The sequence below is a fragment of the Mediterranea massiliensis genome (genome assembly GCF_900128475.1).
In the GTDB taxonomy this organism is placed as follows: domain Bacteria; phylum Bacteroidota; class Bacteroidia; order Bacteroidales; family Bacteroidaceae; genus Bacteroides; species Bacteroides massiliensis_E.
This window is the reverse complement of record NZ_LT635839.1, coordinates 335485-450827: the sequence shown is the minus strand read 5'-3', so window position 1 is coordinate 450827 and position 115343 is coordinate 335485. Positions and strand designations below refer to the sequence as shown.

Below are 115343 nucleotides of genomic sequence, written 5' to 3'. Positions count from 1 at the left end.
GCAGTTGGGCAAGCGTTGGAACCTGATGGCCGGTGTCCGCCTGGAAAACACCCATCTGAAATACAGTGGCTGGGTATACACAGAGAAAGACAAAGATCAAGGTATCAAGGAAAGTCTGGACCCGACAGGCGACTACACAGACAGCTACATCAATGTACTTCCCTCCGTATTGTTGAAATACGATGTCAATGACGACCTCAAGCTTCGTGCTTCGTTTACCAACACCATCGCCCGCCCCAAGTACTCCAACCTGATTCCGAATGTGGTAGTGAAGAGCAGCGATAACGAACTGGAAATGGGTAACCCCAATCTGACTCCGACCCTGTCGTACAACTTCGACCTCAGTGCCGAATACTATTTCAAAAGTATCGGACTGGTCAGTACAGGACTTTTCTACAAGAAAATCAATGACTTCATCGTTGACCAGCGTATCACCAACTACACCTACAACAACCATACTTACGATGTCCTGACCCAACCCCGCAATGCAGGCGATGCCGACGTACTGGGCGTGGAATTGGCCTACCAGCGTGACTTCGGCTTCATTGCCTCCGCACTGAAGTGCATCGGCTTCTACGGCAATTATACCTACACTTATAGCAAAGTGAAGAATTTCAACTTCGAGGGCCGTGAAAATGAAGATCTCCGCATGCCCGGCTCGCCCGAGCACACCGCCAACGCTTCACTTTACTTCGACAAAGCGGGCTTTAATGTTCGTTTAAGTTATAACTTTGCGAGCGAATTCATCGACGAAGTGGGCGAGGAAGCCTTCTACGACCGCTACTACGATAAAGTCAACTATCTGGATGTAAATGCCAGCTACACTTTCGGCAAAAAGTTCAAAACGACCTTCTATGCCGAAGCGACTAATCTGCTGAACCAACCCCTGCGTTACTATCAGGGCACTCCCGACCGTTCCATGCAGGCTGAATACTATGGCGTACGCGTCAATGCAGGATTTAAAATCAACTTTTAAAGTAAGAAACACGTTTAAATAAAAAGAAATATATGAATATGAAAAGACTCTTTCTGCTGCTGACCGTCATTCTGCTAGGTCAGTGGGCCGCTGCCCAAAACAAAATAGACTACTCTGTCTATGACGACAAATTCAATATCTATGTGGCCAACGACCTGGGACGCAACGGGTATTACGACCAAAAGCCTATTGCCGAACTGATGGGTACAATGGCTGAAGAAGTAGCCCCTGAATTCGTAATTGCTGCCGGAGACGTCCACCACTTCGAAGGGGTACGTTCGGTCAACGATCCATTGTGGATGACCAATTACGAACTGATTTACAGCCACCCTGAACTGATGATTGACTGGTATCCCATCTTTGGCAATCATGAATACCGCGGCTCGACACAAGCCGTACTCGACTACACCCGCGTGAGCCGTCGCTGGGAGATGCCTGCCCGCTACTACACCAAAGACTTCAGCGAAGAAGGTACTACGGTACGCATCGTATGGCTGGACACCACTCCCCTCATTGACAAGTACCGCCAGGAAAACGACAAATACCCCGATGCCTGCCAGCAGAACATCGATGACCAACTGCAATGGTTGGACGGAGTATTGGCTGCCGCCAAGGAAGACTGGGTCATCGTAGTGGGACACCATCCTATCTACGCCGAAACGCCGAAAGATGAAATAGAGCGCCAGAACATGCAACAGCGTGTAGACCCCATCCTGCGCCGTCATCATGTGGACATGTACGTCTGCGGCCACATCCACAATTTCCAGCATGTACGTGTCAAAGGCAGCGACATCGACTACGTGACCAACTCCAGCGGTTCTCTCAGCCGCAAAGTAAACCCTATAGAAGGTACCGTATTTTGCAGTCCCGAACCAGGATTCTCCATCATATCGGCGACTCCCAAAACTCTGGAGCTCCGCATGATTGACAAGACGGGCAAGGTGCTGCATACCGTGACACGCATCAAGTGACGCAAGATACAAAGATACCCAACAAGTGGTTAATGACCGATCTGTCATCTGGTCATTAACCACTTATTTAACGTGAGTTCGAAATAAGAATCAGAAGATAGCCAGTTGCCCGTCATTGATAAAGTTCACATCAATGGCGGGCTTCTTCTCAAAAAAACAGTATGCCGCGATAGCAGACAGCGTATTTGCAATGAAGTTATTGAATGAACGGTGTCTGGAATGCTCTATCTGCGCAATGTTCTTCAGTTCGTCATTGACCGTTTCAATCAAGGCTCTTTTTCTGAGCAGGATCTTGTCGGCGATGCTCATCAGTGAATTTTTCATATTGTTTTTGACCTTGGTGACAAGTTGTATGCCGTTAAGGAAAAGATTCTCGAACAGAGCCTGGCCAATATATCCTTTGTCGGCACATAATTTCCCCTTTATGTTTTCCAGGAACCGGCCTTGCTTCAGAGGCTCGCGGTCATCCACGTTTCCGGGAGTGAGCATGAAATTCAGGATTTCGCCCTTGTCATTGATTATCAGGTGCAATTTGAATCCGAAGAACCAACCCATGGAACTTCTCCCACGCTCGGCAAGCCCCTCAAATGTTTTGTGAATCAATATACGTTGGTTGCGACAGACACGCAGGACTGTAGAATCGACAAAACTGATGCCGGTACATGTCCCCAACAGGACTTTCTTGATGAAAATGGTCAGGGGGAGCAGTAATTCCTTCTCCAGTTCCACAAAACGGTTATAGGAAACCTGTCTCGGGAAAAGGTGCTTCAGATGTTTGCAGACATATTCCTTGTAATAATGCTTGAAGCAGCGGAAACCGCCCGAGTGAAACAGGATAAGAATCACCATAATCTCTGCATCGCTCATACGGTTAGGCTTGTTACGATGTCTAGCCTTCTTGTCTTCAATCATATATTTTTCTTGTTGCAACGCAAATTCCTTGCAAAAATCATCGGCCATACAATAAATTTCCGTAAATCTGTATAAGGAATATAGCTATTTGATATTAAACGAGTTAGAAGGATTACCTTATTTTGGGGTAATGATTTGGCAACCGTCTTAATTGCTGTGTTCTGCTTTACTTTACGTATCGATAACTCTTATACTACAAAAATAATACAATTTTCAATACCAAGCCAATATTACCAAATAAAATTTTGTACCTTTGTCAAATTCAGACAAAAACGGCATATATGAACCGAATAAAAGAGGTATTAGATGCTAAGGGCATTAGTCAAACGGAATTGGCAAACAGGCTTGGAAAGACTTTCAATATGGTCAATCTATATGCTACGAACAAGGTGCAACCTCCCATTCCTGTTTTATATCAGATAGCAAACATTCTGAATATTGATGTAAGGGATTTACTTGTGCCTAACCAAATTAAAGAAGACTATATAAATGGCGAAAAAAGAGATTAAAACAGACTTTTGGGTGTATGGGCTATTGCAAGAAGCAGGTTTAAATTTGACACCGCAAGGTTGTGATATAAAAGAAGTTGACGAAGCGTTGAAAACTGCTTCAAAAGCGCAAACAGGAAACGTTGGTTATCCTGAATATTGTGGAATAGTAAAAGATTTTTTGCTTGTAATAGAAGATAAAGCAACACTTGAAAAGCATATTGTCAGAAATGACAAAAAATTAATATCACAAGATGTTAAAAGTGTAAAAGACTATGCAGTCAATGGCGCTTTGTTCTATGGACTTCATTTAGCTGCACACACTTCTTTTCATAAGGTACTTGCATTTGGTGTATCAGGTAATGAGAAACGACATCGGATAACTCCTATTTTTATAAATGAACGTGGAGATTATCAGGAACTTTCTGATGTGGAAACCTTTATTTCGTTCAATGAAAACAATATAGACGAGTTTTATTTGAAAGAAATCCTGAAAGAAGAAACAGATGTAGAAAAGACAACGGCTGAAATACTCAAAGATGCAGAGAAACTACATAATGATTTGCGGAATTACGGAAATCTGACAACAGAACAAAAACCGTTGATTGTTTCTGGGATTATGTTGGCATTAAGAGAAATAGAATACAAAACATTTTCTATTGATTCTCTTATTGGAGATAATGTAAAAACTGATGGACAAAAGATTTACGAAGCGATAAGAAGTAACTTGCAGCGGGCTAATGTAACACCTGATACAAAACGAGATAAGCTATTGAGTCAATTTGCTGTTATAAAAGATACGCCGAAAATCAATGAAAAAAATGATACTTTAGGTAAGACACCATTAAGACATTACACAGAGTTTCTTTACAATAGTATCTATAAGAATATACGTTACCAAAACTCAGCAGAAGACTATTTAGGACGTTTCTATGGAGAATTTATGTCATATTCAGGTGGGGATGGGCAGACATTAGGTATTGTTCTTACTCCAAAACATATTACAGAATTGTTTTGCGAATTGATAGATTTGAAAGTTGATGACAAAGTCCTTGATCCTTGTTGCGGTACTGCAGGTTTCCTTATTGCTGCCATGCACAAGATGGTTAAGCAAGCAGAAGATGAAACTCAGAGAAGACATATAAAACGTGACCAGTTATTTGGTATTGAATTACAACCTTATATGTTCACTATAGCCACAACCAATATGATACTTCGAGGAGATGGTAAAAGTAATTTGCATAATTGGGACTTTTTAAAGCATAATCCAAGCCAATTACAATTGAAAGGATGTACTGTGGGTATGATGAACCCACCTTATTCACAAGGTTCAAAGAGTAATCCAGATTTATATGAAATCAGTTTTACGGAACATTTGCTTGAATCATTAGTTGAGGGGGCAAGGGCTATTGTAATAGTTCCCCAATCTTCAGTAACGGGAAAGAGTAAAGAGGAACAGAATATCAAAAACAACATACTCAAACATCATACGTTGGAAGGTGTTATCACACTCAACAAAAATACGTTCTACGGCGTAGGAACAAATCCATGTATTGCTGTATTTACTGCTGGCATACCTCATGACAAAAACCATAAATGTAAATTCATCAATTTCGAGGATGACGGGTTTGTTGTAAGCAAGCATATCGGACTGGAAGAAACTGCCTGTGCTAAAGATAAGCGTCAACATTTGCTTGACGTGTGGTTCGGACGCATAGAGGCTGAAACAAAATTCTGTGTGGAAACCACTATAGAGGCAGAGGATGAATGGTTGCATGCGTTCTACTATTTCAATGATGAAATCCCTACGGAGAAAGACTTTGAGAATACAATGGCTGATTATTTGACCTTTGAATTTAATATGATTACTCATGGTAGAGGATATTTGTTTGAAGATATAAAAGATGGAGAAAATAATGAATAATCTTTCTTTAGATTCCCGGAATTGGGATGCATTCTTTATAGAGGATGTCGCTGAAATACTTTCAGGACGAGATATTTATGAAAGGGAACGTTTAGATGGACTTATACCATATATTACAGCAACTGCAAATAATAATGGTATAGGATACTTTGTTGCAAATAGTAATGAAACGCTTGAAAGTAATTGTCTTTCGGTAAACAGAAATGGTTCTGTTGGTTATTGTTTTTACCATCCATATAAGGCTTTATATGGGAATGATACACGGAAGTTACGCCCTAAAAAGAATAATAAATACATTTCTTTATTTATCTCCTTGTGTATTACAAAACAACGAGAAAAATATGGATATGGTTATAAAATGGGAACGGGACGTTTGAAAAGGCAACGAATATTACTTCCCATTGATGAAAATAACAATCCCGATTGGCAATTCATGGAGGATTATATGAAAGCCAAAGAACAACAAATCTTAAAACCAACAATAGAGAAATTATGCAAATACTTGATAATCAACGAAATAATAACGGGGGGGGTAAATTATCTCATGCCCATTGGAAAGCATTTTATTTCACAGAAGTATTCACGGAAATACAGCGAGGCAAACGGCTTAAAAAAGCCGATCACTCAGAGGGAAGAACTCCATACATCTCGGCAACCGCTCTCAACAATGGTGTGGATGGATTTGTTGGAAACGAAAGCGGCGTAAGAAAATTTTCTAATTGTTTGACTGTAGCTAATAGCGGTAGCGTAGGGAGTGCATTCTTTCATCAATATGAATTTGTAGCAAGTGACCATGTTACTCAATTGAAAAGAGAAGGATTAGATAAATACGCCTATCTTTTTATGTTACCGCTTATAAATCGCTTATCGGAGAAATATAGTTTTAACAGAGAAATAAATGACAACAGAATAAAAAGAGAAAAGTTAATACTTCCTGCAACTCAAACCGGAGAAATAGACTTTGCCTTTATGTCTTCCTTTATGAAGGAGATTGAACAAGACATCCTCAAAACTACGTTGAAAACCTTTAAGGATAGGATGAGTGTTAACAAATGTAAAATGGGGGGGGGTAATTTGGAAACACTTCCTCATTCGTGACTTATTCCCTATTCTTGTACCAGGCAAGTCAAAAGGGCTTAATCATATCGAAAAAGTTGAAAACGGCATTAGTTATCTTGGAGCAACCAATCAGAACAATGGAGTGCTTTGCTTTGTTACAGCTAATAAAGATTTGGTACAAAAAGGAAATTGTATAGCTTTTATCCGAAACGGAGAAGGTTCTATGGGATATTCAGTTTATAAAGCAGAAGATTTTATAGCGACTTCGGATATGACATTGGGGTACAATGAGAATCTTAATAAATATATTGGTACGTTTATCACTACTGTAGCAGACCGCATAAGGGGAAAATACAATTTTGGTTACAAAAGAAGTGCTACACGTTTAGCAAAAGAGGTTCTTACTCTTCCTGTGGATGAAAACGGCAATCCTTATTGGGAATATATGGAGAATTATATGCGACGTATTGAAAACGAACAGATATTTAACTACTTCAAGACTTTAGGACTTACTTTATAAGCGAGACCAATGGGAGAATAGTAAAAAGGCAGTATACCTCAACGTCTACTATTTCCCATTGATATTGTTTATAATTCCATACCCTTACCCTTTTTGAGTGGTGCAACTGTTCTGCGTACGGAAGAAAACAATTTATTAAATTGTTCTTTGAACCACTCTCCAATAGGTTTTCCTTCGATACAAAGTACAAGTTTTGACTTGTCTTTCGGGGCTTTTACAACTTGGAAACCTGCGTTTTCTGTCTTGAACTTTCGGTTATGTTCCTCCGAATAGAGTTCGCCTTCGTAGAACAGCGGCTTTCCGCTGATGAGCGTGGCGGTCTGTCTTTCGTTGAAACCGACTTTGAGGCAGAACTTCTCCATGTACACCAACTCTTGGAACAGCGGGAACCACTTCTTGGCTTTCTGGATGATTGATTTCAGGAATGACACTTCTTCTTGGTGTGCCGTTTCTTTATCTGCCATCTCCCTGCGGTGCTTGACTTGCAATTCCATAAGTTGGCGGTTATGTTCCTCTTGCTGCCGCTGCATCTGCTGTTGCAACAACTTGATGCTCTCATCACGGGCGGCGACCTCGCCTTGCAGGGTGCGGTTGTTGGCTTCCAGCTCTTTCAATTTACCACCGCCCAAAAGAGAACCGACCTTTGCCACGAATGCGGCTTTCGCTTCCGTCTTGGCAGCTTCCAGTTTCTCCGACTTGACCTCCTGCCTTACCTCGTCAAGTTGTTGCTCTGCCTGTTGCTGCTCAGTCTGTAACTGTTGCACATTGGCTTCGAGTTCACTCGTCTGTCGTACCAAATCACGGTAGTATTGGGCTGTTGTCGTATGCCGTGCTTCCGAGCCACGTACGCCACGTTGCAAACCGTATTTTTCCATTACTCTTGCGTAACTGTCGTGATAGGCAACGAGTTTCTCACGTGTCAGCACATCATCGGCACACAGGCGCACGGTATTGGCTTTCTTGCGGTAGGAGCGTTTACCTTCCGTCTGCTTTTTCTTGGCTTTCCTGCGCTCTCCTGTTACTATCGGTACGACCGTGGCATGAATGTGCGGTGTGTGCTCATCCATGTGCAGGACTGCCGAAACGGTATTTTCCTTGCCGAAGGTACGGTGCAGCCATTGAAGGTTGTCATCACACCATTCGTCAAGTCTGCCCTCGTCCTGTATTTTCATCATATCCTCGTGCGTACCCGAAAGCACGATTCTGATTGCCCGCACTTGGTCTGGAGTTATCTTCCGCTTGATGCCAGCTGTGCGGATGCGGTGGCTTATCGCTTCGGTACGGTCGGACACTCCATCAGGGAACTCCACCAGTTCACGGTTGAGATGTGTACGTGTAGGGTCTGCGTTCTTGGGTGTGGTCTTACGTTCTATGTGGTCGGATGCGCCCGTGTCAGCCGAGCCTTTCGCTTTGTTGATTTGAATGCTTATATATCCCATGCTTATTTTTCGTTTTCAGGTTTGACAATTTGGTTTGTTGGTTTCCGTCTGCTGCGGTCATGCCGCATGGCAAACGGGGGTGTCCAGAGGGGTGCAACCCCGCTGGCTCATTGGGGCGTTTTTAGCATTAGCGTCAGCGTTGCGTGAAGAAAACGCCCTAATGAGCTATGGCTTTTTTGTTTCCAAAAGCCTGTGAGAGTACCAGCGGTATAGGCAGACCTTTTCTTTTCATTGATATGATACGTCTTCCCTTGTCGGCTGGTCGGACAGCAAGCAGGTCGGATGTCCGACCAGCCTGCGGATAGTGGCATTTTCTTCCGTCCGTTTGTTCGATAGACTTGTTGGCGGATGAAAATCCGATGAATTGATGAGGTGATAGGATAATATACTGATAACCAAAATGATATGCATTCATCATCGTTTCATCAAATCGCTCGCCAAAAGAAAAGTGATGTAGAGTGCGATATGTCCTTCCTCTTTTCATCAGCCCGATTCTCTTGTTGAAAGGTTGATGAAGACGTAAGTTGCTGTTTCTCTTTATGTTTATATATACTTTCATCATCTCATCAAAATATCAGAATTTTTCCAGCTGTGTTTTGTTTACCGTGTAGTAACGTCCTATTCCCCTTATAGGTGAATAATGACAATCCCGATTTACAATCCTGTAGAGAGTTGTACCTACGCAAATGATTTTTTTCTTCATGTTCTTGATACAGGTTTTAGTGCTGCCTACATTCTGTCGGCAACGGGTTAAACATGGTTGCAAAGCTACGGAAGTGTCGGTAAAATCTTGATACGCAAATCTATGCGGAACGGCGCAAAATAGGTCATGCCAAAAGAAAATGCAGTATAAACGGGTTGCTCTTTCAGGTAAAAGGAGATAAAAAAGCCCGAAGTCGTGGAATATGCACGTCTTCGGGGATTGGTTGTTGCAGATAATTACAGATTGACTGACGCACTGATTTACGGATTTAATGACTTCATGTCGTCACTACGTCAGATTAAACCGTTAATCATCAAATGGCTGGACATTAAAAGTTCATGCTAACATTCATACGGCATCCTGTTATTCACTGACACCAGCAGGACTTGTTCCTTTTTTCGCCGGCACAATCTTTCCAGCAGGACATTGCGAATCATTGCGGCACCTGACGTGTCAATGCGGAAAGCGAGTGCCACCACCATCGGCAGGGCATACATGTCCGCATAATAGCCGTTGGGCAGCCTGATACGTTTTTCTGCTTCAAGTGGATTCAAAACTCCACACTTGTACACGGCACGGATGGCGGCACGGAGCGTCGGGGCGATTACCCCGAACAGTTCCACCAGCTCCATTTCATTCATCCATATATTACCTGTATCGGATGGTATGGTAATTCTACCATAGCTGTCCGTTGTGATTATTTCCCGTTTCATATCCCTGCCATTTTCACGTTTCCGAATGATTTGCTCAGTTTGTCGCTCAGCATCGTGAGGTCATTATCCAATTTCTGCACGGTTATCTTCGCATAGATTTGCGTGGTCTCAATGTTCGTATGCCCCAAAATACGGCTGACGCTCTCGATTGGCATCCCTTTGCTGAGAGCCAGGGTCGCAAACCCGTGCCTTGAGCAATGAAAGCTGATTTTCTTGGTGATGCCGCATTCCTTTATCATCTTTCCCATACGCTTGCATATTGACCAATAGTTGAGATTGGGAAATACAAGATTGTTTTCCTGAAAAGCCTTGTAACGCTCGATTATCTGCAAGGGAATATCCAGCAGCTTTACCTGAAACGGTACACCCGTCTTGTGTCGTTTGGAAATAATCCATTTCTCACCGTTCACTTCCACAATCTGGTCGTTGCTTAATTCCTTTATGTCCACGAATGACAGGGCAGTAAAACTGGCAAAAACAAAAATATCACGGAGATAGGAGTTCTTGGGGTCTTTGAACTGAAATTCCATCAATGTTTTCAGCTCATTCTCCGTTAGATATTCACGTTCTTTCGTGTTCGGGCTTATATGAAACTGGGCAAACGGATTCCTCGGTATATGTCCGTTGAAGTGTGCCCGCATCACCACACCTTTCAGCCACATGCAGTTTTCCCATATCGAGCCGTTGTGCAGTCCGGCTTCGTTGGAAAGGAACACGGCGAACTCCTTGATGAAGTCGGGCGTAAGTTCAGGCATGGAGATGTCGTTCCGCTTGTAATGTGACCTGATGAATGCCGCCACATGGTTTCTTGCCCGTACCCTTGCCGTATAGGTAGCCCTGACCCTGTCTTTTCCGACACGCTTCTTGAACACTTCATTTTCCTTATCGAAAGCACCGAGCAATGTTTCATACTCACCGCCCAATCCCTGATAGGCATTGCGTACCATTTCTGCCGTTACATACGCTTCACGGTCGGATATACGCTGGTAATGCTTGATGATTTGAGCCTTGATGTTGTCAAGCACAAGATTGGTTTCCCTCGCTTCCATACTCTTGCCCTTTGCCTTGTTCCCTTTGGCATCCCAAAGCTCTTTCGGGATAGTCCGTTTGCAGCTGAACTGTGCTACCGTTCCGTTGATTGTAACTCGTCCCATGATGGGGACAATTCCGTTCTTTTCCTTACTGCCGTTCACGTAGAACAGCACCTTGAATGTGCTTCTTGCCATACTCGTTTCTTTTTGGTTGCAAAACTATAAATCAACGAGTTACCTATTGATAAGCAAAGCTGCGCAGAACGCCGCAAAATGAAACAGGGACTGTTAAATCTGCACTTTCATCGGGTAATGATTAGGAAACCGTTCTTTTGCTTTAATCTGCTTTAAGACGGTTTTCAACTGTCTGCCCAACTTCTGCGTTTTTCTTCTAACTCCCTAATTATCAAATCCTGTTGCGTTAATCTGCTGCAATTCGGCGGATATTCCAGAGATTTTTTGTAATTTTAGACTCTGAGAACATAGCGGTAATCGTTTAAATGTTATAATTGAGTACTATAAATTTAATACTTTTATCGCTATGTTTCTAATTTTCAATGAGATATTTATTTACTTATATCGAATTCACGTTATTTATTGGTAATAAAATGAGGCTTCCGAACGGCTCCATTTAGAAAATTTTGTTTTTCGTTTGTCTCTGCTCGCGCCTTTCATTATCTTTGCGCCCTGAAACTCTATTACATATTCTGAAACATGGACATACTATTCCTTATCGGAGGACTCATCCTCATCCTGTTGGGTGCCAACGGATTGACTGATGGTGCCTCGGCCATAGCCAAACGTTTCCACATCCCCAACATCGTAATCGGACTCACCATTGTAGCTTTTGGTACTTCGGCACCCGAACTGGCCGTCAGTGTATCATCGGCCCTCAAAGGCAGTGCCGACATCGCCGTCGGCAACGTGGTGGGCAGCAACATCTTCAATGCACTGATGATTGTAGGTTGTACCGCCATGTTTGCTCCCATCGTCGTTCAACGAAACACCCTGCTCAAAGAAATACCACTTTGCATCCTGGCCTCCATCGCTTTGTTGGTCATGGGCAACGACAGGCTGCTGGACCATGCAGACGATAACGTCATCAGCATTACCGACGGCCTCATCCTACTCTGCTTCATGGCTATTTTCCTGAGCTATACATTTGCCATCGCCAAACAACCCCAGCCAATTCCTACAAACGAAGGGAATGCAGAAACCACCGCTATTGAAGAAGGTACAGAAATCAAGGATATGCCCCTGTGGCGTTCCATCCTCTACATTGTAGGTGGACTGGCAGGGCTTATCTATGGCGGACAGCTCTTTGTGGATGGTGCCAGTGGCATAGCCCGCTCACTGGGCGTCAGCGAATCGGTTATCGGCCTGACCCTTGTAGCAGGCGGGACCTCCCTGCCAGAACTGGCTACCAGCATTGTAGCTGCATTGAAGAAGAATCCCGAAATAGCCATTGGAAACGTGGTAGGCAGTAACTTGTTCAATATCTTTTTCGTACTGGGCTGTTCGGCCTCCATCACTCCGCTTCATCTGGCAGGCATCAACAACATCGACCTGCTGGTACTGGTAGGGTCCAGCATCCTACTGTGGATTTTCGGTGTTTTCTTCGGCAAACGAACCATTACACGCATCGAAGGAAGTATACTCATAGCCTGCTATATAGGTTATACAGTATGGCTCATCAGCAATGCCGGTTGACAATCATCACCGCGCATTCTTTATTCTTCATCCTTTATACTTCATTAAAAAACATTATCTTTGCCCCCACATAAAATAAAGAAGTTGAAAACATGGCTGTTACAATCAAGAAAGTTACCACAAAACGAGAGCTGAAGCGCTTCATCCGCTTCAACTACGAACTGTACAAAAACAACCCATACTCTGTTCCCGACTTGTTTGACGACATGCTTAACACGTTCAACAAACGAAAAAACGCGGCCTTCGAATTTTGTGAAGCCGAATACTTCATGGCTTACAAGGATGGAAAGCTGGTAGGACGCGTGGCAGCTATCATCAACCATAAGGCAAACCAGACATGGAACAAAAAGGATGTCCGTTTCGGATGGATTGACTTCACAGATGATGCAGAAGTATCTAAGGCCTTGATACAGGCTGTCGAACAATGGGGAAAAGAACGCGGCATGACCAACATCGTGGGGCCGCTTGGATTTACCGACATGGATGCCGAAGGCATGCTCATCGAAGGCTTCGACCAACTGGGAACCATGGCTACCATCTATAACTATCCCTATTATCCGAAGCATATGGAACAAATGGGCTTCGTGAAAGATGCCGACTGGGTAGAATATAAACTCTACGTTCCCGATGCCATTCCCGACAAACATCGCCGCATCGCTGACCTCATCCAACGGAAATACAACCTGAAAATAAAGAAATATACCTCAGGAAGAAAGATTGCCAAAGATTATGGCCAAGCCATCTTCAAACTGATCAACGAAGCCTACAGCCAGCTGTACGGCTACTCTGCCTTGTCACAACGACAGATAGACCAGTACGTCAAGATGTACTTGCCCATTCTCGACCTGCGCATGGTAACCCTTGTCACTGACCAAGATGACCAACTGATAGCCGTAGGTATCTCCATGCCCTCACTTTCCGAAGCTTTGCAGAAAGCACACGGACGCCTGCTTCCTTTCGGCTGGTACTACCTGCTGAAGGCTCTTTTCTTCAAACGCCGTGCCAAGATACTCGACTTGCTCCTTGTAGCCGTAAAGCCTGAATATCAGAACAAGGGCGTCAATGCCTTGCTGTTTACCGACCTCATCCCCGTCTACCAGCAACTGGGCTTTGAATACGCCGAAAGCAATCCCGAAATGGAACTGAACTCCAAAGTACAGGCACAATGGGACTACTTCCGTTCCGAACAACACAAGCGGCGACGTGCCTTCCGGAAAGCCATCGGATAAATGAATTCCAATAAATACAAAAAAATGTCCTCCATTGTCCCAATCTCGGCAATGGAGGACATTTTTTCCTGAATCATCCTTCCTGCCGCCCTCAATGACAGCAGGAAAGTGATGACAGAGTTTTACTTTTCAGAAGCAGCTTGCACTTTTTCTTCCACCACATCACTCATCCTATTACCCCGAACAACTACAGCCTTGATGCAGTCATTCTGATTGACCGTAAAAGGCATATCATATCGTAAAGAAGCCGTCGTGGGAACAGTTCCGTCAGTAGTATAATAAATTGGAGCATTATCGAATGTCTTCAAGGTAACAAGTGCCTTACCTTCTTCAGAGACTGGACTAATTTCGATGGCTGCTTCTTCGATATCTTCCCTATAATGATAGCCATACAAACGATAGATATCCAGCTGGTGACGCAAACGCTTTAAGAAACTATCCAAGTTCTTCTTGGCAGGATTCGTCCACTGCAGTTCACTCAATGCAGCAATACGCGGCATCATCTGCCACTCCATCTTCACACTATCTTTGGTCCATTCGGTCCAGATGCACCCCTGTGCACCAATAATATTTTTCTGTTCCTCGGAAGTCAGCACATCGGATACCGGCTCAAAATTATAAACTCTCTCCACACTCGCCACTCCCTTCAAGCGGTTATAGCCGGGATTGCTGAAATACAGATGGGTGATTGGACAGATAATCGTCTTATGCTGCAACTGGGCCGACTTGATACCGGCCTTCGGACTTGTCCAAGCCATGACGGTAGATGTCTTTGTGGGATTGCCCTCCAGGATTTCGTCCCAACCCATCATCTTGCGCCCACGGGCATTGATGACCTTTTCTACTTCGCCCATAAAATAAGCCTGAAGCTGATTCTCTTTCGTATGTTCGGGGGTAGACTTCAAACCCAATTCACGAATCTTTGCCTGACACTTGGGACATTCTCTCCAACGCACCTTAGGACACTCGTCTCCACCGATATGAATATATTCGGAAGGGAAAATATCCATGATTTCATTCAGAACATCTTTGGCAAACTGAAGGGTCTGCTCATTACCACCACACAACACTTCATCGAATACACCAAAACGAGTCGGTATCTCGTAAGGTCCGCCTGTACATCCCAACTCTGGATAAGATGCCAATGCGGCCATCATGTGACCCGGCATGTCAATCTCAGGTATGACGGTGATGAAACGCTCAGCAGCATAACGCACAATTTCCTTGGCCTCTTCCTGTGTATAGAATCCGCTGACCGGTACTCCGTCGTATTCATTGGATCCGGGCGCAGTAATGGTTTCCTTCCGATAGGAGCCGATTTCCGTCAGTTTGGGATATTTCTTAATTTCGATACGCCATCCCTGGTCCTCCGTCAGATGCCAATGGAAATAATTGATATTGTGCAGAGCAAGAATGTCGATAATCTCTTTCAGATAATCAACGGGAAAATAATGACGACCTACATCCACCATAAATCCACGATATCCGAAACGGGGATAATCCTTGACGGTACAAGCCGGCAAAGAGACAAGTGCCCTTCCGTCGGTAATGGGCAAGGCCTTGTGCAACGTCTGTATGCCGTAAAACACACCGACCTCCGTTGCGCCTTTCAGTACGATGCCGTCTTGTGCGACCTGCATTTCATAGCCTTCCTGATTGGATATGCTTTCATCCAAAACCAGCTGGATTTGATTCTTGCCCGATGAAGTGGTCACTTCCAAATCCAGACCACACATCTCCTTGACATACGAAGCCAAGAAGCGGGCTGTCCGTTCCATTTTTTCATTTCCGACCGGATAGCAAATGGCTGTAGACGGACGAAGGATAAAAGGAGCAGCCGTATCTCCTTCCACAATTTCCTGAGGAAGAGGAATGACATGAAAGTCACCCGTTTCGACCTTTCTGGCGGTACAACTGACCAGACACAACAGCAGCGCATAAACACACCACAGACTTACAACATTGATTTTTTTCATAAATATTATTATTTAAGCGAGTGGAAAACGACTTCCAACATCGCTGCAAAAATAATCTATTTTTTCCATATCAGTCAAGGATAAGACTTCTCATTTTCAAATCCTTTTACGAAAAAAGCAATGAACAAAGCCAACTATCCCACAGAAAATCGTAAATTTGCGCATTAAAACCTGCATGAAGGACATGGAAGAATTTACAGATAAAGACAATAGCTTACAACTGACAGACCAACCTGTGGCTTATACCGACGACAACATACGCCATCTGGACGACATGGAACACATCCGTGTCCGTTCGGGTATGTATATCGGCCGACTGGGCGACGGCTCGCAGAGTGACGACGGCATCTATGTGTTGCTCAAGGAGGTAATGGACAATTCGATAGACGAATTCAAGATGGGAGCCGGCAAGAAAATTGAGGTGAACATTGAAGATAACCTGCGTGTCAGTGTACGCGACTTCGGACGAGGCATTCCGCAAGGAAAACTCATCGAGGCCGTAAGCAAACTGAATACAGGCGGTAAATATGATTCCAAAGCCTTCAAGAAGAGTGTCGGTCTGAACGGAGTGGGTATCAAGGCCGTAAATGCCTTGAGCAGCCGCTTCGAGGTGCGCAGTTACCGCGATGGAAAAGTTCGTACCGCTATTTTTGAACGAGGAGTATTGAAGTCTGACACGACTGAAGACACTCAGGAAGAAACCGGGACCTATATTTTCTTTGAGCCCGACAATACGCTGTTTGTGGGCTACAGCTTCCAGAACCAGTTTGTAGAAACCCTGCTACGCAACTATACGTATCTGAACACGGGGCTGACTTTCGTCTACAACGGCCAGCGCATCGTTTCCCGTCACGGATTGGAGGACCTGCTGAAGGACAACATGACCAGCGAGGGACTCTACGACATTGTCCACCTGAAAGGAGAAGACATTGAAATAGCCTTCACGCATACCAACCAGTATGGTGAAGAATACTACTCCTTTGTCAACGGACAGCACACGACTCAGGGAGGTACGCACCAGACAGCTTTGAAAGAACACCTGGCCCGCACCATCAAGGAATTCTACAACAAGAACATGGACTATGCCGATATCCGCAACGGCCTGGTAGCTGCCATCGCCATCGATGTGGAAGAGCCTATGTTCGAAAGCCAGACAAAAACGAAATTGGGCTCCAACAACATGTGGCCGGCCAATCCGCAGGAGAACCAACCTGCCGGACCTACGGTAAACAAATATGTGGGCGACTTCATCAAAACTGAAGTGGACAACTTCCTGCACAAGAATCCTCTCGTGGCCGAAGTCATGCTTCAGAAGATACAAGACTCCGAAAAGGAACGCAAAGCCATCGCCGGAGTCACCAAACTGGCCCGTGAACGTGCCAAGAAGGCCAACCTGCACAACCGCAAGCTGCGCGATTGCCGCTACCACCTGAGCGACGGCAAAGGCAAAGAGCAGGAAGCCGATTCGTGCATCTTCATCACGGAGGGTGACTCGGCCAGCGGCTCCATCACCAAAAGCCGCGACGTCAATACTCAGGCCGTATTCTCCCTGCGCGGAAAACCGCTCAACTCTTACGGACTGACCAAAAAGGTCGTATACGAGAACGAGGAATTCAACCTGCTGCAAGCGGCCCTCAACATAGAGGACGGGCTCGACGGGCTGCGTTACAACAAAGTCATCGTAGCCACCGATGCCGATGTGGACGGCATGCACATCCGCCTGCTCATCATCACGTTCTTCCTTCAGTTCTTCCCCGACCTCATCAAGAAAGGGCACGTCTACATCCTGCAGACGCCCCTTTTCCGTGTGCGCAACAAGAAGAAGACCAACTACTGCTACACCGAAGACGAACGCCTCAAGTCCATTGACGAACTGGGTCCCAATCCAGAAATCACCCGATTCAAAGGTTTGGGAGAAATCTCACCCGACGAGTTCCGCCACTTCATCGGCAAGGACATGCGCCTCGAACAGGTCAGCCTGCGCAAGACGGATGCCGTCAAGGAGCTGCTCGAGTTCTACATGGGCAAGAACACCATGGAACGTCAGAGCTTCATCATAGACAATCTGGTAATCGAAGAAGACAGAATAAATTAGGCATCAGGTTTGAGGTATCAGGCATGGCCGTCTGGCTTCAGTTCCCAATACCTTATAGCTAAGCCTAAAACCTATATACATTATGACCAAAGCAATTTTTCCAGGGACATTCGATCCCTTTACCGTGGGACACTACTCAGTAGTGAAACGCGCCCTGACATTTATCGACGAAATCGTCATCGGTATCGGCATCAATGACAACAAACACACCCATTTCCCCATTGCCGCCCGCGAGGCCATGATCAGCAAGCTATATAAGGACGAACCGCGCGTCAGCGTACAAGCCTATGACAGCCTGACCATCGACTTTGCCCGCCATGTGGGAGCGAACCTCATCATCCGAGGTATCCGCACGGTCAAAGACTTTGAATACGAAGAAACCATCGCCGACATCAACCGCAAGCTGACCGGCATCGAAACCATCCTCCTCTTCACCGAACCCGAACTCACCTGCGTCAGCTCCACCATCGTCCGCGAATTGATGGGATATGGAAAAGACGTCAGCATGTTCTTGCCCGAAGGCATGGACACCTCCAACGAATAAAAAACTGAAACGATATGAAAAAGATAAATCTTTTGCTCCTGTTTGCCCTATTGTATACGGCACAGGCCGCCGGGCAGAAACTGAATGACAGCCCCTTGCGCAAACTGCAGATGGCCGAATTTGCCATCAGCCGCCTATATGTGGATACGGTGAACGAAAACCGACTGGTGGAAAATGCCATCGTCGGCATGCTCGAACATCTCGACCCGCACTCCACCTACAACAATGCCGAAGAAGTGAAGAAGATGAACGAACCCTTACAAGGCAACTTCGAGGGTATCGGCATACAGTTCCAGATGATTGAAGACACGCTGCTCGTCATCCAGCCTGTCAGCGGAGGCCCTTCGGAAAAGGTAGGCATCCTGGCCGGAGACCGCATTACGGCCGTCAACGACAGCGCCATTGCCGGCGTAAAGATGGGTACCGAAGACATCATGAAACGGCTTCGGGGCCCCAAAGGCAGCCGAGTGAACCTGACCGTCGTTCGGCGGGGAGTCAGCGACCTGCTTCACTTCGACGTGACACGCGACAAAATTCCCCTCTACAGCCTCGACGCTTCGTACATGGCCGACAAACACATCGGCTACATCCGCATCAACCGCTTCGGAGCCACGACTGCCGAAGAATTTTCCAAAGCCCTGAAAGACCTGCAACAGCAAGGGATGAAGGACCTGATACTCGACCTGCAGGGCAACGGCGGCGGTTATCTGAATGCTGCCATCGACCTGGCCAATGAGTTCTTGGGACAAAAGGAACTCATCGTCTACACGGAAGGGCGCGCTTCCCGCCGGGCCGAATTCGCGGCCAAGGGCAACGGAGCCTTCCGCCAGGGAAGGCTGGTCGTGCTGGTAGACGAATACTCGGCTTCGGCCAGCGAGATTGTGACGGGAGCCATCCAGGACTGGGACCGCGGAGTGGTGGTAGGTCGGCGCACGTTCGGCAAAGGCTTGGTGCAGCGCCCCATCGACTTGCCTGACGGCTCCATGATCCGACTCACCATCGCCCGCTACTACACCCCATCGGGCCGATGCATCCAGAAGCCCTATAACGGCAAGGGAGAGGACATGCAGGAGGCTTATGCCAAGGACCTGCTCGACCGTTTCAACCACGGCGAACTGATGCACGCCGACAGCATCCACTTCCCCGACTCGCTGAAATATCGCACTCTCCGCCTGGGACGCACCGTCTATGGCGGCGGTGGCATCATGCCCGACTTCTTCGTCCCCATCGACACGACACTCTACACCGACTGGCACCGCCAGCTGGTGGCCAAAGGCATCATCATCAAGGCGACGACAGGCTACATCGAGAAGCACCGTGCCGAACTGAAGAAAGACTACAAGGACTTCAAGACCTTCAACGACAAGTTCCAGATAGACGATGCCTTTATGGCAGACATACGCTCGGCGGCAGACAAAGAGAAAAGAATGTTTGACGAAGCGCAATACGAACGTGCACTTCCCCTGATACGCACGCAACTCAAGGCTCTCATCGCCCGCGACCTGTGGGACATGAGCGAATACTATCAGGTGATGAACGCCACGAACGAAAGTGTGCAACAGGCTCTCAAGGTGCTGCGCGAAGACAAATACTTGTTTTAGCGGTGAGTGGTGAACGGTTAGCGACAAATACTAACCATTAACCATTAACCACTAACCGTTCACCGCTAACCACTCGCACCACTACCTTCCATCCCCGAACAGCCACTTGTTCAGCCAACGGTTCACATAGACATTGACGACGGCACAGCCTGCCCCGATAAAAGCTCCGGCCAGCACGTCCGACGGGTAGTGAACGCCCTCGTTCATGCGCGACACGCCCACCGAACAGGCCCACAGGGCTGAAGGGGCAATGACATACCACTTGGGATAGGTGATGCTCAAGGAGGTAGCCAGCGCGAAAGCCGTCGCCGTATGTCCCGAAGGGAAAGCCGGACTGTCCTCACGGCTGTAGGCATGCACGCGATCAGGCCAACGGTCGTAAGGCCGCTCCCTGCCCACCAGATACTTCATGCCATAGGTCACCACAAAGGCACCCGCCACGCTGGTACCCACGTATACCGCATCCTTCAGCAGGTCCTTGTCGTGCCTGATCCAGGCCGCCAGCGCCATGGCTACCGGTACGCCCACGGCCACGTAAGGCTCCGACTTCGATATTACCTTATTATAATTGCGGACGAATTTCCCGTCCCAACTGTTCACCCGATGCAGGAGGTCGACATCCCAGTTCTGCGCCCGCAGAGCCGGAGCACACAACAGGACCATCATCATTCCCCAAAAGAGTCTCTTCATAACCATATTCGTTTGGATTTCACCGCCAAAGATAAGGCAAATCTACCAAGTATACACAAAAATCCTTATAAAACCATCCGACGACCGTCGCCGTCCTCGCGAAGGGACGCAGACGAAACATCGTTCCCTTTCATCGAAAACATTGCTTTTTCCGACGCAAAACATTGCTTCTTTTGGCAGAAAACATTGCTTCTTCTGATGCAAAACATTGCCTTTCGTTCCGTGCCTCCAAGCCGGCTTCCGCCCGAAGCCTGCACGCACTGATTACGGAAATATTTCCTTAATCCCTTGCTTAATCAATGTTTTTCCTCTATTTTTGCAAGGAAATATCGTCCAACCATAACCCAAGGATATATTTGTAACTATTAAATAACTTAAATTCAATCATTTATGTGGTTAAGTAATTCATCTGTAGGAAGGAAAGTGGTGATGAGCGTTACCGGCATCGCCCTTATCCTGTTTCTGACGTTTCACATGGCGATGAACCTTGTTGCGCTTATCTCAGCCGAAGGCTACAACATGGTTTGTGAGTTCTTGGGAGCGAATTGGTATGCGGTAGTCGGTACACTGGGACTGGCTGCATTGTTCATCATTCACATCATCTATGCCTTCTGGCTGACCATGCAGAACCGCAAGGCACGCGGTAGCGAGCGCTACGCTGTAACGGAGCGTCGCAAAGAAGTGGAATGGGCTTCTCAGAACATGCTGGTGCTGGGTATCATTGTCATTGTAGGCTTGTGCCTGCACCTGGTACACTTCTGGTCCAAAATGATGCTGCCCGAATTGGCCGGCTGCGAGGACCTGAGCGTTATGGCATACGCTGCTGACGGTATTTACCACATCCAGAACACGTTCGGCAACATCGTCAACGTCGTTCTGTATCTCATCTGGCTGTTTGCCCTGTGGTTCCACCTGACTCACGGTTTCTGGAGCTCCATGCAGACATTGGGCTGGAACAACAAGACGTGGATCAACCGCTGGAAATGCATCTCCAACATCTACTCCACCATCGTTGTCATCTGCTTTGCCCTGGTAGTTGTGGTATTCTACATCAAATCGCTGATGTAAAAACGCAAAGCTCGCGAATTCGTAGACTGTAAATGACTAAATTGTAATTACATTATGACCAAGATAGATTCAAGAATACCGGAAGGACCGGTAGCTGAGAAATGGACAAACTATAAAGCCCATCAGAAATTAGTGAACCCCGCCAACAAGCGTCGTCTGGACATCATCGTGGTTGGTACAGGTCTGGCAGGTGCCAGCGCTGCCGCCTCGCTGGGCGAAATGGGTTTCAAAGTATTCAACTTCTGCATCCAGGACTCTCCCCGTCGCGCACACTCCATCGCCGCACAGGGTGGTATCAACGCTGCAAAGAACTATCAGAACGATGGTGACTCTGTATACCGTCTGTTCTACGATACCGTAAAGGGCGGTGACTACCGTGCCCGCGAAGCCAACGTTTACCGTCTGGCCGAGGTATCTAACAACATCATCGACCAGTGCGTGGCACAGGGTGTTCCTTTCGCTCGCGAATACGGCGGTACGCTGGCCAACCGTTCATTCGGTGGCGCACAGGTATCACGTACCTTCTATGCCAAAGGTCAGACAGGCCAGCAGCTGCTGCTGGGTGCCTACTCCGCACTGAGCCGCCAGGTAAATGCCGGCACCGTGAAACTCTATACCCGCTATGAGATGGAAGACATCGTCATCATCGACGGTCGTGCCCGCGGTATCATCGCCAAGAACCTGGTAACAGGCAAGCTGGAGCGCTTCGCCGCCCATGCCGTAGTTATCGCTACCGGCGGTTATGGAAACACGTACTTCCTCTCGACCAACGCCATGGCCTGCAACTGCTCGGCCGCAATGGCCTGCTACCGCAAGGGTGCCTGGTTTGCCAACCCGGCTTACGTACAGATCCACCCGACCTGTATCCCCGTACACGGCGACAAGCAGTCCAAGCTGACGCTGATGTCCGAATCTCTGCGTAACGATGGTCGTATCTGGGTCCCGAAGAAACTCGAAGACGCCAAGAAGCTGCAGGAAGGTACCCTGCAGGGCAAGGATATCCCCGAAGAAGACCGCGACTACTACTTGGAGCGCCGCTATCCGGCCTTCGGTAACCTGGTTCCGCGTGACGTGGCCAGCCGTGCCGCCAAGGAACGTTGCGACAAGGGCTACGGCGTGAACAACACCGGCCTGGCCGTGTTCCTCGACTTCTCCGAAGCCATCAACCGTCTGGGCAGAGATGTTGTAGCACAGCGCTATGGCAACCTGTTCGACATGTACGAGGAAATCACCGACGTCAATCCGTACGAGAACCCGATGATGATCTATCCGGCCATCCACTACACCATGGGCGGTATCTGGGTAGACTACGAACTGATGACCTCCATCAAGGGTCTGTTCGCTATCGGCGAATGCAACTTCTCCGACCACGGTGCCAACCGTCTGGGTGCTTCCGCCCTGATGCAGGGTCTGGCCGACGGTTACTTCGTATTGCCTTACACCATCCAGAACTATCTGGCCGACCAAATCACCGTTCCCCGCTTCTCTACCGACCTGCCTGAATTTGCAGAAGCCGAGAAGGCCGTTCAGGACAAGATTGACCACCTGATGAACATCAAGGGTAAGAAGTCCGTAGATTCCATCCACAAGGAACTGGGTCACATCATGTGGGAATACGTTGGTATGGGCCGTACAGCCGAAGGCTTGAAGACCGGTCTGGCCAAGCTGAAAGACATCCGCAAGGAGTTCGAAACCAACCTCTTCATCCCGGGCAGCAAGGAAGGCATGAACGTAGAGCTCGACAAGGCCATCCGTCTGAACGACTTCATCACGATGGGCGAACTCATCGCTTACGATGCACTGAACCGTAACGAATCGTGCGGTGGTCACTTCCGCGAAGAATATCAGACGGAAGAAGGCGAAGCCAAGCGCGACGACGAGAACTTCTTCTACGTGGCTTGCTGGGAATACCAGGGCAGCGATGACAAGGCTCCGGTATTGCTGAAAGAGCCGCTGGTTTACGAAGCCATCAAGGTACAGACTCGTAACTACAAGAGCTAATCGGGAATGTTGAACAATTAAAGAACTAACAAAAATGGATAAAAATATATCATTTACACTGAAGATATGGCGTCAGGCAGGCCCCAAGGCCAAAGGCGCTTTCGAAACCTATCAGATGAAAGACATTCCCGGTGATACTTCTTTCCTGGAAATGCTGGACATCCTGAACGAGCAACTGATTTCTGAAGGCAAGGAACCGGTTGTATTCGACCACGACTGCCGCGAAGGTATCTGCGGTATGTGCTCACTCTACATCAACGGACATCCGCACGGACCTGCACAGGGCGCAACGACCTGCCAGATCTACATGCGCCGCTTCAACGATGGCGATACCATCACTGTAGAACCCTGGCGTTCGGCTGGTTTCCCTGTCATCAAGGACTTGATGGTAGACCGTACGGCTTACGACAAGATCATGCAGGCCGGTGGTTACGTCAGCGTAAACACAGGTGCTCCGCAGGATGCCAATGCCATCCTCATCCCGAAGACTGTTGCCGACGAAGCTATGGACGCCGCCAGCTGCATCGGTTGCGGTGCCTGCGTAGCTGCATGTAAGAACGGTTCCGCCATGTTGTTCGTATCGGCCAAGGTTAGCCAGCTCAACCTGCTGCCCCAAGGCAAGCCCGAAGCACTGCGCCGCGCCAAGGCCATGCTGGCCAAGATGGATGAACTGGGCTTCGGTAACTGTACCAACACCCGTGCCTGCGAAGCCGAATGTCCGAAGAATGTCTCCATCAGCAACATCGCCCGCCTGAACCGCGACTTCATCCGCGCCAAGCTGAAAGACTGATCAGACTCCTTTCTACATTTGATTAATATCAACACGAACTCCTCTGTCGGAAACTTCCGGCAGGGGAGTTCTTTTTTTATCAATTCCATACGGTAAAATACCTGCACGCCGTCACCATCATCCTCCTGCAACACCCTTGCAGAGGATTTCAGCAATAAACATTTGATTTCCAACGGACATAAACCTATATTCCCTGACAAACCTCCACAACTGGAAGAAAAGCTGAACAAAAACGCCCGTTTAACAACTTGATATATATCAAGCGATATTACCAATGAATCCTCATTTTGTGTGCGCAAACAGCAAACAACAGGATTATTGTGTGCGCAAACAATAAACAATAGTGAAAGTTGTTTAAAATAGAGTGTAATTCTGACAATAAATTTGGCGGATAAACAGAAACCCCCTACATTTGTGCAGTGATTTTTTTCATAGTATTAGATTTAAGGTTAACAAAGGTTGGGCTCGGCGGAGCCCATTTTTTTTGCCCGTATGTCTCAACTCTCCCTGCTGTCCGTAAAAAAGCATCATTCTGAAACAAAATTCCAGTTTCTTTCCCAATTTACTCCTTTTCTTTGCACCGAAGAAAGTTTCAACCTACACCCGCTTGAGAAAGCAAATCATTACTAACCCAAAAACAACCGATTATGAAAAGAATTCTACCTTTATGCTACATCCTGCTCGCAGGAGCCTTCGCTCTGATGACATCCTGTACGGAAGACAACAACCCGCAATCCGACCCAATCCCGGAAAACATACCCGAAGCCGTCATTCTGGAATTCAACGCCAAATATCCCAACGCCACCAATGTTTCCTGGAGCACGCAGGACACATACGCCGTGGCCCATTTCTATCTGGCAAGCACACGTGCCAGCGGACACGAACCCAACAACACGGCATGGTTCAACATGAAAGGGCACTGGAACATGACGGAAACCGAAATCAGCTACCAGCAGCTGCCCGACGCCGTAAAAGCTGCCTTCGAAGCAAGTCCGTATGCAAGCTGGCAGATCGACAACGAAATAGACAAGCTCCAGCGGAACGACAACAACGAAACGCTGTATATCATTGAAGCAAGGCAGAGAGAGGGGAACGTGGAAACCGAAGTCGACCTGTACTACACGGAAGAAGGCATCCTCGTGAAAGAAATCATTGATGCGGAAACAGACAACGATTACCACGAATACCTGCCACAGCAGCCGGAAGGCGGCATACAGGCCTGGCTCAACCAGAACTTCCCCGACGCACGCATCGTGGACTATGACCACGAAAGCAACGGTACGGAGGTGGAAATCATTGCCGACGGACTGAAGCACGAAATTCTGTTCGACAACCAGCAGCAATGGGTCTACACCAAGACCGAATACGGCCGCAAAAGTCTGGACAAGATTCCGACCGACATCCTGAACCATCTGCGCACCTCTCCCTACTATGCCAGCGACAACGCCATCGACGACGTAACGAAATACACCACCCGCGACAATGGCGTCTACTATTGCTTCGAACTCGAAACAGGGTATGACGACGACAGAGAGGTCTATGTGAACGAAACCGGCATCATCGGCCGTCCCCAGAACGGAAACGGTGGAGGCAACGGCAGTGTACCCGTAGCGGACGACCTGCAAAGCTTCATCGACCAGAAATATCCCGGAGCTGTCATTCTGGAGAAAGATTACGACCACGGCTACCTGGAGATAACCCTCCTGCACGACGGCACGGAGAAGGAAGTCAAGTTCAACGGGCAAGACCAATGGGTCCGTACCGAATGGGAAGTGTATCAGTTGCCCGAAGCCGTAAAAAATGCGCTTGCCGCCCAAGGCTACACGCCGGACGACAGAGAATTCGACTACGTGGAAACGCCGGACAGCAGCTGGTATGAAGTGGAAGTGCGCAAAGGACGCGACGAACTGAAGCTGTACATCAGCCCCACAGGCGAAATCCTGCGCACGGAATACGACGACTGATCCTTCCATTTCGTCGGCTCCTCACGAAGTGCTTTGTGAGGGGCTGACGAAGCACTGCATGAGGGTGTCAGGAAGCACTGTGTCAGGAAGCCATCTCCCGACACTGGCCGACAGCATGCTTCATGCTTACGCCAACAGATGGTAAACACCTCCGACCAACGCCTTCACGACTCCCTTCATCTCCAGTTCGAAAAGGAGGGCACTCATGCGGTTGACAGGAATGTTGGCCTCCACCACCAGCGTGTTGATGTGCAGGTCATCGCGGCTCAATATCTTGACGACCCGCGCTTCTTCCTCCGTCAGTTCGGGGAAGAGAGTGCGCTGTACAGGGGTATTCTGGCGGCTCTCCGCAGTCCGCCCCCAGTTCATGGCTTTCACAAAATCGGCCGCATCGTTAATGAGTGCCGCCCTGTTGTCGCGTATCAACTGGTTGCAGCCTGTAGAATATTCGTCCGTCGCCCGGCCGGGCACGGCAAAGCAGTCGCGGTGATAGCCCTCGGCCAGCTCTGCCGTGATGAGCGAACCGCCTTTGGCTGCCGACTCCACCACAATGACGGCATCGCTCATGCCGGCCACAATGCGGTTGCGGCTCACGAAGTTGTGACGGTCGGGATTGGTCCCGGTCGGAAACTCCGTCAGCAGGCCGCCCTCGGCCAACATATCGACGGCTGTCTTCCGATGGACAGCAGGATAGATGCGGTCCAGCCCGTGGGCCAGCACGCCTACGGTAGAGAGGCCGTTGGACAGAGCGGCCCGATGGGCATGGACGTCGATGCCATAGGCCAGGCCGCTGACAACGAGTACATCGGTACACAGGCTGGAAAGGTCGCGGAGGAAGTCGGCACAGAAGCGTTTCCCATAGTCGGTGGCACGGCGGGTGCCCACCATGCTGACCACCCGCAGGCGATTCAAATCGGCATTTCCCTTGAAATACAAGACGACAGGGGCATCCTCACATTCACGCAGACGCGAGGGATAGCGTTCGTCGGCCAGCGTCAAGCACTCCACCCGGTTTTTCTCGGCCCACTCCAGTTCCTGCTCAGCCTGGAGGAAGGCGGAAGGATTGTCGAGTGCAGTCACAACAGAAGTATGGAACATATCAGGATAGCGCTCGGGCAGCTCCGTGCGGAGGCGGAACACCTCGGCCGCACTGCCCACGGTGTCCACCAGCCGCTTGGCACCAATGTGCCCGATGCCCGGACAAAGGGTCAGGGCAATGCTGCAAATTCGTTCGTCGGTATTCATGGTGTTCAGATGTAAGCGTGGGAAGAAAGGTTCAATCAGTTGCAGGTGTCAGATAGGGCGCAAAGACACGGTCGAACAGTTCACTCTCGCTCAGCCGCCCGTTTACCACACAGACAGCCTCGACCACGCCCTTCAACGACACCTTGCCGTCGCTCTTGCGGAAGATGTCCTGATAGAAGACGTACTTGATGCCTTCCTTCTTCATATAAAGCTTCGAAATGAACTCGTCGCCGCTCTTCAGCGGCGTCTTGAAGGCCATGCTGATGCGGGCCACTACAGGGTCGACACCCTGCTCGTGGAGGGCGGCGAAGCTGATGCCCACGGAAGTAAGGAACTCGTGGCGCGTATGTTCCAGGTAGTGCTGGTAGTTGGCGTTGTTCACAATGCCCTGCAGGTCGCACTCGTAGTCGCGCACCTTCATTTCCAGCTCGTAGATGTATTTTTCTGCCATATTATTAAATTTATTATCCTCGCTGATGTTCCACATCCAGCCCCTTGAACCGCTTCAGCTCCTCGAGGCTGACCAGCTTGTAGAGCTTGTCGCTGGGGCGTATCTTGACGGACTTCATGGAGAAGTGTTCACCTTTGTGGACGGTCTGGACAGGTTTCAAATCAACGCGCGCCTCCTCCAGCGTGACGTACTCGGCGCCGGTCGTGGGACCGGTGATGAGCAGCTTGTCGCCCACACTGACCTCGGCCGCCTCGACGAGGAACTCGGCCACACCGATGTTGGAGAAGTAGCGGATGCCCTTGCCCACGTATATCTTGCGCTCCGTGGCCGCCGAACCGTAGTTTTTCGTCCACTCACCCAGACGCTGGCCCAGGTAGTAGCCGTCCCAGAAGCCGCGGTTGAAGACCGTAGCCAGGCGGCGGTTCCACTCTTCTATCTTCTCGTCCGTAAAGGTATTGTCCAGGTAGGCGCGGATGGCTTCCTTGTAGCACTCCACCACGGTGCGCACATACTCAGGGCCGCGCGCACGGCCTTCTATCTTGAACACCCGCACGCCCGCATCCATCATCTTGTTCATGAAGTGGATGGTCTTCAAGTCCTTGGGCGACATGATGTACTGGTTGTCAATCTCCAGCTCGGCGTCGGTCTCCTTGTCGCGCACGATGTAGGAGCGGCGGCACACCTGCATGCAGGCACCACGATTGGCCGAATTGTTCATCTGGTGGAGCGACAGGTAACACTTGCCGCTGACGGCCATGCACAGGGCGCCGTGGCAGAACATCTCGATGCGGATACGTTGGCCAGACGGGCCGCAGATATTCTCTTCGCAGATGTGGCGGTAGATTTCGGCCACCTGGTCCAGGTTGAGTTCGCGCGCCAGCACCACCACGTCGGCAAACTGGGCGTAGAAGCGCAGGGCCTCCACGTTGCTGATGTTGAGCTGCGTGCTGAGGTGCACCTCCTGCCCTATCTCGCGGGCATAGGTCATCACGGCCACGTCGGCGGCAATGATGGCCGAGATGCCGGCCTCCTTGGCGGCACGCACGATGGTACGCATCAGGGGGATGTCCTGGTCGTAGATGATGGTATTCACGGTGAGGTAGCTCTTCATGCCATGCTCGTCGCACGTGCGGGCTATCTCGCGCAGGTCGTCGATGGTGAACGTATTGGCCGAACGGGCACGCATGTTCAGGTTCTCGATGCCGAAGTAGATGGAGTTCGCTCCGGCCTGTATGGCGGCGGCCAGCGACTCGCGCGAGCCGACGGGGGCCATTATCTCAAAGTCTTTCAGTTCCATGTCTTTTTATCAGTTATGTGGCAAAGGTAGATATTTTTCCGTACTTTTGCAGCCTAAACGCAACAGAATATGAAAATAGCCAACATAGACCTGGGTCCGCGCCCCGTGCTCCTCGCCCCGATGGAGGACGTCACCGACCCCGCCTTCCGCCTGATGTGCAAGCGCTTCGGCGCCGACATGGTATATACCGAGTTCGTTTCGGCCGATGCCCTGATACGTTCCGTCAGCAAGACGGAGCAGAAGCTCAACATCAGCGACGAGGAGCGCCCCGTGGCCATCCAGATATACGGACGCGACACGGCCACGATGGTCGAAGCCGCCAAGATTGTGGAACAGGCACGCCCTGACATCCTCGACATCAACTTCGGCTGCCCCGTGAAGCGCGTGGCGGGCAAGGGAGCCGGAGCGGGCATGCTCCGGAACATCCCGCTGATGCTGGAGATCACCCGCGCCGTGGTCGATGCGGTGAAGATACCCGTTACCGTGAAGACCCGCCTCGGCTGGGATGCCGAGCACAAGATTATCGTCACCCTGGCCGAGCAGTTGCAGGACTGCGGCATCAGCGCCCTGACCATCCACGGCCGTACCCGCGCACAGATGTACACGGGCGAGGCCGACTGGACCCTCATCGGCGAGGTGAAACGGAACCCGCGCATACACATCCCCATCATCGGCAACGGCGACGTCACCACCCCGCAACGTGCCTTCGAGTGCTTCGAGCGCTACGGTGTGGACGCCATCATGATAGGCCGTGCCAGCTTCGGGCGGCCATGGATATTCAAGGAAGTGAAGCACTACCTGGAGACGGGCGAACCGCTGCCCCCGCTCACGCCCGAATGGTGCATGGGCGTGCTCCGCCAGGAGGTGGAAGACAGCGTCAACCTGCTGGACGAACGCCGCGGCATCCTCCACGTGCGCCGCCACCTGGCCGCCAGCCCCCTGTTCAAGGGTCTGCCCAACTTCCGCGACACACGCATCGCCATGCTCCGCGCCGAGACGAAGGAAGAGCTCTATGCCATCTTCGACGAGATAGGGCGGAAGTTCTTCGGCCTCTGAGCCAAGCCGCCCGCTGAAAAGGTCGTATCTTTTGCCCCAGAAAAAGCAATGTTTTCCTGCAAAGAAAGCAATGTTTTGAGGCAAAAGATACGACCTTTTTTGATGGAAGAAAGCCGGTGCCCGAAGAAGGGAAGGCCGGCAAGGGAAGATGCCGTCAGCGAAACAAAGGCTGCGCAAACCAGCGCTTGAACATCCACGTGGTGAGCACATACAGCCCGAAAGCCGTGATGAAGCCCGCAATGGCATCGATGAGATAGTGTGCCTGGATATAGACCGTGGCACAACAGAGCAGTACATAGAAAGGCATAAGGCAGGCAAAAAGCCAGCGGCTACCACGCCAGGCCATAATCATCAGGATGGTAGAGATACCTACGTGCGACGAGGGAAAGGCGGCCGTAGGACGCTCGCCCACCTGTTGTGAACTCTCCACCAGATTATAGAAGAAACCATGCTCGTAGCCCGGCCCCGGCAACAGCTCCTGATTGTGGTTGAAGTAATCGCCGATGGATGGAAATACACCGTTCAGAACATTCTCCATGCCGATAGCCGGAAAATAGAACTGAGGTCCTGCCACGGGCACGAAGATATAGACGAAGTAATAGAGGAAGAAGGAGGAGATGATGACAAAAGAAATCTTCTCCAGCAGGTCGAAGCGGCGGATGAAGTACCACAGCACGATGACCAGCATCATGGGATAGTAGAAAAAGTAACCCATGTTGAGCGGCTCGCTCACCCACATGTAGGGCAGACGCTCGGCAAACCAAATGGCAGGCTGCCCGCCAAAGAGCCACTGCTCGGCCGAAGCAAATATATGATCCAGATTGGGGAAGAGGCGGTTGAACTCGTACGTGTCGGGATACCAATAGGACAGGAGTGACATTTGAATCACCACGCGTACGAAAGCAGAGAACTTGCAGGGCGCCAGGCGGTAGAGGTACATCAGCAAGAAAGTCATACCCGCTATCAGCACACGATCTCCCAGCATGTGCAAGGGATGGTCCATCCGCTGATACAGGAACAGTATCAGTATCGACGTGAGCAGGTTGTAGATGAGCGACACCTTCTCTATCGCAAACAGCCCCTTGCGGGTATCTACCATCTTGAATATATCTAAAGCCATCCTTCTTTCTTGTACCAGGCAATGGTCTCCGTCACGCCGCGGTCCAGGTCGTAGGCGGGCCGGTAGCCCAGCTCGCGGACGGCGGGCGCGATGTCGCACTGCCAGTTGCGTTGTTTCATTATATTATACTTGTCGCCGTTGAGCGTGCTGGTCGTCTTGCGCAAGGCAGCCCACCGTTCGGCCAGCAAAGATACGACTTTTAATAGAAACAACGGACACTTGATGCGAATAATCAGCGGATTACCCAGTTCGCGGCAAATCAGGTCGGAAAAAGTGCGGCTGGCATACACCTGCCCGTCCGACAGGAAGTAGGCACGCCCCGACACTTCGCGCTCGATGCCGAGGAAGACGGCCTGCACCACGTCCTTCACATACACGAAAGTCAGGTCCTGCCGCCGGTAGCCCACCGACAGATCCACGTGCCGTTTGATGGACTCGGCCATGAGATAGTAGTCGCGTTCGCGCGGCCCGTAGACGCCCGTGGGGCGGTAGATGACGCAAGGAAAGCCGTCCAGTCCCAACAGATAGCGTTCGGCCTTCAGCTTGCTCCGCCCGTAGGCCGTATTCGGTTGCGGCGTGTCGCTCTCGCGGATGGGCTCGTAGGTATCTTCGTGAACAGGGCCGAACACGCTCAGCGTGCTGATGAAGGCAAACTGGCGGGGCGTCATGCCGAGGCTGCGCAAGGTCTCGACCAGCGTCCGCGTCTGGCCGTAGTTCACGCGGTCGAAGTCGGCAGGGTCGATGCACTTGGTGACGCCTGCGCAATGCACCACATAGTCGAACGCTCCATGAGCTTCCCGATGGGCCTTGAGCTGCTCGCACAGGCGGTCGGCATGCGCAAAGTCCAGCTCCAGGAAGTGCAGCCCCGGCTCCTGCAGATACTTGCGGCTGCTCGACGCGCGGACGCCCGCCCACGTGTCCATGCCGCGGTGCAAGGCCTCTTCCACCAGAAAGCTACCGATGAAGCCGCTGGCTCCTGTTATCAGAATGGTCTGTTTCATCCTCTGTCTTTTATGATGGTTATTTCTCCGGCTCCACGTGTATGTTGATGTAGGTCCGGCTGCCGAACTCGCCCTTCAGACGGTTCTCGATGGCGGTAGCCGTGCGATGAGCCTCCTCCAGCGTGATTTTGCCGTTCATGCGGATATGTACCTCGATGGCGTAGCTGCTGCCTATCCGCCGTGTACGCAGGTGATGGGGCGAAGTGACGCCGGGGAAGGACAGGATTTCCTGCTTGATTTTCTCCTCCACTTCGGCCGGAAGCGACTTCTCGAGCAGCTCCTCGACACAGGGTATCAGCAGCTGGATGGCCACCTTCATGATAAAGAAGCTGACCACTACCGCCGCCAGCGGGTCCAGTATGAGCCAGTGCTCGCCCAGCAGGATGGCGCCGCCGATGCCGATGGCCGTACCGATGGACGAAAGTGCGTCGCTCCGATGGTGCCAGGCGTTGGCCACCACGGCCTGCGAGTTCAGCCGGCGTCCCTTGAAGACGGTATATTGGTAAAGCAGTTCCTTGAAGACGATGGAAACCAGCGCCGCCCACAGGGCCAGCATGCCGGGTTCCTTCAGTTCACCCCCCTGCCAGAAGTGCCAGATGGATGTGGCTCCGTTCCACAGGATGCCGAAGCCCACGAACAGCAGTATCAGGCCGATAATGGCCGTTGCCAGCGTTTCATACTTGCCATGCCCGTAGTCGTGTCCCTCGTCTTCGGGCTTGGACGAGATGCGTACGAATACAATGACGATGATGTCCGTCACAAAGTCGGACAACGAATGGACGGCATCGGCCAGCATGGCGGCACTGTGCCCCAGGATACCCGCCACAAACTTGAACACAAGCAGCAGCAGATTGACCACGCTGCCCACAAGGGTCACCCGATAGATGCCGGCCTCGCGGGCCGCCTCTTCGGACTTTTCTTTTCTTTCTTTCATCTTACAAATTTATTTCTGAAAGGAGAAGCAAAGATACGACAAATCTGTTATCACTCTCCTTTTGGCCTGCAAATTCTGCACAAAGACAAGAATTTAGAAACAGTCTGAACTACCGAATGCAAAAGTTTGTTATCTTTGCAAGGGTTCATCCCACCAAACCTGATAAAACAATCTACCATTATGGGAAAGAAAAAAGAAAAGAAAGAAAAGAAGGCCGGCAAACGCATGACCAAGAAAGAGCTTGTCAAGGCCGTGCTCGACTTCTTCCACCAGAAGCAGGGCGAAGTACTACCGCTGAAATACATCTTCGAACAGCTGCACCTGACCACCCATCCGCTGAAAATGCTTTGTATGGACGTCCTTCACGAGTTGCAGGACGACGACTACATCAACGAAACGGAAAAGAACAAATACAAACTCAACCTCCACGGTGTGGAGATGACGGGTATCTTCCAGCGCAAGAGCAACGGCAAGAACTCCTTCATCCCCGACGGCGGAGGCGACCCCATCTTCATTGCCGAACGCAACTCGGCCCACGCCATGGCCGGCGACCGCGTGAAGATAGCCTTCTATGCCAAACGCCGCGGACGCAGTGCCGAAGGTGAGGTCATCGAAATACTGGAGCGGGCCAACGACACCTTTGTGGGCACGCTCGAAGTGACCAAGTCGTATGCCTTCCTCGTCACCGAAAACCGCACGCTGGCCAACGACATCTTCATCCCCAAAGACAAGCTGAAAGGCGGCAAGAGCGGCGACAAGGCCGTGGTGAAGGTCATCGAATGGCCCGACAAGGCCAAGAACCCCATCGGACAGGTTATCGACATCCTGGGCCGTGCGGGCGACAACACCACCGAGATGCACGCCATCCTGGCCGAATACGGCCTGCCCTACAGCTACCCGACAGCCGTGGAGAAGGCCGCCGAACGCATCCCCGACGAGATTCCCGCCGAAGAGATAGCCCGCCGCGAGGACTTCCGCTCCGTCACGACCTTCACCATCGACCCCAAGGACGCCAAGGACTTCGACGACGCCCTCTCCATCCGCCGCCTGAAGGACGGCTTGTGGGAAGTGGGCGTACACATTGCCGACGTGACCCACTACGTCAAGGAAGGCAGCCTCATCGACAAGGAGGCCGAGAAGCGCGCCACGTCGGTCTACCTCGTGGACCGCACCATCCCCATGCTGCCCGAACGCCTCTGCAACTACATCTGCTCCCTCCGCCCCGACGAGGAGAAACTGGCCTACTCTGTCGTCTTCCAGATGAACGACAAGGCCGAGGTGAAGGATGCCCGCGTAGTGCACACCGTCATCAAGAGCGACCGCCGCTTCACCTACGAAGAGGCCCAGCAGATTATCGAAACGGGCGAAGGCGACTACAAGGAAGAAGTGCTCCAGCTGGACCGCCTGGCCAAGCAGCTGCGCGAACGCCGCTTCGCCGCCGGAGCCATCAACTTCGACCGCTACGAAGTGAAGTTCGAGATAGACGAGAAGGGCAAACCCATCAGTGTTTATTTCAAGGTATCGAAGGACGCCAACAAGCTGGTCGAGGAATTCATGCTGCTGGCCAACCGCACCGTGGCCGAGAAGATAGGCCGCGTGCCCAAGGGCAAGAAGGCCAAGGTATTCCCCTACCGCATCCACGACCTGCCCGACCCCGAGAAGCTCGACACGCTGGCCCAGTTCATCGCCCGCTTCGGCTACAAGCTTCGTACCACGGGCACGAAGGCCGACGTATCAAAGTCCATCAACCACCTGCTGGACGACATCCAGGGCAAGAAGGAGGAAAACCTCATCGAAACCGTCTCCATCCGCGCCATGCAGAAGGCACGCTACTCCGTGCACAACATCGGCCACTACGGTCTGGCCTTCGACTACTACACGCACTTCACTTCGCCCATCCGCCGCTATCCCGACATGATGGTACACCGCCTGCTTACCAAATATCTGGACGAGCACGGCCGCAGCGTCAGCGAGAAGAAGTACGAAGCCCTGTGCGAGCACTCCAGCGCCATGGAGCAGCTGGCTGCCAGCGCCGAACGCGCCAGTGTGAAGTACAAGCAGGTGGAATTTATGACCGAACGCCTCGGCCAGGTGTACGACGGCGTCATCTCGGGCGTCACCGAATGGGGCCTCTATGTGGAGCTGAACGAGAACAAGTGCGAGGGCATGATACCCATCCGCGACCTGGACGACGATTACTACGAGTTCGACGAAAAGAACTACTGCCTGCGCGGCCGCCGCAAGAACCGCACCTACAGCCTGGGCGACCCCATCACGGTGCGTGTAGCTCGTGCCAACCTCGAAAAGAAGCAACTGGACTTTGCCCTCGAAGCATAAGGAGATGCCACCGCGCCAAGGCGGGCGAAGCTGTATCCCCTATAAGGAAACGGTCGTTACCATTGAAGGGAACGACCGTTACCATTTAAAGGGAACGCCTGTTTCCTTCAAGGGGAACGGGCGTTTCCTACCATAAGAAACAGGCGTTTCCTGTGCGGGGAACTGGAGTTCCACCGCAGGAAACGCCTGCTTTATAGATGGTTCCTTATACGAACAGACTGATCAGTGTTTCAGCATCAGGCCGCGCGGACCACAGTTGGACACAGAGAACGGCAGGTCCATCGGACCGTCGGACACCGCTTTCGTGCTCAGGTAGGCGCGCGTCTGCTTCGGACCCGGAATCATGGGGCTGTAGTCCAGCACGTGGCGCACGCGCAGACGCTGGTCGGCCGTAAACTCGTCCAGGTAGCTGTAGGCATAGTCCATGATGTTGTGCGAGGTGAACTCTTCGCCGGTGCGGCAGTTCGTACGCTTGAAGAGGCTCTCCCAGTCGAACGTGGCGGCATAGCCTTCCACACTCATCTGTTGGTAGATGCCCTGCACAAACGTCGTATAGTCCTGATAGTTATAGCTCGGCGTATCTCCGCAGAAATCCGTATCCATACATCCTACATTCGACTCGGAAAAGGCGTGGCGCAGGCCGAAGTAGTGTCCCAGCTCGTGGGCCAGCGTGATGCCGTCGTCCACCTGCTTGGTAATGATCTCCTTGTAGCTCTCGGGAGCATAAGGGGTGAGGGCATCGTCTACATTGCCCACGAAGGAGCTGTTGATGGACACGCCGCGCACGTAGGTGAGGTTGGCCAGCGTGATGTTCATGTCAGGCAATACATCGGTTCCCTCCATCGGATGGGAAGCCGTGGTGTAGGGGAAGGTGGAGATACCCAGAATGTTGCCCGAAGTGAAGCGGTATAACAGCACGTTGACATAGTCGTTGGGCTCCCACAGGAAGTGCACGTACTTACGCGTGTTGTCTTCCATGACGTCCGTAGGGTCGAGTTCGGCAGTCAGCCACTTCACGCGGTCGATACCCGGCTCCTTCAGCAGGTTGCCCTGCGGGTCGGTTTCGGCCAGGACGAACTCCATGTTCAGGTCTACCGCATTGGCGCCGCCCGCATTGCGGTACATGCGGTTCACGTCGTCAAGCATCGCATAGACCGACGATGCCGGAAGGTTTTGGGTAGAGTCGTTCTCGTCGGCATAGATGATGTGGAAGACGATGGGAATGCGGTATTTCAGTTCTTTTCCTTCTTCCAAGCCCTGCTGGCTGATGGTGATGACGTAATCGGCACCGAGCGAACTGACGGTCACCCGGCCCGTACGCGCCTCTCCCAGGTTGCCTTCCACTTCCACTACCAGCGTGTGGCTCAGCACACCTTCTTCCTTCGACACCTTGCACCAGTCGTTGTCACTGGTGGCGGTCCATTCGTTGTTGGTGGCAATCTCTATCTTGCAGAGGCCTCCTTCGTTGGAGATTTCCTTGAATTCGGTCTGCGAGAGTGTCAATGCAGGGTCGTCGTCGCTACAGCCGGCCATGAGCAGACAGAAGAACGACAACAGATATATCAGTTTAAGTTTCATGTTTTCTTGTTTAAAATGGATTGGGATATAGAGTTATTTCTTCACAGGACGGGCCACCGGCAGGTAGAATTCGCGGCCGAACTTCATCGGCTGGCCGACAACGGTCTGACGCACTTCGGACGGACGGTACGGAACCTGTGCCTGTTCGCCGCCTGCACGTTCAGCCGGAGTATCAATCTTCCGGTTGGGCAGTTTCAAAGCCTTGGTATCCGCATTGGCGCCTTCGATGATTTTCTTCAGCTCGTCGATGCTTCCCGCTTTTGACTGAATCAGCTGGCCGATGGACAGACGTTCTACCTTACTGTCAATGCCCTTATCGTCCTTAACGGACATGAAGCAGGAATAGCTGGCATTCCAGTCACTCAAGACATACGCATAATAATGTTGCTCGGCCGAAATGCTGGTCCAGTTAAAGGAAGTGTACAGTTCTATATCGCTCATCTGTTCGTAAATCTTGTCCACGAAGATGTACTTGGGGGCCTGAGTATTTTCTGAGGGCTCAAAGCGCATCACGACGATGGCACGCCCTGCCGTAGCTGCCGAATCACCAAAAATCTTGCCGGCTTCCTTGTCACCGTCGAAGTAGCCCAAACACTCACCCTTGATTTGTGCATCCGAGAATTGGGGAGCAGTGATGAACGACTTGTCGGCCTGTACGCGTGCCACCTTTCCCTCGTTGTCCAGCGCAAAGTAGCTCAGCGTATACGAGCGGCCCGGCACAAGATTCTTGTAGACGTTGCCGTAACGGGAACCCGGACGATAGTAGCTTTCATACAGGAAGGTGCTCATGGGCTTCTCGGGGTCGAAGCGCAGGCTTTCCTGGTAGGCCAGCTTCACTTCTTCCTCGATGGAAGCCTTGGCTTTGGCCTCGTTGTAGTCTTCGTCGGGCATCAGAAGGCTGGTATAGGGCAAAGTCTCGTCGGAAGGAAGGATGTTGAAGTCCACCTGATAGGGCGAAAGCGAATTGATGCTGTAAGTGAACGTCATCTGCGAGGGGTCGCCGTCCGACGGAGCGGCATTGAACTCGTAGCATTGCGGCTCGCTGACGATGCCCGTACCCACGTTGTAGGCAAAAGCCAGCACATAGTGCTTCACGCCGGGAGTCAGTGTGGCGGCAGGCGCTTCCTGTATGCCGCTCTTCACTACAAAGCCTACGAACGGGCCCTGCGATCTGACAAACTGCTCGGCAATCTGCATCGGAGTCATGTTCTTGGTCGTCTCGTCGTAAGGGTCGTAGCACAAGATGTAGGTTTGCTCCAAGTTTTCGGGCACAACCTTGATCTTGGCCGACGTGGCGGTTACATCCGTCACCTGGATGTCGAACTTCATGTCTATCATGCTGGTGTCGCCCTCCTTGGTGGTATAGACGTCCTTCTGAGGTTCGGACACGATGACGAAGGTCAAGGCGCCGTCCACTTCCACCGTCTTGAAGGCTGCTGCCATCCATACATACTCCGTCTTGCTCTGGAGGCCCGAGGCCGTCAGAGTCAGGTCGCCCTGGTGGAAAAGCTGTTGCAGAAGCTGGTCCACCACTTCGGGAGTGACACGACCGTCGGGAGCCAGCTGGGATACCCGATAGTTCATTTCTTCACTGAAGTAGGCATTCAGAATCTGCAAATCGTCCCATCCCATATCGGCCGCCTGCTGATACGTAGCCTTGGGGAAGGTGCAGAAATAGTAGTCCACTTCCTTATTGGACGGCTTCACGATGAACTCCGCAGCATTCGAGGTGGCCGTCGCCTGGATGTCAAACGAGCAATCCACCGACTCGGCAATGTCTGTCTGGAAGAACAGGTATTCGGCCTCTTCAGCCATGCGTGTCCCGTCCACGGCAAACGCCACCAGTTCGTAGATGCGCCCCGGCAACAGGTTCTCTATCTTGACGCTCTGGTCGCCTTTCAGGCTGATGGAAGCGACATACTGCTCGAAGGGGGTGCCTTTGTCTTCGGCCTGCTTCTTGAGGTCGTCCATCAGATAGGCAGGCAGTTCGCCCTTCGAAACGTGGTCGACCGTGTTCTTGTCCACATAAAGACACAGGTAAGGAATGTTGGCATCGGATGCCTTCACACTGAAGGAGAAGGTAGAAGTGGTAACTTCGCCTTCGGTCAGCGTCAGTACTTGCTTGCTAAGGTCCAGGTATGAGCTGTTGGCTTCCTCGTCGTCCTTACACGCACCAAAGGCGAACAGCACCAGCAAGCTGAATAGCGGGAAAAGGGTTTTGAATTTCATGTAACTTTTTTAATTTAATGATTTTTTATCAGAAAAAAAGTAAGTCTGCGCGCAATGACCCATCTCTCTCTCATGAAGCCTGCAAACCTATAGACAAATCGGACATGAGCAAAGAATTTTAGCGAAAAAATGCAATCGGGTCTTAAAAAAGATGCCTGCCCCGCCAGGCGCATTTAATTAAGGTATAAAAGTCCCCAAACAGACAAAAGCGTACACCGCCTGTCCGCCTGCTTCCAAAGGCCTTTCCTCTCTTTCCGAAGGGCAGGAGAAGGAGGATGTTGTTTACTATTTTCCCATGATATCGACACATTCTCCTTGTTTTTTACCCGCAAACCTGTAACTTTGCCGTAAAAACAGACACATGAAAACTATCAGCATCACAGATTCTCAAGAAATAGAAAAAATCATCCGCAGCTGCCCCTACTGCATGGTGGGCATCACCGACCAGGAAGGCCGTCCCTACGTCCTTCCCATGAACTTTGCATACGAGGAAGGCATCATCTACCTGCACTCCGGCCCCGAAGGCGGCAAACTTGAAATGGTCCGCCGGCATCCCGATGTGTGCATCACCTTCTGCGACGGACACGAACTGGTGTGGATGCACCAGCAGGTGGCCTGCTCGTACAGCATGAAGAGCCGCAGCGTCATCTGCCGCGGGCAGGTGGAGTTCGTGGACGACCTGGACGAGAAACGCCGCATCCTGACCCTCCTGATGAAGCACTACACCGACTATCCCTGCACCATGGGCGACCCGGCCGTGCGCAACGTACTGGTGTGGCGCATACGGGTAAAGGAAATGACCTGCAAATCCTTCGGATTGCGTCCGAGCGAGCTATAAATGAACAAGATGTAGGATATTTGGCAAGTTTTTGCTACCTTTGTTGCCACTTTGAACCATATATAAGGATATTCGGATGAGTCCATTCAATTTTACCCACATCTTGGCACGGACGGTAGACGAGCTTTCGGAAAGCGAATCCTACAAAGGCCTTTTCCACCAGCACACGGACGGCAACCCGCTCCCGTCGGGCAAGGTGTTGCAACAGATTGTCGAACTGACACGCGCCATCGTCTTCCCCGGCTACTTCGGCATATCGAACGTGAACAGCCGCACGGTGAAGTACCACATCGGTGTCTATGTAGAGCAATTGTTTGACCTGCTGGCCGAACAGATTCTGGCAGGCCTCTGCTTTGCCAACGACGAACAGGAAGAAGGATGCTGCAGCGAACAGCTCCGTCAGTCGGCCGCCGAAAAGGCGGCGGGCTTCATCGCCACCCTGCCTGAAATGCGCCGCATCCTGGCCACCGACGTCGAAGCCGCGTACAACGGCGACCCCGCCGCCCACTCCTTCGGCGAAGTCATCAGCTGCTATCCGGCCATCCGCGCCATCAGCAACTACCGCATGGCCCACCAGCTGCTGTGCCTCGGCGTGCCCCTCATCCCCCGCATCATCACCGAAATGGCGCATAGCGAGACGGGCATCGACATCCATCCAGGCGCGCAGATTGGACATCACTTCACCATCGACCACGGCACAGGCGTGGTTATCGGCGAAACCTGCATCATCGGCAACAATGTCAAGCTCTACCAGGGCGTCACCTTGGGAGCCAAGAGCTTCCCGCTCGATGCCGACGGCAAGCCCATCAAGGGAATTCCCCGCCATCCCATTCTGGAAGACGACGTCATTGTCTACTCCAACGCCACCATCCTGGGGCGCATCACCGTGGGGCGCGGCGCTACCGTAGGCGGCAACATCTGGGTAACCGAAAACGTTCCTGCCGGCGCACGCATCGTACAGACCAAGGCCAAGAAATGAAGGCACACGAGGGAAAGGAACACTGAAATCTGAATTCTGAAATCTGAAATAAATAGAAATGAACGAACAACCTTCTTTTGAGATGATAGCCAAGACCTTCCAAGGTCTGGAAGAAGTACTGGCACAGGAACTGACGGAACTGGGTGCCGATAACATAGAGATAGGCCGGAGAATGGTATCTTTTACGGGCGACAAAGCAATGCTTTACAAAGCCAACTTCTGCCTGCGTACCGCCGTCCGCATCCTGAAGCCGTTGAAGCACTTCACCGCCCACGATGCCGACGAGGTGTACAACGAGGTGAAAGCCATCCGCTGGGAAGACTATCTGACGATAGACAAATCGTTTGCCGTTGACGCCGTCGTGTTCAGCGAGGAGTTCCGCCACAGCAAGTTCGTGTCCTACCGCGTGAAGGATGCCATCGTCGACTATTTCCGCGAGAAGACCGGCAAGCGGCCCAACGTGCGCATCAGCAAGCCCGACGTGCTGCTCAACATCCACATCGCCGAAAGCTCCTGCACCTTGTCGCTCGACTCGAGCGGCGAGTCACTCCACCGCCGCGGCTATCGCCAGGAAGCCGTCGAGGCTCCGCTGAACGAAGTGCTGGCCGCTGGCATGATTCTGATGACAGGATGGAGGGGAGAATGCGACCTCATTGACCCCATGTGCGGTTCGGGTACCATCCCCATAGAAGCAGCCCTCATCGCCCGCAACATCGCACCCGGCGTCTTCCGTCAGGAATTTGCCTTCGAGAAGTGGCCCGACTTCGACCGCGACCTCTTCGACGCCATCTACAACGACGACAGCCAGGAGCGTGAGTTCGCCCACAAGATATACGGCTACGACAACAATCCGAAAGCCAACGAGATAGCCACCCGCAACGTCAAGGCGGCTGGAGTCACAAAAGATATCGTCCTAAAGTTGCAACCCTTCCAGCAATTCGAGCAGCCGCAGGAGAAATCCATCATCATCACCAACCCGCCCTACGGCGAACGCATCTCAACGGACGACCTGCTGGGCCTCTACGAGATGATAGGCGAACGCCTGAAACACGCCTTTACGGGCAACACCGCTTGGATACTCTCTTACCGTGACGAATGTTTCGACCAGATAGGCCTGAAGGCCAGCGCACGCATTCCGCTCTTCAACGGTGCTCTGGAATGCCAGTTCCGCAAATACGAAATCTTCGACGGCAAGTACAAGGATTTCCGCGCCGAAGGCGAAGAGTTGAAAAAAGAACAGCGTGAATCACGCCCTGCCGCCCGCAAAGACTCCAAGCCCCGCGAACGGCGCAGTTTTGGCGATGGCGAGAAGAAAGAGTTCAAGCCCCGGGGCGAACGGAGAGACTTCGCTCCGCGTGAAAAGAAGGAGTTCAAGAAAGACTTCAAGAGCGAACGCAAACCGCGTTCGGGCGAGTCGTACCCTGAAAGGAAAAGAAGAGAAAGAGATAAACAATAACGTTTCATAAGGCGGCAACGGAATTTCCATGGACGAACTGTCAGTCATAGAAAACAAGATATACGAAATCAGAGGACAGAAGGTAATGCTGGACTTTGACTTGGCTGAGATGTATGAGGTAGAAACAAAATATCTCAAGCGGATTGTCAGGAGAAACATGATACGTTTCCCTGAAGATTTCCTCTTCCAGCTCTCCAATGAAGAGCTTAACTCATTGACAATCAAATTGAGGTGCCAATTTGGCACCTCAAACAAAGGAGGACTGCGCTATGCACCTTTTGCCTTTACAGAACAAGGCGTAGCCATGCTTTCCGGATTGCTGAACAGTCCCCGCGCCATCCAGGTCAACATCAATATCATGCGCGCCTTCGTCCGCATGAGACAATATCTGCTGACCCATGCTCCGAAACAGGAGTTGGAAGAGTTGCGCAAACGCATCGAGTATCTTGAAGAAGACATTTCATCCGACAGGGAGAATTACGAACAGCAGTTCGACGAACTGTTTTCCGCCTTTGCCCGCCTCAGCGCTACCATTCAGAGCAAAACGGCCCCATTGGGACGAGTGGAGGTGAAAGGCTTCCGAAAAGAAAGTAATGAAACAGATAATACCCATAACCCACAAGAATATGAAGATCATCAGTAAAGGCATCATCGCACTGCTGCTTGCCGTGCCCGCCTTATCAGGAACATCCATTATGGCACAAGAAACTGCAACGAACGAACTGAAATACCCCACGCTGGAAGACCTCATCCCCGGCGGAGCAACCTACCGCTACGCCGAGAGCCTCTACGGCCTGCAGTGGTGGGGCGACCAGTGCATCAAGCCGGGCATCGACTCCCTCGTGGCCGTCAACCCCAAGAACGGTAAGGAGACATTGCTCACGACCCGTGAAAGCATCAACCAGGCACTCGAAGCCGAAAAGCTGGGCAAGCTGTCGCACCTCTACAACGTACAGCTGCCGTGGGAAGACCAAACGAAACTCCTCATCGCCCTGCCCGGCCGATACATCACCTACGACTGGAAGGCAGGAAAGGCTACCAATGTCCTGACTTTTGACAAGCAGGCCGCCAACACGGACTATACCGTGGCAGGCGGACACGTGGCCTACACCCTGAAAAACAACCTCTACGTGGACAACAAGCAGGTGACCGACGAACCCGAAGGCATCGTGTGCGGACAATCGGTTCACCGCAACGAGTTCGGCATCTCCAAAGGCACCTTCTGGAGCCCGAAAGGCACGCTGCTGGCCTTCTACCGCATGGACGAATCGATGGTAACCCAATATCCGCTGGTAGACATCACCGCACGTGTGGGTGAGGTGAACAACATCCGCTACCCCATGGCCGGCATGACGAGCCATAAGGTACAGGTGGGCATCTACAACCCTGCCAACGGCCAGACCGTCTACCTGAACACAGGCGACCCCACCGACCGCTACTTCACCAACATCGCGTGGGCAGCCGACGAGAAGTCGCTCTTCCTCATTGAGCTGAACCGCGACCAGAACCACTCCAAGCTCTGCCAATACAACGCCGCATCGGGCGAACTGATGCAGGTGCTCATCGAGGAGACGCATCCCAAGTATGTGGAGCCGCAGAACCCCATCCAGTTCCTGCCGTGGGATAGCAACAAGTTCATCTACCAAAGTCAATGCGACGGTTACAACCACCTCTATCTGTACGACCTGAAGCAACTCCACGCCATCCAGCCCCAGAAGCTCACCAAAGGAGAGGTAGAGAAACTGTGGAAGACTATCGAGAAGGCCGGAAAGGGAAAGACTCCCGCCGGAGCCGCAGGCGTACAGCTCACTTCGGGTGAATGGCTCGTACAGAGCATCCTGGGCTTCAACGCCAAGAAGAAGGAAGTCATCATCGCCGCCACCAAAGAGTCGCCCCTGCAGAGCAATATATATAAGGTAAGCATTGCCAACGGCAAGCTGACTCCGATAGACAACGGTCAGGGTGTGCACAACGCGCAACTCTCTGCCTCGGGCACCTACCTGCTGGACAACTGGTCGGCCCCCGATGCACCTCGCGTCATCGACATCACATCCACTGCCAACGGCAAGGAGACCGTTCGCCTGCTCACCGCCGCCAATCCCTTCGAAGGCTTCAAGATGCCCAGCGTGGAAGTAGGTACCCTCAAGGCTGCCGACGGCAAGACCGACCTCTACTACCGCATCATCAAGCCCGCCGACTTCGACCCGACGAAGAAATATCCTGCAATTGTCTACGTCTACGGCGGCCCGCACGCCCAGCTGATTGTCAACAACTGGAACTACGCCGCCCGCGGCTGGGACCTCTATATGGCCAACAAGGGCTACATCCTCTTTACCCTCGACAACCGAGGCAGTTCGAACCGCGGCCTGGAGTTTGAAAACTGCACCTTCCGCCACCTCGGCATCGAGGAAGGCAAAGACCAGGTGAAAGGCGTCGAGTTCCTTCAGTCGCTGCCCTACGTGGACGGCAACCGCATTGGCGTGCACGGCTGGAGCTTCGGCGGCCACATGACCACGGCCCTGATGTTGCGCTACCCCAACCTCTTCAAGGTGGGCGTGGCAGGCGGCCCCGTCATCGACTGGAGCTACTACGAAGTGATGTACGGCGAACGCTACATGGACACTCCGCAGACCAACCCCGAAGGCTACAAGCAGTGCAACCTGAAGAACTTGGCTCCCAACCTCAAGGGTCACCTGATGATTATCCACGACGACCACGACGACACCTGTGTGCCCCAGCATACCCTGTCGTTCATAAAGGCTTGCGTCGATGCACGCACTTATCCCGATCTCTTCATCTATCCCGGCCACAAACACAACGTACTGGGCCGCGACCGTGTACATTTGCACGAGAAGATTACAAGATATTTCGAGGACTATTTATAAAGACAAACGATATAATAGCATAAAGTCATGAAAATATTACTCTTAGGCTCGGGCGGCCGTGAACATGCCCTGGCATGGAAGATAGCCCAAAGCCCCAAAGTGGAGAAGCTCTACATCGCCCCTGGCAACGCAGGTACACACGGAGCGGGCGAGAACGTGGACATCAAGGCTACGGATTTCCCCGCCATCAAGGACTTCGTTCTGAAGAACGGAGTGGAAATGATTGTAGTGGGACCCGAAGACCCGCTGGTAAAAGGCATCTACGACTACTTTGCCGCAGACGCCGCCACAAACCATATTGCCGTAATAGGCCCCACGAAGGCCGGAGCCACACTGGAAGGCAGCAAGGAGTTCGCTAAGGGCTTCATGCAGCGCCACCATATCCCCACAGCCCGCTACAAAAGCATCACCGCCACCAATCTGGAAGAAGGCTTCGCCTTCCTCGAAAGCCTCGAAGCCCCCTACGTGCTGAAGGCCGACGGTCTCTGTGCCGGCAAGGGTGTGCTCATCCTGCCCACGTTGGACGAAGCCAAGCGTGAACTGAAGGAGATGTTGGGCGGCATGTTCGGCGATGCCAGTGCCACGGTGGTCATCGAAGAGTTCCTCAGCGGCATCGAATGCTCCGTCTTCGTACTGACTGACGGACGTCACTACAAGGTGTTGCCCGTAGCCAAAGACTACAAACGCATCGGTGAAGGCGACAAGGGCCTGAACACCGGCGGTATGGGTAGTGTGACGCCCGTTCCCTTTGCCGACGATGCCTTCATGGAAAAAGTACGCACCCGCATCATCGAGCCCACCATCAACGGCCTCATAGAAGAGAACATCCTCTACAAGGGCTTCATCTTCCTGGGCCTTATCAACGTGAAAGGTGAGCCAATGGTCATCGAATACAACGTCCGCATGGGTGACCCCGAGACGGAAAGCGTGATGCTGCGCATCCAGAGTGACCTGGTGGACTTGTTCGAAGGCGTACGCGACGGCAACCTCGACACCAAAGAGCTGGTTCTCGATCCGCGCACGGCCGCCTGCGTGATGCTGGTGAGCGGCGGATACCCCGAAGCCTACGAGAAAGGCAAGGTGATGACCGGCTTGGAGCAGGCAGCCACCACGGACAGCATCCTCTTTCACGCCGGCACGGCACAGAAGGACGGTCAGGTAGTGACCAACGGCGGACGCGTCATTGCCGTCTGCTCGTACGGCAACAGCAAGGAAGAAGCCCTGCAGAAGAGCTACCGTGTGGCCGACCTGATTGACTTCGAGAAGAAATACTTCCGCCGCGACATCGGCTTCGACCTCTAACCGACCCACCCGCAAGCCGATGAGAAACCGACGGTTTCAGAACAAAGTGACGGCAGGCAGGTTCACCCTGCCTGCCGCCATGCTGATAACCATTATCTGCTGGATAGTGGCTGCTCCACTATACTCCCATACAGAGGTGCCCATGACGGCCCCCCAATGGCTCTGCAACCTGACAACAGAAACATTTCCCCATTGGCTTGTGTTGCTGATTAGTTTTGTTTTACACGGAGCCATCGCCTTCTTCCTCATCAACCTGAACAATGCATTTGCCCTGATCCGCGTCAGAGCATCCATACAAAGTGCCATCTATTTCCTGCTGATAGGAGCCTGTCCGTTTGCTCACGGAACGTTGTCCGGATTATTGTGTACGGTCTGTTATCTGATTGCGATACAATTATTATTTGCCAGTTATCGCGAAGAATGCACTTCCAGCCAACTGTTTCATTCCTTCGCCTTAGCAGGTATCGCAGGTATCATCGCTCCTCCATATATGCTGCTGGCTCCCCTGCTTTGGATAGGAGCTTTCAGCTTTTATGCGCTGAATGCCAGAAGCCTGGCTGCCTCCGTTGTAGGTTTCGCCTTTCCCTGGTGGCTACTGTTGGGATATGCCACACTGACTGGGAATCTGACAGATTTTTTCCAACGCATCATTGAAATACAGGTTTTCCAGCCTATCGGTATGGGATTCGAAGCCATACCCGGAGTTTCCTTGCTGTTTCTGTTTCTACTTTTTACTGTCAGTGCTGTCCATTGCATCGTGGCCGGCTACGAGGATAAGATACGCACGCGTACCTATCTGTATTTCCTGTCATTCTTCGGCCTTTGTCTCTACATCTATGTTTTCCTGCAGCCTTTCCTGTTCGTCAGCTTCTGCCCGATACTGCTGTGCATCACCAGTATCCTGGCCGGCCATCTGTTTGCCCTGACCAACAACCGTCTGTCCAATGCATTCTTCATCTTCTCGCTGACAGGCACACTGGCTCTCTTCATTTTCAACCTGATATGGACGCTTTTGTAGATTCACTCATCCAACTGCTGATCGACTGGGGGTATGTGGGTCTGTTCCTGTCGGCCCTGCTGGCAGGCAGCATCCTGCCCTTCAGTTCCGAACTGGTGCTCGTCGCCCTGGTCAAACTGGGCCTGAGCCCGACACTCTGCGTGCTCTCCGCAGCCGTGGGCAACACTGTAGGCGGACTGACCTGCTACTACATGGGCCGCCTGGGCAAGACGGAGTGGATAGAGAAATATTTTAAGGTAAAGCGGGAAAAGGTGGACAGCATGATGCGCTTCCTCCAGGGAAAAGGTGCCCTGATGGCCTTCTTCGCCTTCCTCCCTTTCGTGGGCGAAGCCATTGCCATCGCGTTGGGATTCATGCGCAGTAACACTGCACTGACTACCCTCTCCATGTTTGCCGGCAAGCTGCTCCGCTACATAGCGATGTTGTGGGCCCTCCAAGGAGCCATTTCGGCAGCAGGTTTCTAACAACTCATTGAGAAAAAGCCATGCACAGAACCATCGAACTGACTCAGGACGGCAGCGCCACGCTCTACGTGCCCGAACTGGACGAACATTATCATTCGGTGAAGGGAGCCCGTACCGAGTCGCAGCACATCTTCATCGACATGGGACTGAAAGCCTCAACAGCCCCTGCACCGCGAATACTTGAAGCGGGCTTCGGTACCGGCCTCAACGCCCTGCTCACCCTGCAGGAAGCCGAACGAACCGGACGCTCCGTCCACTACACCGGCATCGAGCTCTATCCGCTGGCGTGGCCCGAGGTAGAGGCCCTTCACTACAGCGACGACCCGCGCCTGCGCCTCCTCCACGAAGCGCCGTGGGAAGAGGAAGTGCAGCTGACGCCCACCTTCCGACTGCTGAAGCTGTGCCGCGACCTGAGCTGCTGGCAGGCCGACGACGAACACCCATCCCTACGTTGTGACCTCGTCTACTTCGATGCCTTTGCACCCGAAAAACAGCCTGCCCTGTGGACACCCGAGGTCTTCCGTAACCTGTACCGTTGCCTCTCGTCAGGAGGCGTCCTCACCACCTACTGCGCCAAGGGAGCCGTGCGGCGCCTGTTGCAGCAGACGGGCTTCCGCACCGAACGCCTGCCCGGCCCGCCGGGAGGCAAGCGCGAGATACTGCGGGCCACGAAGCCCTGACCCACCGTCCCAAGCAGCTGGCAGGCGGTTCGGAAAGAAAAGAAGGATTCTTCGCCATAAATTGCCATATTCTTCTTATCTTTGCAATGTTTTACATTATTTAAAGGAATAGGAGTAAAGTTTACAGGATATGAAGAAGATATACGCCATAGGACTGCTGGTCCTGCTGCTGGCCGCCTGCAAGCCTGCCGGACAAAAAACGAAGGCCGACGACGGCGACACGAAACCCGTCATCACCGTCACCATCGAACCGCTGCGCTACTTCACCGAAGCCATTGCCGGCGACCGTTTCGACGTGGTCAGCATGGTGCCTAAAGGCAGCAGCCCCGAAACCTATGACCCCACCCCCGCCCAACTGATGTCGCTCTCCAAGAGTACGGCCTATCTGCGCATCGGCTACATCGGCTTCGAACAGACGTGGATGGACAAGCTGACGGACAACGCTCCCCACTTGCAGGTGTTCGACACCTCACGGGGCATCGACCTCATCCTTCAGGACGGCCTGCCCGAAGAGCTGCATGAGGACGAGCCCTACCACATCCACCAGGGCCCCGAACCCCACGTGTGGAACTCGCCCGCCAACGCCCGCATCATCGCGGCCAACATTCTGAAGGCCCTCAGCGCCCTTGACAGTCACCATCGCGACGACTACCTGGCCCGCTACGACAGCCTGTGCACCGTCATCGACCGCACCGACAGCCTCTGCCGCCAGATGCTGTCCCAGCCCGGAGCCGACCATGCCTTCATGATTTATCATCCCGCCCTCAGCTACTTCGCCCGCGACTACGGTCTGCTGCAGCTCTCCATCGAGGCGGAAGGCAAAGAACCCTCGCCCGCACACCTGAAGGAACTCATCAACGCCTGCAAGCAGGAAGACATCCACGTCATCTTCGTGCAGCCCGAGTTCGACCGCCGCAACGCCGATCTCATCGCCCGGCAGACAGGCACCCGCGTCGTGGACATCAATCCCCTGGCCTACGACTGGGAGGCGGAGATGCTGAAAACAGCGCGTGAATTGGCAACGGACAATTGATAATGGACAACCATCCCCAAGCATCAATTTTCCATTCTCCATTATTAATGATCCATTCCCATGACCCCTCTCATCGAAATACAGAACCTCAACGCCGGCTACGACGGCCGCACCGTGCTGCGCGACGTAGACCTCACCGTCTACGACCGCGACTTTCTGGGCATCATCGGCCCCAACGGAGGTGGTAAGACCACACTCATCAAGTGCATCCTCGGCCTGCTGAAGCCGCAGAGCGGCACCATCACCTTCCATCCGCAACGCCCGGCCGACGGACAGGCGTCGCTTACCATCGGCTACCTGCCCCAGTACACAGCCATCGACCGCAAGTTTCCCATCACCGTCCAGGAGGTCATCCTCTCGGGCCTCAGCAGCCGCAAGGGCCTCAGCGCACGCTTCACTGCCGACGAGCGCGCCAAGGCCGCCCAGGTCATCGCCCGCATGGGGCTGGAGGGAATGGAGCAGAAGGCTATCGGCGCCCTGAGCGGCGGACAGCTGCAACGCGCCCTGCTGGGACGGGCTGTCGTCTCCGACCCCGAGGTCGTCATCCTCGACGAGCCTGCCACCTACCTGGACCGCCGCTTCGAGGCACGCCTCTACCAGCTGCTGGCCGAAATCAACCGCGACTGCGCCATCATTCTCGTGAGCCACGACATCGGCACCGTGCTCCAGCAGGTGAAGTCCATCGCCTGCGTCAACGAGACGCTGCACTACCACCCCGACACGGGCATCACGGGCGAGTGGCTGGAGCAAAACTTCAACTGTCCCATCGAGCTGCTGGGCCATGGCAACCTGCCCCACCGCATCCTGGGCAAGCACACCTCGTAGTCCACATCCCGAAAGCTCCGACCTCATGTCGAAAAGGAAGCAATGTTTTCCTCCAAAGAAAGCAATGTTTTGCATCAAAGAAAGCAATGTTTTGGTGTAAAACATTGCCGCATTCTACATGCACATCCTTTAAGCTATCCTAATAATCAGTCCCATCGGCATGCTTTTCAGTACGAAATGCTTATATTTGCGACGTTTTTATAGAAACATCGCAGATTATAACGTTATATCTACACGCTGAATGAAACAGTACAAGTTCGTAAACAACCTCGTCGGTTGGATTACTTTCCTTATCGCGGCCACGGTCTACTGCCTGACCATCGAGCCGACCGCCAGTTTCTGGGACTGCCCGGAATTCATCACCACCGGTTATAAACTGGAAGTGGGACACCCGCCTGGAGCACCGTTCTTCATGCTCGTGGCCAACTTCTTCTCGCTCTTCGCCTCCGGCCCCTCGGAAGTGGCACGGATGGTGAACTATATGAGCGCGCTGATGAGCGGCGCCTGCATCCTGTTCCTCTTCTGGAGCATCACGCACCTGGTGCGCAAGCTGGTCATCAAGGACGAAAACCACATCACCCGCGGACAGATGGTCACCATCATGGGCAGCGGACTGGTGGGTGCGCTGGCCTATACGTTCAGCGACACGTTCTGGTTCTCGGCCGTCGAGGGCGAGGTATACGCGTTCTCGTCGCTGTTCACCGCCATCGTGTTCTGGCTGATATTGAAGTGGGAAGACGTGGCCGACCAGCCTCACAGCGACCGCTGGCTCATCCTGATAGCCTACCTGACGGGACTTAGCATCGGCGTCCACCTGCTGAACCTGCTCTGCCTGCCCGCCATCGTGCTGGTTTACTACTATAAGAAGGTGCCCCACGCCAACGCGAAAGGCTCGCTGCTGGCACTCATCGGCTCTGCCGTACTGGTAGCCGTCGTGCTCTACGGCATCGTGCCGGGCATCGTGAAGGTAGGCGGATGGTTCGAACTGCTGTTCGTCAACACGCTGGGCATGCCGTTCAACACGGGCGTCATCGTCTACATCATTCTGCTGGCCGCCTGTCTCATTTGGGGTGTGTACGAAAGCTACACCGAGAAGGACAAGCTGCGCATGGCCCTCTCGTTCGTCCTGACCATCGCCATGCTGGGCATCCCGTTCTACGGACATGGAGCCAGCGCCGTGGTCATCGGCATCGTGGTCATCGCCCTGCTGTGGCTCTACCTCAGCCCGAAGATGCAGGCCCGCATGAAGGAGAAATACCGCGTCAGCGCCCGCACGCTGAACACCGCCCTGCTGTGCACCATGATGATGGTCATCGGCTACTCGTCGTACGCCCTCATCGTCATCCGCTCCACGGCCAACACGCCGATGGACCAGAACTCACCCGAAGACATCTTCACGCTGGGCGAATACCTGGGCCGCGAGCAGTATGGCACGCGCCCGCTGTTCTACGGACCTGCTTACACCTCGAAAGTGGCCCTCGACGTCAAGGACGGCTACTGCCAGCCGCGCATCTCGTACAACGGTACCAAGTTCATCCGCAAGGAAAAGGCTACGCCCGACGAAAAGGACTCGTACATCGAAATACCCGGACGCATTGAATACGAATATGCACAGAACATGCTCTTCCCCCGCATGTACAGCAGCCTGCACACGCAGCAATACGAAAGCTGGCAGGAAGTCAAAGGCTACGAAGTGCCCTACGACCAGTGCGGCGAGATGATTATGGTGAAGATGCCCACCCAGTGGGAGAACATCAAGTTCTTCTTCTCCTACCAGCTCAACTGGATGTACTGGCGCTACTTCATGTGGAACTTCGTGGGCCGTCAGAACGACCTGCAAGGCTTCGGCGAGATAGAGCACGGCAACTGGATTACGGGCATCGACTTCATCGACAACCTGCTGGTGGGCGACCAGACCCTGCTCCCCACCGAGCTCAAGGAGAACAAGGGACACAACGTATTCTACGGCCTGCCCCTGTTGCTGGGCATCATCGGTCTGCTGTGGCAGGCCTACCGCGGACAGAAGGGCATCCAGCAGTTCTGGATAGTCTTCTTCCTGTTCTTCATGACGGGCATCGCCATCGTGCTCTACCTCAACCAGACGCCCAGCCAGCCGCGTGAACGCGACTATGCCTACGCCGGTTCGTTCTACGCCTTCGCCATCTGGATCGGCATGGGTGTGGCCGGACTGATACAGTTGCTGAGCAAGTGGATGCGGGGCAAAGCTGCCGCCCAGGCCGAAACATCGGGCGAAGGCGCAGAAGCTTCCGAACTGAAACCCTCGCTGGCCGTTGCCCTCATCGTCTCCGTCGTCTGCCTGCTGGTACCCATCCAGATGGCCAGCCAGACTTGGGACGACCACGACCGCAGCGACCGCTACATGGCACGCGACTTCGGCGAGAACTACCTGATGTCCCTCCAAGAGAGCGGAAACCCCATCATCTATACCAACGGCGACAACGACACCTTCCCCCTGTGGTACAGCCAGGAGACCGAAGGCTGCCGCACAGACGCGCGTACCTGCAACCTGTCGTACCTCAACACCGACTGGTACATCGACCAGATGAAGCGTCCGGCCTACGACTCACCGTCGCTCCCCATCACCTGGGACCGCATGGACTACGTCGAAGGGACCAACGAATACATCCCCGTCCAGCCCGAGTACAAGAAGAGCATCGACGCCCTCTATGCACAGGCTGAGAAGGAAGCGCTCGCAGGCAACCCCGAAGCCAAGATCAACGTGCAGAAGGAGTTCGGCGAGAATCCCTACGAACTGAAGAACATTCTGAAGTACTGGGTACGCAACAAGAACAAGGACCTGCAGGTTATCCCCACGGACAGCGTGGTCATCAAGGTGGACAAGGAAGCCGTACGCCGCAGCGGCATGCTGCTGCCGGGCGACTCCATCCCCGACTACATGCCCATCAAGCTCCGCACCAAGGACAACCAGGGCAACTACCACCCCAAGCGTGCGCTCTACAAGAACGAACTGATGATGCTCGAAATGCTGGCCGAAGCCAACTGGGAGCGTCCCATCTACATCGCCGTCAGCGTAGGTAACGAGAACCAGCTCGGCCTGGACAACTATTTCATCCAGGAAGGTCTGGCCTACCGCTTCACTCCCTTCGACACCAACAAGACCGGCGTGAAGATAGACAGCGAAAAGATGTACGACAACTTGATGAACAAGTTCAAGTTCGGTGGCATCGACAAACCCGGCATCTACATCGACGAGAACGCCATGCGCATGTGCTACTCGCACCGCCGCATCTTCTCGCAGCTCATCGGGCAGCTGCTGGCCGAAGGAAAGAACGACAAGGCCCGTGCCGCTCTGGAATATGCTGAGAAGATGATTCCGGCCGAGAATGTGCCCTACGACTGGCAGAACGGATCTCTCCAGATGGCCGAAGCCTGGTACAAGCTGGGCGAAACCGAGAAAGGCGACCGCATAGCCCAGGCCCTTGCCGACAAGGCCGTAGAATACATGACCTGGTACATGAGCCTCGACGAAGGCCGCTTCATGATTTCCACCCAAGAGTACGAGTACCACTGGGCCCTGCTCAACGAGGAAGTTAAGAAGATGGAACAATACAAGTCTCCGCTGGCCAAGACCTACCGGGCCAAGTTGGAAGAACTGTATGATATGTATGTAAACAGAATGAAATAAGCGGTTAGCGGTGAGTGGTGAGTATTCCAGCAATTCACTACTCACCGTTAACCGCTAATCACTTACCGTTAACCACTACCACCGTGTTCATCGAGCAACCCCCCGAATTATTTCGCAAACTCTACCCCAGTGCTCTGTGGCGGATGAATCCCGACGAGAAAGCCGTTTATCTGACTTTCGACGACGGTCCCATCCCCGTAGTAACCCCGTGGGTGCTCGACCTGCTGGACAAGCACGGCGTCAAAGCCACCTTCTTCATGGTGGGCGACAACATCCGCAAGCATCCCAAGGAGTTCCGCATGGTTGTGGAGCGCGGCCACCGCATCGGCAACCACACCTTCAACCACATCCGCGGCTTCAGCCGCAAATACTTCACCTCCTACAGCTATCTGGAGAATACGGAAGAGGCCAACGACTTCATGCTCTCCATCTGCGACCCCGAAACGACCGACAAGGCCCTCCGCCCCCTCCTGTTCCGTCCGCCGCACGGCCACATGGGCTGGGCCCAATACATGGTCCTGAAACGGAAATACAAGATTGTGATGTGGGACCTCGTCACCCGCGACTACAGCAAGAAGCTCCGCGGTCCGCAGGTGCTGGCCAACGTCATGCGCTACGCCCGCAACGGCTCCATCATCACCTTCCACGACTCCCTCAAGTCGTGGGACAACGGCAATCTGCAATACGCCCTTCCCCGTGCCCTCAGCTTCCTGAAGGAGGAAGGGTATGAGTTCAAGGTGCTGTAAACCCATATTTCCCCTATGAAGAAAAGAAAATGTTTCCTATCCAAGTTTTAGATTAATCTCCAAACAAATTAGCAACAAAATCAAATATATCTTCATTCGTTTCAGGATATCCATGTAGATACTTCATATGAGGACCACCTCCATATCCACAATAAATAAGGTATGCAAAAGAATCTATGATATAAAATTGTCCGTAAGCACTACCATCAGCACAAGCTGAAAAATAATTATTTGGAAACAAATATGAACTTACTTTATTATAAGGATTGTTCCCCTTATTATCTACACAAATAAGTTTAGCACTTGGCATATACGACATTATCTCCTGCATTCTAGAATCTGTCATAACAAAACTTTGATTCACATAAATATCAAGTCCTTTATCACCATATAACTTCATTAGGGTTTCCATCTTCTTTGGCCACTCCATGCCATCATTATTCATAGCCATACCTTCCTCTGCCAAATTCCATAAGATAGTATATCTATTAGACTTAAATATTTCAGCAAAGTTGTACTCAACCCCATCCGTCGATTTCAAATTACAAGTCCACCAAGGGATATCCGTTTTATCAAACACATAAGGTTCATAATTCTGCAGCATTATCTGATACAGATATATGGGAAATATTTCATGGTGCAATATCACTTCAGGAATTTTACCTGAGAGCAAGTTATTTGAAATATTATACCCGAATCTGTTCCATCCCATATTTGGATCATTTTGTATTTCTACCATATTATCCAGAATTTTCACATGACTTTCCGGAATACTTCCTGTAAAAGCATTGTCATCAACAAAAAATGTTTTTATAAACAATCCTTGTTCATCAGAAATTTCAGGAAGAGAGCCCGTCAACATACATGATGATGCCTCAAAACGTTCCAGATATGGCCAGTATGGGAAAAATGAAGCAATCTCGCCATCTATGCCATAATAACTTCCATCTTCTTTCATATTTCTATTGTCTGAAATACATATTTCTCTAATCTTTGTAAGCTGTTTCATTGATTCAGGCAATTTCCCATATAACTGGCTATTAATAGCACTAAAACTTTCCAAATTCTTTAATGCAGAGAAATCAATCTTTGATATATCCATGTTCCAAGGAGTATAGCTGATGGAAAGATACCTAAGGCTACTCAAGGTATTAATATTCTTAAAAGATTCTTCAGCGTCCAATTTTCCACTTATAGCTAAGTTCCTCAAATACCTTAAATTAGCAATTTCTTTAGGTATAAAACCAACATAAGAATTTCCACTAGCATATAATGACACAACCATTCCGACTTCATTCACTTCTACTCCAGCCCATTCACTTACGGGTTTATCACTACACCAATTATCCTGATTAATCCAATCTTTTCCTCCTGCCGCATTATACAATGCAACCAAAGCCTCACGTTCTTTGGTCTTGGCAGTCTCTATTTCGTTATCTAAATCAAGCGTATAAACATTTCCAGCCAGGAATCCCCCAGCGGGTGCTTGCTTTGTCAGTAAACAAACATCCAAAGCGTAATCTAATAAATTGATGTTCAACACAGCATTCTCACTTTGAGGAAGAATTGCTATGTAACAGGTAATTTCCTTTGTAGTGACAGTATCGGGTATGTGATACATGACATTGTCTACAACACCAGTCACTTCACCATTCTTTAGATTAAACGTATTTTCATAGTCAACTCCTATATTTTCTGACGAAGTAATTTGAATCCACGAACCTGTGCTACCCGGTTTCAGTAAACTGGAGGGCAGACTGATTTTCAAGTAAGCATATAAATGTTTAAATCGTAATAATACCTGATTGTTACTAACTTTTTCTTTTGCATAAAGAACATCATAAGAGCTCGCATAATAATCCTGTATACTATTACCCTGTATTCTAACTATATCTTTCTTATCAAACGATTGACTATCTACTTGAGGGTAATAGGCATAAACACTATCACCTTCCACTGCCTGCAACTGTTCAGCAGTATTTTCAAAATATGTTTCCGCTCCTGATGTTTCCGCTGAAAAGCCCAAATTATATTGATCTTCTGTACATATTCCTATTACATCTCCCTGATTCCAAGTCACATGGATGGCATCATCATCTTCAGTAAAAGTAGTACGCGTGGAAGGGATACTAGCAATCACGTGAACACCCTGACCTGTTATAGTCGTAAAAACGTCTTCCTCATAACATGCCGCAAAAAATAAAGCTATAATTAAATATATTATTCTTTTCATAGATCATTCATTTAAATCATTTACCATGGTTGAATAGGAATATCATCAATGTTTCCATCCGTTTGGAATTTTCCTCTTTGAACAACCGTTATCACTTGACTAAAACCATCAGCTTTCAATGTAATTATTGCCTTACGAGACTCATCTGCATTATTCCCATCAACTTCAAAAATCAATGCATGTTCCACCAAACCACGTGTTGCAACTATCTGTCGTATCCAATCGGCATCTATATCTATCTTAAAATCCACATTAGCATTCACTGTAAACTCCAACCTCCCGCCTTCCGCATCCATTGTATATTCATCCTCTGCAATGACAATCGCATCTTTCTGGGCCTGAGTCACAATCAGCTTCTCCTGCAAACCATTTTCTTCATCAACAAAGTATATCTCAGCCGTCCGCGCATCATAACTTTCGTTCACAGCTACCGTGAAGTAATGTGTATAGGCTGAAAAGGCACGGGTAGAAGTCTCCGTAATCCAAGGAGCATCAGGCATCACTACCTTATACGACGTATTGCTTTTCAGCTCCACCTGAATGGTTTCACCGTCGGAAGGTACTGTATATTCTTTCTGCGACAGCAGAATGGCTGGCTCACTGCCCGCCTGATAAACTGTAACTTCTTCTCTTAAGTCATTACCACGCAGGGTAATGACCGCCTGACGGACAGACACATCCGGATTTTCTGCCACTTGAAAGCTCAAGGTAGAAGTCGTAAGACCACGGGTAGAAGAAGATACAGCAGTCAGCCAACTCTTGGCCGATTCTTCTATCTCATAAGTTACAGTCACATTAGCCTGCAATTCAATACCGAAAGTTCCGCCCTCTGCATCCATTTCTACCTTATGAGAATTGACCAGCAAAGCATCCTTCTGCTTTTGTGTGACAGTAATGGTCTGCTGCGCATTCCCACAAGTCAGTAGAACAGCTGCATTCCTTTCGTCATACGATTCATTGGGCTGCGCACTAATCTGAAGCGTCACGGTACCCGCCCCTCCCTGTGTAGGAGAAACACTCAGCCAGTCCAGCGTGCGGGTTACGGCACTGACACTGGCTGTCCAATCACCCGAAGCCGTAAATGTCACGGTGGATGTACCACCGTCTGATCCTACCACAGGACGCACATCCACCTCACCTTCCATTTCAATGGAAGGCTCTTCAGGCGCCGAATTGTTTTCGGTATCACTACAACCCATATAAAGCCATCCTATTATAAATAAGAAAGCTGTCAAAATAAAGAATCTGTATTTCATACCCATCACTTTTATCTAAATAAACGACAGTGTATTTCCGTCTTCTCTGCAGACAGAAATACACTAGCCATTCAACCATCCTAACTTTTGATTATTCTTGCTTCTCCATTTCACCTTCCATACCTAAAAGCACCATATTCCAGCCTTGGAATGCCAGCCAAAGGGCAACCAATGATATCAAACCGACAATCATTCCTGTCAGCGGGAATAAATCGATGAAGGCCGCGATCAACAATACAATCATACTGAAACATAACTTTCCGGCACCATTCTGACCTTCGACACCCAAGGTAGCCGAACGCTTCATGGCACTATAACCCAAATATTCTACAACGAAAGCAATAATCAACAAAATACCGGCAATGATACCTCCCAACAATGGAATCCAACCGAACACTACGGCCACAAGACTCAGGATAACAGCAATCTTCAAACGTGATACACCCTTGACACCATCGGCATCCAGACTTTCCTTCAGCTTGGCCAAACCGATGAAATAGAGAATCAAACCAACCAAAGCTGCAACAGCCGTCAAGGTCGTATCACCGATACCATCATACACATGCAGCAGAATAGCCATCAAGATCAGATAAGCACCCTGGCTTCCCCAGTTCTTCCATTGTATATTGAGGCAGCTCTTGCTCATAAAGAGTGCTATCAACAAGGCTACCAGGCCCACGTAATCCAACCAAACAGGCATATTAGGAATCAGTGACAATAAAGCGACAAACAAACCGCCCCCCGCCAAAACCCAAAAAGGTACTGACAAGGAATTTCCCATTGCCTGATAAAAAGAAAACAGAGCTATTCCACCGAGCACAATGCCAACTAACTGACAGCAAAATACCGGAATATCAAAATCAGGAACACCCAATAAAGACCCCAAATCGGGCAACAAGGTGCATACAACCAACAACATACCAAACTGTAACTGCAAAAATTTTTGTTTCTTCACTTTCTCTTCCATGGCTATTTTTTTTAGTTAACGTGAATTCGATATAAGTAAATAAATATCTCATTGAAAATTAGAAACATAGCGATAAAAGTATTAAATTTATAGTACTCAATTATAACATTTAAACGATTACCGCTATGTTCTCAGAGTCTAAAATTACGGAAATTTATTGTATGGCCGATGATTTTTGCAAGGAATTTGCGTTGCAACAAGAAAAATATATGATTGAAGACAAGAAGGCTAGACATCGTAACAAGCCTAACCGTATGAGCGATGCAGAGATTATGGTGATTCTTATCCTGTTTCACTCGGGCGGTTTCCGCTGCTTCAAGCATTATTACAAGGAATATGTCTGCAAACATCTGAAGCACCTTTTCCCGAGACAGGTTTCCTATAACCGTTTTGTGGAACTGGAGAAGGAATTACTGCTCCCCCTGACCATTTTCATCAAGAAAGTCCTGTTGGGGACATGTACCGGCATCAGTTTTGTCGATTCTACAGTCCTGCGTGTCTGTCGCAACCAACGTATATTGATTCACAAAACATTTGAGGGGCTTGCCGAGCGTGGGAGAAGTTCCATGGGTTGGTTCTTCGGATTCAAATTGCACCTGATAATCAATGACAAGGGCGAAATCCTGAATTTCATGCTCACTCCCGGAAACGTGGATGACCGCGAGCCTCTGAAGCAAGGCCGGTTCCTGGAAAACATAAAGGGGAAATTATGTGCCGACAAAGGATATATTGGCCAGGCTCTGTTCGAGAATCTTTTCCTTAACGGCATACAACTTGTCACCAAGGTCAAAAACAATATGAAAAATTCACTGATGAGCATCGCCGACAAGATCCTGCTCAGAAAAAGAGCCTTGATTGAAACGGTCAATGACGAACTGAAGAACATTGCGCAGATAGAGCATTCCAGACACCGTTCATTCAATAACTTCATTGCAAATACGCTGTCTGCTATCGCGGCATACTGTTTTTTTGAGAAGAAGCCCGCCATTGATGTGAACTTTATCAATGACGGGCAACTGGCTATCTTCTGATTCTTATTTCGAACTCACGTTAGTTAGTAAAAAGTTATCAGCATCTCTATTAAAAAGGAGCTCGCAAGTTTCAATCTTTATTCTGCCAAAAATAATGTTTTTTTATTAATATTCAAAAAAAACGAATAAAATAATTGCACAAGTTGATGGATTTTCGGAGATAATATCGCAATTTATCACGAACATGGCATCTGAACTTATAAAGACTTGTTTCTCAACGTTCCTAGACTATAAAAAAGAAGTGCTGGCCTATCTCTCGAAAGGACTCAGCACTTCTGAAATATCTGACCGGCTATTTCTCAGCGTCAATACCATCCAAACCTACCGCAAGCGTCTGATAGAAAAGCTGGAGGCCAAAAATGTAGCCGAATGGGTCTATAAAGGAAAAGGATTGTTTTAACAACTCTTTCCCTGAAAAGGAATCATATTACTGAACGCTCACCTCCAGCGGATTGCGGACCTTCTGCGCATAGGCAGATACGTAGGCATTCCAGGCGGCGGCATCCTTGATGTCGGCCTTGTCCCAACCGAAGCCCCAGTAATAGGTGTACTCCGAACCGGGTTCGTAGTCGCTGAAAGCCAGCACGTGTCCTTCGGCATTGCCGTGCTGCTTCTTCTCCTCGTCCGTGTACTTCACTACCTTGGCTTCCTTGACATTGGCGGGGAACACAGCACCTACAAAGATGTTACCATTACCTTCGCCTGTCGTGGGGTCCACATAAGTCATATAACCGTTTCCGGCATCGGTCACCACCGCACCGTCATCGTGCAGAACGATGCCTGTCACAACCGGCATAGCCTCCTGCAAACCGGCATAGACAACAAGTGTCTTGTTGAGGTGCGAACCGGCATCCAGCGTAATGACACGCGTCTCCACCACATTGCTGTCGCCCTTCACGGTCAGCGGATTGAACTCCAGCTTTACCGTAAAGCGCAAGGGACCGTTGTCCAATACCTCAAAATCCTTGTAGCACCAGGGATAGACAATCTCGCCGTCGGCCACCAGCGCAGCCACGCCCGCACCCAACGTCGGACCTACGGCATAACAGTCCATGCCATATCCGTGGTCTATATGATAGGAAATGGACTGCAACAGCTCCGAGGCGGCCTTCGGATCGGTTTTCCTCAGTTCCGCTGCCCGCGCACGGGTTTCCTTATCCAATTCCTTGGCATAGAAATCCTCCAGAACCGGTTCCGATGTTCCCCGTTTCAGGAACAGGTCGTAACCGAAACCGCGCTCACCCGTCTGCTGCAAGGCCGGACCGTAGGCACGGAAGGCCACAAGATCGTTCTCCCAAGCCATGTCGTCCAGACGTTCGGGATACTGACGGCCGCAGGTCTTCACCTCAACGGGCTGGGGCGTGCCTTCCTGAATGATATAGGAAGCCTTGCCGCCGGCAGCCACTGTGGCAGGGAAGATCACTTTGTCGTCATAGGTAATCTGATAGGGGACCTCCGTCCCTTCGGCATCGAGTACCACAATCTGTGCCGTGTCGGCCAACTGCAAGCGACGGGCAATTTCGTCCATGGACACCTCCACCATCTCGCCCGAACGTTCCATATCAAGCGGATTGCTGACAACGACCGTCATCGGACGGTTGTCCGCACAGGCCATCAGTACACTGGCAGCCAGGCAGGATAAAATCATTTTCTTCATAAACAGGTAAATAGAAAGATGTGTTTTCAGATAAAAAAGAAAAATGGATAATTGAAGCCGGAAGGCAATCCTTCCGCTCCAATTATCCATTGTATAAGGTATACCTAAACCAAAACAGGTTATTTAGGTTGTTTGCCAATGTATGCCAGGATACCGCCATCCACGTAGAGGATGTGGCCGTTTACGGCATTGGAAGCCTCAGAAGCGAGGAACACGGCAGGACCGGTCAGTTCCTGCGGGTCGAGCCAACGGCCGGCCGGAGTCTTGGCGCAAATGAACAGGTCGAACGGATGACGGCTGCCGTCGGGTTGCTTTTCACGCAACGGAGCAGTCTGCGGAGTGGCGATGTAGCCCGGGCCGATGCCGTTGCACTGGATGTTGTATTCGCCGTATTCGGAGCAGATGTTGCGGGTCAGCATCTTCAGACCACCCTTGGCAGCAGCATAAGCCGATACCGTCTCACGACCCAGCTCGGACATCATGGAGCAGATGTTGATGATCTTACCGTGTCTTCTCTGCATCATGCTGGGCAATACGGCCTTGGATACGATGAACGGAGCGTTCAGGTCGATGTCGATTACCTTACGGAACTCAGAAGCTGCCATCTCGTGCATCGGAACACGACGGATGATACCGGCATTGTTCACCAGAATGTCGATGGGGCCTACCTCTTTCTCAATCTGGGCAACCATGGCCTGTACGGCAGGTTCGTCCGTCACGTCGCATACGTAGCCGTGTACGGGGATACCTTTTTCTTTATAAGAAGCCAAACCTCTGTCTACCAACTCCTGATTGATGTCGTTGAAGCAGATTTTTGCACCCTGTTCTGCAAAGGCGGAAGCGATTGCAAAACCAATACCGTAGGAAGCACCTGTTACGAGGGCTACCTTACCTTCCAAAGAAAAATTCAAATAAGGATTCATAACGTTTAAATATTAGATTAAACTTAAGTTTTTTCAGTCTGTCGTCAGCGGAAAGTTCTGACAGACGCCTGTTCCTCAGGTATGGCCTGGCTTCCACCCGGCTGGTTTGTCTTCATGGCTCTCCTCTTCCGCCGCATCCGGAACAGGGCTACATGCCCTCCGTTTGCGTACACGATGCAAATGTAGCAAAAGAAAACGGACTCTGCTTACTTTTTTGTACGAATTATCTATTAATATTGTACAAAACGGGCAGAAAAAGGAGTTTGCCTGCCATGCAGAATCGAATGTATCAATTAAAGATTGATGTCCACTTCCACCGGGCAATGGTCTGAGCCGTAGATATCGGTATGTATCTTAGCGTCGGTGAGCTTTTCGCGCAGGCGGTTGGATACGAGGAAATAGTCGATGCGCCAGCCGGCATTCTTCTCACGCGCACGGAAGCGGTAGGACCACCACGAATAGATGTCGCGCTGGTCGGGGTAGAAGTAGCGGAAGGTATCGGTAAAGCCGCTCTCGAGTAGGGTGGTGAACTTGGCGCGCTCTTCGTCGGTGAAGCCTGCGTTGCGGCGGTTGGTCTTGGGGTTCTTCAGGTCGATTTCCTGATGGGCCACGTTCAGGTCGCCGCACACGATGACGGTTTTTTTCGCGTCGAGCGCCAGGAGATAGGCGCGGAAGTCGTCGTCCCACGTCATGCGGTAGTCCAGGCGGCGCAGCTCGTCCTGCGAGTTGGGCGTATAGACAGTGACGAGGTAGAAGTCGGGCATCTCCATCGTAATGACGCGTCCTTCCTTGTCATGGTGTTCGATGTCGATGCCACGGGTGACGCTCAGCGGCTGGTGGCGTGTATAGATGGCCGTGCCTGAATAACCTTTTTTCTCGGCGTAGTTCCAGTAGGAGGTGTAGCCGTCAAACTGCAGGTCCAGCTGGCCTTCCTGCATCTTGGTCTCTTGCAGGCAGAAAAAGTCGGCGTCGAGCCGTCGGAAAGCTTCGATGAAGCCCTTGTCTTTACAGGCGCGTAGCCCGTTCACATTCCAGGAGATAAATTTCATGTCTATCGTTTTGTTCTTTTCATTAATAGATGATGCATGGGCAAACATACGAAAAAAAACTCGTTTTTTAATGTGGAAGCCTGTAAAATATGGTACTGGAATTCGAGTAGGTGGAGGAAGTTGTCATCGTATGTCCTGAAATCAGGACAACCTGGTATGTTTCCTACCTGCCTTCCCCTTTTAAGGTAAAACCTTTCTCTCGTTGAGAGAGAACCTTTCCCTCGTTAAGAAAGAACACTTCCCTCGTTAAGAGAGAACACTTCTCTCGTTAAGAGAAAGCAGTTCTCTCGTTATGAGAAAAGGTTTCTCATTTTGTGAGAGTGGGGTAGAAACTCTTTTTGTTGATAATCAGGACTCTGTCTCGTGTCGGTAGATATGCTTGCTGTACACCAGTTCCGCATCAATACCGCTTGCGGGCGTTTCTTTTCGTCCATTCGCTTGCCGCAAAGGCGTTGCATGTCATAAATATTGTCGCTATAGGACAAAATTATCAGTAATAGAAGTTTGTTTTTTAGTGCAACCGCATAAAAACAAGTTATTTTCCGTAATTTTAGACTCTGAGAACATAGCGGTAATCGTTTAAATGTTATAATTGAGTACTATAAATTTAATACTTTTATCGCTATGTTTCTAATTTTCAATGAGATATTTATTTACTTATATCGAATTCACGTTATCTTACGTTTGATACCAGCCGTACGGATACGGTGACTTATCGCTTCGGTACGGTCGGACACTCCATCAGGAAACTCCACCAGTTCACGGTTGAGATGTGTACGTGTAGGGTCTGCGTTCTTGGGTATGGTCTTACGTTCTATGTGGTCGGATGCGCCCGTGTCAGCCGAGCCTTTCGCTTTGTTGATTTGAATGCTTATATATCCCATGCTTGTTTTTCGTTTTCAGGTTTGACAATTTGGTTTGTTGGTTTCCGTCTGCTGCGGTCATGCCGCATGGCAAACGGGGGTGTCCAGAGGGGTGTAACCCCGTTGGCTCATTGGGGCATTTTTAGCTGTGCCTGCACTGCGTAAAGAAAATGCCCTAATGAGCTATGGCTTTTCTGTTTCCAAAAGCCTGTGAGAGTACCAGCGGTATAGGCAGACCTTTTCTTTTCATTGATATGATACGCCTTCCCTTGTCGGCTGGTCGGACCGCAGGCAGGTCGGATGTCCGACCTGCCTGCGGATAGTGGCATTTCCTTCCGTCCGTTTGTTCGACAGACTTGTTGGCGGATGAAAATCCGATGAATTGATGATTTAATGGCATAATGCACTGACGCCAGAATGATATACATTCGTCATCGTTTCATCAAACCGCTCGCCCAAAGAAAAGTGATGTAGAGTGCGGTATGTCCTTTCTTTTTTCATCACCCCGATTCTCTTGTTGAAAGGTTGATGGAGACGTAAGTTGCTGTTTCTCTTTATGTGTTTATATATACTTTCATCATCTCATCAAAATATCAGAATTTTTCCAGCTGTGTTTTGTTTACCGTGTAGTAACGTCCTATTCCCCTTATAGGTGAATAATGACAATCCCGATTTACAATCCTGTAGAGAGTTGTACCTACGCAAATGATTTCTTTTTTCTTCATATTTTTGATACAGGTTTTAGTGCTGCCTACATTCTGTCGGCAATGGATTAAACATGGTTGCAAAGCTACGGAAGTGTCGGTAAAATCTTGATACGCAAATCTATGCGGAACGGCGCAAAATAGGTCATGCAAAAAGAAAATGCAGTATAAACGGATGGCTCTTTCAGGTAAAAGGAAATAAAAAAGCCCGAAGTCGTGGAATATGCACGTCTTCGGGGACTGGTTGTTGCAGATAATTACAGATTGACTGACGCACTGATTTACTGATTCAATGACTTCATGTCGTCACTACGTCAGATTAAACCGTTAATCATCCAATTGTAGTCGATGCCGAGAAAGTGAAGCGTGAGGAACAGGCTTACCGGTCTATACCCGTCATCACGGACTTTACAGATGCCGGCGGCAACGACCGCATGAAGGAGATGAACTAGGATAACTACAACCGTATCCGTGCCGAGGTCCGGCAGATTGTCGCTGACGAGTTGCAGCGCATACAGTCCGACCCCGAACTGCAATACCTCTTGCAGAACAAATAGAAATATCATAGACGAAAAGAAAAATCCGTAATACGACTAGATATTCCAGACTGTATTACGGATTTTCCTTTTTTATAACGCGTATTTCTGATTCAGATTGACTGAAAAGCCTTCCATTTCTTAGGTATCTGTAAATCAAAGTTTGCCTTTCCAAGATGTACCACATCAGGTAAAAGACATTGCCTGAAACGAGTTTCATATTGTTTCATATGGATAGGCTTACCCATACCCATAGTAGCAAGATTACTGGAGTACTGGTAAGGAGGGAAATATACAAAAACCTTTTGACAAGCTTCTGTTGCAAGTTCGATAGCAGGTATCATGTCACTATCAGCTGATACTACAATGGATATATCACAATTCTTCTGATAGGCATCTGCTACAATCTGTGTAGCTATTCGTACATCAGTTTCCTTTTCCTCATGGGTATGAATAACATTTCCGCATTTGAAACAGGTTATAGATTTTTTCAGATACTTACCCAATATCAACTTGAATTTTGGATTTTCTCTATTGGCTTGAAAAAAGGCATTCTGGCGAAGACTTTGGTCTATATCATCAGGCTTTGCCGAAAAATACTTGACGGCAACAAGCTCCTGATTCGGACGCATGAACATCTCGAACAACTTGACTATATCAAGCCAGTAATATTTCTTCCATTTAGCGTTGCTCTTCAGTCCGAAATAGAAATTGAATCCGTCAATATAGACTATAACGCGTTGTTTTTGCTCCATATTCCAATTGTATATATAAAAAATAAGCCACCTTTTTAGGGGTGGCGAGCCTTAGTATTTTCCACCTAAGGGCGATATTGTATTGCAAAAGTACAATTTATATTTGATAATACAAATATAGTAGAAACTTTTTTTATTTTTTTCGTAATAAATCAAGGCGGACTTATCGCTTATTTTCTTGCTTCACCGCCTCTTCCGTTCCGCCTTCTCGTCCCGCATCATCCTGCGGTTCAGCCGTTCCACCGCCCTGTCAAAGAAATACGTCCGGCTCTCGTTCTTCCGCCGCTTGATGTCCGCATGGGTATTGTAGTGGCTGAACATAAAAAGTTCATTCTAACATTCATTCGACATCCTGTTATTCATTGACACCAGCAGGACTTGTTTTTCTTTTCGGCGGCACAATCTTTCCAGCAGTGCATTGCGAACCGTTGCGGCACCTGACGTGTCAATGCGGAAAGCGAGTGCCACCACCATCGGCAAGGCATACATGTCCGCGTAATAGCCGTTGGGTAGCTTGATACGTTTTTCAGCTTCAAGAGGATTAAAAATTCCACACTTGTACACGTCACGAATGGCGGCACGGAGCGTCGGGGCGATTACCCCGAACAGCTCTACTAGCTCCATTTCATTCATCCATATATTACCTGTATCGGATGGTATGGTAATTCTACCATAGCTATCCGTTGTGATTATTTCACGTTTCATATCCCTGCCATTTTCACGTTTCCGAATGATTTGCTCAGTTTGTCGCCCAGCATCGTGAGGTCATTATCCAATTTCTGTACGGTTATCTTCGCATAGATTTGCGTGGTCTCAATGTTCGTATGCCCCAAAATACGGCTGACGCTCTCAATTGGCATCCCTTTGCTGAGAGCCAGGGTCGCAAACCCGTGCCTTGAGCAATGAAAGCTGATTTTCTTGGTGATGCCGCATTCCTTTATCATCTTTCCCATACGCTTGCATATTGACCAATAGTTGAGATTGGGAAATACAAGATTGTTTTCCTGAAAAGCCTTGTAACGCTCAATTATCTGCAAGGGAATATCCAGCAGCTTTACCTGAAACGGTACACCCGTCTTGTGTCGTTTGGAAATAATCCATTTCTCACCGTTCACTTCCACAATCTGGTCATTGTTTAATTCCTTTATATCCACGAATGACAGGGCGGTAAAACTGGCGAAAACAAAAATATCACGGAGATAGGAGTTCTTGGGGTCTTTGAACTGAAATTCCATCAATGTTTTTAACTCATTCTCCGTCAGATATTCACGCTCTTTCGTGTTCGGGCTTATATGGAACTGGGCAAACGGATTCCTCGGTATATGTCCGTTGAAATGCGCCCGCATCACCACACCTTTCAGCCACATGCAGTTTTCCCATATCGAACCGTTGTGCAGTCCGGCTTCGTTGGAAAGGAACACGGCGAACTCCTTGATGAAGTCGGGCGTAAGTTCAGGCATGGAGATGTCGTTCCGCTTGTAATGTGACCTGATGAATGCCGCCACATGGTTTCTTGCCCGTACCCTTGCCATATAGGTTGCCCTGCCCCTGTCTTTTCCGACACGCTTCTTGAACACTTCATTTTCCTTGTCGAAAGCACCGAGCAACGTTTCATACTCACCGCCCAATCCCTGATAGGCATTGCGTACCATTTCTGCCGTTACATAGGCTTCACGGTCGGATATACGCTGGTAATGCTTGATGATTTGAGCCTTGATGTTGTCAAGCGCAAGATTGGTTTCCCTCGCTTCCATACTCTTGCCCTTTGCCTTGTTCCCTTTGGCATCCCAAAGCTCTTTCGGGATAGTCCGCTTGCAGCTGAACTGTGCTACCGTACCATTGATTGTAACTCGTCCCATGATGGGGACAATTCCGTTCTTTTCCTTACTGCCGTTCACGTAGAACAGCACCTTGAATGTGCTTCTTGCCATACTCGTTTCTTTTTGGTTGCAAAACTATAAATCAACGAGTTACCTATTGATAAGCAAAACTGCGCAGAACGCCGCAAAATGAAACAGGAACTGTTAAATCTGCACTTTCATCGGGTAATGATTAGGAAACCGTTCTTTTGCTTTAATCTGCTTTAAGACGGTTTTCAACTGTCTGCCCAACTTCTGCATTTTTCCTCTAACTCCCTAATTATCAAATCCTGTTGCGTTAATCTGCTGCAATTCGGCGGATATTCCGAAGTTTTTCCGTAAGTTTGCATAAAAGTCATTGAACAGAATGAGGCAACAAGAGATTTCTGAAGAGATAGTGGTTCGACTGAACAGGGGCGACATGAAGGCATTTGACGCTATTTACCATGCCTACTACCTCTACTTGTGCGCCGTCGTGACCTATTACGTGCATGACAGGAACGTGGCCGCCGAGCTGGTGAACGATGTCTTTGTCGGTGTATGGCGCAACAAGGAGCGCGTGGCCTGCCCGGTGTTGCCTTACTTGAAGCGGGCGGCCCAGAACGCGGCTGTCAGCTACTTGCGTTCCTCCCATTTTAACGAGAGATTGCTGACGGACCACGTGGAGGAAATCTATGCCTATCTGGAAAAGCGCATCATCGCTACGGACAATCCGCTACATGCCTTGGAAGACAGTGAGATGGATGCCCTCATCCGGGCGGAAGTGGAGAAACTGCCACCTCGATGCCGTGCCGTGTTCCAGGTCTGCCTCTATGAGGGCAAAAGTTATGCCGAAATAGCCGACGAACAGCAGCTCAGCGTGTCTACCGTAAGGGGGCAAATGCGCATTGCATTGAACAAGCTGCGCGAAGCCTTGGGCACGCCGTGTATGATTACGGTGCTGATGATGCTTCATGAGTGTTGGCAATGACGCCCCTGCCTCACACACCTGGGCAGAATGCGGCGGATGAGGCTTTCCGAGATAAAAATGCCTGGGTTACGCAAAAAAAATGCTTTTCTTTTAAACGTTTTTCTGTAGTCTGCGTATATAACTGTATATGGAAGACAAAAACAGCATGAATATAGAATCACGAATTGCGGATTTCCTTGCGGGACAATGTTCTGAAAAGGAACGGCAAGAGCTACAGACTTTGCTGGAGCGGGATGAGGAAGCGGCGCGGCTGATGCGGCGCATGTCGGCCGTGTGGGCCCTAGCTTCCCTGCCGGTTTTCGTCGGTAAGGAAGAAGAGAACCTGAGTAAAATCAAGCGGCAAGTTGCTTCAGAGAAACCGAAAGCCATGCGGATTTCCGGCCGGCGGAGGCGGATGGTGGCATGGCTCGCGACGGCCGCAGCCGTGGCACTGCTGCTGGTGAGCAACACCTTGTGGTATCATCACTCCGAGGAACTGACACGTGCCTACATGGCTGCGGAGACACCTTACGAAATCAAGGTGCCGGCAAGCTCGCGGACCAAGGTAACACTGCCGGACGGATCTGTCGTGACACTCAATGCAGGTTCTACGTTGAGATATGCCAGAAGCTTCGGCATTGACAATCGTAATATCTGGCTGGACGGAGAAGGACTCTTCGAGGTGGAGAAAGACAAGGAAAGACCTTTCACGGTCCATACGGAAGACGTGCAGGTACAGGTATTGGGAACAGTCTTTGACCTCTGCGCTTACAGTGGCGACGAGATGGTGACAGTGGCTCTGGTGGAAGGATGCATCGCCATGAAGACCCCTCGAGGCACGAGGCTGGAACTGAAGCCAGACGAGATGGCAAGTTATGACCGCCGGACGGGGAAAGTGGTGAAAGCCAGGACGGACGCGCGAAGAGTCGGTGACTGGACGGATGGCGGGTTGACCTTTGACAATACCCCATTTGAAGACATCGCCCGAAAACTGGAAAGAAAGTTCCAGCTGAAAATACACATTGGAAGTGAACGCCTGAAGAGAGAATGCTTCTCGGGATGCTTCGACCGCGATCAGGGACTGGACGACATCCTGCGGGAAATCAATGTGGACGGACGCTATACTTGGCACAGGAAGGATGGTACAATAACCATCATGGACAAAGCCAAACATTCATATTAACCATTAATCAACATTCCATGAAACTAAGAAAAATCGTCGTGGCGTTCCTGCTGGTTTGGGCAGGAAGCTCATGGGCGGGATTACCGCTGGAGGCCCAGGACCAGGGCCGGAAGTTCACCGTCAGGGTGGAAAACGTGACCATGAAGGAAGCTATTGAGGCAATCAAGGAAAAAGGTGATTATTCGTTCCTGATACGGAACAAGGATATCGACCTTACAAGAAAAGTTACGGTAGACGTCAATGAGGGCACCGTAGAAGAGATGTTGCGCCAGATGCTGGCAGACACCGACATACGCTATGAAGTGAACGGCAACCGTATCGTAGTGTTCCACTCGGCACCCACACAACAGGCGCGGGGTTCGTTCGTGCTGAAAGGTAAGGTCGTAGACGTACACGGTGAAGCCGTCATAGGTGCCAACATACGGGTGGTGGACGGCACGGGAGGTACCATTACGGACGTGGATGGCAACTTCAGCCTGGAGGTGAAGCCAGGTGACCGTATCACTGTTTCTTACATCGGCTACGCTTCGACGGAAATGGCCGTGGGCGATGGACAGCCTATCAGTGTGACGTTGCACGAGGACTCGCGCATGATAGATGAAGTGGTGGTCGTAGGCTACGGTGTACAGAAGAAAGCTAACCTGACAGGCGCAGTTAGCAGTGTGAAGATGGATGAGGTGCTGGGCAACCGTCCTGTCGTGTCGGTGAGCAACGCTTTGATGGGCGCCATGCCGGGTTTGCAGGTGACAGGTACCTCTGGACAACCAGGTTCGGAACTCTCTTTTAATATTCGTGGTACGAACAGTATCAATGGTGGTAGCCCGCTGGTGTTGGTGGATAACGTGGAGATGGACATCAATATGCTGGATCCGAATGACATCGAGTCGGTAACGGTGCTGAAGGATGCGGCAGCTTCGGCCATCTACGGTGCGCGGGCAGCCTTCGGTGTCATCTTGGTGACGACCAAGAAGGGCAGCGAGGACAAGCGGTTGACCATCAACTATTCGAACAACTTCTCGTTCAGTACACCGATGAACATGCCCAAGAAAGCAAGCCCCATGGAGACCGTGCAGGCTTACAAAGACATGGGTTGGAATGGCACATACCGCACGGGTGAGGACATCGATACGTGGCTGGGTTTCTTGGAAGAATACCGTCAGAACCCGGGCAGCTATCCGGAAGGATATGCCGAGGTGGACGGCATGCGCTACCAGCTGGCTGAGACTGATCTCTTCGATGACATGCTGGAGACGGGCTTCCAGCAGACGCATAACCTAGCCGTGAGCGGCGGAACGAAAGGCTTGTCCTACCGCATGTCGGCCGGTATGGTGAGCCAGGACGGTGTAATGGTGACGAATAAGGACCGTTTCAAACGTTACAATATCTCGTCTTACATCCGTTCGGATGTCTATTCGTGGATTACGCCGGAGCTGGACATCAAGTACACCAATATGTCTTCTTCCATGCCCAACTCGTCGGCAGCCTATGGCATCTGGGGTGCGGCGGTGGCTTTCCCGTCCTACTTCCCGCTGGGCGAGGTAGAAACAAGCGACGGTGCCCTGTTGCCTGTCAACAGTCCGCGCAACCAGATCATGTTAGGAGCACCTAAACTGAACGACCGGGATAATGTCCGTATTTTTGGGAAGGTGACCATTACACCCTTCAAAGACCTGAAAATCATCGGCGAATATACGTTCAACCGGAAGGATAAGGAAAGTACGACCAATATCAACAAGTTTGACTATGCCAACGGCAACAGTAACTTCAGTCAGGAGACATCCACACCTAACTCAAGCTATGAGGTTGGCCGCGAAACGACTGACTATACCGCACTTAACTTTTACGGCACGTATGCCAAGACCTTCGGCAAGCATGATCTGACCGTCATGGGAGGCTTCAATCAGGAAAGCAGCTCTTACCATTACGTATGGGCACAACGCTTAGATATGATTAACGAAGACCTGCCGTCACTCTCGCAAGGCACGGGTGAATACAAGAACTCTGAAAGCTTCTCAGAATACAAGGTACGTGGCCTGTTCTACCGTATTAATTATGACTTTGCAGGCAAATACCTGATAGAGACCAACGGGCGCTATGATGGCTCGTCGAAGTTCCCGTCAGATAGCCGCTTTGGCTTCTTCCCTTCCGTATCGGCCGGATGGCGCGTCAGTGAGGAAGCGTTCATGGATTGGAGTGACTCTTTCCTTTCCAACCTGAAGTTGAGAGGATCGTGGGGAAACATTGGTAACCAAAGCGTGGATCCCTACCAGTTTGTGCCTGCCATGAGCGCCGCCAATCCCAACTGGGTGGTGGACACGACCAAACCGACTACGCTGCAGCCGCCCGCATTGGTGAGCAACTCTTTCACCTGGGAGAAAGTGAGCACGCTGGACTTCGGCTTTGATCTGGGACTCTTCGACAACCGCCTGAATGCCACATTTGACTGGTATCGTCGCGATACGAAAGGTATGTTGGCGCCGGGCATGGAACTTCCTGGCGTATTGGGAGCCGATGCTCCGACTCAAAATACGGCCGATCTTCGTTCCAAAGGATGGGAAATCTCGGTAGACTGGAACGACCGCATAGGTGACTGGAGCTACTACGTGGGCTTCAACCTCTATGACTCGCGCACGCACATTACTAAATATAATAATGAGTCTCAGCTGCTGGGAGATAGATATTACCGTGAAGGCATGGAGTTGGGCGAAATCTGGGGATATGACACTGACCGTTTTTATACGGTGGACGATTTTGAAGAAGGCACGTTGCAGGCTGATCTCACGGGCGGCACCCTGAAACCGGGCATTCCCAAAGTGGAAGGATACAACCCTAATCCGGGCGATGTGCTCTATGTGGACCACAACGATGACGGCATCATCAACAACGGCGACAATACGGCGCTGAACTCCGGTGACATGCGCATCATCGGCAATAACACCCGCCGCTATCAGTACGGCATCCGCGGCGGCGCAAGTTGGAAAGGGATATCTCTTTCTTTCATCCTGCAAGGCGTGGGCAAGCGCGACCTTTGGATTATGAACGAATTGTTCTATCCGCAATATGACCCTTACAGCACTATCTTTAATACGCAGCTCGACTACTGGACCCCTGAACGTACGGATACGTATTTCCCGCGTCTCTATACGCAGGCAGCAGGCAACTCGGCTGCCAACCGCATGACGCAGACGCACTTCCTGCAAAACGGAGCTTACCTGACGATACGGAATATCAGCCTGTCATACACGTTCCCTAAACAATGGCTCAACCCTTGGGGCGTGCAAGGCTTGCAAGTGTTCTTCAGCGGTGAAAACCTCTTCACCTTCGATCACCTGCCGAAGGGGCTCGACCCCGAACGTTCGGCGGAGTATCGCGGTTTCAACTATCCGTACCTGCGCCAGTTCTCGTTTGGTATCAACCTGACTTTATAAACCCTAAAAAACGACAGACAGAATATGAAAAAATATATTATGAGCATAGGTATCTGCCTGTGCATGGCATCCTGCCTCAACGACGGCTTCCTGGACGTAGATCCCAAAGACAGACAGACGGAAGCCACCGCCTTCAGTACTTACGACAATTTCAAAACCTACGCTTGGGGGCTGTATAATATCTTCTATGGATATGGTAATGATCAAAATATGAACTATTTCGAGGATGAATATAATGCTGATAATATGATACGCGCCGTCAGCGGCTTCGAAAGTCAGTATGCCTACCAGACCGCACGAGTAGAAGCGACGGATACGGAACACTGGGATTACAAATATATCCGGAGGGCTAACCTGATGTTGGACAATATTGATGGCTCGTCTTTGACGGAGACGGAGAAAGAGCACTGGCGCAGCGTGGGCTACTTCTTCCGTGCCTACAAATATTTCATGATAATGTCCGATTTTGGTGATATCCCTTGGATAGAACATGTGCTGACAGATGAGAGTCCCGAGCTGTACGCTCCCCGTGATTCGCGCGACCTAGTGGCAAAGAACATTCTGGAAAATCTCCAGTATGCCGCACAACATATCAAAGCCGAAGGCGATGGGGAAAATACCATCAACGCCGATGTGGTGAACGCATTGATTTCCCGTTACGGCCTCTTTGAAGGCACTTGGCGGAAATATCACGGACTACAAGATGCGGAAACTTACCTTCGCGCTAGCGTAGAGGCTTCAGAAAAGGTGATGGCCAATTATACTACCCTGCATACGCCTTACGATGAGTTGTTCAATTCGGAAGATCTATCAGGAGTGGAAGGTATTATTCTTTACAAGAAATACGAGACCGCTCAATTGTGCCATGGCCTTACCCGTATGGTGCGTACTGGTGAATCGAAGATAGAGATGACCAAAGATGCTGTGGATAGCTATTTGTGCAGCAATGGTTTACCCATTGGCAATGTTAATAGTCAATATGGAGGTGACAAGGATGTCTATGCCCAGTTCACGGACAGAGATTATCGTCTTTACTTTACCGTATGCCCGCCTTATCGGGTAAACCTTACGGGCGCGGCGGCTACGTCTACCGGTTATGAGTTGACCGGAAATGCTCAAGATGAGCAGTTCATTAACCTTATGGCCCAAATCTCTGGCGAAACTTACCATCGCCTGCCCACACTCAACTTCAAGGGATTCTATGTGAAAGAGCAGCCTCACTTCACTTCCTATAACTGGAGTACGGCATGGAATGCTTCTGAAATGGGCTTCTGGATGTGGAAGTACTACAACATCCACACGGATTGCACCAACGCCACTGGTGTAAATACCACAGACGCACCCTTGTTCCGCCTAGGCGAAATCCTGCTGAACTATGCTGAAGCCAAGTGGGAACTGGGTGAGTTTGACAACAGCATAGCTGACTTGACCATTAATAAGCTGCGTCAGCGTGCCGGTGTGCAGCCGATGAACGTGGACGTCATTGGCGCCGATTTCGACCCGGCAAGAGATCCAGACGTGGATCCTGTCTTGTGGGAAATCCGCCGCGAACGTCGTGTTGAGTTGATGGGCGAAGGTTTCCGCTTCGATGACCTGCGGCGCTGGAAGAAAGGTGAGTACCTCAACAAGCAACCTCTCGGTGTCTACGTGGCTGATCCGTCTTACTACAACAATGCTGTGAAAGTCAATGCCGACGGTTACGCTTGGTTCTTCAACGAACCGTTAGGATGGCTGGACAAATATTACTTGCGTCCCATCCCGCTGAATCAGCAGGCGCTCAACCCACAACTGGGCCAAAATCCTGGCTGGGAGAACGAGAATTGATGTTTTTTCTTAATTTTATTACATCAATTTCTGAATGGCCATGAGCGTATTGAGACCATATACTCTGCTTTGCTCCGCCCTGCCGATGCTTTTTGCTTCGGCAGGGGCGGACGCCCAGGAACAACGTATGAATGTTCTCTTCCTGATGGCGGATGACATGCGCCCCGAACTGGGCTGTTACGGAGTGGAAGAAGTCAAAACTCCCCATATAGACCGTTTGGCAACCGAGGGAGTCGTCTTCCGCAACGCCTATTGCAACATCCCCGTGAGTGGCGCCTCGCGCGCCAGCTTGCTCACTGGTATCTATCCCCGTTATCCGGATCGTTTCATTCACTTCTCTGCCCGTGCCAGTAAGGACTGCCCCGAAGCCATACCGATCTCCGGATGGTTTACCCGCCATGGCTACCATACTGTGTCCGATGGCAAAGTGTTCCATCACATCGAAGACCATGCTGATTCGTGGAGTGAGCCACCTTTCCGCACTCATCCGGATGGATATGACGTCTACTGGGCGGAATATAACCGTTGGGAGTTGTGGATGAACTCCGAATCGGGTCGTCACATCAATCCGCGTACTATGCGGGGACCTTTCTGCGAACAGGCTGAAGTGCCGGATACCGCTTACGATGATGGCAAGCTGGCTCTGCGCGCTATCCGCGACCTGACTCGGTTGAAAGACTGCGGAAAACCTTTCTTCTTGGCCTGCGGTTTTTGGAAACCCCATTTGCCGTTTAATGCTCCCAAAAAATATTGGGACCTTTATCCACCTGGATCTATATCGCCTGCTCCGGATCGCTTCCGTCCTGAAGGGCTGCCACACCAAGTGAAGAACTCTGGTGAAATCAATGCTTATGCTTGTGTGGGAGACCCGACGGACACGACTTTCCAGCAGCAGGTAAAGCGAGGTTACTACGCTTGCTTGAGCTATGTGGATGCCCAAATAGGCAAGGTTCTCGATGCCCTCGACTCATTGGGATTGGCAAACAATACCATTGTCGTACTGCTGGGCGACCATGGGTGGAACCTGGGTGAACACAACTTTATTGGGAAACATAACCTGATGGACCGCTCCACGCATGTGCCCCTCATTGTCCGTGTACCGGGTATGCAGAAAGGCGACTGTCGCTCCATGGTGGAATTTGTCGACCTTTACCCCACTTTGTGTGAACTGTGCGGCCTACCTATGCCCGACGGACAACTGGACGGCAAGAGCTTTGCCCAAGTATTTCAAGACCTGCAAGCGCCTACCAAGTCTTGCGTCTACATCCAGTGGGAAGGGGGTGATAACGCTGTGGACAACCGTTTCAGCTATGCGGTATGGATGAAAGACAGTTTGCGGGCGGCCCACATGCTCTTCGACCACCATATTGATCCGCAGGAAGACCGCAACCGGGCGGATTTGCCGCAATATGCCGATGATGTCAGGCGTCTGTCTCGTTTCATCCGGCAAGTCAAAACTGAAAATATTCCTTGATATATAGTAATAAATAAATGTCCGCAAGAAGCCAATGTCATTCCGGCGAAAAGATGATGACTAAGTACTGACGAGTTCTAGAATAGGTGGCACCTATTCCTAAAAAAGGTGGCACCTATTTATAGAAAAGGTGGCACTGATTTCTACAGTCCTCCTATGCAATACTTTGCCGACTCCGTACCTTGACATGGCTAAGTCGCAGGATAGACGATGGAAAGTCCAGAAGAAGACTTGGCTTCATGCGGATATTCATTAGTAATATTTAATCCCTGCTCTCATGCGCATTTTTCATTTTCTCTTGGCTGCCTGGCTCCTGCTATCCGCCACAGCCTCAGCTCAGCGTCAGGACATCTTGCTGGACAATCAGTGGGATTTCCGTTTTTCGCATCAGGTAGAAGGCAAGACCATCCGTGTTGATTTGCCGCATACCTGGAACGCCCAGGACGCCCTTTCCGGCAAATTAGATTACAAACGCGGCATCGGTAACTACGAACGCCGTGTTTTCATTCGTCCCGAATGGGAAGGTAAACGCCTTTTCCTTCGCTTTGAGGGGGCGGGCAACGTGGCCGATGTTTTTATCAACCATCGTCACGTGGGTCAGCATATAGGTGGTTATGGTGCTTTTGTGTTCGAGATTACCGACCGGGTAATTTATGGGAAAGACAACTCCGTACTCGTGCGTGTCAATAATGCCGAACGCCTTGACGTGATGCCCCTCGTGGGGGACTTCAATATGTATGGCGGTCTCTACCGTGACGTTCATCTCATCGTCACCGATGAAGTCTGTATTTCTCCCCTCAACTACGGTTCGCCCGGCGTACGCTTGATGCAAGACAGCGTATCGCATGAGTATGCCGCTGTCCGCGCTTTGGTAGATCTTTCCAATGGCACGTCTCAACCGCAGAAGGTGGAACTGAAATTTTGCCTGAACGATGGCGGTAAAACGGTCCGTGAGCTTCGGAAAGAACTGACCCTGCCCGCAAACAGTACCGTTTGCGATACTTTGCGCTTCGATCTTGCCAATCCACACCTGTGGGATGGCCGGCGCGATCCCTTCCTCTATCAGACTGAAGTAACCCTCACACGGGGAGGTAGCATTACAGACTGCGTCATTCAGCCCTTGGGGTTGCGTTTCTTTCACATCGACCCTGACCGAGGCTTCTTCCTCAATGGACGACACATGCCCCTTTACGGTGTATGTCGCCATCAGGACCGTCCGGAGATAGGCAACGCCCTGCGCACTTGCCATCATGATGAAGACGCCGCCCTCATGTTTGAGATGGGTGTCAACGCCGTACGCCTGGCTCATTATCCGCAGGCTACGTATTTTTACGATCTCATGGACCGTTACGGCATTATTGTGTGGGCGGAAATTCCATTCGTGGGCCCCGGCGGGTATGCCGACAAAGGCTTTGTAGACCTGCCCGACTTCCGTGCTAACGGTAAAGAACAACTGAAAGAACTCATTCGCCAGCATGGCAACCATCCGTCCATTTGCGTATGGGGGCTTTTCAATGAACTGAAAGAGACTGGAGACAATCCTGTAGAATATGTTCGTGAACTTAACGACCTGGCTCATCGCGAAGACCCTACCCGTCTTACCGTCTCCGCCAGCAATCAGTCCCAAGGCAGCCTCAACTTTGTTACCGACGCCATAGCGTGGAACCGTTATGACGGTTGGTACGGAGGCACCCCTGCCGACTTGGGCCGCTGGCTTGACGAGACCCACGGCGACCATCCGCAGCTTTGTATTGCTATCAGTGAATACGGTGCTGGTGCCAGTGTCTACCATCAGCAAGATACTTTGGCCAAACCTCAACCTACTGGTACCTGGCATCCGGAGAACTGGCAGACTTATTATCACATAGAAAACTGGAAAACCATTTCTTCCCGGCCTTACTTGTGGAGTAGTTTCGTATGGAACATGTTTGACTTCGGAGCCGCCCATCGTCATGAAGGCGACCGCCCCGGCATCAATGACAAAGGTCTGGTCACTTTCGACCGCCGCACGCGCAAAGACGCTTTCTACTTCTACAAAGCCAACTGGCGTCCCGATGAGCCCATGCTCCATCTGGCCGAGAAGCGTTGCGTCCTTCGCACGCGTCCGCAGCAAACGTTCATGGCCTTCACCACTTGTTCTCAGGCGGAATTGTTTGTCAATGGGAAAAGCTATGGGAAAGTTGCGGCCGACGCATATGCCACTGTACGCTGGGAAGGCGTCACTCTGCAACCAGGCCTCAACGAAATACGGATAGAGGCATCCGCGGGCAAACGCCAGATCTTGACGGACAGCATGACTTGCACGTATCAGCCGCGCTGACAGTGTAGGTCCGATGAAAGACAAAGGAGGACGTGCCAAAATGAATGAGGGCACTTCCTCCTTTATTCGTTTTTTTCTGTAATTTTGCGGCCTGAAATTTTTAGCCAATATACAGAAATGATAAAGACCCTCAGTAAAAACGCCATTATCGGTTATCCGACCGGTGTCATCACCGGCATCACGTATGGATTGAACCCCTTGTTTGCTGTTCCGTTGATGAAGGACGGGGCTTCGATTGAGTCTATCCTGTTCTTCCGTTATGCTATTGCCGTGCTGTTGCTGGGGGCGTTCCTGCTGTTGCGCAGGCACAGTTTCCGGGTCACGTGGAAGCAGGCGTGCGTGTTGCTCGTGCTGGGTTTGCTTTATACGACCAGCAGCCTTACCTTGTTCGAGGCATACAGGTACATCGCTTCGGGGCTGGCTACGACCATCGTGTTCCTCTATCCTGTGCTTGTGGCCATTATCATGGTCTTCTTGCGGGTAGTTCCTTCATGGCCGGTATGGCTTTCCATTGTCTTGACGTTCGCGGGAGTGGTCATCATGACGCAGGGCGATTCGTCGCAGGCGGTTCATCCGGTGGGGCTTCTGCTTTCTTTCGCTTCGGCTTTGGTCTATGCGCTGTTCATTGTCATCATCAACCGCAGCAAGGTCATCGGGAATATTTCGAACAGCCTCCTCACGTTTTATGCGCTCTCGGTCGGCACGCTTGTCTTTTGGGGGAAGATTGCGCTGTCCGGCGCGGGGATAATGACCGGACTGACGGGGCACCTGGCCTGGCTGAACCTGGTGGGGCTGGCGGTGCTGCCCACCATCGTGTCCACCGCCACGCTGGCTGTGGCCACCCGAAACATCGGGGCGACCAAGGCATCGGTGCTCGGCGTCTTCGAGCCCGTCACGGCCATCCTGGTGGGGACGGTGGTCTTCGGCGAAGCGCTCACGACCAACATCGTCGTCGGCATTGTGATATCGATAGTCGCCATCACGTTCATGATTGCCATGACCAAGCGATAGGTTTCATTTTGACACTTTGACGCGCCGACCGCCTGAGAATCGCCTGTTTCGCCCCGAAGGACAGGCCGATGCAAAAGAACGAAGCGCGGACGGCCTTATCCGCTATGCTTCAACGCAATAGCGAAATCCTTACAAAAATTCTGGAAGAAAAACGGAGCGAAAAGCCGCCCTTTCAGGCTTTGGAAGTCCAAAAACGACGGCTCCGAAGCCCGAAAGCGGGGAAAACAATGCCTTTTCCCTCGGAAAACAATGCTTTTATCGAGGGAAAACATCCGATTTGTCGAGGGAAAACCTGCACGCTGCCGAGGGAAAACATACACGTTGCCCCGCTGAAACAGACGTTTTCCTGCCGAAAGACGGCGCAGGAGGGCCGTTTTCCCTTCCCGTTGGGACGGATGGAGAAAAGAGGGTGTCAGCCCAAAGCGTGTTTTCCTGTCACTTTGTGCCCGTTTCCGCCCGAAAGCATGACATGCTGAAAAACAAAAGCTCCGACATTCGCGGGGAACATCGGAGCCTTTGCTCGTTGGACTACCAGGATTCGAACCTGGACAAACAGAACCAAAACCTGTTGTGCTACCATTACACCATAGTCCAAACTTCAGGTGCTTTCTGTTAAAAAGCGGTGCAAAGATAGAGGTTTCGGTGATACTTTCCAAATATTCAACTGCTTTTTTGAGGCAGATAGCCGATTTTGTTTATCTTTAGATAAGCCAGGCTACACCTTGGAAGCAAAAAGCCGAAAACTTTGTTTTCGCTTTGCGCTTCTCTCGGTTTACACTATCTTTGCTCGTCAGAATAATACATCAATACCTTTTTAGAAAATGAAAAAATTGACATGTTCCCTGCTGCTAGGCCTCACGGCCGCGGCTTCGGCCTGGGCGGGCACTCCGCTCTGGATGCGCGACGTACGCATCTCGCCCGACGGCTCGCAGATCGCCTTCTGCTACAAGGGCGACCTCTACAAAGTGAATGCACAGGGAGGCGAAGCCGTAAGACTTACGTCGCAGGCCTCCTACGAATCGTCGCCCGTGTGGTCGCCCGACGGCCGTCAGATAGCCTTTGCCAGCGACCGCGAAGGCAATATGGACGTCTATGTGATGCCGGCCGACGGCGGAAGCGCACGACGCCTCACCTACAACTCGGCCTCCGAAGTACCCACGGCCTTCTCGCCCGACGGCAAGAAAGTTTATTTCAACGCCGCCCTGCAGGACCCCGCCGCGAGCGCCCTCTTCCCCACTTCGGCCATGACGGAACTCTATGCCGTGCCCGCCGACGGCGGACGGACGGAGCAGGTGCTGGCCACGCCCGCCGAAGCTGTCTGCTTCCTGAACGACGGCAAGGGTTCCTTCCTCTACCAGGACCGCAAGGGCTTCGAGGACGAATGGCGCAAGCACCACACGTCGTCCGTCACGCGCGACATCTGGCGCTATGACGCCGCTACGGGCCGCCACACCAACCTGACCAACCGCGCGGGCGAAGACCGCAACCCCGTCCTCTCGGACAACGGCACGGAGGTCTACTTCCTGAGCGAACGCGACGGCAGCTCGTTCAACGTGTGGCGCATGGGGCTGAACAACCCGCAGGCCGTGCTGCCCGTCACCACCTTCAAGACCCACCCCGTACGCTTCCTCTCGCAGGGCAAGGGCACCCTCTGCTATACCTACGACGGCGAAATCTATACGCAGACCGTGGGCGGCAAGCCGCAGAAGGTGAAAATCAGCCTGACGGACGATGATACCGACGCCGTGGCCCGCTTCAACTTCGCAAGCGGAGCCACTTCGGCCACTCCCTCGGCCGACGGCGAACAGGTGGCCTTCATCATCCGCGGCGAGGTATTTGTCACCTCGGCCGACTACGCCACCACCAAGCAGATTACCCATACCGCAGCGGCCGAAGCCGACGTCTGCTTTGCCCCCGACGGCCGTGCCCTGGCCTACGCCAGCGAACGCGGAGGCAACTGGCAGCTCTACTTGGCCAAGATAGCCCGCAAGGAAGATCCCAACTTTGCCAACGCCACGCTGATAGACGAGGAAGTGCTGTTGCCCTCCACCACCGTGGAGCGCACCATGCCCGCCTTCTCGCCCGACGGTAAGGAGCTGGCCTTTATCGAAGACCGCAACCGCCTGATGGTCCTTAATCTCGAGACGAAGAAGGTACGCCAGATTACCGACGGCTCCACCTGGTACAGCACCGCAGGCGGCTTCAACTACCGCTGGTCGCCCGATGGCAAGTGGTTCGCCCTCGAATTCATCGGCAACGGCCACGACCCCTATACCGACATCGGCCTGGTGAGTGCCGACGGCAAGGGCGAGATCTTCAACCTGACGGGTAGCGGTTATTTCAGTTCTTCGCCCCGCTGGGTGATGGAAGGCAACGCCATCCTCTTCAGCACCGACCGTTATGGTATGCGTAGCCATGCTTCGTGGGGCTCGCTGGAAGACGCCATGCTGGTGTTCCTCAATCAGGACGCCTACGACAAGTTCCGCCTGAGCAAGGAGGACTATGAACTCCAGAAGAAAGAGAAGGACGAGGCCGAAAAGGACAAGAAGAAGGAAGACAAGGAGAAAGACGGTGACAAGGACAAGAAGGACAGTGAAAAGAAAGACGACGTGAAAGCCATCGAAGTAGAGCTGGACGGCATCGAGGACCGCATCGTGCGCCTCACGCCCAACTCCTCGCGCCTGGGTGACGCCCTCCTCTCGGCCGACGGCGAAAGCCTCTACTACATGTCGGCCTTCGAAGGCGGTTACGACCTCTGGAAGATGGACTTGCGCAAGCACGACACCAAGCTGCTGAAGAAGATGGACGCCGGATGGGCTTCGCTCACGTTGGACAAGAAGGGCGATAACCTTTTCATCCTGAGCGGGCGCAGCATGCAGAAGATGAACACCAAGAGCGACAAGCTGGAGCCTATCACCTATAAGGCAGAGGTGAAGATGGATCTGGCCGAGGAACGTGCCTATATGTTTGACCACGTCTATAAACAGGAGAAGAAGCGTTTCTACAACCTGAACATGCACGGCGTGGATTGGGACAAGATGTCGGCTGCCTATCGCAAGTTCCTGCCCCACATCAACAACAACTACGACTTCGCCGAACTGCTGAGCGAATGGCTGGGCGAACTGAACGTGTCGCACACGGGCGGACGCTATTACCCGTCGCTGACTACCGATGCCACCGCCAGCCTGGGTCTGCTCTACAGCTGGACCGACCGCGGCCAGGGTCTGCTGATAGACGAAGTGGTGGAGAAAGGTCCCTTCGACACGGCCCGCTCCAAGGTGAAGGCCGGCGACCGCATCGAGAAGATCGACGGGCAGACACTGGACGCCAAGACCGACATCAGCCAGCTGCTCAACGGCAAGGCGGGCCGCAAGACGCTCGTCTCCTTCTACAGCCCCGCTACGGGCCAGCGCTGGGACGAAGTGGTGAAACCCATCAGCAGCGGCGCCCTCAACAGCCTGCTCTACCGCCGCTGGGTGAAGCAGCGTGCAGCCGACGTGGAACGCTGGTCGGGCGGACGCCTGGGCTACGTACACATCCAGTCGATGGACGACGGCAGCTTCCGCAACATCTACTCGGACATCCTGGGCAAGTATAACAAGTGCGACGGCATCGTCATCGACACCCGCTTCAACGGCGGCGGACGCCTGCACGAAGACATCGAGGTGCTGTTCAGCGGCAAGAAGTACTTCACACAGGTGGTACGCGGACGCGAAGCCTGCGACATGCCCAGCCGCCGCTGGAACAAGCCCAGCATCATGCTGCAGTGCGAAGCCAACTACTCCAACGCCCACGGCACGCCCTGGGTGTACAGCCATCAGAAGCTGGGCAAGCTGGTCGGCGCGCCCGTACCCGGCACCATGACCAGCGTGTCGTGGGAAACGCTGCAAGACCGCTCGCTGGTATTCGGCATCCCCGTCGTAGGCTACCGCCTGCCCGACGGTTCCTACCTGGAGAACACCCAGCTGGAACCCGACATCCTGATACTCAACAGCCCCGAGAGCATTGTCAAGGGTGAAGACACGCAGCTCAAGACGGCTGTGGACGAACTGCTGAAGGAGATCGGCAAGTAAAACAAAAGCTTTCAGGCACGGATTGCACGGATTTTCACGGACAGACTTCATACGCTTGTCCGTGTTTTTCCGCGCAATCCGTGCCTGAAAAGTATCACCCCCTGACACAGTGCTTCCTGAGGTCGTGACACAGTGCTGCGTGAGGGTGCAACGAAGCACTGCATGAGGGGGTAACGAAGCACTTCGTCAGACCCTCAGGAAGCACTGCGTGAGGACGGCATGAACCGTACAAAAAAAGGAAGGCCCGTGGGGTCTTCCTTTCTTTATCTATAGAATGATGTATCCGCTTATTTCGCGATGATCAGATAATAGTTCTTCTTGCCGCGCTGAACCAGCAGATATTTGTCGTCCAGCAGGTCGGCAGTAGTGATTACCTGGTCGAAAGCCGTCAGCTTCTCTTTGTTCAGCGAAACGCCGCCACCTTGTACCAGCTTGCGCATCTCGCCTTTCGAAGCGAATACAGCCGCATTTTCGGTAAACAGGTCTACGGCCTTCACGCCGGCAGCCAGTGCGTCGCGCGACACTTCGAACTGAGGCACGCCTTCAAAGACGGACAACAGCGTCTTTTCGTCCAGTTTCTTCAACGCTTCGGACGTACCGCCGCCGAAGAGGATGGAAGAAGCCTCCACAGCCGCATTGTAGTCGTCCTCGGAATGTACCATGATGGTCACTTCCTTGGCCAGACGCTTCTGGAGCGCGCGCAGGTGCGGAGCCTGACGGTGTTCTTCGATCAGCGCCTCGATTTCTTCCTTTCCGATGGAAGTGAAGATCTTGATGTATTTCTCGGCATCGGCATCGCTCACGTTCAGCCAGAACTGGTAGAACTTATAGGGAGATGTATAGTTGGGATCCAGCCAGATGTTTCCGCTCTCAGTCTTACCGAACTTACCGCCGTCAGCCTTCGTAATGAGCGGGCAGGTCAGCGCATATACCTCGCCGCCATTGGTACGGCGGATGAGCTCGGCACCTGTCGTGATGTTGCCCCACTGGTCGCTGCCACCCATCTGGAGCTTGCAGTTCTTGGTCTCATACAGGTGGAGGAAGTCGTAGCCCTGCAGCAGCTGGTAGGTGAACTCCGTGAACGAAAGTCCGTCGCGGGCCTCGCCGTTCAGACGTTTCTGCACGCTGTCCTTGGCCATCATGTAGTTCACGGTGATGTGCTTGCCCACCTCACGGGCGAAGTCGAGGAAGGTAAAGTCCTTCATCCAGTCGTAGTTGTTCACCAGTTCGGCATGGTTGGGAGCATCGGAGTCAAAGTCCAGGAACTTGCTCAACTGCTTCTTGATGCACTCCTGATTGTGGCGCAGAGTCGCTTCGTCGAGCAGATTGCGCTCCTGCGACTTGCCCGAAGGGTCACCGATCATACCCGTAGCGCCACCGATCAGCGCCAGAGGCTTGTGGCCGCAACGCTGGAAATGACGCAGAATCATCACACCGCACAAGTGTCCGATGTGCAAAGAATCGGCTGTAGGGTCGATACCCAAATAAGCCGTTACCATTTCTCCTTTGGACAATAACTCTTCCGTTCCCGGCATCATCGTGTGGAGCATGCCACGCCATCTTAATTCTTCTACAAAATTCATCGAATGATATATAGTTTAATGATTTATTTATAGTTATAACTGCCGCAAAAGTACGACCTTTCTTCGAAGATACAAAACTTAATGTCCAAAAAAGACACTCCGCACGTTGCGGGAAACCGTTTCCGCCAGTTCGCCGCACGTCACGCCGCGCACGAGGGCCGCCCGTTCGTACAGGTCGGCAATGGGCACGTCGCTCTCGTCCGTCTCCAGGAACAGGCGGTCGGCCGGCATCCGGCGCAAGGCTTCCTCCTGATAATGGGCGCCGAAAGACAGATACAGGCCGTGGCGCACGAGGTCCTGGGCCAGCTGCGCCTTGCCGCGGAAGCCGTGGACAATCCAGGGAACACGGGGCTGCAGCTCCCTCTTCAAGGCCAGCAGTTCGGCGGCAGCCTTCACCAGATGGAGCACCAGCGGCTTTCCTGCGGCTTCGGCCACACGGGCCTGATAGCGAAGCGCGTCTGTCTGGCTATCCAAAGGCACTGCCACGAGCTTGTCCAATCCGGCTTCGCCCACCGCCAGCACGCGCGGATGGCGCACCAATGCCTCAAAATGTGCCTTGAACGCAGCATCCGCCCAGTCGTACTCCTCCAGCCGCCAGGGATGAATGCCGACGGCATACCAGTCCCCTTCCTGCGGACAGAAAGCGTCGGGCTGGCAGCAGACAATGGCTTCGCCCGGTACGGACGGCAGCCGGTGGGTATGGATGTCTATGGGATAAAAAGGCATGGAATCTTCGGTTTAAGGAACGGGATCATAGCCCGACCCTCCCCAGGGATGACAGCGCAGGATGCGCCTGACGGCCAGATACAGTCCCTTAATGGGACCGTGCTTCTTCAGCGCCTCAACGGCATACTGCGAGCACGTGGGCGTAAAACGGCAGGAAGGGGGAGTCAGCGGGGAGATGCACCGCTGATAGAAGTAAATGGGGAGCAGCAGCAGGTATGTCAGCACCTTTCTGATCATTCGGCAGACGGGGCCGGCTGACCGGCCGAAACCTTTTCGACAATACGCACCAGGGCGATTTTCATTTTTTCCGCTATCACCGTCGAATCAACCAGCTCGTCGGACAGATAGATAAAGGCAAGGGCCAGACGCAAATCCTTCTCCGCCAGCGCCTCCAGCAGAGGCTGTTTGTTCAGGCGGTAGGCCTCACGGATCTGCCGCTTCACGCGGTTGCGCTTCACGGCCCGCTTGAAGCGACGCTTGGACACGCTGACCAGCAGAGAAGCCTGCACGTTGAGTTCCTCTACCGGCAGCCACACTACCCGCAAAGGAAAAATAGAGAAGGAACGCGAGCCTCCCGCGAACAACTTCTCTATTATCTTTTTTCGGCTCAGCCTCTCGGGCTTACGTAAACGGTTCACTATTCTTTATTGTTCTCCTTGATAAACATGTCGAGGGCGGCAGTCATCGACGGAGCCTTCACACTGGGAGCTTCCAGATCGAGACGCAGACCGGCATCGCGTACGGCCTGTGCCGTAGTCGACCCGAAGGTACCGATCTTGATATCCTTCTGCTCGAAGTTAGGGAAGTTCTTCTGCAAGGAAGATACTCCGGCCGGACTGAAGAACACCAGCATGTCGTAGTCGAAGACCTCACCCGGCTGGAAGTCGTTGCTCACCGTGCGATACATGACGGCCTCGTCATGCTGAATCTTGTTCTTGTCCAATGCATTCTTGATTTCATCGGTATGCACGTCCGACATCGGCACCAGATACTTCTCGGTCTTATGTTTCAGGATGGCCGGCAGCAAATCGTCGAACTTGCCTGTCTGTCCGAAGAAAATCTTACGCTTGCGATACTGCACATACTTCTGGATATAAAGGGCGATGGCCTCCGTTACACAGAAGTACTTCATCGTTTCGGGAATGGTCACACGCAACTCCGCACACAGATGGAAGAAATGATCAATGGCATGACGGGAAGTGAAAATAACAGCCGTATGATCCAGAATAGAGATCTTCTGCTGTCTGAACTCTTTTGCTGAAACACTCTCCACTTTAATGAACGGGCGAAAATCTATTTTCACTCCGTATTTTTCTGCTATGTCGTAATATGGAGACTTTTCGGAGGCCGGCTTCGGCTGCGACACAAGCACTTTTTTAATTTTCAACGTCCTAAAAATTTATTGTTAAATAATCATTTAACTGCACCAAACCGCTGTACAACATCATACAGGGCATGATTTCAAGGGCACAAAAGTACAAAATTAAAAGCAAACTGCCGAACAAATTATAACAAAAAAGCTTTATCCACTTATAAAACATCAATATTTTAACCAATCCGAGTAAAACAAGCCCGATGATAACAGAAATTTGCAGCGACAGATGAAGGTAAACAATGACCAGAATGGACAGGAACAAACCAAAGCCCAAATAATAGAGAAGGGTTGAATAGGACTCCATCCAGAAAGAGACCGCATTCTTGTTGAAAAAAATCCATCCCAAGAAAGAGTAGAGCAACCATTTGACAAACAAATAGACGACACAAATGCCTACGTAAGCACCCAGCAGCCAAAATGAAGGAAAACGTTCTATCCACTCCGGCATCAGACTGCCCGAACAGACAAATAGAAACAATCCCGACAAGACGCACATCTGCAACAGCAACAACAACAGGTAACGCATGTCTGTACCGGTGGAAGTGGCAAAGATACTGGCACGCTCGCGATGCATGATGAAGTCGTGACCCAACTGCAACAGGAACTTGTGACTGTGCGACAAAACATAGGACGAGAGGAAGAAGCAACACAGCAGCACCAGCGCGACACAGTCGTCGCGCTCCGGCGAATAAGGCAACGGAATGCCCACATCGGCCGCCCCGGCCACCAAAGTCTGCAACCAAGCTCCCAACATCATCATAAAGCCGCAAACTTACGGATCGAAACGTCCCACAACGGAGTGGACTGTACCAGTTCCCAAGCCTCCTGTGCCGTACGGGCCACCCGCCAGATATCCATGTGACGGGCTCCCATGAAATGTTCTTCCGCCGCCCGACCGAACATCTCGAGCAAGGGATCATAGTAGCCCTTCACATTCAGGATGACAATGGGCTTCAGATATAGGCCCAGCTGTTTCCAGGTGATGACCTCGAGCAGCTCTTCCAACGTGCCGCATCCGCCGGGCAAAGCGATGACAGCATCGCTCAGGTCGGCCATCTTCTGCTTGCGCTCGTGCATGGTGTCCACCTCAATCAGCTCAGTCAGTCCCTTGTGGTGCCAGCCTTGCTCCACCATGAAGCGGGGAATGACACCCGTCACCCGGCCACCGGCAGCCAGCGCGGCGTCGGAAACGGCAGCCATCAGGCCCATGTTTCCGGCCCCGTTGACCACGCGGACACCCGAACGGGCCAGCAACGTTCCCAGCTCGCGGGCCGTCTCAAAATATATAGAATCTATCTTGGTGCTCGAAGCACTGTAGACGCAAACGGAGTTTATTTTGTTCATCTTGGCGATACGGATTGGTTTTGCAGGCAAAGGTACATGATTTCAGTCAGAAAAGCGCGCTTATGGACAAAAAAACGAGGAGGGCGTACCATCATTCACTCTGTCCTGGCACACCCTCCTCGCAGCTAACAGCCCTTTCGGATTAAAGTCCGAAAGCAGCCTTCACCTTATCGATATAGTCGAGCTTCTCCCACGTGAAGAGCTCTACCGTAACGTCCTTGTTGCCTTCGTAGCGGCTCTTGAAGTGCTTGGTCACCACCTGCGGCTCACGACCCATGTGACCGTAGGCAGCCGTTTCCTGATAAATAGGATTACGCAGCTTCAGACGGTCCTCGATAGCCTTGGGACGGAGGTCAAACAGCTCGTCAATCTTGCGGGCGATCTCGCCGTCGCTCATATTCACATGGCTGCGTCCGTACGTATTGACGTAGATATTGATGGGACGAGCCACACCGATGGCATAGCTCACCTGCACCAGTATCTCGTCGGCCACACCGGCAGCCACGAGGTTCTTGGCAATGTGGCGGGCGGCATAGGCAGCTGAACGGTCGACCTTCGAGGGGTCCTTGCCGGAGAAAGCACCACCTCCATGTGCACCCTTGCCACCGTAGGTATCAACAATGATTTTGCGCCCTGTCAGGCCGGTATCGCCATGAGGGCCGCCAATCACGAACTTGCCGGTGGGGTTGACATGGTACTTGATGTCGTCGTTGAACAGGGCTAGCACCTTCGGAGCATGGATGGAAGCGATGACACGCGGCATCAGCGTATTAATGACGTCGTAGCGGATAATGGCCAGCATCTCTTCATCTGCTTTCAGCTGTGCTTCCTCGGTATCATCAGCCGGCTGGATGAAGTCGTCGTGCTGCGTGGAAACAACGATGGTATCGATGCGCACGGGCGTTCCGTTGTCGTCGTATTCGATGGTCACCTGACTCTTGGCATCGGGGCGCAGGTAGGTCATCTGCTTGCCTTCGCGACGGATGTCGGCCAGCACCTGGAGGATGCGGTGTGCCAGGTCGAGCGAGAGCGGCATGTAGTTTTCGGTCTCATTGGTAGCATAGCCAAACATCATACCCTGGTCGCCTGCACCCTGCTCCATGGGGTCCTGACGCTCCACACCGCGGTTGATGTCGGGGCTCTGCTCGTGGATGGCGCTCAGCACACCGCACGAATTGCTCTCAAACATGTATTCGCCTTTCGTATAGCCAATCTTCTTGATGACCTCGCGGGCAATGAGCTGGAGGTCTACGTAGGCCTTGGTCTTCACTTCACCGGCCAGCACCACCTGTCCCGTAGTCACCAGCGTTTCGCAAGCGACCTTCGAACTGGGGTCATAGGCCAGCAGTTTGTCAAGTACAGCGTCCGATATTTGGTCGGCCACTTTGTCGGGGTGTCCTTCAGACACCGATTCGGATGTAAACAAGTATCCCATTTCAATAACGATTAAGTAATTAATAAAACAAAGTTTGAATGGGAAAGTTCAGCGAGTAGAAGTATCGGCGCACAAGGCCGTACGTTTCAGAAAAGTATGTGTTTTAGCATTTTTTTCTGTGGTTGCAAGCTACTCAAATCTTTCCACATGGTTATTTCGGGCGCAAAGATACGAAGAAATCCCGTTCGGCGGCCATTCTTTAACGATATTTTTCCTTCAGCAGCCGATTCTCTCCTCCGAACTTTGCCACGAAGAACGGTCGTCCGTACCGAATTATACGACCTCGGGAGCTATTTCGGCCAGCGGCTGCATCACAAAATCGCGCAGGTGCATCAGCGGATGGGGCAGCGTCAGGCGGGGGTGGTTCAGGGTGACAGGCTCCCCTTCGGAGGTGAAGCAGAGCAGCAGGTCGATGTCGATGATGCGGTCGTGATACACGCCGTCCGCCGACTTGGCCGTGCGCCCCAGCTCGCGCTCGATGGCCTGGGTAGCATCCAATACCTGCAAGGGAGACAGCGGCGTCTCGACCCGGCAGGCGGCGTTCAGGAAGCTGTTGGCCGAATTGAAGCCCCAAGGGGCCGTTGCATAAAAAGCGGACAGGGAGGTGACTCTCCCTATCCGCTCTTCTATCTTCTGCACGGCATCGCGGAGGTTCTGCTCCTTGTTGCCGAGGTTGGTACCCAACCCTAAAAAGTACACAAATGAAGTATGAAGAATGAAGAATGATGAAGCATTTCCTTGCGATGCAGAGGCCATAGGGTTATCTATTTCTTCGCTCACAAACTCTTTCTCTGAGAATTCTTCATTCTTCATTCTTCGTTCTTCATTAGATCAGTTTACTTATCCGTAATCAGCATGGCATCGCCATAGGTACCGAAGCGGTAGCCTTCCTTCAGAGCCACGTCGTAGGCGTTCATCACCTGCTCGTATCCGCCGAAAGCGGCCACAATCATCAGCAGCGTGGAGAGCGGCATGTGGAAGTTGGACACCATCGCATTGGCCACGGTGAAGTCGTAGGGCGGGAAGATGAACTTGTTCGTCCAGCCGTCGTAGGTCTTCAGATGGCCGTCGGTGCTGACGGTGCTCTCGATGGCACGCATCACCGTCGTACCTACCGCGCATACCTGCTTGTTCAGGTCCTTGGCACGGTTGACGATGTTGACGGCTTCCTGGTCCACAATCATCTGCTCGGAGTCGGTCTTGTGCTTCGTCAGGTCTTCCACGTCGATTTCACGGAAGTTGCCCAGGCCGGCATGCAGGGTGATGAACGCAAAGTCGATACCCTTGATCTCCATGCGCTTCATCAGCTCGCGGCTGAAGTGCAGGTTGGCCGTAGGAGCCGTTACGGCACCTTCGTGGCGGGCAAAGATGGACTGGAAGCGTTCGGCATCCTCGGGCTCTACGGGGCGGTTGATGATGCTGTGGGGCAGCGGCGTCTCGCCCAGGGCATAGAGGGCCTTCTTGAATTCATCGTGCGGACCGTCGTAGAGGAAACGCAGCGTACGTCCGCGCGAAGTGGTGTTGTCGATGACTTCGGCCACCATCGAGTCGTCGTCGCCGAAGTAGAGCTTGTTGCCGATACGTATCTTGCGGGCAGGGTCGACGAGCACGTCCCACAAGCGCAGTTCTTCATTCAGCTCGCGCAGCAGGAACACCTCGATGCGGGCACCGGTTTTCTCCTTGTTGCCATACAGGCGGGCGGGAAAAACCTTGGTGTCGTTGAAGACAAACACATCCTTGTCGTCGAAATAGTCCAGTATTTCCTTGAACACCCGATGTTCTATCTCCCCTGTCTTGCGGTGCAGCACCATCAGGCGCGACTCATCCCTGTACTTGGTGGGATGCAGAGCTATCCTCTCTTCAGGAAGCTTGAATTTGAATTGCGACAGTTTCATATCTTTCCTTTCTTTTTATATAGGTTGTTTTTATTGTTCTTCTTCCGTCTCTATCTCCTGCGCGTCGATCCACTCCCTGAAGTCCAGCGGATTGAGGCAGTCCTCTATGCAGACGTCGCCCACGCGTGTACGCTCCAGGGCCGTCAGATGGGCACCGCTGTCCAGCGCCTCGCCGATGTCGCGGGCCAGGGCCCGGATGTAGGTACCCTTGCTGCACACCACGCGCACCTTTATCTCGGGCAGGTTGCACTCCAGCAGCTCTATCTCGTCGATGACCAGCAGCTTGGGCTTCAGCTCCACGTCCTCGCCCTTGCGTGCCAGGTCGTAGGCGCGCTTGCCGTTCACCATGCAGGCTGAGAAGGCAGGGGGTACCTGCTGTATCTCGCCGACAAAACGTTTCAGCGTCTCCTCCACCAGCTCGCGGGTGATGTGCTCCGTGGGATAGACGGCATCTATCTCGTGCTCCAGGTCGTAGGAAGGGGTTGTAGCGCCCAGCCGGATGGTGGCGATGTACTCCTTCGTGTGATACTGAAACTCTTCTATCCGCTTCGTTGCCTTACCTGTGCACACAATCATGACGCCCGTAGCCAGGGGGTCGAGCGTGCCGGCATGGCCCACTTTCAACTTCTTCACGCCCAGCCGCCGGCAGATGTGGTAGCGCACGTGGCCCACTACCTTGAACGATGTCCAGCCCAACGGCTTGTTCAGGTATAAGACTTCTCCTTTCTTAAAATTCATCATCTATCTTTATAAGACCTCCAGCGAGTGTCCACACAGCAACATAATTATGATCAATCCTCCTACAATAATCCGATACCAGCCAAAAGCTTTGAATCCATATTTGGTAACAAAACTGATAAAGAATTTGATAGCCAATAATGCGACTATAAATGCAACCACGTTACCTATAAGCAAAGCAGACAAATTATTGACCAGAATCTCGGTTCCTCCATCCAAAAACAATTTCAAGACTTTATAAGCCGTTGCCGCAAACATTGTAGGGACAGCCAAAAAAAACGAAAACTCTGCTGCATCTTTACGCGTCAGCTTTTGGGACATACCACCTACAATCGTAGCCATAGAACGAGAAACTCCGGGTATCATCGCTATACACTGAAACAAACCGATAAAGAAGGCTCGCTTTTCCGTCACTTCCGTCTTCTCACTGCCCTTGGAGAAGATACGGTCACAAAATAGCATGAAAATGCCCCCTATCACAAGCATTACAGCTACAACTACCACACTTTCAAGCATCGCATCTATTTTGTCACTGAACAGAAAACCTAAAACAGCAGCCGGTATAAAAGCTACAAGTAACTTCCAATAAAAATCAAATTTATGCAGAAAGCGTTGTAGAGAAGACGCACCTTGCGGAGCAGGCGTATGGTTCAGACGAAAGAAACGCTTCCAATACAAACATACGACCGAAAGAATGGCGCCAAATTGTATAATTACAGTAAAAGCCTTCACAAACTCTGTGCTCTCCACTCCCAACATATTCTGTGTTATAATCATATGTCCAGTAGAAGAAACAGGCAAAAATTCCGTCAATCCTTCCACTACAGCAATAATTATTGCCTCCCATGTAGTCAAATCACCCATATTGTTTATCTATTCAATTTATGTTATTCTTCTTCTGAAACATTTTCATCCTTGGGGCGACGCAACACGCCATAAATCATGAACAGGAAGCCCACCAGGCACACTACAGGAGCTACCTTGATGCGGCGCACACTGAAGATATCGGGCTCGAAGTGCGTCGGCGTGGATGAAGGGCCCGTCATCAGCACAAAGCCGATGATGACCACCAGCATACCCACGGCCAGCAGAATGAAATTGGTCTTGTCGAAAGCAAACTTTTTCTTATCCATATCTCTATATTCAATTGTTTTTATTGTCCAACCTGTGTCAAATCCGATAAAGCGCACCGGCCTTCATGCGCAGATACTTGTTGACCGAAAAGAAGGCACAGAGCCACGTGATGAGCACGCCGAACGCCAGCACAGCCACCGACACCAGCAGCATGACTTCGGGCGTGATGACCTTGATCAGTTCGGGTTCCTGCTCCACCAGCCAGGTGGCCGCCGCCCACAACAGCCCGTCGGCCAGGCCGGCCGCGAGTACCCCTATCCAGAAGTTGCGGCGCAGGAACGGACGGCGGATGAAACTCCAGCTCGCCCCCACCAGCTTCATGGTGTGTATCAGGAAGCGCTTGGAGTAGATGCTCAGGCGTATCATGTTGTTGATCAGCGCAAACGATATCATGGCCAGTATCACCGCAAGCCCCAGCAGCAGGAGGCTGATCTTGCGGATGTTGTCGTTCACCGCGTCTACCAGCTCCTTCTGGTAGAGCACGTCCTGTATATCGGTGTTCTTCCGTATCTGCTTCTCGATTTTGGCGATGCTGTCCGCGTTGGCGTAGTCGGACTTCAGCTTCACCTCGATGGAGGCTGAGAAGGGGTTGTAGCCCAGAAACTCCTGCGGGTCGGTACCCATCGCCTCGGTCTGTTCCTCAAGGGCCTGCTTCTTGGAGATGTATTCGGTGCTCTTCACGAACGGCTCACCGTTCAGGCTCTTCTGCAGGCGCAGGATGTCGCGCTCCTTCATGTCGTCGCTGATGACGATGGAGAAGTTGATGTTCTCCTTGACATACACCGACAGGTTGCGGGCGGCCAGCACGAAGAACACGACCAGGCCCAGCAGCAGCAACACCAGCGTGGTGCTGATGCACGAGGTGACGAACTGCATGTCGAACAACGGCGACTGGGGAGAGGTGGGTCTGGATTTCATAATTTCTTCTTTCTGAATACGTAAATCATGGAACTGCTGCGGTCCTTGCGCACCAGCGAGCTCAGCCAGGCCAGTGTGCCCGTCAGCAGGCCGCGCACGAAGGGGCACGAACGGCGCATGTGGCGCTCGGTGAGCATCGACACGTAGAAGGCATCGAACGGCATGGGGTAGCGGGCCGACAGGATGAAGCCGTGCTTCGAGGCCAGCTGCTGCATGGTGGCGGGCGTGAAGTGCCACAGGTGGCGGGGCACATCGTAGGCGGCCCAGTAGGCACCATACTTGCGGGCGTCGTAGGACGAGCAGTTGGGCACGGCCACGATGAGCACACCCTTGTCGGTGAGCAGGCGGCGCAGCGTCTCCCACGTCTCGTTCAGATGCTCCAGATGCTCCATCACGTGCCACAGGGTAATGACGTCGAAGCTGTCGTCGGCATAGCTGCCCAGCTCCGTGTCGGGGCGTACCTGCAGGCCGAAGTGGGCGAGGGCAAACTCACGGGCGGGGGCACTCTTCTCCACCGCCTCCACCTGCCAGCCCAGCCGCTGCATGGTGTCGGCAAAGTAGCCCGTCCCCGTCCCGATGTCCAGCAGGCGGCCTTCGCGGCGGTGTGCCTCGCTGCTCACCAGCCGTGCCTTGCGCTTCAGCATGTAGCGGCGCACCCAGTGGTACACCCGGTTCATCAGCCCCTTGCGGGTATCCGAATGCGAGATGTAGTCGGGCGTCTCGTAGTAGCGGCCTATCTCCGCCTCCACGGGGAAGTCCTGGGTGAACAGGAAGCCGCAGTCGGCACAACGGCACAGGTGGAACGCCTCACCCGTGGCATAATGGTCCACGCACGTCAGCGTTCGCTCCAGATGGGTTCCGCCACACAACGGACAGGTTTTTATAGTGAGTGTATTCATCGACAATTCCGGCCTAAGGCGGCGCATCCGCGAACAGCCGGGACACAGCACACCTAAATTTGGTGCAAAATAACAAATAAAAAGTGATTTACAGGCCGTTTGTTAAGGAGATTTAAGACATGCGCGTGCCCGAAGAACGCTTCCGGGCAGCCTCCGCGCCGCAGTGCTCCGCGACGTTCCCATGCAGTGCTTCCTGACCCTCTGACGAAGTGCTTCGTCACCCCCTCAGGAAGTGCTTCGTGACACCCTCAGGAAGCACTGTGTCGCACCCTCACGAAGCACCGTGTCGCAGGGGCCCGTCGGGAAGCCTCCGGCAGCCTCCACCGCCCCACCGCAGGAAAAGCATGGCTTTCCTCACTGGAAAACATTGCTTTCTTTGCCCCGAAACATTGCTTCTTCGGAGGGAAAACATACTTTGTTCGGAGGCGGAACATCGGCGCATTTGGGGCAAGGCAATGCCGCCCGACGGACAGAAACCGCCCCAAAGTGTCCGCCAAAAGCGGACACCTGTTCGATATCGGACACGGGCGGCAATACAATAAACACTGATTTTCAATTGTTTATAGTTTTGGCACGGCATTTGAATATCTATAGGCGGATGGACGCCCCAGAAAAAAAGAAGCCCGACGGTGCAACTTTTCCTTCCGCGGACAACGTCTAACCAATAGAACGAACATTGAAAACAAGAACCCTTTAAAAGAACAACATTATGAAAACTATGAACGTATTCAAAGCATTGGCATTCGCCGCCCTCACCCTGGTAAGTATCCTCAACACCCAAGCCCTGGCACAGGAGAACTTCATCACCAACGAAGAAGTGAAGAACAACCTCGTCGTATCGAAGACCATCTACAAGCAGGACGGCAACTATCTGTACAACCACCTGCACTACGAGTTTGCCTACGACGACCAGAACCGCCTCGTCAGCAAGACGGCCACCAAATGGGACGGCACGGCAGACAAGTGGGTCCCCTACTTCCAGATGACCTACCGCTACGAGGTCGGTGAAGTGGTGATGAGCTACGCCCTCTGGAACGAAGCAGACCAGAGCTACAACAAAGACGTAAAGCAGACCATCTACGAGCTGGACAAAGACAACGTACCCGTAGCCTGCCGCCAGGCAACGGAAGCCCCCGCGCTGATGGCCGAACGCCGCTGAACGGCCGACGGCGACTGTTAAACTCGCCCCATCGTTTCCGGGGAGCGGCAAAATGGTGTACTTTTGCATCCAGCTAACCCCTTAGAACCCGCACCCACATGAAGACAACGGCTCCGTTCCTCGGAAACGAACGCACCCCGTCCGGCAGAATGGACGAGATAGACTACCTGAAATGCGTCTGCATCCTGCTGATGGTAGTCTTCCACCTGGCCTACATCGGCGACAAGTATCCCTACGCCAAGCAGGTGGTCTACACCTTCCACATGCCTGTCTTCCTGCTCATCTCGGGCTACCTGACCCACATCGGCAAGCCAGCCAGGCAGTTCCTGCGGAAATATCTGTGGATTTTCATCCCCTATGCCGTGATGGAGACGGGCTATGCGGTGGCTTCCAGCCTGTTGCCCGTTCGCCAGGGGCTGGAGGAACTGAGCCTGCCGGCCGTGGTCGAGGCGCTCTTCGTCTCGCCCGTGGGTCCTTACTGGTACCTGCACACGCTGATGCTCTGCGCCCTGCTCTACTACGTCGTCTTCCGCCTGGTGCGGGGACAGACGTTTACCCGCTTCATCCTCCTCGGGCTCGGTTTCTATGGGCTGGCACGTCTGCACCTGCTGGCTTTCGAGAACGCCGCCTACTTCCTGGGCGGGTGCATACTGGCGCAAAGCGGCGTACTGCTGAACCGCTTCTTCCGCCCGTCACTCTGGGCCGCCGTGCCGCTCGTCCTACTGTGCGCCGTGCCCGAAAACCTGTCGCGCGGCACGCTGGCCGGAGTCCTCATCACCTATCTGGCCGCCTGCCTGCTGCTCCGCTTCTACCCCCTGCTGACGCCCCGTCTCCGCCAAGGCAGCCTGTACATCGGACGCCACACGCTGGCCATCCTGCTCTTTTCGCCCATTTTCACCATGCTGGTCAAGGGCTACCTGCCCCTGCTGGCCTTCGACCCTACGGGCATGCTGTTCCTGACGACAGCCACCGCCCTCGCTGTGGGCGGCAGCCTCGCCATTGAACAAGCTATTTACCGGTTGGGACTTTCGCGCTATTTCTTCGGGAAATAAAGACTACTTGCGGCCTGCCGCAAAGAACTTCCACACCAGCGCGCTGCACGCAGCACCCACAAACGGAGCTACGATGAAGAGCCACAGCTGCGAAAGTGCCTGTCCGCCTTCGAGCAAAGCGGGACCGATGCTTCGGGCCGGATTGACCGACGTACCTGTAATGGGAATGCAGACGATGTGGATGAGCACCAGCGTCAAGCCAATGGCCAGGCCGGCCAGATTGCCCGCACCGCCTTTTTCGTCGGTCGAGCCAAGTACTACCAGTACAAAGATAAAGGTAAACACGGCTTCGGCAATGAATGCCTGCCCCGTCTCGCCCGGATCGAACGTATTGGAGCCGGTGGTTGTAGGTCCGTCGAATCCGCCCGACGACACCAGCAACGCCAGTATGAACGAACCGATAAGGGCGCCCACTACCTGAAAAATCATGTACATCGAAGCATCCCGGCTACTCATGCGTCCCGACATCCACACTCCCAGCGTAATGGCAGGATTGATGTGGCATCCCGAAATACTTCCAATCGTATAGGCCATGGCCACTACGGACAAGCCGAAAGCCAGGGCTACTCCCAAAGTTCCTACTCCGGCACCTACGGTGTCGGCTGCATTACCTGCGAATACGGCGCTGCCGCATCCCATCAAGACAAGCACCATCGTGCCTATCATCTCTGCCAAATACTTTCTCATACGCTTCGATTTTAAGGGTTAGACATGTTTTTCGATGATAAATTTCTTAAATATAAGCATTTTCCTTCTACTAAAGTACGGAGGAAACGCACTTTAACATTTCAGTTTTCTCCCGTTGTAACGAATTATAACCAATGGAGGAAAACAGGGAAGAAGCAAGTCCGGAAGCGCTTTCCAGAGAAGGGATTCCGATGTTTCAAACATAGAGGGCTTATGTTTGAAACATAGACCCTGCATGTTTGAAACATAAGCCCTCTGGGGTTGAAACCTTTTTTCAGGCGGCTTCGGAGCAATTATCCGAAAGCCTTATGGTTTGTAAATATTGTTCATCAAGCGATCTCTTCGCCCAGCAGCGTGGCCGAACTGGAGCCTGTGATGCGTACCGTCACCAGGTCGCCCACACGGTGCGTGCCGCGGTCGAACACCACGACGCGGTTCTGCTCCGTACGGCCGAAAAGCTGGTCGCGGCTGCGCTTCGACACGCCCTCGACCAGCACCTCGTAGGTCTTACCCACGCAACGCGCGTTGGCTTCGGCCGACAGGCGGTTCTGCAGGGCGATGATTTCGTTCAGACGACGGATTTTCACCTCTTCGGGGATATCATCGGGCAGGTGCTTGGAGGCATAGGTGCCGGGACGCTCGGAGTACTTGAACATGAAGGCGGAGTCGTAGGCGCATTCCTCCATCAGCGAAAGCGACATCCGGTGGTCTTCCTCCGTCTCGCTGTGGAAGCCGCTGAAGATGTCGGTCGAGAGACCACAGTCGGGGATGATGCGGCGGATGGCGGCCACACGCTCCAGGTACCACTCGCGGTCGTACTTGCGGTTCATCAGCTTCAGGATGCGGCTGCTGCCGCTCTGCACGGGCAGGTGGATGTGGCGGCACACGTTGGGCTCTTCGGCGATGACGTGCAGCGTCTCGTCGCTCATGTCCTTGGGGTGCGAGGTGGTGAAGCGGATGCGCATCGAAGGAGCCGCCTGGGCCACAGTGCGCAGCAGCATGGGGAAGGTGACGACTTCGCCGTCGGGCCGCTCGAAGCGGTAGGAGTTGACGTTCTGCCCCAGCAGGGTCACTTCCTTGTAGCCTTTCTGCTGCAGGTCGGCCACCTCGCGCAGGATACTCTCCACGTCGCGGCTGCGCTCGCGTCCGCGGGTGTAGGGCACGATGCAGTAGGTGCAGAAATTGTTGCACCCGCGCATGATGGACACGAAGCCCGAGATATGGTTGCCGCAGATGCGCGAGGGGATGACGTCGCGATAAGTTTCCGTGGTCGAAAGCTCCACGTTGATGGCCTTCTCGCCCGCCTCGACGGAGGCAATCAGCTCGGGCAACGTCAGGTAGGCGTCGGGGCCTACCACGAGATCCACGTGATGGTGGGCGATGAGGTCGTCCTTCACGCGCTCGGCCATGCAGCCCAGGACGCCCACAATGAGGTGCGGCCGCTTCTTCTTGAGCGAATGGAAGAACTCCAGGCGGTTCAGTATCTTCTGCTCGGCGTTGTCGCGGATGGAGCAGGTGTTCATGAACACCGCGTCGGCCTCGTCCAGCGTCTCGGCCATACCATACCCTGCCATCTGCATCACAGAGGCAATCACTTCACTGTCGGCCACGTTCATCTGGCAGCCGTACGTCTCGATAAACAGTTTCTTTTCGCTGTCGGTAGTTGCAGATTTAAAGTCTGCTCCCATCTTCTTTTCCATATAATATAGGTATAATCGTTAATTCAAGCGGCAAAGATAGTGCAAACCGGGGGAAGTACAAAAATGGAGACATAGTTTTCAGCGCTTTACCCCTTCCCTGCCATCCCTCAAGACATCCGACACCAACCCGCGCCCGACGACCTCCCCGACGGCAACTTTCCTGACGAAGCCTCCGGCTCCCCAGTTGCCCGAATCATTCTCCCCAACTGCAAAATAACTTTTTCCCCATTGGAGAAAAATCTGAAACTGCTCCAAACCACCTGTCCGTGTGCCCACACAAGCCGATTTACCCCACTATTCCTCCTTAAAAAGTTAATTATCATTAAACGAATGAACAATAATGAAAATGCATTTGGATGTATTCGACAAAATTTACATTTTTGTACTTGAAAAAAAACATTAGATTTTTTCATAGTTAAGGTTTAGGTTAAAAAAATAAGGGGAGCTGTGAAGCTGCCCTTTTTTATTGCCGTTTTTATTGGCTACAATCAGATTATTTGGTTACCTTTGGCGGTGGAATAAACACAACCTGAGTATGGAAGACATCTTAAAGTTTCTGCTGGTGGCAGGCATCATCATCATCGGTTTCGTCAGACAAGCCAGGAAGGAAGCCCGGCATGCGGCCTCTCCTTCCACGGACGAAAACGACATGCCCTTTCCCCACGAAACCCGTCCGCTTCCAGAAAACTGGGAAGGAATCCCCATCCCTCCCCCTGCTCCACAACCCAAACCGACACAATCCAAAGGCAACAAACGCAAACAGGCGCCCCAGCCCTTCATCCCGAAAGGCCGTGCAGACAACGACCTTCACCGAAGCACACACCCCGACGGGCGCAAACAGACGGAACACCCGACCGAACCTGAAAACACCGCCGCCGATATCGACATCCGGTCGGCCGAAGAAGTACGCCGGGGCATCATCTGGGCAGAAATATTGAAAAGGAAATACTAAAACAACATTTTAAAGATAGTAACGATAAAGAATTATGGCATTCAATTACATCTCAGCAGAAGAAGCTGCAAGCCTGATCAAACATGGCTACAACATTGGTTTGAGCGGATTTACTCCCGCAGGAACTGCAAAGGCAGTCACACACGCCCTGGCCGGCATTGCCGAAGCCGAGCATGCTAAAGGAAACCCCTTCCAGGTAGGAATCTTCACCGGCGCATCGACCGGCGACGCCTGCGACGGCATCCTCTCGCGCGTGAAAGCCATCCGCTACCGTGCTCCCTATACCACCAACAAAGACTTCCGTACGGCCGTCAACAACGGCGAAATCGCCTACAACGACATCCACCTCTCACAGATGGCACAGGAACTGCGCTACGGATTCATGGGCAAAGTGGACGTAGCCATTATCGAAGCCTGCGAACTGACCGAGGACGGTAAAATCTACCTGACGGCTGCCGGCGGTATCTCGCCCACCATCTGCCGCCTGGCCGACAAAATCATCGTCGAACTGAACGCCGCCCACAGCAAGGCTGCCATGGGTCTGCACGACGTGTACGAACCCCTCGACCCGCCTTACCGTCGCGAGATTCCCATCACCAAGCCCAACGACCGCATCGGCCTGCCCTACATCCAGGTAGACCCGAAGAAGATTGTAGGCGTGGTAGAGACCAACTGGCCCGATGAAGCCCGCTCGTTCTCGGCTGCCGACCCCGTGACCGACAAGATCGGACAGAACGTGGCCGACTTCCTGGTACACGACATGAAGCGCGGCATCATCCCGCAGAGCTTCCTGCCCCTGCAGAGCGGTGTGGGCAACATCGCCAACGCCGTACTGGGCGCCCTGGGACGCGACACCACCATCCCCGCTTTCGATGTCTACACGGAAGTGATTCAGAACTCTGTCATCGGCCTCATCCGCGACGGCCGCGTGAAGTTCGCTTCCGGCTGTTCGCTCACCGTGACCAACGACTGCCTGCAGGGCGTATACGATGACATGGACTTCTTCCGCGACAAGCTGGTACTCCGCCCGTCGGAAATCTCCAACAGCCCCGAGGTGATCCGCCGCCTGGGTGTCATCTCCATCAACACCGCCATCGAGGCCGACATCTACGGCAACGTCAACTCCACCCACATCGGCGGTACCAAGATGATGAACGGCATCGGCGGCAGCGGCGACTTTACCCGCAACGCCTATATCTCGATTTTCACCTGTCCGTCCGTTACGAAGGAAGGCAAAATCAGCGCCATCGTGCCGATGGTATCGCACGTCGACCACAGCGAACACGACGTCAACATCATCGTCACCGAACAGGGTGTGGCCGACCTGCGTGGCAAGAGCCCGAAGGAACGTGCACAGCTCATCATCGAGAACTGCGTTCACCCCGACTACAAGAACATCCTGTGGGATTACCTGAAGCTGACCGACGGCAAGTCGCAGACTCCGCACGCCATCCGTGCCGCACTGGGCCTGCACGCCGAACTGGCCAAGAGCGGCGACATGCGCAACGTGGACTGGGCACAATATAAGTAATGAGTAACAGGCCGAAGCTACAGGCAGACAAACACTATCTGTAGCTTTGGCCTATATTTTTATAACTTTTTCAAGCAAACGCTTGTATTTCCAAATAAAATGCATACATTTGCCCTCGTTAAACAATAAAACGTAACAAAAGATGATTATCAACCTGCATAAATATTGGTGGTGGCAACCGTTACAACTTACATACAGTCGTAAAGGGGGCAACACTCGTATTTGCAGTCATTGATACCACCGCTTCCAGGTTCCAGACGGGACAAGGACAGACGGAAGGACAAGAAAAAGAAAAGAGCTTCGCCGCAACTTGCGACGGAGCTCTTTTCTTTTTATCACAACCCCAGAAACAATAACCTCAAAATACATTGCAACAATGAACTACTCAATCGATTCAAACGGCTACTACGGTGAGTTCGGCGGAGCTTACATCCCCGAGATACTGCACCGCTGCGTCAGCCAGCTGCAGGAAGCCTGCCGCACCATCCTGCCCAGCGATGATTTCAAACGCGAATTCGAAGACCTGCTGAAACACTACGTTGGACGTCCTTCCCCCCTCTATCACGCCAAACGCCTGTCCGAGAAATATGGTTGCAAGGTCTACCTCAAGCGCGAAGACCTGAACCACACCGGTGCCCACAAGATCAACAACGCCGTGGGGCAGATGCTGCTGGCCCGCCGCATGGGTAAAAGCCGCATCATTGCCGAGACCGGTGCCGGACAGCACGGTGTAGCCGCCGCCACCGTCTGTGCCCTGGCCGGCATGGAGTGCCTGGTCTTCATGGGAAAGACCGACATCGAACGCCAGCACGTCAACGTGGAAAAGATGAAGATGCTGGGAGCAGAGGTTGTACCCGTCACCTCGGGCAACGCCACCCTGAAGGATGCCACCAACGAAGCCATCCGCTACTGGTGCTGCCACCCGGACGACACCTACTACCTGATAGGTTCTACCGTGGGCCCGCACCCCTATCCGCAACTGGTGGCCCATCTGCAGTCGGTCATCGGGGAAGAGATTGCCCGCCAGCTCCCCGAATTCGAAGGACGCGAATACCCCGACTATCTGATAGCCTGCGTGGGCGGAGGCAGTAACGCCGCCGGTACCCTGCTTCGCTTTGTGGACGACCTCCGGGTACACATCGTGCTGGCCGAAGCCGGCGGTCTGGGAGTAGACTCGGGCAAGACAGCAGCCACCCTGGCCCTGGGACGCATGGGTATCCTGCACGGCGCACGCACCTATGTCATTCAGAATGAAGACGGACAGGTAACGGAGCCTTACTCCATCTCCGCCGGACTGGACTATCCGGGCATCGGCCCCCTGCACGCCCATCTGGCTGCCACCAAACGGGCCGAAGTCCTGGCCATCAACGACGACGAAGCCTTGCGCGCCGCCTACGAACTGACCCGTCTGGAGGGCATCATCCCCGCACTGGAAAGCGCCCACGCACTGGCTGTGCTTCCTCACCTACAAGCACGTCCCGACGATGTAGTAGTCATCACTGTATCGGGCCGCGGAGACAAAGACATGGACACTTATCTGAAACATCAAACTGAATTTAACTTATGACTTACCATTATACTACCCAACTGCGCACCCTGCCGGGCGACATCCACACTCCAGTGAGCACGTACCTGAAACTGCGTGACCTTTTCCCACAAAGCGCCCTCATGGAAAGCTCTGACTACCACGGGGGTGAAAACGGCCGCTCTTTCATCGGCCTGTGTCCCATCGCTTCCATCAGCATCGGTCATGGAACAGTAGTGACCCGCCTGCCCGACGGTTCGCGGCAACAAAACAGTTTGGAATCCGAAGGAGGGATGGCGGCAGCCCTGGACCATTTTCTGGCCCGCTTCCACGTCACAGGCGAAGGAAGCCGCTACTGCGGCCTCTACGGCTATACGTCGTTCAACGCCGTCCGCTACCTCGAAGGCATTGCCGTGAAGGACAGCCGGCAGGAACGGAATGATGCCCCCGACGCACTCTACATCCTCTACCGCTACCTCATCGTATTCAACGACTTCCGCCACGAACTGATGCTCATCGAGATGCTGGCCGAAGGCGAGACCAGTAACCTCAACCAGGTGCAGAAGGCGGTGATGAACCGCAACTTCCCCACCTACGGCTTCCGTCCCACGGGAGAAGTTACTTCGACCCTGACCGATGACGAACACCGCGCCAACATCCGTCAGGGCATTGCCCATTGCCTGCGGGGCGACGTGTTCCAGATAGTACTGTCACGCCGTTTTGAGCAACATTTCGAAGGCGATGACTTCAACCTGTACCGTGCGCTGCGCAGTGTCAATCCTTCACCTTACCTTTTCTATTTCGACTTCGGCGGATTCCGCATCTTCGGCTCTTCGCCCGAGACGCACTGCCGCATTGCCGACGAACGGGCCTACATCGACCCCATAGCCGGTACCACCCGACGCACCGGTAACTGCGAGGAAGACGAAGCCGCTACCCGCCGCCTGCTGGACGACCCCAAGGAGAACGCCGAACACGTGATGCTGGTAGACCTGGCACGAAACGACCTGGCACGAAACTGCACCGATGTGCGTGTAGACTTCTTCCGCGAACCGCAGTTCTACAGCCACGTCATCCACCTGGTGAGCCGCGTCAGCGGCGACCTGCGACCGGGAGCCGGAGCCGTGAAGACTTTTCTCGATACCTTCCCGGCCGGTACGCTGAGCGGCGCTCCCAAGGTGCGGGCCATGCAGCTCATCAGCGAACTGGAACCGCACAACCGCGGCGCCTACGGCGGATGCATCGGCTTCATCGGCCTGGACGGATCGCTCAACCAGGCCATTACCATCCGGACCTTCGTGAGCCGCAACAGTGTGCTGTGGTTCCAGGCAGGCGGAGGTATCGTAGCCAAGAGCAATGTGGAGAACGAGCTCCAGGAAGTGAACAACAAGCTGGCCGCCCTGCGCCGCGCCATCGAGCTGGCACAGGATTTTTAAATAAGAGGAGGAATACACATGGGAAAAGACATTCTGACAACCATCATCGAACACAAACGGGCGGAAGTGGAAACACAGAAACAGCTGCAGCCTGCCGGCAAGCTGACGGAAATCATCGGCCAACGCAACCCGCAGTCTGCCCGCCACAGCCTGAAACAAGCGCTGGCCGCCTCAACGACAGGCATCATTGCCGAATTCAAGCGCCGTTCACCCTCAAAAGGATGGATAAACCGCGAAGCAAAACCCGAAGAAGTCATACCCCAGTACGAAGCAGCCGGGGCTTCCGTCCTGTCCATCCTGACAGACGAGGCTTTCTTTGCCGGCACGCTGGACGACCTCACCGTGGCGCGCCCGCTGACCGGTCTACCCATTCTGCGCAAGGATTTCGTCATTGATTCCTATCAGCTGCTGCAAGCCCGAGCCGCAGGGGCCGATGCCGTACTGCTCATCGCGGCCTGTCTGGAATTTACGCAATGCATGGCGCTGGCCGAAGAAGCCCACCACTTGGGACTGGAAGTATTGCTCGAACTGCACAGCCCGGACGAACTCGGTTACGTCGCCTGTGCCCCCGACCTCGTGGGAGTGAACAACCGCAGCCTGGGTACCTTCCACACCGATGCCTCGCATGCCCTTACCCTGGCCGATGCCTTGACAAAGGCTACAGAAAGTCTGCCCCAACGCCCGTTGCTCGTAGCCGAGAGCGGCATTCATGACCCTGAAACCGCCTGTCTGCTACGCAACCACGGCTATCGTGGCCTGCTCATCGGCGAACGCTTCATGCGAGGCGACCGGCCCGGACAGGAGCTGCATACATTCATCCAACAAATGTCTAACCTCCCTACTCCGTCAGCCTTATGAACCTGTTGATCAAAGTATGCGGCATGACCGACGGCGACAACATCCGCCAAGTCGAAGCCCTGGGTGTGGACTACATCGGACTGGTGTTCTATCCCCGTTCGCCGCGCTTCGTCTACCAGATGCCCAGCTACCTGCCCCAGCAAGCCCGCCCCGTAGGCGTCTTCGTCAACGAAAGCAAAGAAACCGTACTGACGTATGCCGACCGTTTCGGACTGGACTGCGTACAACTGCACGGCGACGAGTCGCCCCTGTACTGCCGCGCGCTGCGCGAAGGACACGGACTGACCGTCATCAAGGCTTTCCACCTGGCTACTCCCCGCGACCTGGCTGCCACCGACGACTATCACGGTGTCTGCGACTACTTCCTGTTCGAGAGCAAGACTCCCCAACGGGGTGGTACCGGCCGGCAGTTCGACTGGACCTTGCTGAACCGCTACACCGGACAGACACCTTTCTTCCTGAGCGGAGGACTCAACGCAGGCAGCGCACGGGCCATCCGGCAGTTCCGCCATCCGCAACTGGCCGGCATCGACCTCAACAGCCGCTTCGAGACATCGCCCGGCATAAAAGATGTGGAAAGAATCCGCCTCTTCCTCAAAGAACTGAAAGAATACCATTAATCATTTTATTACCATCATTGACAATGACACATATCGCTATCATAGACAACTACGACTCGTTCACCTACAATCTGGTGCAACTGGTCGAACAGGCTGGCGCCCGGGTCACCGTGCTCCGCAACGACCGTTTCGCCCTGCCCGACCTCGCCGCCTACGACAAACTGCTGCTCTCACCCGGTCCCGGCATCCCCAGCGAAGCCGGCCTGCTGCTGCCCGCCATCCAAACCTACGCACCGACCAAACCCATCCTGGGTGTCTGCCTGGGTGAACAGGCCATCGGTGAGGCCTTCGGCACAAAACTGTGCAATCTGGCTGACGTGTTCCACGGCGTACAGACCGAAATCAGCCTGCCCTCGCCCCAACATCCCGAACTGGCCGACGACTATCTGTTCGACGGACTGCCTCCGCGCATCGCCGTAGGCCGCTACCACTCGTGGGTAGTAAACCGCGACGGTCTCCCCGACGCACTGGCCGTCACCGCCGTCAGCGACGAAGGCCTGATTATGGGACTGCGCCACCGCACACTGGACGTACACGGCATCCAGTTCCACCCCGAATCGGTACTGACTCCTTTGGGCGACAAAATCATCCGCAACTGGATAAATCATTAGAATGAATCAACAACCATTTAGCATCCAACATTCATGAAACAGATACTTTCACGACTCTTCAATCACGAGCACCTCAGCGAGGCCGAAGCCCGACAGCTGCTGCTCGACATTACCGACGGCCGCTATCCCGAAGCGCAGGTGGCCGCCCTGCTGACAGCCTTCCGCATGCGCGACATCACTGTAGACGAGCTGACCGGCTTCCGCGAAGCACTGATGCAGACACGTGTACCCGTGGACTTCGCGCCCTATCGTCCCATCGACATTGTGGGTACCGGAGGCGACGGCAAGAATACATTCAACATCTCCACCTGCGCCTGCTTTGTGGTGGCAGGTGCGGGCTACAAGGTAGCCAAGCACGGCAACTATGGTGCCACGTCGGTGAGCGGTGCCAGCGACGTCATCGAGGAACACGGCATCCGCTTCACCGCCAACCCCGACACCCTGCGCCGCAGCATGGACGAATGCAACCTGGCCTACCTGCATGCACAGCTCTTCAATCCCGCCATGAAATCCGTAGCCGCCGTGCGCAAGGCACTGGGCGTACGCACGCTGTTCAACCTGCTGGGCCCGCTCGTCAATCCCTGCCGTCCGGCCTACCAGCTGCTGGGCGTGAGCCAGTTGTCACTGATGCGCCTCTACACCTACGTATTCTACAAGGCAGGCATCGAGTTCGCCGTGGTCAACAGCCTCGACAACTACGACGAAATCTCCCTGACCGACGAGTTCAAGGTGATGACCCGTCACGACGAACGTATCTACCGCCCGCAGGAACTGGGCTTCGAACCGGCCAGCCCCACCGAACTGCAAGGAGGACGGAGTCGCGAAGACGCCAGCCGCATCTTTGACGCCGTGCTCACCAACCGCGCCACGCCGGCACAGAAGCACTGCGTACTGGTGAACGCCGCTTTTGCCATCCAGCTCATGGAGCCGGGCAAGGATATCGACGAATGCATCGACATCGCCCGCCGTTCGCTGGAAAGCGGACAGGCACTGAAAACGCTGAAGAAATTTATTGAAATAAACAGTTGACAAGGAAACGAGCGAACAAGACCACGAGACCTTGTAGACTGAAGCCTTGTCCACTCGTCAACACAAAAACTTAAAAACTAAAAACATGAACCGTATAGACCAACTTTTCCAGACCAAGAGCAGCCGCATCCTTTCCATTTACTTCTGTGCGGGCTGCCCCACCCTCGACGGCACTGCCGCCACCATCCAGGCCCTGCAGGACGCAGGCGTAGACATGATTGAAGTAGGCGTCCCCTTCAGTGACCCCCTGGCCGACGGCCCCATCATCCAGCAGGCCACCACCACCGCGCTGCGCAACGGCATGAACGTGCGCCTCCTCTTCGACCAACTGGCCGACATCCGTCGCACGGTGCACATCCCGCTGCTGCTGATGGGCTACCTTAACCCCATCCTGCAATTCGGCTTCGAAGCCTTCTGCCAACGCTGCCGGGCGTGCGGCATCGACGGCCTCATCATCCCCGACCTGCCCCTGCGCGAGTACTGCCTTCACTACAAGGAAACAGCCGAACGCTACGGCCTGCACGTGGTGATGCTTGTCACACCCGAAACGAGCGACGAACGGGTACGGGAGATTGACCGTCAGACGGGAGGCTTCATCTACATGGTGTCTTCGGCCGCTGTAACGGGAGCCCAGCGCTCGTTCGACGAACAGAAGCAGGCCTACTTCCACCGCATCGACAGCCTGGGACTGAAACATCCGCGACTGGTAGGCTTCGGCATTTCCAACAAGGCTACGTTCGAAGCAGCCTGCCAAGCCTCATCGGGCGCCATCATCGGCAGCCGGTTCGTCACCCTGCTCAACGAAGCCCAAGGCGACGCAGCAACCGCCATTGCCCAACTGAAAGAGGCACTGACGAAAGATTAGTCATTTCCGAAGGGAAACCTTCACAACCTCCAGGCACACGGCATCCTGAAAGGCACGCGCTTGGCGGCCCGAAAGCACATTCTGCGTCAGGATGGCAAAGGCTACCCAATGGTCATCGGCCGTCTTCAGATAGCCCGCCAGCGCATTGATACCCGTATAAGAACCGGTCTTGGCATGGACCTGCCGGAAGGCGGGCGTGCCGTAGCCCATGCGGTACTTCAGCGTGCCGTCCACTCCGCTCACGGGAAGGGCCTTGTAGAGCGGCGAGAAGATGTCGCTGCGCGAATAGGCATAGCGAAGCATGGCCACCAGCAGCTCGGGCGAAAGGTAGTCGTAGTGCGACAGGCCGCACCCGTCGGCCAGACTATAATGTTTCGGATCCAACCCGACACGTCTGATGAGAGTCCGCATGGCGTCCAGTCCGTCCTTGGCCGACACCCGCTTCTTGCCGCCCGTGGCCAGCACGCCCGCCCGGCAGAGCATGGCTTCAGCGTTCAGGTTGTCGCTCTCCTTGAGCATCACGTTGAGCACGGCTTGCAGGGAAGTTTCGTGTACAGCCAACTTCGTGCGTCTGCCCTCCTGCGGGAGGTCGGCGAAACGGTAAGCCGCCTCAATCCCCGCCCGGGTACTGTCGGCCACAGCTGTACAATGAATACCCGCCTCCATCAGCCGCTCCACAAAGACGTGCATAAACATGCGGCCGGAGTCGAACAGGCTGAACGAACGGCCTTCCGCCGTCTGTACATTGCCTTGCAGGGTAATGTGATTGCCGTTCTCCATCCAGTTGCGCGTCACCCTCAAGGGGCCTGCGGCCGACGAACGGCTGCGCGTGTGGTTCTCTATTGTATAATACGTGGAAGATGGATGGCCAATGACCAGTGCCGACAGGCCCCGTTCGTCGGGGAGTATCGACAGCTGGAGCACGCCCTTGTTCAGCATCAGCGGCGAGAGATAAGGCTGATAGGCAGCGGGAGCGTCGTCCCACAGCCAGCCCGAACCCCAGTAGAGCGAATCCTTCATCGACACGTCGCCCACGATATCCCCGTCCACCACACGGATGCCCCGCTTCGTCAAATCGCCAATAAGTTCCTTCAAGTCGTCTTCATCAAACTCAGGGTCGAAGCCGCCCACTACGTAGAGGTCGCCCTTCAGCGTGTCGCCCACCACGCGGCCCGTAGTCCACAGCTCCGTACGGAAGGGCTCCATGGCCCCCGGCTGCGACAAGGCCGTGATGGCCGTCATCACCTTCATGGTCGAGGCGGGCCGCGACAGCTTGTCGGCCTGGTATTCGTAGAGCGTGCGCCCGGCCGTCAAATCGTAGATACAGATACCCGCGTTGCCGCCAGGCGGCAGGTCATGCTTTACGAGGGTGTCGATACGTGCCCGCAACAGACTGTCGGCCTGCGCGCAGACAAAGGAAAGCGGTCCCAGCAGGACCGCCCATATCAGTAATATCCGAAACATATTCATCAGTTTAGGAATTGAATATTATATCTTGGACACAGATGACACAAAGTTCCACGGAGTTTTGAATCTTCCTCTGTGCAACTCTGTGGTGCCCCCCAATCACAACGCCTCGCGGAAAATCTCGCCCACCGTGGGATGCGGGAAGACTATCTTCTTCCATTCCGCAGCCTTCAACTTCAGCTCGACGGCCATGCCGGCCAGGGTGATGATCTCGCTGGCGGGATTGCCCAGCACGTGTGCCCCCAAGATGGTGTCGTCCTCGGCCAGGATGAGCTTACAGAGGCCGTTCACGCCCTCGTTCTCGGCTACGAAGCGGCCGCTATAGGCCATAGGCAGCTTGACTACGCGGCAGGTGATGCCTTTCCGCTGCAATGACTCTTCCGTCTCGCCTACGCTCGCAATCTCAGGATTGGTATATACCACGCCGGGGATGGCACGGTAACTCATCGCGTCTTCCTTGCCTGCGATGTGGTTCACGGCCACTTCGGCCTCGCGCACGGCGGTATGGGCCAAGAGCGAGAAGCCCGTCAGGTCGCCGCAGACATAGACACCGGGCAGGGAGGTCTGCATGTGTTCGTCCACCACGATGCTGCCGCGTTCGGTCTTCTGCAGGTCGAGGTTCTCCAGCCCGAAACCCTTCGTCACGGGGCGGCGACCCACGCTCATCAGCAGCCGTTCGGCCACGACAGAGCCTGCACCCTCGGCATTCTCATACCCCACCTGTACCTGCCCGCCTTCGGCCACGGCCAGCGAAACGACCTTCGTGCTGAGCATGAACTTCACGCCGCGCTTGGCATAGTCGGCCTGCAGGAGGGCGGCGAGTTCCTTGTCCATGCCGCCCAGTATCTCGTCCACCATCTCGATGACCGTCACCTGCACGCCCAGGCTGTTGAAGAACGAGGCGAACTCCATGCCGATGACTCCGCCGCCGATGATGGCCAGCGACTGGGGTAGCTCCTTGTTGTCGAGCGCGTCGCGATGCGTCCAGTAGGGCACAGTGTCCACGCCTGCGATAGGCGGAATGAACGTCTCCGAACCGGTGCAGAGCAGCAGGTTGTCGCACTCATACACCTCTTCGCCGCAGCGTATGTGGTTCTTGTCCACCACTTCGGCCGTGCCTGTCACGATCTTTACATTGTGGGCCGTCAGCTTGGCCTTGACGCCCAGCACCAGCTTGCGCACCACCTTCTGCTTGCGGGCGATGATTTTGGGCAGGTCGAAGCCCACGTTCTCGGCCGACACGGCATACTTCGACGCATGGCGCGCGCCGTCGTAGGTCTTGGCCGAATACAGCAACGTCTTGGTGGGGATGCAGCCCTCGTTCAGGCAGACGCCCCCCAGGCTGTTTTTCTCGAAGAGCACAACGCTCAGTCCTGCCCGTCCGGCAGCTTCGGCGGCAGTATAGCCCGCAGGACCTCCGCCGATAATGGCAACTTGATATCTTTCCATGGTGTTATTCTTTATTTATATAGAGGATTACTCAATCATTCCCTTCAACGTATCCTTCATCTTCCCGTGGTCGCGGAAGTCGTTGCGGAGGCCGTACTTGCCCTGCTTGTCCACCAGCACATACGAGGGGATGCCGTCTATCTTGAACTTGTCGCAGAGATAGGCCCACTGCTTGTCGGTGAGGCGGTAGTGCTTGCCCTTGATGTCGGGTATCATCTCCTTGTACTTGACGAGCGGGGAGGTCTGGTTGGCGATGTAGATCCACACCAGGTTGTCACTCTTCAGCTCGCCGTCCTTCAGCGGCTCGTTGGCCTTGATGGCCATGCGGCAGGGCGCGCACCAGGTATTCCAGAAGTCCACGAGGATGACCTTGCCCTTGTGGGGGGCGATGATGGCGTCGAAGAGCTTCTCCACAGGCACGTCGGGCGTCTGCTCGATGACGGCTTTCCCTTCGACAGCCTTGAGCAGAGCCAGCGTGTTCTCCTGCATCTTCAGCAAGGCTTCGCGCCAGAAGGGGTTCTGTACACCGTCCAGCGTCTTCAGGTCGGCTTCGGTGAGGGCGGCGTTCGAGGCTTTCTGTACCAGAGGCAACGCCAGCTTCAGTGCGGAAGCGAAGGTACCTTCCAGGCCCGCTTCCTTGGGCCATGCGATTCGGGGATTAGCTACAGCCGATGCATACTCCATCGCATGCTGCCCCATCAGCAACTTGGGGTCG

Annotated in this window: 97 protein-coding genes, 1 tRNA gene and 3 pseudogenes (2 of these 101 only partly in view); 54 read left to right on the top strand and 47 right to left on the bottom strand. The window is 52.5% G+C overall.

Features of this window, described 5'->3' with window-relative positions; genetic code table 11:
* Positions 1-976, top strand: partial view of a TonB-dependent receptor gene (locus tag BQ7483_RS15360; protein WP_072546491.1) — the 3' portion only. 1829 nt of this gene lie to the left of the window's left edge; the window shows 976 of its 2805 coding nt (coding positions 1830-2805); its start codon lies off the left edge, out of view; it ends in the stop codon at positions 974-976.
* 38 nt (positions 977-1014) lie between these two features.
* Positions 1015-1947 carry a metallophosphoesterase gene (locus BQ7483_RS15355; RefSeq protein ID WP_072546761.1) on the top strand — a complete coding sequence of 311 codons (933 nt, stop codon included), beginning with the start codon at positions 1015-1017 and terminating at the stop codon, positions 1945-1947.
* A gap of 90 nt (positions 1948-2037) precedes the next feature.
* Here BQ7483_RS15355 and BQ7483_RS15350 read toward each other — a convergent pair whose 3' ends face one another.
* Positions 2038-2907 carry an IS982 family transposase gene (locus BQ7483_RS15350; RefSeq protein ID WP_072546490.1) on the bottom strand — a complete coding sequence of 290 codons (870 nt, stop codon included), beginning with the start codon at positions 2905-2907 and terminating at the stop codon, positions 2038-2040.
* A gap of 233 nt (positions 2908-3140) precedes the next feature.
* Between BQ7483_RS15350 and BQ7483_RS15345 the strand changes: the two genes are divergently transcribed.
* Genes BQ7483_RS15345 through BQ7483_RS17635 form a run of 5 tightly spaced genes read left to right on the top strand, consistent with a single transcriptional unit; the run spans position 3141 to position 6850 of the window.
* Positions 3141-3368: a helix-turn-helix domain-containing protein gene (locus BQ7483_RS15345; protein WP_072543235.1), complete on the top strand. Its 228-nt coding sequence runs from the start codon at positions 3141-3143 to the stop codon at positions 3366-3368.
* Positions 3349-5271: an HsdM family class I SAM-dependent methyltransferase gene (locus tag BQ7483_RS15340; RefSeq protein ID WP_072543236.1), complete on the top strand. Its 1923-nt coding sequence runs from the start codon at positions 3349-3351 to the stop codon at positions 5269-5271. Before BQ7483_RS15345 ends, BQ7483_RS15340 begins: the two co-directional genes overlap by 20 nt.
* Positions 5252-5977, top strand: a complete 726-nt coding sequence (locus tag BQ7483_RS17940) for a restriction endonuclease subunit S (protein ID WP_072543237.1) — start codon at positions 5252-5254, stop codon at positions 5975-5977. Before BQ7483_RS15340 ends, BQ7483_RS17940 begins: the two co-directional genes overlap by 20 nt.
* Positions 5860-6369 carry a restriction endonuclease subunit S gene (locus BQ7483_RS17370; RefSeq protein WP_235847399.1) on the top strand — a complete coding sequence of 170 codons (510 nt, stop codon included), beginning with the start codon at positions 5860-5862 and terminating at the stop codon, positions 6367-6369. Before BQ7483_RS17940 ends, BQ7483_RS17370 begins: the two co-directional genes overlap by 118 nt.
* Positions 6314-6850 carry a restriction endonuclease subunit S gene (locus BQ7483_RS17635; RefSeq protein WP_139247674.1) on the top strand — a complete coding sequence of 179 codons (537 nt, stop codon included), beginning with the start codon at positions 6314-6316 and terminating at the stop codon, positions 6848-6850. Before BQ7483_RS17370 ends, BQ7483_RS17635 begins: the two co-directional genes overlap by 56 nt.
* 68 nt (positions 6851-6918) lie before the next feature.
* Here BQ7483_RS17635 and mobV read toward each other — a convergent pair whose 3' ends face one another.
* The 4 genes from mobV to BQ7483_RS15310 all read right to left on the bottom strand — a co-directional run bounded on the left by mobV (position 6919) and on the right by BQ7483_RS15310 (position 10931).
* A complete protein-coding gene (mobV, locus tag BQ7483_RS15325; RefSeq protein WP_072543239.1) occupies positions 6919-8289 on the bottom strand; it encodes a MobV family relaxase in 1371 nt (456 codons plus the stop codon).
* Between the two features lie 157 nt (positions 8290-8446).
* Positions 8447-8851: a hypothetical protein gene (locus BQ7483_RS15320; RefSeq protein WP_072543240.1), complete on the bottom strand. Its 405-nt coding sequence runs from the start codon at positions 8849-8851 to the stop codon at positions 8447-8449.
* 482 nt (positions 8852-9333) lie between these two features.
* Positions 9334-9705, bottom strand: a complete 372-nt coding sequence (locus BQ7483_RS15315) for a hypothetical protein (RefSeq protein WP_022383915.1) — start codon at positions 9703-9705, stop codon at positions 9334-9336.
* On the bottom strand, positions 9702-10931 hold the full coding sequence (locus BQ7483_RS15310; protein WP_072543241.1) for a site-specific integrase: 1230 nt from the start codon (positions 10929-10931) through the stop codon (positions 9702-9704). Before BQ7483_RS15310 ends, BQ7483_RS15315 begins: the two co-directional genes overlap by 4 nt.
* Before the next feature lie 519 nt (positions 10932-11450).
* Here BQ7483_RS15310 and BQ7483_RS15305 point away from each other — a divergent pair.
* A complete protein-coding gene (locus BQ7483_RS15305; RefSeq protein WP_072546488.1) occupies positions 11451-12446 on the top strand; it encodes a calcium/sodium antiporter in 996 nt (331 codons plus the stop codon).
* 92 nt (positions 12447-12538) lie between these two features.
* Positions 12539-13675, top strand: coding sequence for an N-acetyltransferase (locus tag BQ7483_RS15300; RefSeq protein ID WP_072546487.1), 1137 nt, complete (start codon positions 12539-12541; stop codon positions 13673-13675).
* A gap of 122 nt (positions 13676-13797) precedes the next feature.
* On the opposite strand, the gene BQ7483_RS15295 is transcribed toward BQ7483_RS15300, so the two are convergent.
* Positions 13798-15651, bottom strand: coding sequence for a beta-N-acetylhexosaminidase (locus BQ7483_RS15295; protein WP_072546486.1), 1854 nt, complete (start codon positions 15649-15651; stop codon positions 13798-13800).
* A gap of 184 nt (positions 15652-15835) precedes the next feature.
* On the opposite strand from BQ7483_RS15295, the gene BQ7483_RS15290 reads away from it, so the two are divergent.
* The 3 genes from BQ7483_RS15290 (at position 15836) to BQ7483_RS15280 (ending at position 19891) form a co-directional block, all read left to right on the top strand.
* On the top strand, positions 15836-17746 hold the full coding sequence (locus tag BQ7483_RS15290; protein WP_072546760.1) for a DNA topoisomerase IV subunit B: 1911 nt from the start codon (positions 15836-15838) through the stop codon (positions 17744-17746).
* A gap of 82 nt (positions 17747-17828) precedes the next feature.
* The gene (gene coaD, locus BQ7483_RS15285) at positions 17829-18290 is read left to right on the top strand and encodes a pantetheine-phosphate adenylyltransferase (RefSeq protein ID WP_072546485.1); all 462 of its coding nucleotides are present in this window, start codon (positions 17829-17831) and stop codon (positions 18288-18290) included.
* 14 nt (positions 18291-18304) lie between these two features.
* Entirely contained in the window at positions 18305-19891 is a 1587-nt protein-coding gene (locus tag BQ7483_RS15280) for a S41 family peptidase (protein WP_072546484.1), read from the top strand.
* 81 nt (positions 19892-19972) lie between these two features.
* Here BQ7483_RS15280 and BQ7483_RS15275 read toward each other — a convergent pair whose 3' ends face one another.
* Complete coding sequence (locus BQ7483_RS15275) at positions 19973-20581, bottom strand: phosphatase PAP2 family protein (RefSeq protein ID WP_072546483.1); 609 nt, start codon at positions 20579-20581, stop codon at positions 19973-19975.
* A 390-nt stretch (positions 20582-20971) separates the two neighbouring features.
* Between BQ7483_RS15275 and BQ7483_RS15270 the strand changes: the two genes are divergently transcribed.
* The 4 genes from BQ7483_RS15270 (at position 20972) to BQ7483_RS15255 (ending at position 26404) form a co-directional block, all read left to right on the top strand.
* Positions 20972-21649, top strand: a complete 678-nt coding sequence (locus tag BQ7483_RS15270; protein ID WP_072546482.1) for a succinate dehydrogenase/fumarate reductase cytochrome b subunit — start codon at positions 20972-20974, stop codon at positions 21647-21649.
* A gap of 54 nt (positions 21650-21703) precedes the next feature.
* The gene (locus BQ7483_RS15265; protein ID WP_072546481.1) at positions 21704-23650 is read left to right on the top strand and encodes a fumarate reductase/succinate dehydrogenase flavoprotein subunit; all 1947 of its coding nucleotides are present in this window, start codon (positions 21704-21706) and stop codon (positions 23648-23650) included.
* A 34-nt stretch (positions 23651-23684) separates the two neighbouring features.
* Positions 23685-24440, top strand: coding sequence for a succinate dehydrogenase/fumarate reductase iron-sulfur subunit (locus tag BQ7483_RS15260; RefSeq protein WP_022021831.1), 756 nt, complete (start codon positions 23685-23687; stop codon positions 24438-24440).
* A gap of 647 nt (positions 24441-25087) precedes the next feature.
* A complete protein-coding gene (locus tag BQ7483_RS15255) occupies positions 25088-26404 on the top strand; it encodes a PepSY-like domain-containing protein (RefSeq protein WP_072546480.1) in 1317 nt (438 codons plus the stop codon).
* A 126-nt stretch (positions 26405-26530) separates the two neighbouring features.
* Here BQ7483_RS15255 and dprA read toward each other — a convergent pair whose 3' ends face one another.
* The 3 genes from dprA to BQ7483_RS15240 are packed head-to-tail and all read right to left on the bottom strand — an operon-like array spanning position 26531 to position 29397.
* Positions 26531-27649, bottom strand: a complete 1119-nt coding sequence (gene dprA / locus BQ7483_RS15250; RefSeq protein ID WP_072546479.1) for a DNA-processing protein DprA — start codon at positions 27647-27649, stop codon at positions 26531-26533.
* A gap of 31 nt (positions 27650-27680) precedes the next feature.
* Positions 27681-28100: an acyl-CoA thioesterase gene (locus BQ7483_RS15245; protein WP_022021828.1), complete on the bottom strand. Its 420-nt coding sequence runs from the start codon at positions 28098-28100 to the stop codon at positions 27681-27683.
* A gap of 13 nt (positions 28101-28113) precedes the next feature.
* Positions 28114-29397 (bottom strand): peptidase U32 family protein, encoded by a 1284-nt coding sequence (locus tag BQ7483_RS15240; protein ID WP_072546478.1) that lies wholly within the window; start codon positions 29395-29397, stop codon positions 28114-28116.
* Positions 29398-29466: 69 nt separating this feature from the next.
* On the opposite strand from BQ7483_RS15240, the gene dusB reads away from it, so the two are divergent.
* Positions 29467-30453, top strand: a complete 987-nt coding sequence (gene dusB, locus BQ7483_RS15235) for a tRNA dihydrouridine synthase DusB (RefSeq protein WP_072546477.1) — start codon at positions 29467-29469, stop codon at positions 30451-30453.
* A gap of 154 nt (positions 30454-30607) precedes the next feature.
* Here dusB and BQ7483_RS15230 read toward each other — a convergent pair whose 3' ends face one another.
* From BQ7483_RS15230 to BQ7483_RS15220, 3 genes are read right to left on the bottom strand one after another with little or no spacing between them, the layout of a single operon-like run.
* Positions 30608-31573, bottom strand: coding sequence for a phosphatase PAP2 family protein (locus BQ7483_RS15230; protein WP_072546476.1), 966 nt, complete (start codon positions 31571-31573; stop codon positions 30608-30610).
* Positions 31564-32574: an NAD-dependent epimerase/dehydratase family protein gene (locus BQ7483_RS15225; RefSeq protein ID WP_072546475.1), complete on the bottom strand. Its 1011-nt coding sequence runs from the start codon at positions 32572-32574 to the stop codon at positions 31564-31566. The genes BQ7483_RS15230 and BQ7483_RS15225 overlap by 10 nt, the downstream gene beginning before the upstream one ends.
* Before the next feature lie 19 nt (positions 32575-32593).
* Entirely contained in the window at positions 32594-33508 is a 915-nt protein-coding gene (locus BQ7483_RS15220; protein WP_072546474.1) for a cation diffusion facilitator family transporter, read from the bottom strand.
* Between the two features lie 180 nt (positions 33509-33688).
* On the opposite strand from BQ7483_RS15220, the gene rnr reads away from it, so the two are divergent.
* A complete protein-coding gene (rnr, locus tag BQ7483_RS15215; RefSeq protein ID WP_072546473.1) occupies positions 33689-35845 on the top strand; it encodes a ribonuclease R in 2157 nt (718 codons plus the stop codon).
* A 222-nt stretch (positions 35846-36067) separates the two neighbouring features.
* Here the strand turns inward: rnr and BQ7483_RS15210 are convergent, their stop codons facing one another.
* Together BQ7483_RS15210 and BQ7483_RS15205 are read right to left on the bottom strand one after the other, a co-directional pair.
* Complete coding sequence (locus BQ7483_RS15210) at positions 36068-37423, bottom strand: zinc-dependent metalloproteinase lipoprotein (RefSeq protein ID WP_022021821.1); 1356 nt, start codon at positions 37421-37423, stop codon at positions 36068-36070.
* 33 nt (positions 37424-37456) lie between these two features.
* A complete protein-coding gene (locus tag BQ7483_RS15205) occupies positions 37457-39652 on the bottom strand; it encodes a hypothetical protein (RefSeq protein WP_072546472.1) in 2196 nt (731 codons plus the stop codon).
* Positions 39653-40013: 361 nt separating this feature from the next.
* Between BQ7483_RS15205 and BQ7483_RS15200 the strand changes: the two genes are divergently transcribed.
* The 13 genes from BQ7483_RS15200 (at position 40014) to BQ7483_RS15140 (ending at position 55545) form a co-directional block, all read left to right on the top strand.
* Positions 40014-40490, top strand: a complete 477-nt coding sequence (locus BQ7483_RS15200) for a pyridoxamine 5'-phosphate oxidase family protein (RefSeq protein ID WP_072546471.1) — start codon at positions 40014-40016, stop codon at positions 40488-40490.
* A gap of 76 nt (positions 40491-40566) precedes the next feature.
* Complete coding sequence (locus BQ7483_RS15195) at positions 40567-41469, top strand: serine O-acetyltransferase (protein WP_072546470.1); 903 nt, start codon at positions 40567-40569, stop codon at positions 41467-41469.
* 58 nt (positions 41470-41527) lie between these two features.
* Complete coding sequence (locus tag BQ7483_RS15190; RefSeq protein ID WP_072546469.1) at positions 41528-42925, top strand: THUMP domain-containing class I SAM-dependent RNA methyltransferase; 1398 nt, start codon at positions 41528-41530, stop codon at positions 42923-42925.
* A 28-nt stretch (positions 42926-42953) separates the two neighbouring features.
* On the top strand, positions 42954-43568 hold the full coding sequence (locus BQ7483_RS15185; RefSeq protein ID WP_072546468.1) for an ORF6N domain-containing protein: 615 nt from the start codon (positions 42954-42956) through the stop codon (positions 43566-43568).
* Positions 43552-45810: a S9 family peptidase gene (locus BQ7483_RS15180; protein WP_072546467.1), complete on the top strand. Its 2259-nt coding sequence runs from the start codon at positions 43552-43554 to the stop codon at positions 45808-45810. Before BQ7483_RS15185 ends, BQ7483_RS15180 begins: the two co-directional genes overlap by 17 nt.
* A gap of 27 nt (positions 45811-45837) precedes the next feature.
* A complete protein-coding gene (gene purD, locus BQ7483_RS15175; protein WP_072546466.1) occupies positions 45838-47112 on the top strand; it encodes a phosphoribosylamine--glycine ligase in 1275 nt (424 codons plus the stop codon).
* Between the two features lie 19 nt (positions 47113-47131).
* Positions 47132-48130, top strand: a complete 999-nt coding sequence (locus BQ7483_RS15170) for a hypothetical protein (protein WP_072546465.1) — start codon at positions 47132-47134, stop codon at positions 48128-48130.
* A complete protein-coding gene (locus tag BQ7483_RS15165) occupies positions 48115-48594 on the top strand; it encodes a YqaA family protein (RefSeq protein ID WP_022021812.1) in 480 nt (159 codons plus the stop codon). The genes BQ7483_RS15170 and BQ7483_RS15165 overlap by 16 nt, the downstream gene beginning before the upstream one ends.
* A 20-nt stretch (positions 48595-48614) precedes the next feature.
* A complete protein-coding gene (mnmD, locus tag BQ7483_RS15160; RefSeq protein ID WP_072546464.1) occupies positions 48615-49274 on the top strand; it encodes a tRNA (5-methylaminomethyl-2-thiouridine)(34)-methyltransferase MnmC2 in 660 nt (219 codons plus the stop codon).
* A gap of 130 nt (positions 49275-49404) precedes the next feature.
* Complete coding sequence (locus BQ7483_RS15155) at positions 49405-50307, top strand: metal ABC transporter solute-binding protein, Zn/Mn family (RefSeq protein WP_072546463.1); 903 nt, start codon at positions 49405-49407, stop codon at positions 50305-50307.
* Between the two features lie 60 nt (positions 50308-50367).
* Positions 50368-51132, top strand: a complete 765-nt coding sequence (locus BQ7483_RS15150) for a metal ABC transporter ATP-binding protein (RefSeq protein ID WP_083535760.1) — start codon at positions 50368-50370, stop codon at positions 51130-51132.
* 241 nt (positions 51133-51373) lie between these two features.
* On the top strand, positions 51374-54799 hold the full coding sequence (locus BQ7483_RS15145) for a protein O-mannosyl-transferase family (protein ID WP_022021808.1): 3426 nt from the start codon (positions 51374-51376) through the stop codon (positions 54797-54799).
* Positions 54800-54882: 83 nt separating this feature from the next.
* A complete protein-coding gene (locus tag BQ7483_RS15140) occupies positions 54883-55545 on the top strand; it encodes a polysaccharide deacetylase family protein (protein ID WP_072546461.1) in 663 nt (220 codons plus the stop codon).
* Positions 55546-55597: 52 nt separating this feature from the next.
* Here the strand turns inward: BQ7483_RS15140 and BQ7483_RS15135 are convergent, their stop codons facing one another.
* The 3 genes from BQ7483_RS15135 to BQ7483_RS15125 all read right to left on the bottom strand — a co-directional run bounded on the left by BQ7483_RS15135 (position 55598) and on the right by BQ7483_RS15125 (position 60001).
* Complete coding sequence (locus BQ7483_RS15135) at positions 55598-57778, bottom strand: fimbrillin family protein (RefSeq protein ID WP_072546460.1); 2181 nt, start codon at positions 57776-57778, stop codon at positions 55598-55600.
* A gap of 20 nt (positions 57779-57798) precedes the next feature.
* Positions 57799-59034, bottom strand: a complete 1236-nt coding sequence (locus BQ7483_RS15130) for a BACON domain-containing protein (RefSeq protein WP_162274261.1) — start codon at positions 59032-59034, stop codon at positions 57799-57801.
* Positions 59035-59125: 91 nt separating this feature from the next.
* Positions 59126-60001 carry a hypothetical protein gene (locus tag BQ7483_RS15125; RefSeq protein WP_235847381.1) on the bottom strand — a complete coding sequence of 292 codons (876 nt, stop codon included), beginning with the start codon at positions 59999-60001 and terminating at the stop codon, positions 59126-59128.
* 125 nt (positions 60002-60126) lie between these two features.
* Here BQ7483_RS15125 and BQ7483_RS15120 point away from each other — a divergent pair, with 125 nt between their 5' ends.
* Together BQ7483_RS15120 and BQ7483_RS17365 are read left to right on the top strand one after the other, a co-directional pair.
* Positions 60127-61032, top strand: a complete 906-nt coding sequence (locus BQ7483_RS15120; protein ID WP_072544396.1) for an IS982 family transposase — start codon at positions 60127-60129, stop codon at positions 61030-61032.
* A gap of 241 nt (positions 61033-61273) precedes the next feature.
* Positions 61274-61432, top strand: a complete 159-nt coding sequence (locus BQ7483_RS17365) for a response regulator transcription factor (RefSeq protein WP_235847380.1) — start codon at positions 61274-61276, stop codon at positions 61430-61432.
* 27 nt (positions 61433-61459) lie between these two features.
* On the opposite strand, the gene BQ7483_RS15110 is transcribed toward BQ7483_RS17365, so the two are convergent.
* From BQ7483_RS15110 to BQ7483_RS15095, 4 genes and pseudogenes are all read right to left on the bottom strand, one after another.
* Positions 61460-62689 (bottom strand): DUF4861 domain-containing protein, encoded by a 1230-nt coding sequence (locus BQ7483_RS15110; protein ID WP_072546458.1) that lies wholly within the window; start codon positions 62687-62689, stop codon positions 61460-61462.
* 119 nt (positions 62690-62808) lie between these two features.
* Positions 62809-63612: a gluconate 5-dehydrogenase gene (locus BQ7483_RS15105; protein ID WP_072546457.1), complete on the bottom strand. Its 804-nt coding sequence runs from the start codon at positions 63610-63612 to the stop codon at positions 62809-62811.
* Positions 63613-63905: 293 nt separating this feature from the next.
* Positions 63906-64661 (bottom strand): exodeoxyribonuclease III, encoded by a 756-nt coding sequence (locus tag BQ7483_RS15100; RefSeq protein WP_072546456.1) that lies wholly within the window; start codon positions 64659-64661, stop codon positions 63906-63908.
* Between the two features lie 671 nt (positions 64662-65332).
* Positions 65333-65545: pseudogene (locus tag BQ7483_RS15095) on the bottom strand (MobV family relaxase); the annotation flags it as partial.
* A gap of 1021 nt (positions 65546-66566) precedes the next feature.
* Between BQ7483_RS15095 and BQ7483_RS17935 the strand changes: the two are divergent.
* Positions 66567-66785, top strand: a pseudogene (locus tag BQ7483_RS17935) (conjugal transfer protein TraG); the annotation flags it as partial.
* 92 nt (positions 66786-66877) lie between these two features.
* Here BQ7483_RS17935 and BQ7483_RS15085 read toward each other — a convergent pair.
* The 4 genes and pseudogenes from BQ7483_RS15085 to BQ7483_RS15075 all read right to left on the bottom strand — a co-directional run bounded on the left by BQ7483_RS15085 (position 66878) and on the right by BQ7483_RS15075 (position 69450).
* Positions 66878-67519 carry an NYN domain-containing protein gene (locus tag BQ7483_RS15085; protein ID WP_018712107.1) on the bottom strand — a complete coding sequence of 214 codons (642 nt, stop codon included), beginning with the start codon at positions 67517-67519 and terminating at the stop codon, positions 66878-66880.
* Positions 67520-67702: 183 nt separating this feature from the next.
* Positions 67703-67828, bottom strand: a pseudogene (locus BQ7483_RS17625) (RteC domain-containing protein); the annotation flags it as partial.
* Between the two features lie 24 nt (positions 67829-67852).
* Positions 67853-68224 (bottom strand): hypothetical protein, encoded by a 372-nt coding sequence (locus tag BQ7483_RS15080; RefSeq protein WP_072546454.1) that lies wholly within the window; start codon positions 68222-68224, stop codon positions 67853-67855.
* On the bottom strand, positions 68221-69450 hold the full coding sequence (locus BQ7483_RS15075; RefSeq protein WP_072546453.1) for a site-specific integrase: 1230 nt from the start codon (positions 69448-69450) through the stop codon (positions 68221-68223). Before BQ7483_RS15075 ends, BQ7483_RS15080 begins: the two co-directional genes overlap by 4 nt.
* 295 nt (positions 69451-69745) lie before the next feature.
* Here BQ7483_RS15075 and BQ7483_RS15070 point away from each other — a divergent pair, with 295 nt between their 5' ends.
* The 8 genes from BQ7483_RS15070 to BQ7483_RS15035 all read left to right on the top strand — a co-directional run bounded on the left by BQ7483_RS15070 (position 69746) and on the right by BQ7483_RS15035 (position 82043).
* A complete protein-coding gene (locus BQ7483_RS15070; protein ID WP_022021800.1) occupies positions 69746-70348 on the top strand; it encodes an RNA polymerase sigma-70 factor in 603 nt (200 codons plus the stop codon).
* Positions 70349-70493: 145 nt separating this feature from the next.
* A complete protein-coding gene (locus BQ7483_RS15065; RefSeq protein ID WP_235847379.1) occupies positions 70494-71510 on the top strand; it encodes a FecR family protein in 1017 nt (338 codons plus the stop codon).
* 17 nt (positions 71511-71527) lie between these two features.
* A complete protein-coding gene (locus BQ7483_RS15060; RefSeq protein WP_072546451.1) occupies positions 71528-74938 on the top strand; it encodes a TonB-dependent receptor in 3411 nt (1136 codons plus the stop codon).
* 24 nt (positions 74939-74962) lie between these two features.
* Complete coding sequence (locus BQ7483_RS15055; protein ID WP_022021797.1) at positions 74963-76762, top strand: RagB/SusD family nutrient uptake outer membrane protein; 1800 nt, start codon at positions 74963-74965, stop codon at positions 76760-76762.
* Positions 76763-76847: 85 nt separating this feature from the next.
* A complete protein-coding gene (locus BQ7483_RS15050) occupies positions 76848-78236 on the top strand; it encodes a sulfatase (protein ID WP_072546450.1) in 1389 nt (462 codons plus the stop codon).
* A 277-nt stretch (positions 78237-78513) separates the two neighbouring features.
* Positions 78514-80556, top strand: a complete 2043-nt coding sequence (gene lacZ4, locus BQ7483_RS15045; protein WP_022021795.1) for a beta-glucuronidase LacZ4 — start codon at positions 78514-78516, stop codon at positions 80554-80556.
* Positions 80557-80673: 117 nt separating this feature from the next.
* Positions 80674-81567 carry an EamA family transporter gene (locus BQ7483_RS15040; protein ID WP_235847378.1) on the top strand — a complete coding sequence of 298 codons (894 nt, stop codon included), beginning with the start codon at positions 80674-80676 and terminating at the stop codon, positions 81565-81567.
* Positions 81568-81635: 68 nt separating this feature from the next.
* Positions 81636-82043 carry a hypothetical protein gene (locus BQ7483_RS15035; RefSeq protein ID WP_072546449.1) on the top strand — a complete coding sequence of 136 codons (408 nt, stop codon included), beginning with the start codon at positions 81636-81638 and terminating at the stop codon, positions 82041-82043.
* Positions 82044-82090: 47 nt separating this feature from the next.
* Here the strand turns inward: BQ7483_RS15035 and BQ7483_RS15030 are convergent.
* Positions 82091-82161 (bottom strand) — tRNA-Gln (locus tag BQ7483_RS15030).
* A 227-nt stretch (positions 82162-82388) separates the two neighbouring features.
* Between BQ7483_RS15030 and BQ7483_RS15025 the strand changes: the two genes are divergently transcribed.
* A complete protein-coding gene (locus BQ7483_RS15025) occupies positions 82389-85640 on the top strand; it encodes a S41 family peptidase (protein ID WP_072546448.1) in 3252 nt (1083 codons plus the stop codon).
* Positions 85641-85927: 287 nt separating this feature from the next.
* Here BQ7483_RS15025 and tyrS read toward each other — a convergent pair whose 3' ends face one another.
* The 15 genes from tyrS to BQ7483_RS14950 all read right to left on the bottom strand — a co-directional run bounded on the left by tyrS (position 85928) and on the right by BQ7483_RS14950 (position 97687).
* Entirely contained in the window at positions 85928-87223 is a 1296-nt protein-coding gene (gene tyrS / locus BQ7483_RS15020; protein ID WP_072546447.1) for a tyrosine--tRNA ligase, read from the bottom strand.
* 78 nt (positions 87224-87301) lie between these two features.
* Entirely contained in the window at positions 87302-87949 is a 648-nt protein-coding gene (locus tag BQ7483_RS15015; protein ID WP_072546446.1) for a TatD family hydrolase, read from the bottom strand.
* 12 nt (positions 87950-87961) lie between these two features.
* A complete protein-coding gene (gene yidD, locus BQ7483_RS15010; RefSeq protein WP_022021790.1) occupies positions 87962-88186 on the bottom strand; it encodes a membrane protein insertion efficiency factor YidD in 225 nt (74 codons plus the stop codon).
* Positions 88183-88590 carry a ribonuclease P protein component gene (gene rnpA / locus BQ7483_RS15005; protein ID WP_072546445.1) on the bottom strand — a complete coding sequence of 136 codons (408 nt, stop codon included), beginning with the start codon at positions 88588-88590 and terminating at the stop codon, positions 88183-88185. Before rnpA ends, yidD begins: the two co-directional genes overlap by 4 nt.
* Positions 88587-89336: a uroporphyrinogen-III synthase gene (locus BQ7483_RS15000; RefSeq protein ID WP_022021788.1), complete on the bottom strand. Its 750-nt coding sequence runs from the start codon at positions 89334-89336 to the stop codon at positions 88587-88589. Before BQ7483_RS15000 ends, rnpA begins: the two co-directional genes overlap by 4 nt.
* Positions 89337-89340: 4 nt before the next feature.
* Positions 89341-90084, bottom strand: a complete 744-nt coding sequence (locus BQ7483_RS14995) for a DUF4271 domain-containing protein (RefSeq protein ID WP_022021787.1) — start codon at positions 90082-90084, stop codon at positions 89341-89343.
* Complete coding sequence (locus tag BQ7483_RS14990) at positions 90081-90668, bottom strand: LOG family protein (protein ID WP_022021786.1); 588 nt, start codon at positions 90666-90668, stop codon at positions 90081-90083. Before BQ7483_RS14990 ends, BQ7483_RS14995 begins: the two co-directional genes overlap by 4 nt.
* Positions 90669-90810: 142 nt before the next feature.
* Positions 90811-92103, bottom strand: a complete 1293-nt coding sequence (gene metK, locus BQ7483_RS14985; protein ID WP_022021785.1) for a methionine adenosyltransferase — start codon at positions 92101-92103, stop codon at positions 90811-90813.
* Positions 92104-92376: 273 nt separating this feature from the next.
* Positions 92377-92859: a 2-amino-4-hydroxy-6-hydroxymethyldihydropteridine diphosphokinase gene (gene folK / locus BQ7483_RS14980; RefSeq protein WP_083535778.1), complete on the bottom strand. Its 483-nt coding sequence runs from the start codon at positions 92857-92859 to the stop codon at positions 92377-92379.
* A gap of 80 nt (positions 92860-92939) precedes the next feature.
* Positions 92940-93998 (bottom strand): tRNA preQ1(34) S-adenosylmethionine ribosyltransferase-isomerase QueA, encoded by a 1059-nt coding sequence (gene queA, locus BQ7483_RS14975; protein ID WP_022021782.1) that lies wholly within the window; start codon positions 93996-93998, stop codon positions 92940-92942.
* A 30-nt stretch (positions 93999-94028) separates the two neighbouring features.
* Positions 94029-94739, bottom strand: a complete 711-nt coding sequence (gene truB, locus BQ7483_RS14970) for a tRNA pseudouridine(55) synthase TruB (protein WP_022021781.1) — start codon at positions 94737-94739, stop codon at positions 94029-94031.
* Positions 94740-94745: 6 nt separating this feature from the next.
* On the bottom strand, positions 94746-95600 hold the full coding sequence (locus BQ7483_RS14965) for an undecaprenyl-diphosphate phosphatase (RefSeq protein ID WP_022021780.1): 855 nt from the start codon (positions 95598-95600) through the stop codon (positions 94746-94748).
* Positions 95601-95623: 23 nt separating this feature from the next.
* The gene (locus BQ7483_RS14960) at positions 95624-95869 is read right to left on the bottom strand and encodes a DUF3098 domain-containing protein (RefSeq protein WP_022021779.1); all 246 of its coding nucleotides are present in this window, start codon (positions 95867-95869) and stop codon (positions 95624-95626) included.
* 37 nt (positions 95870-95906) lie between these two features.
* Positions 95907-96788, bottom strand: coding sequence for a cell division protein FtsX (locus tag BQ7483_RS14955; protein ID WP_072546444.1), 882 nt, complete (start codon positions 96786-96788; stop codon positions 95907-95909).
* Positions 96785-97687 (bottom strand): class I SAM-dependent methyltransferase, encoded by a 903-nt coding sequence (locus tag BQ7483_RS14950; protein ID WP_072546443.1) that lies wholly within the window; start codon positions 97685-97687, stop codon positions 96785-96787. Before BQ7483_RS14950 ends, BQ7483_RS14955 begins: the two co-directional genes overlap by 4 nt.
* Before the next feature lie 709 nt (positions 97688-98396).
* Here BQ7483_RS14950 and BQ7483_RS14940 point away from each other — a divergent pair.
* Positions 98397-98846, top strand: coding sequence for a DUF3836 domain-containing protein (locus BQ7483_RS14940; RefSeq protein ID WP_072546441.1), 450 nt, complete (start codon positions 98397-98399; stop codon positions 98844-98846).
* A gap of 98 nt (positions 98847-98944) precedes the next feature.
* On the top strand, positions 98945-99898 hold the full coding sequence (locus tag BQ7483_RS14935; RefSeq protein ID WP_072546440.1) for an acyltransferase family protein: 954 nt from the start codon (positions 98945-98947) through the stop codon (positions 99896-99898).
* 3 nt (positions 99899-99901) lie between these two features.
* On the opposite strand, the gene BQ7483_RS14930 is transcribed toward BQ7483_RS14935, so the two are convergent.
* Positions 99902-100585 (bottom strand): MIP family channel protein, encoded by a 684-nt coding sequence (locus BQ7483_RS14930; RefSeq protein ID WP_072546439.1) that lies wholly within the window; start codon positions 100583-100585, stop codon positions 99902-99904.
* A gap of 329 nt (positions 100586-100914) precedes the next feature.
* Positions 100915-102285, bottom strand: coding sequence for a tRNA (N6-isopentenyl adenosine(37)-C2)-methylthiotransferase MiaB (gene miaB / locus BQ7483_RS14925; protein WP_072546438.1), 1371 nt, complete (start codon positions 102283-102285; stop codon positions 100915-100917).
* Between the two features lie 535 nt (positions 102286-102820).
* Between miaB and BQ7483_RS14920 the strand changes: the two genes are divergently transcribed.
* The 9 genes from BQ7483_RS14920 (at position 102821) to trpA (ending at position 111712) form a co-directional block, all read left to right on the top strand.
* Positions 102821-103237 carry a hypothetical protein gene (locus BQ7483_RS14920; protein ID WP_022021772.1) on the top strand — a complete coding sequence of 139 codons (417 nt, stop codon included), beginning with the start codon at positions 102821-102823 and terminating at the stop codon, positions 103235-103237.
* Positions 103238-103271: 34 nt separating this feature from the next.
* The gene (locus BQ7483_RS14915) at positions 103272-104768 is read left to right on the top strand and encodes a butyryl-CoA:acetate CoA transferase (RefSeq protein WP_072546437.1); all 1497 of its coding nucleotides are present in this window, start codon (positions 103272-103274) and stop codon (positions 104766-104768) included.
* Positions 104769-105144: 376 nt separating this feature from the next.
* On the top strand, positions 105145-106335 hold the full coding sequence (gene trpB, locus BQ7483_RS14910) for a tryptophan synthase subunit beta (RefSeq protein WP_022021770.1): 1191 nt from the start codon (positions 105145-105147) through the stop codon (positions 106333-106335).
* Positions 106332-107729, top strand: a complete 1398-nt coding sequence (locus BQ7483_RS14905) for an anthranilate synthase component I family protein (protein WP_072546436.1) — start codon at positions 106332-106334, stop codon at positions 107727-107729. The genes trpB and BQ7483_RS14905 overlap by 4 nt, the downstream gene beginning before the upstream one ends.
* 18 nt (positions 107730-107747) lie before the next feature.
* Entirely contained in the window at positions 107748-108587 is an 840-nt protein-coding gene (trpC, locus tag BQ7483_RS14900) for an indole-3-glycerol phosphate synthase TrpC (protein WP_072546435.1), read from the top strand.
* Positions 108584-109207 carry a phosphoribosylanthranilate isomerase gene (locus tag BQ7483_RS14895; RefSeq protein ID WP_022021767.1) on the top strand — a complete coding sequence of 208 codons (624 nt, stop codon included), beginning with the start codon at positions 108584-108586 and terminating at the stop codon, positions 109205-109207. The genes trpC and BQ7483_RS14895 overlap by 4 nt, the downstream gene beginning before the upstream one ends.
* Before the next feature lie 23 nt (positions 109208-109230).
* Positions 109231-109818 (top strand): anthranilate synthase component II, encoded by a 588-nt coding sequence (locus BQ7483_RS14890; protein ID WP_072546434.1) that lies wholly within the window; start codon positions 109231-109233, stop codon positions 109816-109818.
* 33 nt (positions 109819-109851) lie between these two features.
* Positions 109852-110847, top strand: coding sequence for an anthranilate phosphoribosyltransferase (gene trpD, locus BQ7483_RS14885; RefSeq protein WP_022021765.1), 996 nt, complete (start codon positions 109852-109854; stop codon positions 110845-110847).
* Positions 110848-110932: 85 nt separating this feature from the next.
* Complete coding sequence (trpA, locus tag BQ7483_RS14880) at positions 110933-111712, top strand: tryptophan synthase subunit alpha (protein ID WP_072546433.1); 780 nt, start codon at positions 110933-110935, stop codon at positions 111710-111712.
* Here trpA and dacB read toward each other — a convergent pair whose 3' ends face one another.
* From dacB to BQ7483_RS14865, 3 genes are all read right to left on the bottom strand, one after another.
* Entirely contained in the window at positions 111713-113182 is a 1470-nt protein-coding gene (dacB, locus tag BQ7483_RS14875; RefSeq protein WP_072546432.1) for a D-alanyl-D-alanine carboxypeptidase/D-alanyl-D-alanine endopeptidase, read from the bottom strand.
* Positions 113183-113278: 96 nt separating this feature from the next.
* Positions 113279-114628 (bottom strand): dihydrolipoyl dehydrogenase, encoded by a 1350-nt coding sequence (gene lpdA, locus BQ7483_RS14870; protein ID WP_072546431.1) that lies wholly within the window; start codon positions 114626-114628, stop codon positions 113279-113281.
* 27 nt (positions 114629-114655) lie between these two features.
* Positions 114656-115343 carry the 3' portion of a TlpA family protein disulfide reductase gene (locus BQ7483_RS14865; protein ID WP_072546430.1) on the bottom strand. The gene runs 1211 nt beyond the window's last position, so the window shows 688 of its 1899 coding nt (coding positions 1212-1899); its start codon lies beyond the right edge, outside the window; its stop codon occupies positions 114656-114658.

Coding starts and splice junctions, on each gene's coding strand:
- BQ7483_RS15355 (WP_072546761.1), top strand. CDS start 1,015: ATGAAAAGACTCTTTCTGCTGCTGACCGTCATTCTGCTAGGTCAGTGG.
- BQ7483_RS15350 (WP_072546490.1), bottom strand. CDS start 2,907: ATGGCCGATGATTTTTGCAAGGAATTTGCGTTGCAACAAGAAAAATAT.
- BQ7483_RS15345 (WP_072543235.1), top strand. CDS start 3,141: ATGAACCGAATAAAAGAGGTATTAGATGCTAAGGGCATTAGTCAAACG.
- BQ7483_RS15340 (WP_072543236.1), top strand. CDS start 3,349: ATGGCGAAAAAAGAGATTAAAACAGACTTTTGGGTGTATGGGCTATTG.
- BQ7483_RS17940 (WP_072543237.1), top strand. CDS start 5,252: ATGGAGAAAATAATGAATAATCTTTCTTTAGATTCCCGGAATTGGGAT.
- mobV (WP_072543239.1), bottom strand. CDS start 8,289: ATGGGATATATAAGCATTCAAATCAACAAAGCGAAAGGCTCGGCTGAC.
- BQ7483_RS15320 (WP_072543240.1), bottom strand. CDS start 8,851: ATGATGAAAGTATATATAAACATAAAGAGAAACAGCAACTTACGTCTT.
- BQ7483_RS15315 (WP_022383915.1), bottom strand. CDS start 9,705: ATGAAACGGGAAATAATCACAACGGACAGCTATGGTAGAATTACCATA.
- BQ7483_RS15310 (WP_072543241.1), bottom strand. CDS start 10,931: ATGGCAAGAAGCACATTCAAGGTGCTGTTCTACGTGAACGGCAGTAAG.
- BQ7483_RS15305 (WP_072546488.1), top strand. CDS start 11,451: ATGGACATACTATTCCTTATCGGAGGACTCATCCTCATCCTGTTGGGT.
- BQ7483_RS15300 (WP_072546487.1), top strand. CDS start 12,539: ATGGCTGTTACAATCAAGAAAGTTACCACAAAACGAGAGCTGAAGCGC.
- BQ7483_RS15295 (WP_072546486.1), bottom strand. CDS start 15,651: ATGAAAAAAATCAATGTTGTAAGTCTGTGGTGTGTTTATGCGCTGCTG.
- BQ7483_RS15290 (WP_072546760.1), top strand. CDS start 15,836: ATGGAAGAATTTACAGATAAAGACAATAGCTTACAACTGACAGACCAA.
- coaD (WP_072546485.1), top strand. CDS start 17,829: ATGACCAAAGCAATTTTTCCAGGGACATTCGATCCCTTTACCGTGGGA.
- BQ7483_RS15280 (WP_072546484.1), top strand. CDS start 18,305: ATGAAAAAGATAAATCTTTTGCTCCTGTTTGCCCTATTGTATACGGCA.
- BQ7483_RS15275 (WP_072546483.1), bottom strand. CDS start 20,581: ATGAAGAGACTCTTTTGGGGAATGATGATGGTCCTGTTGTGTGCTCCG.
- BQ7483_RS15270 (WP_072546482.1), top strand. CDS start 20,972: ATGTGGTTAAGTAATTCATCTGTAGGAAGGAAAGTGGTGATGAGCGTT.
- BQ7483_RS15265 (WP_072546481.1), top strand. CDS start 21,704: ATGACCAAGATAGATTCAAGAATACCGGAAGGACCGGTAGCTGAGAAA.
- BQ7483_RS15260 (WP_022021831.1), top strand. CDS start 23,685: ATGGATAAAAATATATCATTTACACTGAAGATATGGCGTCAGGCAGGC.
- BQ7483_RS15255 (WP_072546480.1), top strand. CDS start 25,088: ATGAAAAGAATTCTACCTTTATGCTACATCCTGCTCGCAGGAGCCTTC.
- dprA (WP_072546479.1), bottom strand. CDS start 27,649: ATGAATACCGACGAACGAATTTGCAGCATTGCCCTGACCCTTTGTCCG.
- BQ7483_RS15245 (WP_022021828.1), bottom strand. CDS start 28,100: ATGGCAGAAAAATACATCTACGAGCTGGAAATGAAGGTGCGCGACTAC.
- BQ7483_RS15240 (WP_072546478.1), bottom strand. CDS start 29,397: ATGGAACTGAAAGACTTTGAGATAATGGCCCCCGTCGGCTCGCGCGAG.
- dusB (WP_072546477.1), top strand. CDS start 29,467: ATGAAAATAGCCAACATAGACCTGGGTCCGCGCCCCGTGCTCCTCGCC.
- BQ7483_RS15230 (WP_072546476.1), bottom strand. CDS start 31,573: ATGGCTTTAGATATATTCAAGATGGTAGATACCCGCAAGGGGCTGTTT.
- BQ7483_RS15225 (WP_072546475.1), bottom strand. CDS start 32,574: ATGAAACAGACCATTCTGATAACAGGAGCCAGCGGCTTCATCGGTAGC.
- BQ7483_RS15220 (WP_072546474.1), bottom strand. CDS start 33,508: ATGAAAGAAAGAAAAGAAAAGTCCGAAGAGGCGGCCCGCGAGGCCGGC.
- rnr (WP_072546473.1), top strand. CDS start 33,689: ATGGGAAAGAAAAAAGAAAAGAAAGAAAAGAAGGCCGGCAAACGCATG.
- BQ7483_RS15210 (WP_022021821.1), bottom strand. CDS start 37,423: ATGAAACTTAAACTGATATATCTGTTGTCGTTCTTCTGTCTGCTCATG.
- BQ7483_RS15205 (WP_072546472.1), bottom strand. CDS start 39,652: ATGAAATTCAAAACCCTTTTCCCGCTATTCAGCTTGCTGGTGCTGTTC.
- BQ7483_RS15200 (WP_072546471.1), top strand. CDS start 40,014: ATGAAAACTATCAGCATCACAGATTCTCAAGAAATAGAAAAAATCATC.
- BQ7483_RS15195 (WP_072546470.1), top strand. CDS start 40,567: ATGAGTCCATTCAATTTTACCCACATCTTGGCACGGACGGTAGACGAG.
- BQ7483_RS15190 (WP_072546469.1), top strand. CDS start 41,528: ATGAACGAACAACCTTCTTTTGAGATGATAGCCAAGACCTTCCAAGGT.
- BQ7483_RS15185 (WP_072546468.1), top strand. CDS start 42,954: ATGGACGAACTGTCAGTCATAGAAAACAAGATATACGAAATCAGAGGA.
- BQ7483_RS15180 (WP_072546467.1), top strand. CDS start 43,552: ATGAAGATCATCAGTAAAGGCATCATCGCACTGCTGCTTGCCGTGCCC.
- purD (WP_072546466.1), top strand. CDS start 45,838: ATGAAAATATTACTCTTAGGCTCGGGCGGCCGTGAACATGCCCTGGCA.
- BQ7483_RS15170 (WP_072546465.1), top strand. CDS start 47,132: ATGAGAAACCGACGGTTTCAGAACAAAGTGACGGCAGGCAGGTTCACC.
- BQ7483_RS15165 (WP_022021812.1), top strand. CDS start 48,115: ATGGACGCTTTTGTAGATTCACTCATCCAACTGCTGATCGACTGGGGG.
- mnmD (WP_072546464.1), top strand. CDS start 48,615: ATGCACAGAACCATCGAACTGACTCAGGACGGCAGCGCCACGCTCTAC.
- BQ7483_RS15155 (WP_072546463.1), top strand. CDS start 49,405: ATGAAGAAGATATACGCCATAGGACTGCTGGTCCTGCTGCTGGCCGCC.
- BQ7483_RS15150 (WP_083535760.1), top strand. CDS start 50,368: ATGACCCCTCTCATCGAAATACAGAACCTCAACGCCGGCTACGACGGC.
- BQ7483_RS15145 (WP_022021808.1), top strand. CDS start 51,374: ATGAAACAGTACAAGTTCGTAAACAACCTCGTCGGTTGGATTACTTTC.
- BQ7483_RS15135 (WP_072546460.1), bottom strand. CDS start 57,778: ATGAAAAGAATAATATATTTAATTATAGCTTTATTTTTTGCGGCATGT.
- BQ7483_RS15130 (WP_162274261.1), bottom strand. CDS start 59,034: ATGAAATACAGATTCTTTATTTTGACAGCTTTCTTATTTATAATAGGA.
- BQ7483_RS15125 (WP_235847381.1), bottom strand. CDS start 60,001: ATGGAAGAGAAAGTGAAGAAACAAAAATTTTTGCAGTTACAGTTTGGT.
- BQ7483_RS15120 (WP_072544396.1), top strand. CDS start 60,127: ATGTTCTCAGAGTCTAAAATTACGGAAATTTATTGTATGGCCGATGAT.
- BQ7483_RS15110 (WP_072546458.1), bottom strand. CDS start 62,689: ATGAAGAAAATGATTTTATCCTGCCTGGCTGCCAGTGTACTGATGGCC.
- BQ7483_RS15105 (WP_072546457.1), bottom strand. CDS start 63,612: ATGAATCCTTATTTGAATTTTTCTTTGGAAGGTAAGGTAGCCCTCGTA.
- BQ7483_RS15100 (WP_072546456.1), bottom strand. CDS start 64,661: ATGAAATTTATCTCCTGGAATGTGAACGGGCTACGCGCCTGTAAAGAC.
- BQ7483_RS15085 (WP_018712107.1), bottom strand. CDS start 67,519: ATGGAGCAAAAACAACGCGTTATAGTCTATATTGACGGATTCAATTTC.
- BQ7483_RS15080 (WP_072546454.1), bottom strand. CDS start 68,224: ATGAAACGTGAAATAATCACAACGGATAGCTATGGTAGAATTACCATA.
- BQ7483_RS15075 (WP_072546453.1), bottom strand. CDS start 69,450: ATGGCAAGAAGCACATTCAAGGTGCTGTTCTACGTGAACGGCAGTAAG.
- BQ7483_RS15070 (WP_022021800.1), top strand. CDS start 69,746: ATGAGGCAACAAGAGATTTCTGAAGAGATAGTGGTTCGACTGAACAGG.
- BQ7483_RS15065 (WP_235847379.1), top strand. CDS start 70,494: ATGAATATAGAATCACGAATTGCGGATTTCCTTGCGGGACAATGTTCT.
- BQ7483_RS15060 (WP_072546451.1), top strand. CDS start 71,528: ATGAAACTAAGAAAAATCGTCGTGGCGTTCCTGCTGGTTTGGGCAGGA.
- BQ7483_RS15055 (WP_022021797.1), top strand. CDS start 74,963: ATGAAAAAATATATTATGAGCATAGGTATCTGCCTGTGCATGGCATCC.
- BQ7483_RS15050 (WP_072546450.1), top strand. CDS start 76,848: ATGCTTTTTGCTTCGGCAGGGGCGGACGCCCAGGAACAACGTATGAAT.
- lacZ4 (WP_022021795.1), top strand. CDS start 78,514: ATGCGCATTTTTCATTTTCTCTTGGCTGCCTGGCTCCTGCTATCCGCC.
- BQ7483_RS15040 (WP_235847378.1), top strand. CDS start 80,674: ATGATAAAGACCCTCAGTAAAAACGCCATTATCGGTTATCCGACCGGT.
- BQ7483_RS15035 (WP_072546449.1), top strand. CDS start 81,636: ATGCAAAAGAACGAAGCGCGGACGGCCTTATCCGCTATGCTTCAACGC.
- BQ7483_RS15025 (WP_072546448.1), top strand. CDS start 82,389: ATGAAAAAATTGACATGTTCCCTGCTGCTAGGCCTCACGGCCGCGGCT.
- tyrS (WP_072546447.1), bottom strand. CDS start 87,223: ATGAATTTTGTAGAAGAATTAAGATGGCGTGGCATGCTCCACACGATG.
- BQ7483_RS15015 (WP_072546446.1), bottom strand. CDS start 87,949: ATGCCTTTTTATCCCATAGACATCCATACCCACCGGCTGCCGTCCGTA.
- yidD (WP_022021790.1), bottom strand. CDS start 88,186: ATGATCAGAAAGGTGCTGACATACCTGCTGCTGCTCCCCATTTACTTC.
- BQ7483_RS14995 (WP_022021787.1), bottom strand. CDS start 90,084: ATGATGATGTTGGGAGCTTGGTTGCAGACTTTGGTGGCCGGGGCGGCC.
- BQ7483_RS14990 (WP_022021786.1), bottom strand. CDS start 90,668: ATGAACAAAATAAACTCCGTTTGCGTCTACAGTGCTTCGAGCACCAAG.
- metK (WP_022021785.1), bottom strand. CDS start 92,103: ATGGGATACTTGTTTACATCCGAATCGGTGTCTGAAGGACACCCCGAC.
- folK (WP_083535778.1), bottom strand. CDS start 92,859: ATGGCCTCTGCATCGCAAGGAAATGCTTCATCATTCTTCATTCTTCAT.
- queA (WP_022021782.1), bottom strand. CDS start 93,998: ATGAAACTGTCGCAATTCAAATTCAAGCTTCCTGAAGAGAGGATAGCT.
- truB (WP_022021781.1), bottom strand. CDS start 94,739: ATGATGAATTTTAAGAAAGGAGAAGTCTTATACCTGAACAAGCCGTTG.
- BQ7483_RS14965 (WP_022021780.1), bottom strand. CDS start 95,600: ATGGGTGATTTGACTACATGGGAGGCAATAATTATTGCTGTAGTGGAA.
- BQ7483_RS14960 (WP_022021779.1), bottom strand. CDS start 95,869: ATGGATAAGAAAAAGTTTGCTTTCGACAAGACCAATTTCATTCTGCTG.
- BQ7483_RS14955 (WP_072546444.1), bottom strand. CDS start 96,788: ATGAAATCCAGACCCACCTCTCCCCAGTCGCCGTTGTTCGACATGCAG.
- BQ7483_RS14950 (WP_072546443.1), bottom strand. CDS start 97,687: ATGAATACACTCACTATAAAAACCTGTCCGTTGTGTGGCGGAACCCAT.
- BQ7483_RS14940 (WP_072546441.1), top strand. CDS start 98,397: ATGAAAACTATGAACGTATTCAAAGCATTGGCATTCGCCGCCCTCACC.
- BQ7483_RS14935 (WP_072546440.1), top strand. CDS start 98,945: ATGAAGACAACGGCTCCGTTCCTCGGAAACGAACGCACCCCGTCCGGC.
- BQ7483_RS14930 (WP_072546439.1), bottom strand. CDS start 100,585: ATGAGAAAGTATTTGGCAGAGATGATAGGCACGATGGTGCTTGTCTTG.
- miaB (WP_072546438.1), bottom strand. CDS start 102,285: ATGGAAAAGAAGATGGGAGCAGACTTTAAATCTGCAACTACCGACAGC.
- BQ7483_RS14920 (WP_022021772.1), top strand. CDS start 102,821: ATGGAAGACATCTTAAAGTTTCTGCTGGTGGCAGGCATCATCATCATC.
- BQ7483_RS14915 (WP_072546437.1), top strand. CDS start 103,272: ATGGCATTCAATTACATCTCAGCAGAAGAAGCTGCAAGCCTGATCAAA.
- trpB (WP_022021770.1), top strand. CDS start 105,145: ATGAACTACTCAATCGATTCAAACGGCTACTACGGTGAGTTCGGCGGA.
- BQ7483_RS14905 (WP_072546436.1), top strand. CDS start 106,332: ATGACTTACCATTATACTACCCAACTGCGCACCCTGCCGGGCGACATC.
- trpC (WP_072546435.1), top strand. CDS start 107,748: ATGGGAAAAGACATTCTGACAACCATCATCGAACACAAACGGGCGGAA.
- BQ7483_RS14895 (WP_022021767.1), top strand. CDS start 108,584: ATGAACCTGTTGATCAAAGTATGCGGCATGACCGACGGCGACAACATC.
- BQ7483_RS14890 (WP_072546434.1), top strand. CDS start 109,231: ATGACACATATCGCTATCATAGACAACTACGACTCGTTCACCTACAAT.
- trpD (WP_022021765.1), top strand. CDS start 109,852: ATGAAACAGATACTTTCACGACTCTTCAATCACGAGCACCTCAGCGAG.
- trpA (WP_072546433.1), top strand. CDS start 110,933: ATGAACCGTATAGACCAACTTTTCCAGACCAAGAGCAGCCGCATCCTT.
- dacB (WP_072546432.1), bottom strand. CDS start 113,182: ATGAATATGTTTCGGATATTACTGATATGGGCGGTCCTGCTGGGACCG.
- lpdA (WP_072546431.1), bottom strand. CDS start 114,628: ATGGAAAGATATCAAGTTGCCATTATCGGCGGAGGTCCTGCGGGCTAT.